Raw genomic sequence first — 115343 nt, 5'->3', positions numbered from 1 at the left:
AACGAAATCCTACGCCTTGGACCACACCGTAAACATACGCACAAGTGCATACTTTTGGCATATTGAGACCTCAATCAACGTGATAATTTGCATTTTCCGGTACATACTCCGACAATACCGCTCTTTTTTACCTAGCTGGCAGCCACCTTATTATGACAGTACGCCTGATTCTTGCCAAAGGACGTGAAAAATCCTTACTTCGTCGCCATCCGTGGATTTTCTCTGGTGCAGTTGAACGTCTTGAAGGCGATGCACTTTCCGGTGAAACCATTGATATCCTTGATAGCCAAGGGAAATGGCTGGCTCGTGCCGCCTATTCGCCTGAATCACAAATTCAAGCGCGCGTCTGGACGTTCCAACAAGATGAAATGATTGATCGCGACTTTTTTATTCGCCGTCTACAACAGGCACAACGTTGGCGCGACTGGCTGGCAAAACGGGATGGTCTGAATGGCTATCGCCTGATCGCCGGTGAATCCGACAGCCTGCCAGGTATCACCATTGACCGCTTCCAGAACTTCCTGGTATTGCAGCTACTGTCTGCTGGCGCTGAGTATCAGCGAGAAACACTGGTCAGCGCGTTACAATATTGCTACCCAGAATGTTCGATTTACGATCGTTCAGATGTCTCTGTTCGCAAAAAAGAAGGCTTGCCGCTCACTCAAGGGACGGTTTGCGGTGAAATGCCGCCTGAGCTGCTACCTATCAGCGAAAATGGTATGCAAATACTGGTTGATATTCAGCAGGGTCATAAAACAGGCTTTTATTTAGACCAACGCGACAGCCGACTAGCCGCACGTAATTATGCTGAAGGCCGCCGCGTACTAAACTGCTTCTCTTATACCGGAGCCTTTGCCGTTGCCGCTCTGATGGGGAATTGTCAACAGGTTATCAGTGTTGACACATCACAATCCGCACTGGATATTGCGAAGAAAAACATTGAGTTAAATCAGTTAGACCTGAGTAAAGCGGAGTTTGTTCGTGATGATGTGTTCCAATTGCTGCGCAGCTACCGCGCACAAGGGGAAATGTTTGACATGATAATTATGGACCCGCCGAAATTTGTTGAGAACAAAAGCCAATTGGCCAGTGCCTGCCGTGGCTATAAAGATATCAACATGTTAGCTATTCAACTTCTGCGTCCGGGCGGTATTCTGCTCAGTTTCTCTTGTTCTGGTTTGATGCCAACAGATTTATTCCAGAAAATTTTAGCCGATGCCGCATTAGATGCAGGCCATGATATACAATTCATAGAACAGTTCCGTCAGGCAGCGGATCACCCCGTTATCGCGACATATCCAGAAGGATTGTATCTTAAAGGGTTTGCATGTCGGATAATGTGACTTGAAATGCCCTACTCTGCCCTCATATAGAAGTCAGAGTAATGTTCCTCGGGAGGTTATCATGATCGCTAGCAAATTTGGTATAGGGCAGCAGGTCCGACACCGCCTGCACGGTTATCTGGGTGTGGTGATTGATATCGATCCTGAATATTCTCTTGAGCCACCGGAGCCAGATGAAGTCGCGAATAACGAAACGCTGCGTTTATCACCTTGGTATCATGTGGTTATTGAGGATGATGAAGGGCAGCCGATACACACTTATCTGGCGGAAGCGCAGTTAACCTATGAAGATATAGATGCTCATCCGGAACAACCTTCATTAGACGAACTGGCAGCATCCATTCGCCATCAGTTGCAAGCGCCACGTTTGCGTAATTGAGCGTTGATATCCATACGTAATAACCCGGCTCTGAATCATAGCCGGGTTTTTTATCATCAGTATGATATGGGTTCGCGGGATATCACCCCTTTTCTAATCCCAAACGCGGTAGCTCAATCTTCGGACAACGATCCATCACCACTTTCAACCCCGCCTCTGCCGCTAGCGTTGCCGCCAACTCATTAATCACCCCAATTTGTAACCAGAGAACGTTAGCACCGATGGCAATCGCATCTTGCGCAACGCCATACGCTGCGTCTGCATTGCGAAATACATCAACCATATCGATCGGATGGGGAATATCGGTTAATTCAGCATAACCTTGCTGGCCCAGCAATGATTTTCCAGCTAATTTAGGGCTGACAGGAGTGACCTGATACCCCTGCTGGAGCAGGTAAGCCATCACACCGTAGCTCGGGCGCGATGGATTATCACTGGCCCCCACTAATGCAATGGTTTTTACTTGTTGGAGAATGTCAGCGATGTCTTTATCGTGCATTTTTGAGTTCCTCTGATGCGCTAAATGAAGAGTCCGACCTGTTTTTCGACGTCTCTACCAATCTGAGTCAATCGATAAAGTGTACATCATGTAAAATAATGAAGATAAATACTGCCTAATTGACTTGGTTTAATAGTTATAGACATTATTACTGTTAGATTACTTTTTTGTCTTTAAAATTCATCAGGTAAAGCTGATAGATTTAGACCTAACATTTCAAAATGTAAATAAATGTGGGCGAAAGTAAGTGCTTTGGCACATAATCTGCTGTGTCTGATATCGATTGTGAGTATCACCTTCAGGAGTAACGCATGAAATTTGGTCTGGTGGTTGCGGGGATTCTGGCCGTTTGCTGTAGTACTTCAGCCATAGCGACAACCTTGAAACTTGCGCCTGAAATTGACTTGTTAGTCGTCGATGGCAAAAACATGTCCGGTTCCCTATTAAAAGGTGCCGACAGTCTGGAGCTAAACAGTGGTCAACACCAGATTTTGTTCAAAGTTGCAAAACCACTGCCAACCGAACCGACAGTGCTTTATACCTCCCCGCCCTTAGTCGTGGTATTCAATACCCGCAATGTACGCTCCGTTGCCATAAAATTACCGGTTATTGATACCGAGCGAGAGGGGCATAAATTCTCAAAAAATCCGGTATATCAGCTTATTGGCGATAATGGCCGCGCACTTGCTGTACGTCATGATATTTTACAGCAGGAAGATCTTAACAAAGCCCCGACACTCGAAATGGCGATGGCAACCTATAACGTAGGGCAATACACTGCCTCAGTGCCTGCTTTTGCCACTATTCCACCGTCACCGGTGAGTGCTGTCCCTGGCACTACGATTGCCGTTGCGGGCACCAACACTTCACCAAAATCAATGACACTACAAGGTGAAAACATCGCAGAGCAGATGCTGCAATATTGGTTCCTGCAAGCCGATCCAGAAACACAGCAACGTTTCCTGCTGTGGACTAAAAAAAACCCATCACGTAATCAGGAACCGCAGCACACTCCATAAACCCTACGGTACAGGAGGTGACAAACCGTTGAACTATGATGTAGGTATCTTTCCTTATCATCAGGTTATGCAAACTCTCTCGCATTTTTTTGCGTTACCGCTATGCACAAAATCCGCATTTCAGTAATCTGTCCGCAGACCTTACGCGCTCACTGAAGGATATGTTGATGGAATTCACCACCCGCACTATTGCGGCACGCAAGCATATTGCCCTTGTTTCCCACGATCACTGCAAAAAATCACTCCTTGAATGGGTGATGGAAAATAAAGATCTATTATCACGGCATGAACTTTATGCCACCGGCACGACCGGCAATCTGGTACAAAAAGCGACGGGTATTGACGTACATTGTTTGCTCAGCGGCCCGATGGGAGGGGATCAAGAGGTGGGCGCACTGATATCCGAGAAAAAGATCGATATGCTGATTTTTTTTCTGGGATCCACTCAATGCAGTCCCGCATGACCCAGATGTTAAAGCCTTGCTGCGACTGGCAACGGTATGGAATATTCCGGTTGCCACCAACCGCTCTACCGCAGACTTCTTGATTGGCTCCGCCCTATTTAGCGGGGAAGTGACCATTGCTATTCCTGACTATGAGCGCTACTTGCAAGAGAGATTGAAATAGGCCACTTGCCGGTGGTCGCCACCACCGGTTTTATCATCAGAAACAACCCGTTAAGTGATTGCTGCTAGGGTTTACGCTGAACTGGAACGCCCAACTCACTGAGTTGCTCAACAAAACACGATGGCCGCCGGGTGTCTTGCAGTAACCACACCTGATGCCGAGCACGGGTAATGGCAACATAAAGTAAACGCCGCTCTTCGGCATCAGGGAAATCCTCTGGGGCAGGTAGCAGCACCTCCTCCAATACGGATTCGCGCGCTACAGCCGGGAATCCATCACTCCCTTCATGTAACCCGGCAATAATCACATAATCTGCCTGCTGCCCTTTACTGGCATGAATAGTCATAAAATCAATAGCTAATTTCGGCCAACGTGTCGCTGCTTTTTGCAGGATTTCTGGCCGTAAGTGATGATAACGCGCCAAAATCAGGATACGTTCGTCATCTTTAACAAAACCACTCAGCTTATCCAGCAACGCTTCAAGCTGTTCATGCGGCAAGACAACCACTGACTTTTTACTGCCTTTGCTCAGGCTGTTAAGCGGTTTTTTCAGTTGATAGGGGTTTTGCTGAATAAACCGGTTGGCAATATCACCAATTCTGTCATTAAAGCGATAAGTGGTATCTAAGGCACATTCGGCACTCTCACCAAAATTCTCACTAAAAGAGGTGGTTAGCGAAAGCTCTGCGCCGCTGAAACGGTAAATCGCTTGCCAATCATCGCCCACGACAAACAGGCTCGTTTGTTTGTTTTGCTTGCGCAATGCCGCAAGTAACATTGCGCGCTGTGGCGAGATATCCTGAAACTCATCCACTAAAATATGCTTCCACGGGCTGACAAAACGCCCTTTTTCCAACAGGTTAACCGCTTGATGTATCAGCCCGGAGAAATCAACCGCACCCTCTTCTTTAAGCGCGGCTTTCCATGCTTTTAATAGCGGTGCCATCAGCCGGATACGTTTCTGGAACAGGTCACGCACTTCATCATCAGCCTGTTCAATCATTTCTGCCTGGCTCCCCCCGTGCATCCGCATCAGCCCAAGCCAGCGCTCCAATCGCCCTGCCAATCTGGCCGCCAGGCGCTTATCCTGCCAGAAATTGCCCTCGTCTATCTCCCACTCCAACTCATCGGTGAGCCATTCACGCCAGCCCTTGGCTTGTGCTTTCTTCTCGCTACATTGCTGCTGCCAATGTGTAATCAGCAGCGACCTTCTGGCCTGACTATCAGACTCCAGTTTGCTTATCACCGGTGTTTTGCGGCTACCTTGCTGAATTATCTGCAATGCTAATGCATGGAAAGTTTTGGCTTGAATATCATCAACGGCCAAACGTTGCTTAATGCGGCTATTCATTTCATCCGCCGCCTGGCGGCCGAAGGCCAATAATAAGATTTGTTCAGGGAGAGCCTCATTACGGCGTAGCAACCAACCAGCTCGGGCCACTAGCACAGATGTCTTACCGCTCCCGGCACCTGCCAGCACCAATACCGAATCTTCACCGTTCACCACCGCCCGACGCTGCGATTCATTAAGTGGTGATGTTTCTACCTGCTGGAAGAAGTCCTGATACTCCACCAGCACACGATCAGCCCACAACTGATTACGCCGCTCAACGCTTCGGTTGCCTTGCTGCAACCAGCGCAAGCACTGTTCGTAATCCGCCCGACAAGATTCAAATTCCGTTAGCCGCTGCACCGGCAACGGTAATGCCCCGAACGCCTCTCGGATAGCCGCTTGCAATTGGCCCAGCTCACTGCGTTTAAACCATTTATCTTGTTGCTCAATCCGCTTAATTGATTCCACTTGTTTATGCAAAACTGCTGCACAAACCTGGCTCATCTCCTCACTCCATAGCTGCCAAATCCCCACCAAATGCTGATAGAAACGCAGAGTCTCCTGCCATTCAGTGCCATGCAAGCGCACGACCTGCTGCTCAGGCAGCTCAAACTCTAACTCGCCCCAGACGATACCGCGCTTACATTGAATATTGACCAGTTGGTTAAAGGGGATCAGATATTGATGTTTATCACCACAGACCTCGATCCCCGCATTGAGCAAGCGAACCCGGTTATAGGGGTGCTGAGCCAGATGTTTGCCAAAGGATGTCGCTTTAAGTTCCATATCTGCGTCATAACTCGTATTAAGTGAATTGAAATAACATAAGAGAGTGTAAATAAAATAATTGAGTTTAAACAACAGGTATCCGATAGTTGACCACGGAAACTAACCCACGTTATTCGTGTAAAATGGTTAACCTTGGTTATCACTCATCCGCACTGCGGTTTTTTTATTCAGCGAGGCAGATTAATCACTATGCGTACTGTACTGAATATTCTTAATTTTGTTTTAGGTGGTTTCTTCACAACACTGGGCTGGTTAGTCGCCACAGTGGTCAGCGTCATTCTGATTTTCACCTTACCATTAACCCGCTCTTGCTGGGAAATTACCAAACTGTCATTTCTCCCTTATGGTAATGAGGCGATCCATGTCAATGAATTATACCCCGAAAAAAGTAATGCTCTGCTGACAACCGGCGGCTCTTTGCTCAATATCGTCTGGTTTATTCTGTTTGGTTGGTGGCTGTGTTTATCTCATATCGCCACAGGGATTGTGCAATGTCTAACTATCATCGGAATTCCGGTTGGTATTGCCAATTTTAAAATCGCAGCCATCGCCTTATGGCCGGTGGGTCGCCGTGTTGTTTCTGTAGAAATGGCACAACAAGCGAGAATGGCTAACGCCAAACGCCAGTATCAGCAACGCTGAATTTTCAGTTTTAGAGGTTTTTGTGCTCACTTTCGTCACTGGTTTACGCCGTTATGTCTACAATAGCAGCCTGCTTTATCATGTCCGTATTTTTATTGCATTGGTGGGAGTAACGGCGGTTCCGTGGTGGATTGAACAACCAAAGCTGACGATCCCCTTAACGCTGGGGGTCGTCGCTGCGGCGCTGACTGATCTCGATGACCGGCTGGCTGGGCGGTTGCGTAACTTATTTATTACGTTAATTTGCTTTTTTATCGCTTCCGCGTCCATCGAGTTGTTATTTCCTTATCCGTGGTTTTTTGCTGTTGGCCTGACCTGCTCCACCTGCGTTTTCATTCTGCTGGGGGCATTGGGGCAACGCTATGCAACCATCGCTTTCGGTGCATTGCTCATCGCCATCTACACCATGTTGGGAACCTCAATGTACCACATCTGGTACCAACAACCGTTATTACTGATACTGGGCGCGGTCTGGTATAACGTGCTGACGCTGTGCGGACATCTTATTTTTCCTATCCGCCCGTTGCAGGATAATCTGGCGCGCTGTTATCAGCAGTTGGCGCATTATCTGGAAGCCAAAGCCAACCTATTCGACCCTGATATTGAATCGGGTGTCGATCAACCTCTGATTAATGTCGCAATGGCTAATAGCACCTTAGTGACGACATTAAACCAGGCCAAAGCGTCCCTTGTGACCCGGTTAAAAGGCGATCGCGGCCAACGCGAAACCCGGCGAACGCTGCACTACTATTTTGTCGCACAAGACATTCATGAACGAGCCAGTTCATCGCATGTGCAATATCAGGTGTTACGCGAGAAATTCCGCTACAGTGACGTGCTATTCCGCTTCCAGCGTTTATTGAGTATGCAGGCCAGAGCCTGTATGCAACTTTCGCAGTCAATCCTGATGCGGCAGAAATATCAGCATGACCCGCACTTCGAACGAGTATTTACATTCTTAGATGCGGCACTGGCAAGAACATTGGTGCAAAATGAAAATAGCCCGCAGGTCAAAGCACTCTCTCACTTACTAAAAAACTTACGTGCCATTGATGCCCAGCTAGCGGGGATCGAATCAGAGCAAGTATTGGCTAAGGGGCCACAACCCGAAAATCGCCTGTCCGATGACCACATCACCGGCTGGAGTGATATCAAGCTGCGCATCAGCCGCCATCTGACACCACAATCGGCTCTATTTCGTCATGCGGTACGGATGTCGGTAGTCCTGTGTGTAGGATATGCATTTATTCAATTTACCGGGATGCGGCATGGTTACTGGATTCTGCTAACCAGCCTTTTTGTCTGCCAACCGAACTATAACGCAACACGCCGCCGCCTTGCGCTGCGCATCATCGGCACCTTGGCAGGAATATTGGCTGGCCTGCCGATTCTTTATTTTGTCCCTTCGATTGAAGGACAATTACTCCTGATAGTCATTACCGGTGTTTTGTTCTTTGCTTTCCGCAATGTCCAGTATGCCCACGCCACCATGTTTATTACCCTGCTGGTCTTATTATGTTTTAACCTGCTGGGAGAAGGGTTTGAGGTCGCCGCACCACGCGTATTCGATACCTTATTGGGCTGTGCCATAGCCTGGGTCGCTGTCAGCTTTATTTGGCCGGATTGGAAGTTTCGCCAACTGCCGGCCGTGGTACATAAAACATTTAACGCCAACTGCCGTTATCTCGATGCCATCCTGGTGCAATACTATCAAGGCAAGGATAATAGCCTGCCCTATCGTATCGCACGCCGGGATGCACATAATTGCGATGCAGAGCTGGCTTCAGTTATTTCAAATATGTCAGCAGAACCCAAAAATGATAAAGAAACTCAGGAGGCGGCATTCCGCTTACTGTGTCTAAATCACACTATGTTGAGCTATATCTCTGCTCTGGGAGCTCATCGCGAAAAACTGACCAATTCCATCACACTAAATTTACTCAATGATGCCATTTGTTATGTCGAAGGAACTCTTGAACAACAGCAGCCTGACCGTGAAAATATGTCTCACGTATTATCACGCTTATCCACCCGGCTGCAGCAGTGCAATCCAGATCCGGAAAGCAAAGACCAACTGGTTTTACAACAAATAGGCTTATTGCTTGAACTATTACCGGAACTCAGCGAGTTGAATAAACAGATTAGTCAGGCAGACTAAATATTCTCTGTCCCGTTAGGATATTTCGTATTTTGAGTCTTTAGCTGGCCGAAAATGCTGTTCAAACCATTCGGTCAGCTCACTGCGAATCATTACCGGTAGTGCTGCGTAGTGGTAACCGCTAATCGCCCCAGCCAACGCTAATAAGACATTAATGCCAAGAGAATGCCTCAGCGCACGCAACTTCAGATAACAACGTTTAGCACCTTCAAGCCTTAATTCGGCCGCATTCTTAATCCCCACTTTCCACAGTAGTCGCTCAAGGCTGGCACTGAGGTTCGGTAAATCTTTCAACCGAACGACTGGGCCTTTCTTAATTAAAAGTTCAGCCTTGGCCCCTTGATAAGCCTGCCTGACAAAGCTGTTTAAAGTCAGCTCTTCACCCCACAATGCTGGATCAACCCAGTAGTAACGCAGCAGCACCGGCACCCCGCGTTTAGCATAGACAAAGTTAACCATCCCTTTGGCGCGAAACAGGCTTTCCACCTCATTATTAGCGCGTAAATACATTTCACCCTCAGAAATTACCGCAAACATAACGCCGTTAACCAACAGACCATAGCCGCCAAATTGTGAGCGTGCGGTTATCTGACCTAAAAAATCAAAACGAATCTTCGCCTGAGTGATCCTTTTTTCTGAATTATTCTTCATGACTATTCCTTTAGTAAAAATCTGATCCAACATCCCTATCGACTAACCATAAGTGTAAGAGGAACAACTAATTAAAAAATACGCAATATAGAATTCTGAGCCAAACACAAAATGGATTTACACCTATTTTCATCACAATTATGCGAAGCGTCTTGTAAAAATTTAGTTGATCTTCACTTAAACAGTGACTACTGTATATACATACAGCACACCGCAAGCGAGGTTCACAATGCGTACTCAATCACTAAAACCTTATCATGCTAATCATCAGTCTCTTATTACCAGCCACTCACCGGAAAGAGTCGATGCACCGGCGGACAGCGGTCTTATCAGTGAACTTGTATACAGCGAGAACCAACCAGCGGTGGCCCAATTACTGCTTCCTTTACTGCAACAACTGGGTAAACAATCCCGCTGGCTTTTATGGCTGACGCCCCATAAGAAATTATGTCGTCGGTGGCTACAGCAATCAGGTTTGCCTATAAATAAAGTCGTACAGCTAAGCCAAATCAATCCATTGTCGACCGTTGAGGCGATGGAAAAAGCATTACTGACAGGAAATTATAGTGTGGTGTTAGGGTGGCTGCCTGAGCTATCAGAAGATGACCGCATTAGGTTACGTTTAGCTGCAAAATTAGGCAACGCTTACGGCTTTATTATGCATCCGTTAGATGACACAAAACTGCACCAAGGACAGTGCGCAACGTTAAAAATTCATTCTTCTTTGTATCATTAAGTAAATTTAGGATTTATCCCATGAAAAATTACAATATTTAGGGCTTAGTCCTGCTAAACCCCCATAAAGCGAGTCGGAATGCGGCTTCCGATGAAAAACAAGGTATAGAAAACCACCATTTTTACCGCTAAATCGTTAAACATTATGTATAATTCTGCTTTTTTTTTCAGGCGGTTTATCACATCACACTTGTAACTTTCGCGCCACGTTGTAGACTTTACATCGCCAAGGTTGCTCTAAAACGCCAAATTATACTGGCAGCGTGATTAACGGGAGCGTTAAAACCTTGACGAAGAATTTTAACCAAGGGCTTAGCTATTAAAAGCTCATTGCCTATTTGGATGATAACGAGGCGTAAAATGAAAAAGACAGCTATCGCATTAGCAGTGGCACTGGCAGGTTTCGCTACAGTAGCGCAAGCCGCACCGAAAGATAACACCTGGTACACCGGTGGTAAACTGGGTTGGTCCCAGTACCAAAATTCTGGTTCTATCATTAACAATGATGGCCCAACTCATAAAGACCAATTGGGTGCTGGTGCGTTCTTGGGTTACCAAGCAAACCAATATCTGGGCTTTGAGATGGGATACGACTGGCTTGGCCGTATGCCTTACAAAGGCGACACCAACAATGGCGCTTTCAAAGCTCAAGGCGTTCAACTGGCAGCTAAACTGAGCTACCCAGTTGCACAAGACTTGGACGTATACACTCGTCTGGGTGGTATGGTTTGGCGTGCTGATGCTGACGGTTCTATCGGTGGCGTACGTAATAGCAACCACGACACCGGTGTTTCTCCACTGGTAGCGTTGGGTGCTGAATACGCATGGACTAAAAACTGGGCAACCCGTATGGAATACCAGTGGATTAACAACATCGGTGACCGTGCTACCGTTGGTGCTCGTCCAGACAACGGTATGTTGAGTGTAGGTGTTTCTTACCGTTTCGGTCAGGAAGATGCAGTAGCACCAATTGCTCCAGCTCCAGCGCCAGCTCCAGTAGTTGACACTAAGCGTTTCACACTGAAATCTGACGTGTTGTTCGCTTTCAACAAGTCAAACCTGAAACCAGAAGGCCAGCAAGCTCTGGACCAACTGTACTCTCAGTTGAGCTCTATCGATCCTAAAGACGGTTCTGTAGTTGTTCTGGGCTTTGCTGACCGCATCGGTCAACCAGCACCTAACTTAGCTCTGTCTCAGCGTCGTGCTGACAGCGTGCGTGATTACCTGGTTTCTAAAGGTATCCCTGCTGACAAAATCACCGCTCGCGGTGAAGGCCAAGCAAACCCAGTTACTGGTAACACCTGTGACAACGTGAAACCACGTGCTGCTCTGATCGACTGCCTGGCACCAGATCGTCGCGTAGAGATCGAAGTTAAAGGCTACAAAGAAGTTGTAACTCAGCCACAGGCTTAAGTTTACTCCTTTCATAAAAAACCCCGCATTGCGGGGTTTTTTTTATCCTGCATTCCTGAACTAATTAAGGTGGTTGCAGGGTTCTTTTATCACACAAGGTTTGCTGGATTTATGCAGTTTGGGTAGCCCACACCGGCTAGCTTTTTTAACCAAGAATATCCTTCAAATCCTGCTTTAGCGATGACATCTGGCTGGCATACTTCTCTTTGCGTTCAGCATCTTCAATTAGCTGAACAACAGTATCTGATAACGTATTGCCACGGCGGCGGGCTAATGCAGCCAGACGCTGCCATACCAAAAATTCCAGATCGATGGACTTTTTACGGGTATGTTGATGTTCCGCATTAAAATGCCGCTTACGCCGGGCACGGATAGTCTGCTTCATCCGCGTGGCCAGATTGACATTCATATGTACATCAATCCACTCCAGCACCTTAACGGGTTCATTTTCCAGTTTAATCAGTTGCTCTACTGCATCTGTGGCTGCGCTATTTTCAATATGGCGGGTAATAGCCTCACCTTCTCGGTGCTTTTTTACCAAATATGCCCATTTCCAACCACTTTCCAGGTTTTCCAGTTGTTGATATTTCATCGCGAGCTCTTCAGTGACCGTGTAACTTAAGTCAAGCATAACAGCTTTACCCGAAATTCCCCCCTGCTAAAAGACCATGATTAGTTTATTTTTCGTACAGAATACTGTTGATATCTTACTCCTTACGCCCAACTGCCACTCTACGTATATGCAGCCTGCGTTATTCTTGTATAATCGCTCTTTCCCTTTTTGACGATTGCATCTATCACTTTGACCAATAACCGACTTGAATGGCAGTCCCTGCTGCCGAACACAACGCCTTATGAAGCGTTATTTGCTACTGCCTCCCAGTTGGAGCCTATCTCCTTTGCTGCAATTCAGCCCCGGTTAGAGAATGGCATGACACTGTTTTGTCATCCACAATCCAAACCGCGCTTTATGCTGATCAAAGCACAAGAAAGCACTGACTATCTGGCATTAATCGCACAAGCCGTTAAAGAGCTGCAACCAGAAGCCGCTGGCTTGTTTGGTGGCGACTATCAAGTGCAAGACCACCTTGTCACCTGGCAACCCGCACAACACGGTGACGAGCGCTTTGCTGCGCGTTCACGTTGCCTCTACCAAGAGTGGGTTGAACCGGAGCAACTGTTTGGTTGCATGAGATGGTATAAAGATCAAATAACACTGCAACCTGGCCTGGTTCATCAAGCTAATGGTGGCGTGTTGATCTTATCAATTCGCGCCTTACAGGCTCAGCCACTGATGTGGTTGCGTTTGAAACAAATGATCGTGCAACAGCGCTTTGACTGGTTACCCCCTGATGAAACCCGCCCATTGCCCGTTCATATTCCATCGATGCCACTAGACCTGCGTCTGATATTGGTGGGTGACCGTCTGGGACTGGGTGATTTCCATGACATGGAACCAGAGCTTGGCGAACTGGCCATATATGGTGAGTTTGAAGTTGAACTGCCTCTGGTTGATATTGATGGCATGACGCTATGGTGTAGCTACATCAACACCCTGCTACACCAAAAGCAGTTGCCTCCGCTATCCGCAGACGCATGGCCGGTTCTGTTACGTCAGGCGGTGCGCTACAGCGGCGATCAAGGTAGCCTGCCATTATGCCCACAGTGGTTGACTCATCAACTGGCAGAAGCCGCACTGTATGTCGAAGAAGATACCCTTACTGCAAATGCGTTGGAATCGGCACTAAACGCCCGTGATTGGCGACAAAGCTATCTTGCTGAACGAATGCAAGATGAGATTGAACTGGGGCAGATCCTGGTTGAAACCGAAGGGCAGGTTGTTGGGCAGATTAATGGCCTGTCCGTTCTGGAATACCCTGGCCACCCTCATGCTTTTGGTGAGCCTGCACGTATTAGCTGCGTGGTTCATCTGGGTGACGGTGAATTTGTTGACGTTGAGCGCAAAGCCGAACTGGGTGGCAATATTCATGCTAAAGGCATGATGATTATGCAGGCATTCTTGATTTCAGAATTAGAACTTGATCAACCACTGCCCTTCTCCGCTTCCATTGTTTTCGAGCAGTCCTATGGTGAAGTCGATGGCGATAGCGCATCATTGGCTGAACTTTGCGCATTGGTCAGTGCGCTTTCTCACCAACCCATCAACCAGCAAATTGCCGTGACGGGATCTGTCGACCAATTTGGCAATGTGCAGCCGATTGGCGGTGTGAATGAAAAGATTGAAGGTTTCTTCGAGGCTTGCCAACGCCGTGGATTAACCGGAAGCCAGGGGGTGATACTGCCTACCACGAATGTCCGCCATCTGTGTTTGAATCAGGCAGTGGTTGAGGCGGTACAACAGGGGCAATTCCATCTGTGGGCCGTTGATAGCGTGACTGAAGCGTTACCCTTACTAACCGGCATGGTGTACGCAGATGAGCAGCAACCGAGCTTATTGGGTATAATTCAGGAGCGTATCGCACAGATAAATCCGCAGGACAGACGCCGCTGGCCGTGGCCATTACGCTGGCTTAACTGGTTCAACCAGGGCTGATCGGACTTGCTCAGCGTACAGCTGTACGCTATTCTGCGCACTTCACTAAAATAAGGCTTACTGAGAACATGGTAGATAAACGCGAATCCTATACAAAAGAAGACCTTGAAGCATCTGGCCGTGGCGAATTATTTGGCGCTGGTGGGCCACCATTGCCAGCAGGCAATATGTTAATGATGGACCGTGTCATCAAAATGACGCAAGACGGTGGCAACTATGGCAAAGGTTATGTGGAAGCGGAACTGGATATTAATCCAGACCTATGGTTCTTCGGTTGCCACTTCATTGGTGACCCAGTAATGCCTGGCTGTCTGGGCCTTGATGCTATGTGGCAGTTGGTTGGTTTCTATCTTGGCTGGCTGGGTGGTGAAGGCAAAGGCCGCGCGCTCGGTGTTGGCGAAGTTAAATTTACCGGTCAAGTTCTTCCAGATGCCCAAAAAGTGACATACCGTATTCATTTTAAACGCGTTATTATGCGTAAATTGATCATGGGTGTGGCTGATGGTGAAGTCTTGGTCGACGGCAAAGTGATTTATACCGCCACCGACTTAAAAGTGGGCCTGTTTAAAGACACTGCGGCTTTCTAATATCTTACCTCTTGTTGGGGTACGTTTTATGGCCCCCAGCGTGATTATTCGAGTGCTTTGTGGTGCTTTTTTAAATAACAGTAACTGCAATATGCACCGTGCGGTAATTAAGGGATATGGATACAGTTTCCCCTTTCGGCTGTGGTATCAAGGCAGCCAACAGCGCTGCAGTGACAAGTACCAAGTACCAAGAGTAAAAATGAAAACCTCCGCAATATGCGCATAAAGCGGAGGTGATCCCTTAGTCTGACAGAGAGCCGCTTAAGCGGTCACAGCCCTGTCCTCCATGGCTTGTCGCCAACCTCCTAACCAATGTGATCTAGCGTCTAATGCTTGATAGGGACAAATTTCCCTTGAACGCCCTGAAATACCTGCTTGATATCCGCGTGACAACGCCCTTTCAAGGCGATCTCGTTTCTGTCTCTTCATGCCTCGTTTCCCTCATCTTTCGGTCTGGTGGAAAGAAAACAGTGACCACTTTATGCACAGTCACAGTTAAGTGATAGACCTTAAGAAACAGAAAAGCAATGCGCAAAATTCACGCCAATGTCACATTTGTGAGCTATGCCCGCAGAATTTGCTAAGTGATTGATTTGAGACAACCAGATGTAAGCCGCTGATATTAAATGAAAATCCTCGTTCACGGTGTTTTTTTATCACCATGAAAGAGGATTAGGAAGGAATACCGATACTGACAGGCCTCAACGACTCGCGCTCAATCGGTGAGGACAGCCCCTGATGGCGTGGGTCGAGCCATCAGGGGCAATAACCTCAAAGATTACTTAACGTTTTGTAGCTGGGCTGCAATCATTTTGGCTTCCTGTTGCCAGCCTTCTGCCAATGTGCGAATCAGCGCGTCATAGCCATCTTCACTTTGTTTAAGCTCAAGATCGAATGGCTGTTTAATCAGTTGCCCTTGATGTTTCAGTATCCAGACGCCACGAATAATCGCCCGCCCGTCATAGCGGCCGTGGAACCCGGTTATCGTGACATTCAGAACATCCTGATCGCTATCGAGTGGCTGTGAAGAGACCAACCAGCCCGGCAGCGCATCGCTCAGATTGGTCACTAATGTTTGCTGCAACTGTTGATCTAACGGGCTGGCCCAAAGGTTATTACTGGCAATCACATACTGCACATCATTAGTTTGATATACCACGCCAGCCGCCGCCAGATAGTCGGCTACGCTGACATGCTCTACCCACAGTTGCTTCGATGCCACACTGCTACTGGCAGTCGCGGGTGCGCTCAAGGCCGGTAGCTGATAGTACGTTTTGCTGACATCACTGCTGCAAGCACTGAGTAACAGCACTGCGATAACTGCCATCCATTTCATCATTTTTTGGCCTTCTTAGGCTGAGGGTCCTGACTTCCTGCCGCTTCAAATACCAGCGCGTTGCTCTTTTCATTTAACGTACGCAATACCGGTTGTAATTCACGCAACACCTGATCTAAGCGCTGCATATCACCCACCATTTTATTGTAAGCCGGTGAACCGGGTTGGAAACCTTTCATGCTGCGATTCAGCTCATTCAAGGTCTTTTGCAGGTCTTTTGGCATATCCTGCATCGCCGGGCTGGAAGTGATAGCGGTCAGCGCTTCCAGGGTTTTCTGCGTTTCGCGCATGGTTCTCTGGCTTTCAGCCAGCGTTTTGGTGACTTCAGTAACCATTGGGTCCAGCGGCAGATTATTAATTTTATCCAGCGTCTGCATCACTTTTTGCTGAATCTGTGCCAAACCACCGCTGGCGGTTGGCAACAATGGATAGCCCGCGACTTCCAGTGGCCCTTTCCACGGTTTTGCATCTGGGTAAAAATCCAGATCGACAAACAGTGCGCCGGTCAGTAGGTTACCTGATTTTAGTGATGCACGCAGACCACGCTCTTTGGCAGTTTTCAGCATTTGGGCGAAGTTGGCATCCGGCCCCAAATCATTCTGGAACCGACCCGGCTCAATACGAATAAGCACTGGGATACGGAAATCATTATCAACCCGCTGTTTCATGCCCTCAGCAAAGAATGGCACATCCGCTACAGTACCAACACGAATACCACGGAATTCGACTGGCGCACCCGATTGCAGGCCACGCACTGAATCAGAGAAGAACAGTAAGAAATCTTCATGTTCGGTATACAGTGAATTTTGGATGCTACTGCGGTTATCAAACAGTTTGAACTCGGCCTTAGGCTCGGTAATTTGCTTGCCGGGGTCCAAACCATCGGGAACATCAAAGCTGACGCCGCCACTGAATAAGGTCGCCAAAGATGCCATCTCCACACGCATCCCTTGTGAAGAGAGATCAACCGCCACACCACTGTCTTTCCAGAAGCGAACATTGGTAGTGACCAGGCTGTCATAAGGCGCGCCAATGAATAGCTGATAACGCATCATGCGTGATTTGGCATCAAACGTGCTGCTTTCCACCGAACCGACACGATAACCACGAAATAGCACCGGATCAGCGGCATTTAGCTGGCCGGCCTGATTGCTGTCGAGAATAATACGGATACCTTTAGCATCGGGAGATGCCAGTGGCGGTGAGTCCAGCAACTTAAATTCGCCTAATGTCTTTCCTTTACTGCCGGGTTGCAGTTCAATATAAGCACCCGATAGCAGTGTCCCAAGGCCTGATACACCTTCACGGCCAATCTGCGGCTTAACCACCCAGAACACGGTATCGCCGTGCAATAGTGTATTCATACCCGATTTTAGACGCGCCTGAATGATGACGTGATTGAGGTCTTTACTTAATGTGACCTGCTCAACCACACCGACATCCACACTGCGGCTCTTAATTTTGGTCTTACCTGCTTCAATACCTTCAGCGTTCAGTGTGGTTAAAACCACCTGTGGCCCCTGATGGCTGAAATGATAAAACAGTACCCACGCGCCAATCAGTGCAGTGACAATCGGGATAATCCACACTGGGGACCAACGTTTGATTTTTTCAATTTCCGCCACATTCTGGCTGGGATTATTGTCCGTCACCTTGCGGCTCCTTTTGGGTTGTTTCACTTAGTTGATCCCAGGTTAAACGGGGATCAAAGGTTAATGCGGCAAACATAGTCAGGATTACCACCATCGCAAACAACAGTGCACCAATCGCCGGATAGATACTCATCAATTGCCCGATACGGACTAATGACGAAAGCACTGCGATAACAAAGACATCGATCATTGACCAGCGGCCAACAAATTCCACCACTTCATAGATAAAATGCATACGTTCAGTATCGGTGTTGCCTTTGCCTTTGCCTTTGCCTTTGCCTTTGCCTTTGCCTTTGCCTTTGCCTTTGCCTTTGCCTTTGCCTTTGCCTTTGCCTTTGGCATCCCAACATAGCCAGCCGATCGCCAACATTTTTAACGAAGGTACCATGATACTGGCGATAAAAATCACCATTGCCACCGGATAGGAGCCTTCACTCCATAAGAAAATAACCCCAGCCATAATGGTTGAACCCATTTGGTTGCCCAAACTTTCGGTAATCATAATCGGCAACAGATTAGCCGGAATATAGAGCAGAATAGAGGTAATCAACAGCGCCATTGTCCACTGTATGCTATTGCGACGACGAACATAGCCTTGAGTATGGCAGCGCGGACACTCAAGCTGTGATTGCGGCAGAATGGCGGTACAACACGCACAGGAACGCAACCCTTGGCGCAAACCTGTGCGGCCAGCAATCAACGGCTGCATCAGCTTGGGTGCAGGGGCAATGTCCTGCCACATCCAATGGCGATCCACACATTGGAAAGCACGCACCTGCAACAAGCAGAAGATACAATAGGGAATAAAACTGCTGCCTATGCCGATTTCGCCATAGGCCATTAATTTGACAAAACTGACCAGCACACCGGCGAGGAAAATCTCAACCATGCACCAGGTTTTGAATTGAAATAGCACTTTCGCCATCATAGTTTTCAAGCGCAATGGCAGACGTACCCGCAGGCAGAGCAAAATAATCGCGATCATGCAAAATGCTGGAATCAACTGAACCAGCACCATAAACAGTGTCGCCATGCTGGCATAGTTATCTGCCAACATCACACGCGGTATTTGGATTAGCGTAATTTCGCTGGTGATCCCCGCCACACGCATGTTGACGAAGGGAAACATATTAGCCAGCACCAACATGAATAAGGCACTGAGTGCATAGCCCACAGGCCGTTTACGTGGTTCGTCCCACCGAGCAGTTAGTGTGGTTTTACAACGCGGACAGACCGCTTTAGTGCGATAAGGCAGGGAGGGTAAGACCACTGACATGTCACACTGCCGGCACAGGATGACGTTCCCTGATGGCCCTGAATGCTCGCCGTGTTCAGGCTCAATAACAGAATACAATATCTATGTCCTTACGGCTGGCCTGTATCCCCTTATCTTTCAAATTGCAAGAGTGTTGGCTACGCTCAATAACCCGAATCACTTACATCTGTAAGCGCATCGGGATGATGAGCCTCATCAGAGGCTCATCCTTCGGGCCAGCGCAAGCACTGTTCAAAATGGTTTACAACCCATTTATCTGTTACTTGCCACCTTCCTGCACATTGAAATCTATTGGGTATAGTTAAGTACCATATTGTAATGATACTAATATAACAATATGAATATTATCGTATAGCTCTTCATTTAACAGAACGGTGGAAATGCATTTTTAGCTGTTTTTCTGAGCTTCCAGCTCTTCCCAACGGCCAAATGCCACTTCTAATGCCTGTTCAGCATCCGCTAATGCTTTCAACACCTGTTGGGTCTCTTCATGCGGGCGGGAGAAGAAATCTGCGTGACCGACTTGTGCCTGTAACCCACTGATTTCATTTTCCAATTTTTCTAGCTGTTGTGGCAACTGATCCAACTCACGTTGTAAATTATAGCTCAACTTGCCAGTGCGTTTAGCCACCGGCATATTACTCTTAACCGGTGCTACCGCTTTGGTTTCTTCAACTTTCGCCGCAACCTGGCGGATAGGCTTTGCCTCAGCACGTTGCTGATGTGCGTCATAATAGCCGCCCACAAAGCTGTTAATCTGGCCATTCCCTTCAAAGATCCAGCATTCGGTCACTGAGTTATCAACGAATTGACGGTCATGGCTTACCAGCAGCACGGTACCCTGATAGCTGTCCACCATCTCTTCGAGCAACTCCAGCGTTTCTACATCCAGATCGTTGGTCGGTTCATCGAGGATCAACAAGTTGCTTGGCTTAAGGAACAGTTTGGCCAACAGCAAGCGGTTACGCTCACCACCAGACAACGCTTTCACCGGGGTCATCGCGCGTTTCGGGTGGAACAAGAAGTCTTGCAAATAACCCAATACGTGGCGTGAACGGCCATTGACCATCACTTCCTGCTTGCCTTCTGCCAGGTTATCCATAACGGTACGTTCTGGGTCTAATTCGGCACGATGTTGGTCGAAATAGGCCACTTCCAGCTTGGTACCGCAATGCACTTTACCGCTGTCCGCATTAAGCTGACCGAGCATCAATTTCAGCAAGGTGGTTTTACCGCAGCCGTTTGGCCCCACCAGCGCTATTTTGTCACCGCGCTGTACCTGAGCGGTGAAATCGTTTACCAGCACTTTGCCATCAATCTGATAGTTAACATTCTCCAGCTCAAAGACGATTTTGCCTGATCGCACCGTCTCTTCGACTTGCATCTTGGCCGTACCCATCACGTCGCGGCGCTCAGAACGCTCCATCCGCAATGCTTTCAAGGCACGAACACGGCCTTCGTTACGGGTACGTCGTGCTTTGATACCCTGACGTATCCACACTTCTTCTTGCGCCAGTTTGCGATCAAATTCAGCGTTTTGCAGCTCTTCGACCCGCAGCGCTTCTTCTTTGCTGGCAAGATACAGTTCGTAATTACCCGGCCATGATACCAATTTGCCACGATCCAGATCGACAATGCGCGTTGCCATTGCACGGATAAAGGAGCGGTCATGGGAGATAAACACAATGCTGCCCTGGAATTCTTTTAAGAAGCCCTCCAGCCAGTTGATGGTTTCAATGTCTAAATGGTTGGTCGGTTCATCCAGCAGCAATACTTTTGGTGAGCTAACCAGTGCGCGACCTAATGCCGCTTTACGCAACCAGCCGCCCGACAACGAAGAAAGCTCAGCATCCGCGCTCAGCCCCAACTGTTTCAGCACTTCCTGAATCCGGCTGTCTAATTGCCACAAACCTTGATGATCCAGGATCTCCTGCAATGCTGCCAGACGGTTGAGGTTCTTCTCGCTCGGGTCCAACTCAACCTGATGCAAGGTTGCGTGGTAGGCTTTCAGATGTTCGGCCTGTTCCTGTACCCCTTCGGCGACAAAATCAAATACTGTACCCGCCACATTGCGCGGTGGATCTTGTTGCAGACGCGCCACAATCAAATCCTGCTCATAAATGATGCGACCATCATCCAGCAGCACTTCTTTGCTCAGAATTTTCAGTAAGGTGGATTTGCCCGCGCCATTGCGCCCCACCAGACAAACGCGCTCGTTTGCCTCAATATGCAATTCAGTATTATCTAATAAAGGTGCATCGCTGAACGACAACCAGGCACCGGACATGCTAATTAACGACATAGTTTCTACTTTTCCTCGTGGCGGTGAGTCACCAGCCAGCAGTTGTGGATTTGACGATTACGGGCAAAGTCTTCTGATTGTGTCTGAGCTGTTATCTCTTGCGCTTCCAGCCCCAACGCCTTTATTCCGTCCAAATCCATCTGGAAACCGCGCTTATTGTTTGAGAACATGATTGTTCCCTTACGGCGCAGTAACCGTTTAAGTTCTTTCATCAGCACTAAATGATCGCGCTGAACATCAAAGGTGGTCTCCATGCGCTTGGAGTTAGAGAATGTCGGTGGATCAATGAAGATCACATCAAATTGCTCATCGGTATTACTGAGCCAGGAGAGGCAATCGGCTTGAATCAAGCGGTGCTGCTGGCCGGTTAAGCCATTCGCCCGCAAATTCTTCTCGGCCCACTCCAGATAGGTACGCGACATATCAACCGTCGTGGTACTGCGCGCGCCCCCCAGCCCCGCATGAACGCTTGCTGTACCGGTATAAGCGAACAAGTTAAGGAAGTCTTTACCCTGACTCATCTTGCCCAGCATCTGGCGGGCGATACGATGGTCAAGGAACAGACCGGTATCGAGATAATCGGTCAGGTTAACCCATAGCTTGGCGTTATATTCACTCACCAGCAGGAACTCGCCTTTCTGCGCCAGTTTCTCGTATTGATTCTTGCCCTTCTGGCGTTCGCGGGTTTTCAATACCAACTGATTGGACGGTAAATTCAACACCGCCAAGGTAGCATTAATCACATCAAACAAGCGCTGGCGTGCTTTTTGCGCATCGATCGTTTTAGGCGGCGCATATTCCTGCACCACCACTTTGCTGCCGTAACGATCGACAGCAACGTTATAATCGGGTAAATCAGCATCATACAAACGGTAGCATTCGATACCCTGTTGCTTGGCCCATTTATCCAGTTTTTTCACATTCTTGCGTAGACGGTTAGCGTAATCCTCCGCCACCTGAACACCCGCAGCGCCTTGTGGATTTGCCGCTAATTGGTAGTTTTTCTGCACACAGTCGAGTGGGCCATTTTTCGCTTTGAATTCACGATCAGCACGTAATTGCAGGCAGCTCAACAGTTCAGGAGAAGCACTGAACAGCGATAAACGCCAGCCGCCAAATGCAGACTTCATAATACGGCCCAACATATTATGTAATGCAATCAGTGCCGGTTCACTTTCCAACCGCTCACCGTAAGGCGGGTTACTGATAACCGTCCCCACCGGCCCTTCAGGTAATGGATTCACCAACTTGCTGACATCGTTCGCGTTAAAGGTAATCAGTTCTGATACCCCTGCGCGGCGGGCGTTGGCGCGCGCCATTTCAATCACTCGCCGGTCAATATCTGAACCGAAGAAGCGGGAGGTGGTTTCCTGCAAACCATTGCGGGCACGGACTTGCGCTTCGGTGGTCAGTTCACGCCATAGCGCTTCGTTAAAAGCGCTCCAGGCGGTAAAACCCCAATGCGACCGATGCAGACCCGGTGCGCGATCAGACGCTATCATGGCAGCTTCAATTAGCAAGGTACCCGAGCCACACATCGGATCGACCATCGGCGTGCCTGACTGCCAACCAGAACGCTGAATAATAGCGGCCGCCAGATTCTCTTTCAACGGGGCCTGACCGGTCAGGTCACGGTAACCGCGCTGATGCAAACCTTCACCGCTGAGATCCAGCGCGACACTGGCCATATCCCGTTGCAGGAACACATTCACCCGGATATCTGGTTGCTGCTTGGCAACTGTCGGGCGCTGATCGAGCTTACGGGTAAAGCTATCGACAATGGCATCTTTTACTTTCAATGCGCCGTACTGACTATTGCGGATCTCGTCATTTACGCCGCTAAAGTGTACGGCAAAGGTTTTATCCAAGCCAAAAATCGACGGCCAATCGATCGCCTGCACCCCAAGGTACAAGTCCAAATCACTGTAAACTTTAAATTCATTAAGCGGTAACAGGATGCGCGAAGCCAGGCGGCTCCACAGCAGGCTTTGGTACATGAGTCGATCGTCGCCCTGAAAATGTACCCCACCCTGTACTATTTTACAGTCGTGAGCGCCCAGCGCTTCAAGCTCGCTTTTTAACAGTTCTTCCAGTCCACGCGCCGTGCTGGCAAACAGAGAGTTCATATCGCACTATCACCAAAAAGAAATTTGTTGCGCATTATAGCTAATCCCAGCGGCTTGTCATAAAGTTGCTCCTTCTTATTTAATACTCGCACGGAGGCAATGGTGATTACTCTCTCCCGACTTTACGTTCATCCAGTGAAATCCATGCGCGGTTTGCAGCTTTCTCATGCTCAAGTCAGCAGCAGTGGGTTAGCCTTTGACCGCGTATTTATGATTACCGAACTGGATGGCACTTTTATTACTGCGCGGCAAAATCCCAAGATGGTGATGTTCACCCCAGCCTTGATGGCCGACGGTTTATATCTCACCGCCCCCGATGGCGAAAGTGCCAGTATCCGCTTTAATGATTTTTTAGCCAATGCAGAACCGACCGAAGTCTGGGGGAATCATTTTACCGCGCTCATTGCCCCCGCTGCTATTAACAACTGGCTCAGTGGCTATTTTCAGCGTGAAGTGCAATTGCGCTGGCTGGGGCCTGAATTAACCCGCCGGGTAAAACCCATGCCGGAAATTCCTCTGTCATTTGCGGATGGTTTCCCTTATCTGTTGATTAACGAAGCCTCATTTAAAGAATTGCAACAACGCTGCCCCGGCAGTATTAAACTGGAACAGTTTCGTCCTAATTTGGTGGTCACCGGTGCCAGTGCGTTTGCAGAAGATGGTTGGCAGGTTATCCGAGTGGGTGATATTACCTTTGATTTGGTCAAACCATGCAGCCGCTGTGTATTAACCACCGTCAGCGTTGAGCGTGGTCGCAAGCATCCAACCGGCGAACCTTTGCAAACGTTACAGACATTCCGAACTGCGGAAAACGGGGATATCGATTTTGGTCAAAATATGGTGGCCAGAAACAGCGGTATTATTCGAGTCGGTGATGAAGTAGAAATATTGTCAACTAAACCACCACGGCCATACAGTGCCGGTGTGGTCACTGAAACCCTCGTCGCGCCACAAGATCAATCCAAAACCGTATCTATTGAATATAATGGCATCCGCTTTAATGGCAATAATCAGCAGGTTTTGCTGGAACAATTGGAACAGCAAAATATTCGCATACCATATTCATGCCGCGCCGGGATATGTGGTAGTTGCAGAATTACATTGCTCAATGGTGAGGTGGCACCGTTAAAGAAAAATGCAGTTGGCGCTGATGGAACCATTCTTTGTTGTAGCTGTATTCCTAAAGGGGATATTACGCTCAGTGGTAAATGAACGAATAGATTGCCACCGATATATTACCCAATAGAGTTCAAGATACAGGAGGGTGGTAACTAAGAGAGATAAGTCGGTTGGGAATTGATATGAACGCGACTGTCAGCAGCCTCACAGACACGCTGTGGATGGCCGGGGAATGAGAGCAGCTAACACACCTTTAGTTTGAACGATGAGGGTATTATACCGCCCGGTCATAGGCCGGCGTGGTGTAAACTTCTTCGATAATATGCGGCAATAAACGGTCATTCATTATCTTTATCGCATCACCTAATACCATCTGACGCCCAGCTAATACCACTTGCGATTGTGCTAATAAACACAAACTTGCACAGTCACCTGACTCAACCACTAACAAACGCACATCTTCACCACTATCCAATACGTTTACTAACGCCAGTTCGCCATTTTTTGGCATCAGCGTTCTAGGCTGTTGTGCAAAATACCAACTTTTGGGCATCAAAGGTTTCAGAAAACGAAATGCAACCAGTGCATTTAATACTAATTCTGAACGCTGTTCATGGCTGAGCTTAATTTGGCGACATTGATCTTCAAAATCAAAATAAAGAGCAGCATCATCAACACAAAACGCAGATTCATCGAAAGCATCGGGTGTCAGCATTTTAGACGGGAAGCGCGAGCGAAATATCATACCATTAGCTAAATCCAGCATAAGCCGGTCATGATCGGTATCAAAATACCAACGCCATTTATCGTCTGGTTTAATTCGCATATGTTTTCCTTCTCGCCAAACTGCTAACATCATTGGCTCAATAACTGAGCTTTCCCCCCATCGAGTGGGATTAAATTCATATAAGGCTTTCGCTGTATATTTATTCTATCGGAGTAAAATATAGACGAGCCGGAGGAATAAATAAACCCCCCGGCAGGTAATGAGGATAAATAATTAGATATGAGTAACGATATTCTTAATCAAACCAGGCCCACGGAAGATAAATCCGGAATAAATCTGAATCAAGCTAGCACCCGCAACCATTTTTTCTCTGGCAGCAATAACAGAGTCAATTCCGCCGACACCGATAATAGGCAAACGCCCTTGTAGCTCTTGCGATAAACGACGAATAACTTCAGTGCTGCGTAATTGAACTGGGCGGCCACTTAAACCACCGGCTTGTTCACAGTAATTTAAACCCTGGATCAGAGAACGATCTAAAGTTGTATTTGTAGCAATAACACCGTCAATATTATGACGAACTAAACTATCAGCTATTTCGATCAATTCCTCTTCAGTAAGATCTGGCGCGATCTTTACCGCCACTGGAACATACTTATGGTGCCGTTGATGTAGTTCAGTTTGTTTATTTTTAATTGCGGCTAATAAATCATCCAATGCCTCACCGTACTGTAAAGAGCGTAATCCTGGTGTATTGGGTGAAGATATATTAATCGCGATATATCCGGCATAAGGATATATTTTATCCATACAAATCAAGTAATCGTCTTTGCCTTGTTCTACCGGTGTATCTTTATTCTTACCGATATTAATACCTAAAATACCGCCAAAATGGGATTTTTTGACATTTTCGATTAAGTTATCAACACCGTGATTATTGAACCCCATACGGTTGATCAAACCTTCTGCTTCAACGATCCTGAACAATCTCGGCTTATCATTTCCTGACTGAGGCCGCGGTGTCACGGTCCCCACTTCGATAAAACCAAATCCCATTGCCCCCAACGCATCAATACACTCGCCATCTTTATCCAGACCTGCAGCTAATCCCACTGGATTTTTAAATGACAACCCCATGCAATTAACCGTTTTAGTTGGCACAGACTGGCGAACCAAAAACTCAAGAGGAGTGCCGGTAACACGTTTTAACTGACGAAAAGTAAACTCATGGGCGCGTTCCGGATCAAGCTGAAATAGTGTTTTTTTGACGAGAGGATAGAACATGTGATCTCCTGACCGGCGTTCAAGTATGGATAGACGCGGGAATGGTAAATTCATCTATCAGGAAAGTAAACGATTGCTAAGTAAAGCCACGCAAAGAATCATCCAATTAACCATATTGATAACAAAGTGTTGATAAATTGCAGGCGAGAATAGATGAAAGTCATACAGAGGGCATCTCTGCCCTCTCAGTTGTGATGATAAGGTTAGCCGTCGACGCTATTGGCTGATTGCACCACTATGCTGCCAATGCTTTGGTTATCTTCTCGTACAAATCACCGGATAAGTTATCCAGCGTTTTCAATTGCTCAAGTGCGTTACGCATCAGCGCCTGACGTGCTTTATCATAGCGTTTTAAGCGGACTAACGGCTCAATCAACCGAGCCGCCACTTGCGGATTACGGGTATTTAGATCACTGAGAATTTCTACCAGGAATTGATAACCGCTGCCATCGCTGGCATGGAATGCCGCCGGATTACCGGATGCAAAACTGCCAATCAACGAACGGGTACGATTCGGGTTGCTCAGGCTGAACGCCGGGTGTTTTAGCAAAGCACGTACTTGTGTCAACACATCGGCCGCCGGGCTGGTTGCTTGCAGAGCAAACCATTTATCCATCACCAACCCATCATGGTTCCAGCGCACATCAAAGGCTACCAGTAACTCATCCCGACAAGGTAGCTGTGCGCCAACCGCGGCTGCCAATGCCGCCAACGAGTCCGTCATATTATCAGCCTGATGATATTGCGAGGAAACCAGTTTATTGGCAAACTCCTCATCGCCAAAAGCCAGATAATTCAAGCACGTATTACGTAATGCACGCTTGGCAATATCAGCATGTTCGATGCGGTAAACCGGTGTCATATTTGCAACATACACTGCTAATAGCTCGTCAGATAATTCATGCGCCAGGCAGCGAGTGATCGCTTCATGTACAGCGCTGATAGCTTGTGGATCAATAGTAGTAAACAACTCAGCTATTTCATTTTCAGACGGCAGAGTCAGGATTTGTGCTGCTAATGCTGGGTCAATGCTCTCATCGAGCAATATTGCGCGGAAAGCATCTGCCACATGGGCAGGTAGACTCAATGGCTGTTTCTGCTGATATTTAGCAACATTCAATTTGATGTAGATTGCCAGCAAGCTTTGCGCCGCATCCCAGCGAGAGAATTCATTGCGCGCATGTTGCATCAGGAACGTAAGTTGCTGATCACTGTAGCTATAATCCAGTTTTACCGGAGCGGAGAACTCACGCAATAAAGAAGGGATCGGTGTATGTTCAACATTATCGAAAGTAAACGTTTGTTCAGCTTCCGTGACATTCAATACATGATGAACCGGCAAGCCATTTTTTTGCAGCGGGATGACATTACCTTGGCTGTCATACAGTTCAATATCTAACGGAATGTGCAATGGCAGTTTTTCGGGCTGATCTGCTGTTGGCAACGTTTTCTGACTAACATGTAAATGATATTGCTGTTTCTCTGCATCATAATCATCACGCACGGTCAATATTGGTGTACCTGACTGGCTGTACCAACGGCGGAATAAAGAGAGATCGACGTTAGATGCATCTTCCATCGCCTGAACAAAATCATCGCAGGTGGCCGCACTGCCATCATGACGCTCAAAATAGAGCTGCATACCGGCCTGGAACTGCTGCTCACCTAATAAAGTATGCATCATGCGAATAACTTCTGACCCCTTCTCATACACCGTTAAGGTATAAAAGTTATTCATCTCGATGACTTTATCTGGGCGAATCGCGTGAGCCATCGGGCTGGCATCCTCTGCAAACTGTGCCGCACGCATCACCCGCACATTCTCAATTCGATTAACCGGACGTGAGCCTAAGTCAGAACTGAACTCTTGATCACGAAATACCGTCAGCCCCTCTTTAAGGCTAAGTTGGAACCAATCACGGCAGGTAACCCGGTTGCCGGTCCAGTTATGAAAATATTCATGACCAATAACGGCTTCGATATTCAGATAATCTTTATCGGTAGCCGTTTCTGCCTTGGCTAAAACATATTTTGAGTTGAAAACATTCAACCCTTTATTTTCCATCGCGCCCATATTGAAGAAATCAACCGCGACAATCATATAAATGTCGAGGTCATATTCCAGGTCAAAGCGGGTTTCATCCCATTTCATGGAATTTTTCAGCGAGGTCATTGCCCAATCGGCGCGATCAAGATTACCGCGGTCAACAAACAGTTCCAGCGCGACTTCACGCCCTGAGCGGGTAATGAATTTATCGCGCAAAACATCAAAATCGCCAGCAACCAAGGCAAACAGGTAACAAGGTTTCGGGAATGGATCTTCCCATTTCACCCAGTGCCGGCCATCGTCCAGTTCCCCCTGCCCGACACGGTTACCGTTGGAAAGCAGATAAGGATAGCGCGTCTTATTGGCAACGATACGAGTAGTAAAGCGAGCAAGCACGTCAGGACGATCTAGATAATAAGTAATGTGACGGAAACCTTCAGCTTCACACTGAGTACACAGTGCCTCACCTGACAGATATAGCCCTTCCAGCGCACTGTTGGTCGCAGGGTGAATGTCATTGACAATTGTCAGTGTGAAATTTGCCGGTAATTGTTCAATAACCAGCGCGTTGTCTTGTTGGTGATAATGTGGCCATGCCTGCCCATCAACGCTAACACTGATTAATGTCAGATCTTCACCATTAAGAACCAATGGTGTGACGTCCGTTGCCTGACGTTTTATTTTACTGACCGCCGTGACCGTCGTTTTTTGCGCATCCAGTGCGAAGTCCAGACTGATATCGGTAATGGTGTAATCCGGCGATTTATAATCGTGACGGTATTTGACTTGCGGCTGTTGTGTCATAAGAACCCTTTTGACGTCATCAGTGAATATGATTATCAGGTCTGTATTAATAGTCATTAAAGGCCGGTATTACGGCGACCAGAGCATTGCTGCAAACCTATTGGCCCCAGACTCAGATAGGTTTTCAATGTATCACAATTGTAAAAAAAACCCAGATGAGAACCGGTGCTAATACGGCAAATAAAGCATTGGCTACTTTTTTTTCGAGCCGCTTCGCACCTCGGTTGTTTTATTGCATTTCATCCAAGGGAGAAACCTTTGGTTGATGTATAAAGGAGACTAAATTCAGTAGATGCTCAACGCTGTTTGAAATATGAGCACGGCAGTTGCTGAGACCCTATCCAGAGAAATAACCCTATAATTACAATGCTATTTCTCCGTGATTATCCAAATAGCTAAAAAACTGACCTTAATTGGATTGATCGTTTAACAAAATACCTTTTTCACCACTAATGGCACGTTTAATCCTAGACCTGTGATTAGAGTTTATGGTGTGATGAGGCTTCAATAACAGGACAATACCGGTATACTTCCGCCACTTTAGATTATACCCAAAGTCCTTGGCGTTGCAGGTAGGCCGCCGTGAACCAATTTGAACCGCATTGATGTTGGCCCGCAGGTGAGCCTCAGAAGACTCACCCGTTCCGATGAGCCTATTCAAGTAAAGACAACAGGTAAGTGATTCGGGCAAGTGAATGCAGCTAACCCCTTGCGACTTCAAGTACAAAGAGTATATGCCGACTGTGAAAAGTGATCCTACGAGGATGCTGTATAGCGCCATGACCCAAAACGCCTCACCGATTTTGACTTCATTGCTAGATACCGATGCATATAAACTTCATATGCAACAAGCAGTGTTTCATCGTTATCGCCATATTACCGTTGCCGCTGAGTTCCGCTGCCGCGGTGATGAGCTATTGGGCAAGTATGCCGATGAAATCCGCCACCAGATAACATTGATGAGCCAATTGGCATTGACCGATGATGAGTTTCTTTACCTCTCAGGCTTACCGTTCTTCCAGCAAGACTATCTCAATTGGTTACGAGCCTTTCGTTTTAATCCCGAGCAAGTCACTGTATCTGATAATGGCGGTGAATTAGATATTCGTATTACTGGGCTATGGTGCGAAACAATCCTGTGGGAAGTGCCACTATTAGCGGTAATCAGTGAAATCGTCCATCGTCGCCGTTCTGCACATATCACTGCTGATCAGGCTGTTTCACAGCTGCGTAGCAAGCTTCAGCAATTTAAAGCGCTCAGTGCTGATATTGACATAACTCACTTCAAGTTAATGGATTTTGGTACGCGTCGTCGTTTCTCGCGCGAAATACAACATGCCATTGTCAGTCACTTAAAAGATGAATTTCCCTACCTGGTGGGCACCAGTAATTATGATTTAGCACGGAAATTGTCTTTAGATCCCGTGGGGACTCAAGCTCATGAATGGTTCCAGGCACACCAGCAAATTAGCCCAGTATTGGCCAACAGCCAACGAGTCGCCTTACAAGTCTGGTTAGATGAATATCCAAACCAACTTGGCGTCGCGTTGACGGACTGTATTACTATGGATGCATTCCTGCGCGATTTTGATAAAACATTCGCGGACCGCTATCAGGGATTACGCCATGACTCGGGTGATCCAGTTGAATGGGGTGAAAAGGCTATCGCCCATTATGAAAAACTGGGCATTGACCCAATGAGTAAGACATTAGTGTTCTCAGATAATCTGGATCTGGAAAAGGCGTTATCGCTCTATCGCCACTTCTATCAACGCATCAAGCTGGTATTTGGTATTGGTACACGCCTGACCTGTGATATCCCTGGGGTTAAGCCATTAAACATCGTCATCAAACTGGTTGAATGTAATGGTAAACCGGTAGCTAAACTGTCAGATAGCCCAGGTAAAACAATTTGTCATGATCCGGCTTTTGTTGATGAATTACGCGAAGCATTCGCTCTGCCGTTAGTTAAGAAAGCCAGCTAGCACGTTATTGCCGGGCGGCAGGTGCTTGCCCGGCCCCTCTCGAATTTGAACTTTTTTCCGCGCTTTACTCTTCTATATTCCACTATTCAATCATTTCTCTGTTTGTGTCGTATATTTTTATGGAAATGTTGCACTGAACCGGTGATTTCTACTTGTGTCCTGCACCGCCACAAGTAACATAGTAATATCCCCATTTTGTTGGGCTGTTAACTATTACTATTAAAGAGAGAAATCTATGAGCGTAGTGCCTGTAGTCGACGTACTGCAAGGCCGTGCTGCGGTTGACAGTGAAGTCACCGTGCGCGGTTGGGTGCGTACCCGGAGAGATTCTAAAGCGGGTATCTCCTTCGTTGCCGTTTATGACGGTTCCTGCTTTGACCCGTTACAGGCCGTCGTGAATAATAGTTTGCCGAATTATCAGGATGAAGTGCTGCACCTGACTACCGGCTGTTCCGTTGAAGTGACTGGCACCGTGGTTGCTTCACCGGGGGAAGGCCAGAGTTTTGAGATTCAGGCAACCGCCATCAAGGTTGTTGGCTGGGTTGATGATCCAGATACTTACCCGATGGCCGCGAAGCGCCACAGTATTGAGTATTTGCGCGAAGTTGCTCACTTGCGCCCGCGCACCAACCTGATTGGTGCCGTAGCCCGTGTGCGCCATACTCTGGCACAGGCCATTCACCGTTTCTTTGATGAGAATGGCTATTTCTGGGTTTCCACCCCGCTTATCACCGCTTCGGATACTGAAGGCGCGGGTGAAATGTTCCGTGTCTCAACATTGGATCTGGAAAACCTGCCGCGTACTGATACCGGTGCGGTCGATTTCAGTGAAGATTTCTTCGGTAAAGAAGCGTTCCTCACTGTGTCCGGCCAGTTGAATGGTGAAACCTACGCCAGTGCGTTATCTAAAGTTTACACTTTCGGCCCAACTTTTCGTGCCGAAAACTCCAATACCAGCCGTCATTTGGCAGAGTTCTGGATGGTAGAACCTGAAGTTGCGTTTGCTTCATTGGATGATGTTGCTGCCCTGGCTGAGAAAATGCTGAAATACGTTTTCCAGGCGGTATTGAACGAACGTGCTGATGACATGAAGTTCTTTGCTGAACGCGTCGATAAAGATGCCGTTGATCGTCTACAACGTTTTGTGACCTCTGACTTTGCGCAGGTTGATTACACTGACGCCATTGAGATCTTGCAGGCATCAGGCCAGAAATTTGAGAATGACGTTTCCTGGGGCATTGATTTGTCTTCTGAACATGAGCGTTATCTGGCTGAGAAACACTTCAAAGCGCCGGTAGTGGTTAAAAACTATCCAAAAGATATCAAAGCATTCTATATGCGCATGAATGAAGATGGCAAAACCGTTGCTGCAATGGATGTCTTGGCTCCAGGGATTGGCGAAATCATTGGTGGTTCACAACGTGAAGAACGTTTAGACGTATTGGATGCACGTCTGGCCGAAATGGGCCTCAATAAAGAAGATTATTGGTGGTATCGTGATCTGCGTCGTTACGGCACCGTGCCACATTCAGGTTTTGGCCTCGGATTTGAGCGTTTAATCTCCTATGTAACAGGGGTTCAAAACGTTCGCGATGTGATCCCATTCCCGCGTACACCGAGAAATGCCAGTTTCTAAGTTAGTCATTTAGATAAAAATTGTATATTTGTATAAATAAAAGCCAGCTAAGCTGGCTTTTGTCATTTTTTAAAGTTAGATCTGAGTCACAAAGTTCCGTAATATTTACACTTGGTAACACATAGTATCTCACTGAAACACATTCAGGTAATTGGTAGCATTTTCGGTGTGGATTATCAGGTCTGCGAATGGAACACTGCGTTCAGACACAGACGACACCAAACTCTCAACAATAGTTCCAAAAAAATTATTGGCGGCAGTGGCAGGTGTCCGAATAACACCAATGAGGGTAATAATAATGATGAAGCGCAATATTCTTGCAGTAGTAATCCCAGCATTGTTAGTTGCTGGCGCAGCTAATGCAGCAGAAATCTATAACAAAGACGGCAACAAACTTGACCTGTACGGTAAAGTTGACGCGCGTCACCAGTTCTCTGACAACGCGGGTCAAGACGGCGACGAAACTTATGTTCGTTTCGGCTTCAAAGGTGAAACCCAAATTACTAGCCAACTGACCGGTTACGGCCAGTGGGAATACAACGTTCAGGCTAACAACGCTGAATCTCAAGGCGACAAAGGCAACAAAACTCGTCTGGGCTTCGCGGGTCTGAAATTTGATCAGTTCGGTTCATTGGACTACGGCCGTAACTACGGCGTAATCTATGACGTTAACGCATGGACCGACATGCTGCCAGTGTTCGGTGGCGACTCTCTGTCTAACTCCGATAACTTCATGACTGGCCGTTCTACTGGCTTGGCTACTTATCGTAACACCAACTTCTTCGGTCTGGTTGATGGCCTGAACTTTGCCCTGCAATACCAAGGCAAAAACGACGATGGTCGTAATGGTGTTACCACTAATCCAACAACTGGTGTTGTAACTTCTTACAGCAACCTGAAAGAGCAGAATGGCGACGGTTTCGGTATCTCTTCTACTTATGATATCGGTTACGGCGTGAACTTCGGTGCTGGTTTCTCTTCTTCAAACCGTACTGACCAGCAAAAACGCTTCAGCTCCGCTTCTGGCGACAAAGCTCAGGCATGGAACGTTGGTGCTAAATACGACGCTAACAACGTATACCTGGCTGTAATGTATGCTGAAGCACTGAACACCACGCCATACGGCGACGCTTCTACTTCCATTGCTAACAAAACCCAAGATATTGAAATCACTGCGCAATACCAGTTCGATTTCGGTCTGCGTCCATCCCTGGGCTACGTCCAGTCTAAAGGTAAGGACCTGAACGGCACTGGTACTACTACCGCTAACGGCGAAGATCATGATCTGTTGAAATATGTGTCTGTAGGTTCTTACTACGCATTCAACAAAAACATGACCGCTTATGTTGATTACAAAATCAACTTGCTGGACGAAGATACCTTCACTCGTGCTAACAGTCTGAACACAGACGACGTTGTTGGCTTGGGCTTGGTATACCAGTTCTAAGTCAAACTTAATCAAGCGGTTTATCTGCTGACATAAGTTTAAAAAAGGCAGGGCTTCGGCACTGTCTTTTTGTTTTTATCCCTGGCTAAAAAGTGGATATTACCCTGCTTATTGGCCTATTTTGCCGATTTTTCACCCTGAATCTCCTCGCCTCACAACATTCATTTCTTTTTGTCGCAAACGGTTGGCAAAGACCGCAACTGGCGCTACCCTGATGGTTCTGTTTGCTTAACGCTAAGCCATGGAAGCCTCTGACATGTTTGAAAAAATCACTGCTGCACCTGCGGACCCTATTCTGGGCCTGACCGATATTTTCCGCGCGGATGACCGCCTTAATAAAATCAATCTGGGGATCGGTGTCTACAAAGACGAAACCGGTAAAACGCCAGTGCTGACCAGCGTGAAGAAAGCTGAACAGTATTTACTGGAAAATGAAGCCACCAAAAACTATCTGGGTATTGATGGCCTGCCGGATTTCGCCCGTTGTACACAAGATCTGTTGTTTGGTGCCAACAGCGCGATTATCGCCAATAAGCGTGCGCGTACCGCTCAAACACCGGGTGGCACAGGTGGATTACGTATCGCAGCTGACTTTATCGCTCATCAAACCAGCGCCAAACGTGTCTGGGTCAGTAACCCAAGTTGGCCAAACCATAAAAACATCTTCGCCGCTGCCGGTCTGGAAGTGGTCGAATATGATTATTATGATGCTACGAGCCATGCACTGGACTTCGATGGCCTACTCGATAGTCTGTCCGCGGCCCAACCCGGCGATGTAGTGCTGTTCCACGGCTGCTGCCACAACCCAACAGGTATCGACCCAACAAAAGCGCAGTGGAGCCAACTGGCTGAACTGTCAGTGGCTAAAGGTTGGTTGCCATTATTTGATTTTGCGTATCAGGGCTTTGCTAAAGGTCTGGAAGAAGATGCTCAGGGCTTGCGCATTTTCGCGGCCAAACATCAGGAGCTGATCGTTTGTAGCTCTTACTCGAAAAATTTTGGTCTATATAATGAGCGCGTTGGCGCTTGCACCATTGTTGCCGCGAACAGTGACGTTGCCGATATCGCCTTCAGTCAGGTAAAAGCCGTTATCCGTGCTAACTACTCCAACCCGCCGGCCCACGGTGCTTCAGTGGTGGCGACCATTTTGGGCGATACCACACTGCGCGCCATCTGGGAACAAGAACTGACCGATATGCGCCAGCGCATTCAACGTATGCGTCAACTGTTTGTTAATACATTGCAGGAAAAAGGCGCGAAACAAGATTTCAGCTTTATCATTAACCAGAATGGTATGTTCTCGTTCAGTGGCTTGACCAAAGAACAAGTGCTACGCCTGCGTAATGAGTTTGCGGTGTATGCGGTAAACTCTGGTCGGGTTAACGTTGCAGGTATGACACCAGATAACATGGCACCTTTGTGTGAAGCTATCGTTGCTGTACTTGGTGATTAAGTCGCCGTGAACCATTGTAAAAGGGTGCCTCATTGGAGCACCCTTTTATTTTAGTGGTGATTTGAAATGACGACTGAAACAGATTTAGTGAAACATATGTTTGGCAAATTCACTCATTGGCATAGGCCGCCCATACATATAACCTTGCAGATAGTCCACGTTATGGGCTTGCAAATAACGCATTTGGGTTTCGTTCTCAACGCCTTCGGCGATGGTTTGCAAACCTAATCGGGTTGCCAAATCAACCACATTTCCCACAATATGACTCGATAACGCGTCTGAACCAATCATTCCCACAAAACTCTGGTCAATCTTTATAAAATCAACCTTAAATTTCTGCAAATATGTCAGGCTTGAATGACCAGTACCAAAATCATCAATAGCAATAAAGACACCTAACGCCTGAAGCTCAGCAAATAATCGATCCGTAGTTTCATCGGCAACGATCAATTTCCGCTCGGTCAATTCCAATGTAATAGTAATCTTATTACCACCAAAAGCCTGGATGAAATCACGGCAATCATCCACCAGACTTAAATCACGGCAATGATTGGCACTGATATTAAAACCAAAGTGAAAGCCTTCGGGCAACTGATTAACGTAAGGTGCAAAAGTCGCGCTCACTTGCTGCATGATAGACTTGGTCATCGGTACAATGAGTTCACTATCCTCCGCCATCGGGATAAATTTATTCGGTTGAATTAAACCATGCCCAGGATGCTGCCAGCGCATTAGCACTTCACAACCAATCCAGCACTGTTCTTTACCTGTCACGATCGGTTGCATATAAGGAATGAATTCGTGGTTCTCTAGTGCCAGTTTTAATACCTGAGTGGGTGAAGCTGCGCGACCGACTAACCAAAATACCAATCCGGCTGAACCAATACTCATTAATATGAAGAAGATAAGGCTGCCGCGGGTGTATTGCCATGCGTAAGCCAGATATTGCTGATTAGAAAGTGCGGTGCTTAATGAATATGCAAACTTTCCTGATGTCAGTAATAAAGGTTCACTCCCTTTTGGCGGTTGACCATAGTGGACATCACCAGCCGCATCCATCCATTTATTACCTACTATCAAGCGTAACTGGATATCACCGCTTAACAGATTAAGGATACTACGCAGATAATAACCATCAACAGCCACCAGTACGCTATAGCCCCCACGCTGATGCCGATACACCATTAACGCGCGGTCCGGCGTGACGTCATTACCTGACATTAATGCTAGTTGCCCATCAACAAATGTATTTAGATTTAATGGTGTAGCGAGTGGCCCATAAATTGAAGAACAATAAATGATGGTATTCTTAGCTAAAGAGACAGACCGAACATCGGGAATGAGGACAACTTGATCGCGCAAATTCTGAACAACTTGTAAGCAGGGTTTTCCTAACCCCGTTTCAACCTGAATAGCCGCGTGCTGTAAGTTGTTAAATATCTGATCGAAGCGCTCCCGCCCCTGCAATAATTTGGCTTCAGCATCTTTGTGCATATTGGCTTTTGTTTGCGCATAAATAACAACCGCACCCAACAACAGAAATAATGATAATACCATGCAAGAAAAACCTAGCCGGGACAGGAAGTTATTAAGTCTGAAACGACGAAATGGCATAGTGGATTCCATTGAAAGGCGCTCGCGGTAAATCACGAACTCAAAACGGCAATGAACATATTATGCCGGGTAAATAAAAAGCGTTGCTATGTGTCAGGTCACGTCTTATATGTCTATTAGGTTTATCCCCGTTTAAATCTCATCCCTGATCAAATATAACGCAAAAAGGCACCTGTGGGTGCCTTTTTACTCTTGATATTATCGGGTTACCATTACCAAATAGCAGGCTCTTCTCGTATAAACGGATTGGTCTGACGTTCGTGGCCTATCGTAGACATCGGGCCATGACCAGGAATGAACGTCATATCATCGCCAAGCGGCAATAATTTAGTCCGAATGGAGGTAATCAGCTGTTGATGGTCGCCTCGCGGGAAATCACTGCGCCCGACCCCCCCATTAAAGATAACATCTCCAACCAGTGCCAAACGGCCTTTTTGGTCAATAAAAACAATGTGTCCAGGTGTATGTCCAGGGCAATGCAAAACAGATAATTCAATATCACCGACGATGATTTTATCACCCTCTTCCAGCCAACGCGTCGGGGTGAATGCATCACACTCAGTTAACCCAAACATTTGGCTTTGAGCCGGAAGTCCTTCTAACCAAAAAGTATCTTCTTTTTCAGGGCCATAAATGGGTATCTGAAAATGAGCCGCTAACTCAGCGGCAGCACCAACATGATCTAAATGGCCATGTGTCAGTAAAATCTGGTTAACGGTAACCCCCTGACGTGCAACTTCAGCGATGATCTTGGCAGCTTCACCACCGGGATCGACCAATGCTGCCTGCCCTGTTGCCTCACACCAGATCAGTGTGCAGTTCTGGCTGAAGGCCGTCACTGGAATAATTTGATATTTCATAAAGCTCCAACCCCAACGCAACTCATTCAAAGCATTGGCATAGAATATGCGAGCTACCAGGTGCGTGTTGGCCCGGTATCAATGTGTACAAAATTACTGCGAGGATAATACCCTACACCGCCTGCGCGCATTTTTAATGCCGCCTTGCGGATGTTACTCAATTGGATGCCTTCAATATGGAAATCCATCGCCCGCCCTTGGGTATGGAAACTGTGTTTGGCAACGCCGCGGCCACGTTCACGCAATTCATTATTGGTATCTAATGAACGGTAACCTGAAATAAGCTGCACCGGTTTAGTTGTTCCAAGAAGCCCTTGTAAACGGTATAACTGGTCAAACAGGCGGGGATCGATACTTTTTACTTTATTGGCCCGATAATCGCGGAAAAGGTGGTTTAAGCGGGAAAGCTCTTCTTTGTTATAGCCATGACCATCAAAAAACTCAGCTTTTATAGACTCACCTGTATTGAGGTTATTCAGGGTCAAGATACGTGGGCGAGGTGTTGAAAGGGTAGCGAAAGCTTGCCCTGGCAGCAGCGACATCCCCAGCGCCACCCCACCTAACGTTAGCCATTTACGGCGATAATTATCAATTTTATCCATGATCTCTGTTAATACCCGGCAAGTAATGTCAAAAATATGCACTCAACCCTTCTTACTTGAAGCCACAGTGGTGTTAGCCGTCTGACCCGAATCACTTAGCGTCGTGCGCTTATCGGGATTAATGCGCCTTGCGTCCGGCGGGCTAACATAAATGCGGTTCAAACTCGGCTCTGACCGATTTATCAACCGATTGTTGCCTGACTGCAACTCCAATGACTGGGGGTTTATATGTGCCGCCCCGAACCATAACCGCCTGCGGAAAATCAGTCAACCCGCATTCACCGTGAGTTTAGTTGAGGTTATGGCGCCCCCATAAATGAGCACGCTGAAGACAACCAGATACTGAGACCATTAGTTATTGAGTTTTACTGCATTTATTGCATTAAAAGCTCGGCCTGATGTGAGATTTGTGCACCCGATCTCACCGTCTTATCATAATTGTAAATATCTGTTCTAAACTGCGGTTTGCCGTCTTCAGCCACCCATGCGGTCAGGTAATACAATTGCACCGGAATACGCTGACGGATGTTAACGTAGGTGGTATCACCCTGTTTTAGCGTTGACGAAACCCGCGCATCATTCCAGCCAGCGTCCTGTAATAGCATATTGGCCAAATCTGACGCCTTGTTGACCCGCACACAGCCTGAACTGAGGGCGCGAATATCCTTCTGGAACAAGCCATGATTCGGCGTGTCATGCAAATAGATGGCATCAGAGCTTGGCATATTGAACTTGAACCGCCCTAATGAATTGCTGGAACCTGGTGCCTGACGCAGGCGATAAGGGAAGTTGTTCGGTGAAATCATGCTCCAGTCAATCATTGAAGGATCAACCACTTGGGCATCATTGCTCCAGCCGGATAACACAGTATAGCCATGTCGCTGAAAATAACCTGAGTCATAGCGTGCTTTCGGCACAATATCCTGACGCACCAGGGAGGTCGGCACGTTCCACGGCGGGTTAACCACCACATTATTCAACGCACTGCTCATCAGCGGTGTTTTGCGGCTTGGGCGGCCAACAATCACTCGAGATGAAAGCACCTGTGTGCCATTTTTATAATAATTGAGCGAATAGTTTGGAATATTAACCATAATGCCGTTATCAACATGCCCCGGCAGAATGCGCAACCGCTGAATATTCAGCGCTAATAATGTTGCCCGCGTTTGTGGCGAGACATTCAGCCACTCACGGGTGCGTACACCAATAACGCCATCATCGGTTAGCCCTTGCCATTGCTGGAAGCGTTTAACAGCCGCCACCAACTCTGGGGTATAGACATTATCGGTAATAGGCGTGGTAGTGATCAGAGGCGCGGTGGACGGTGAGACAATACCTTTGGCCACAGGCACATCCGTAACCGGCGCCGCAGACGGGCTAACCACCAGGCTGTGTGCCTGAGCACGACTTTTTTCTTCATCAACCGACAAGTCATCGTTAACCGCAGCGACCGCAGGATTATCAACCGGGATAACCTCCGGCGCTTTTACCGGTGTTGCTACCACGGGTTGTAACATACCGTTTCGGGCCAGAATTTCACGCAGCGCGGGAATATCATCACTTAACTGGCCAGGACGTAGGCTTGGCCCATTAGACATCAGTGGCCACGGCCGACGATCGGCCAGTAGCGGTTTCAATGCCAGATGCATTTTTTCGTATTGCGGATGCTGAGGAGCCAACGACGCCAGATAAGCGGCAGTAGAACCTTCACGTACAGCTTGCTGCCAGCGATTTAAAATCGTCACTGGTGGCATGGCCATTTTGTAAGGCACATTACTGTATAACCAGATGCTGCCGTTGGCACCGACACCCGAGACAAACTGCAAATAACCCAGCATGGCATCAGATAAAATGATATCGCGTGCCATACCGGTGATTTCAGGGTCACTCAGCCATTTAACCCATTGCATAAATTGCGGTTGGATACCGGAAAGCGCAACTTCGGCTAACTGTTGCTGAAAACGCTGTACTGCCACATGATCTTGCCACATTGGTTGCATAGCGTTCGCGCCATACAGTAATGCCAGCTCAGAAGAGTAGAATGGCACGATATTTTTCGGCAAAACAGCCAGCAATTGTGAACGACTCTGCGCCACAGACAAAGTGGCCCCCTGCATTGGCAGCGCTGATGATGAATCTACAGGCATGACTGGCGCTGTCGCGGAGGCGGTAAATACCGGTATCATGCTACAAATTAATGTGCAGTACAGCGCTAGATTCGTTTTTCTGATCGACATGCTATGCCCCCGGTATGCTTATCTAAAAAATACGTCATAGTATGTCGTTATCCTTCTTCCATGAAGTTGCAGCGCTATTGGCTGCACCTAATTGATTGCCCAAATCACTGATCTATCCGAATCACTGATTTGAGCAACGCGGGCGATTCTCAATGATTTTATAATTATACGAATAGAAATGGCCTTTGATGATTAAACCTAAAAATTTAACCTTACGCGCTACGCTAACAGATTTCTGGTGGTTATAAAATATAACCCTCAGGGGTGACATAAATAAAAATGGCCGCGGGTAAGCGACCATTTAGTGGGATTAATTATTATTACGTTGTAGCTGGCTAATAATTAACCGCCGGGTTGTAACTCAGCAGGTATCGGTGGCAACGTCGGTATTTCATTTGCAAAGCCACGCAAGCCGACCACATGCACATGCTCATGATTTTGGAAGACTTTTCGCACCAGCTTATAGGTTGTTCCTTTTTCCGGGCTGATATTTTCTGGTGCGGCGATAATTAATTGCATTTCTAGCCGTTCACACAGTTCGAATAATGTCGCGATGGATTTCGCATCCAGCCGCGCTGCCTCATCAAGGAACAACAAACGGCACGGCGAAATATCTTTGCCACGCAAGCGCCGCGACTCTTCCTCCCAACTTTGTACCACCATGACCAGAATTGACATACCAGTACCAATGGCCTCACCGGTGGACAACGCCCCGCTCTCTGCCCGCAACCAACCGTCTGAACCGCGATAAACTTCCACTTCCAGTTCCAGATAGTTACGATAATCGAGCAATTCTTCACCGATAGTCTGCGGCAGGCGTTGCCCCATATCCATTTGTGGATTGAGGCGTTGGTACAGTTTTGCCAGTGCTTCAGAGAAGGTCAGGCGGTTGCTGTTGAACAAGTCCTGATGCTGCTCTTGCTGTTCAGATAGCACGTCAAGCAAGGTGGCATGAGCTTCGCGCACATTAACGTTCAATCGCACACTTTTCACCTGGCCGAATGATACCGCTTGTAAGCCCTGATTCAGCATTCGGATACGGTTCTGCTCACGCTGAATGGTTTTACGAATGATATTCGACACACTTTTAGAACTGATTGCCAGTTTCTGCTCACGAGCGGTTAATTCTTCGGTCAAACGGCCCAGTTCAATCTCCATCTGTTCAATGGCTTCAACCGGGTCATCCGTGCGGATAATATCTTGACGGATACGCTCACGCAGGTGCTGGTAAACCGCAATATAGAACTGAATCTTACGTTCAGGGCGCTTTGGATCTTCAGACAAACGCAATATATCGCGCAGATGCTCGTTATCAGCCACCGCCAAACGCAGTGCCCCCAGCGCCTTATCCGACATAGAGCGCAGTTCGTCGCCATCCATATAAGCCAGCTCACGGCGGTGTAAACGGCGCTCAACGCCATTGTCTTTCACCATGCGCATCACCGCGCACCAACCCGCTTTGGCATTGACTACTTGCTCGCGAATCTGGTGATAATCACGTTCCAGTTTGCGCAATTTCTTCTGAAGGTTGTCCATTTCCGCTTCACAGAACGTCAGCTGTTTTTCCAACTGATTGCGGCGAGAACGGTTAGTGCTCAATGCGGAATGCAGCTCATCACGTTTGGCTCTGGCACGGGCTTCTGCATCTGCATCGGCCTGAACACCGATATCCACCAACTCCTGACTCAGCTCTTTTAGCATGTCGCGCTTGGCGTCATAAGAGCTTTTCAGCGAAGCCAATACCTGACTGTACTGAGTAAACTGGGTTTGGTATTGGCGCAACTGTTCACGGGCGCGGGTACGTTCGGCTTCCGCCTGCTCCAGCCGCTGACGCAGTTTGTCGTTCAGATCTGCGTTTTCATTTAACATGCCAGCGGAATCGGTATAGCTGAAATGCGCGCGGCGCTGCACCACTTCTGTCAGTGCAAAGGCTTGCTGCTTGGCCTGACGCTGGCTGTTTTGTGCCTGTACATAATTTTCCTGCAACTGTTCGTGTTGTTGCGGGTCACTTTGCAAGACAGCCAACAAGGGTTCAAGTTTAGCCAGGGACGCACCGTGTTTCTGAATATGACGCGCGGCTTCTTGCGCTTCTGTCAGTTCTTCTGTGATCTCTTCAACACGATCGGTCAACGTATCGTCAAGTAACAATGAAATAAGTGGAATCAATCGGTTAAGAGCCGAAATACCCTCTTTGGCTTGTTCGAACTGCTGACGCTGCTGCTGGTTTTTTTCTTCATGCGTATTCAGGCCGCGCTCAATCTCACCACGGCGAGTATTCAGCAACCGAATCTCAGCTTCAGGGTCGGCGTCAAATGCCACCGCCAGATGAGAACCAATAAAGCGGCTGAATGCTTGATGTGTGCGCTGCGTTTTTTGCACATCAAATGATAAAGTCGCATAACGTTCAGCCAGACTATCGCGCTCTTGATACAACGACTCCAGCCGCTTGTCACGCGCGGCACGGCCAAACAGTGGCACTTCTGGATAGCGGGAATAGCGCCATTGACGATCGGCGATTTTTACCACAACCGCTTTTTCATGTTCTTCGACGGCAAACACGCTGTCATCAAATGACTGCGGATCCCCCTCGATGAGATAGAGGTCTTCCGGACAATCATCCAACCCTTGCAGTTGGTCACGCACCAATGATAAGTCCGGCACCACAATCCCGTGACGCGACGGGCCATACAGTGCGGAGAAGTAGGGCGCGTCGTCAATGGTAACATCGTCATAAATCTCGGAGAGCAGCACGCCACCAAAACGTTCGGCCAACGCAATCATGCGCGCATCTTCAGCACCGCTTGGCTGGCTCAACCGTTCTATTTGTGCATCAATGATACGCTTGGTTGCCGCCACTTCATCACGCTCGACCGTGGTTTCGCGCTCACGCTCCAGCAACTGCTGCATGTGCTCCGTCACCTGGCGGCTGTCTTCCAGCGCTTCACCGCTCTGCTCACTCAGTTGGCTCAGGGCATCTTGTGCCGCCAACCACACTGGGGCGCGGGCGGTTAGTTCCTGAATTTTGAGCTTAATTTGCTCCAGTTCCTGACGCATTTCCATGCGCCGCTCGCCGGCATCATTGACGCTGAGCGAGAGTTCTTCAACCGTTGATTCCAACTCACGCTGTAGCGCTTCTAACTCTTCAGGTTGATACGCTTGCCCCTGACGCTTGCAGAACTCCTGCAACAGACGTTCCGCGTCTTGTTGAGCACGCAAACGCTGTTCCAGCTCGGACAAACGCATACGTAAGGGTTGCACCCGCTCTGCCAGATGTTGCTGCGATGGCCAGTCACGCAATAGTTCACGCGCCGTTTGCCAAGCCTCACTGCGGCTAACCTGACCGGCAATATCCACCACCAGCTGATATGCTTGCTCAAATTGGCTGTGAGCGGCATCAGCAACACTCAACTTTTGCTCTAGCTGCAACAATGATTCCGTGGCTTCCTGCTCTTTGGCCTGGAAGGTTTCCAACCATTCATCCGCGTTATCTGCGGTTAACTCTGGCAGTTGGCACAAGGCGCGCGCACGTTCCAGCGCCTGTAACGCTTGTTGGTATTGAATTGCGCGGGTTTGCTGCACGTCAAGCGCTTGCTGGTAATCGGCTAACTGACTTTTTAGCTCATCCACTTCCAACTCAGCGGCTTCAGCACGGGCTTGGTTATCGGCCTGCTGATCACTTGCCTCTGCAACGACTTCGTTCTGCTCTTCCAACCGGTACGTCAGCTCTTCCAGATCACCCTGATAGCGCTCGATTTTTTCCTGCTGGCGCATCGCGGTTTGCACCAGATTCAGGTGGTCACTGGCCGCCTGGTAATCGGTTTCCAGATCCGATTCCGCACCACTTTGCTCTGCCAGTTCGCGGGACATTTCCACATGGCGGTATTGCTCGGTCACTAGCTGTTTACGGCTGGTCAGCAAGTCGCGGCGCAATACCAGCGCGCCATCAAGATGAATGCGCCGCTCATTGGCATGGCGCATATAGTCAGCAGCAACATAGGAAGTTGCCTCTGAGATCAAATGTTTAAACAAGTCACGGTCAGACTGCGTAACACGGATAGCCTCAAGCGTCATGCGGTTCTCGCGCAATGCCGCTTCCATATCCTGGAAGGCTTTACGTACACCACTGTTTTCTGGCAGAAGATAATCGCGCAGAGATCGGGTAATAGCGCTGGAAATACCGCCATACAGTGACGCTTCAATCAGGCGATAGAACTTACTGCGGTCAGCGGAAGAACGTAGGCGCTTTGGAATGACACCCAAGTCAAACATCAGGGAGTGGTAGTCGGTGATCGAGTTGAATTGCTTAAACTGCACCCCTTCCATCGCTTCTACGCGCTCTTTCAGCTCTTGTAAGGAGAGCACCCGCGCCTGACGCTCACCCACCACTTCGGTGAGGATCTGCGTCGGCTGGATAGCGGTTGGCAAGCCCTGAATGGTGAACGGCTTAATATCAACTTTGCGATCACGCCCTGCCACTTGTTGCAGACGCACACCCACCACTACCCGCTGGTGGCGGGAGTTGACCACATCGAGGGTGGAATAACACACTCCAGCGCGCAATTTACCGTGTAGCCCTTTATCGCGGGAACCACTGGTGGCCCCGGCTTCAGTGGTGTTACGAAAGTGCAGCAAGGTCAAATCAGGGATCAATGCTGTGACGAAAGCCGCCATGGTGGTGGATTTACCGGCACCGTTACCGCCAGATAAGGTGGTTACCAACTCATCAAGATCAAATGTGCGGGCAAAGAAACCATTCCAGTTAACCAAGGTCAGCGAGCGAAATTTACCGCGTTCAATCATTCCTGTTCATCCTCTGCACTGTCCGCTGCGTTCCCCATAGTGACATCGGTTTCATCACTTTCATCATGGAGTGACAGACTGTTTTCCACCGCCATAGCTTCGCCATCACGGATCATGCGTAATTGAGCTTCCCGTGGGTCGTCACCGCTGCGCACATCTGCACCAAAGCGGAATACCGCCTCGGTTATACGAAACTTGCTGCTGTCATTGCCCATAAAGTAAACCATGCCTAAACGACGCAGCCGGTTGAGTGACGTTCGCACTTTTTCCTGCAACTTCTGCTTATCCAGATCCGAACCGGTTGAGCGCTGGTTAACAAACTTCAGCAATTTGCTCTCATCGGCCAGACTCAGCAGCTCTTCATACAGTTCGTGCTGCGCAAAAATACCTTCGTGCGCCAGACGTTCCGGGCTGAGATAGAGATAACAAAGAATTTTGCCCACCATCATATCCAACTCAGATAACACTGAGCGCGGAATAAGCGTGGTAGAACGTGGACGCAGATAGAAGAACCCTTCCGGAGCACGGATCAACTCCACGTTATAGCGGGTATAGAACTCTTCCAACTGCTCCTGAAAATCCATCAAGAAGGCGTGATTATCCAGCTCATCAATGCCGATATGGCGACCGGCGCGCAGTTGGCTGTCCAGTGCCGGAAACAATGAGTTGGCCAATGCCTGAGCCAGTTTAACCGGCATTACTACTTCAATATTTGTTGATGACATGTGCCTGCACCTTGGCTCCGTAATCATTGATTGCGAGCCATTCGGCTGGCAACCCTGAGAAATCGGCTTCGGCCACACCAAGGCGAACTGCCTGGTCGACCAGGATACGAGCCACGTCAAAATGACGAGCACGCGGATATTGCGCGAGGTAATCGCGCATCACTTCCCCCAGATTAAGCGGCAGTTTTTGCTGTTGATATACCAACAATGCCTGTTCAATCATGGCGGCTAACTGCTCACGAATCTCGTTAAACTCTTCAAATTCAAGATCCGGTGGCAGTTCGCCCGTAACTTCCTCACTGCGCAGTGCCAACTCTTCATCGCGCATATCCAGCAAGCGATCCGCATTGGCGTGAGTGAGGGTCCACGGGTTATCAAAATAATTTTGCACCGATTGGCGCAAGCGTTGGGCGAAGACGCGGTTTTTATCCATATCAATTGCAGTACGGATAAATTTATGTACATGGCGGTCATAGCCAATCCACAGGTCAATCGCTTGCTGGCCCCAACTGATAATGCGGTCAAGTTTGCTTTGTAAATCAAACACCAGCTTATCCACCAGATCCAGCCCGGCATTACCGATGGTCGCTTCTTGAATTCGCAGTAAATTCGCCTGAAGTTTATCACCTGCGGCTTCCAGCGTATCTTGCAATTCGCGCAGTGTACCGGAGGTTTCTGACAGCAGCATTTCACAACTGGCAATAGCGGCACGCCAGTCCTGATTTAGCAATGCAGCGATATCTTCTTTGACACTGTGTTGCTGTTCATCCATCAGGCGCTGGGTCATATCGATGCTGTCGAATATTTCAGCAACTGAGTACTTTAGCGGGGCAAAGACATTGCGGTGCCAGTGGAACTCATCGCCGCCCTCTTCTGCCGCTTCTGCCGCGCGTTGCAACTCTTGTGCCACAATCGATAACTGCATGGATAGACGCAGGGTTGAGAATTCGCGCTGGCGGATATAGTAATCAGTGATACCAATCCCCAATGGGGTTAAACGGTAAATAGCATTACCATCGGCCATTTCACTGGTAAAGCGGTTCAGTAAACGCTGGCGCACCATATCATTGATGGCATTATTGGCACGCACGGCCACGGTTTCGTGGGTTTGCTCAAAACCTTTGCAGACGTGACGAAATGCATCAACCAACTCTCCTTCGCTCATTTCGCCGTCCAGCCGCTCACCGTTTAAAGTAGCAATGGCCAAAAGGAAGGCCAGACGATCCGTTGGCAGAGTAATCGAAAAATCATTCTTTCGCGCCCAGGCGACCAGTTCGGGTACTGTCTGGGAAAATTCACTCATAATGGGTCCTTCAGATTCGGCTTAAACGCCATCACATGCACGTAGCGCCCCAAGCTGATAAAGGGCTCCTGCCGGCAATAGCGCTGTTCCAACGCCAATAATTCAGCAAACTCATCAATTTGTTGCTGTTTATTTTTCATGTAATCGTGAAACACCCGTACTCCCGTCTTACCGCTAATGGATAAACCCATTTGCTCAAGCCAACCGTATACTGTCGGTGGGTCTAAAGGGTACTGCGGTGACAGTGAGCGTTGCCGACGCCTTTTCATGCCCGGAAGCGCTAACTGAAAATTACCTAACACTGCGTTGCGCATCACTAGCCCATTGGCATTGAAAAACATCAATGACAGCGCGCCACCAGGATTTAACGCATCAAAAAGTATTTGCAGAACCTGTTGAGGCTCTGCAATCCATTCTAAAACCGCATGGAACAATATCAGATCAACCGGCTGTTCTAAATGTTGAGTGATGTCTTGAGCCGCACTTTGTATAAATTGCATGTTGTGGCTCACACCTTTTTCCAACGCAGCGGCTTGGGCACGCTGGATCATCTCAGCCGACAGATCACATAATAGAACCTGATGGCCTAATGCCGCCAATTGACACGCCATATGCCCCTCGCCGCCACCGGCATCTAAAATGCGCAACGGACGCGGCGGCAACCGCGCTAATAACTCGGTGATATCTTGCCAAACGACCGCCTGACGAATCATCCCCTTGGTCGTACCGTAGATATTGCGGGAAAACTTCTCAGCAATGTCATCAAAATTGCGATCCTGCATGAACAACTGCTCCGCGATTGTATCTATAACTATGGATTTATCGGCCCTGATAGAAACTTGCAAATCAATAGTCACAGTAAAAAGAACCTCTACCAACCTGCTATTTTGGCACAGCCTGACTTAGAATAAATCTTCTTGACCGATAATCGTCGTTAAATGCCGTTTTTTCAGCCAAAAGGTACCTGTTTTTATGCTTTTTACCTTAAAAAGTTTGTTGGTGGTTTATTAATGCCGCTGCCTTTGCTGCTTATCATCATGGGGCTGGCACTCGTCTTATTGTGGTTTACCCGCTGGCAGAAGAGTGGCAAAACACTTTTTGCATTGAGTTGGCTGACATTATTGCTTATAAGCCTGCAACCTGTCGCTGATCGCTTACTATTGCCACTGGAAAAACACTATGCCACTTATCAGGGAAATGACCCGGTAGATTACATTGTTGTGCTTGGCGGCGGCTACACGTTTAATCCGAATTGGGCACCCAGTGCTAATTTATTCGCAAATAGCCTGCCCAGAGTCACCGAAGGCATCAGGTTATATCGCGCCCATCCCAATGCGAAAATGGTCTTTACGGGCAGTGCGGGGCCAAACAGCCAAAGTAGCGCGAAAACAGCCGCCCTGGTTGCAGAAAGTCTGGGAGTTCCGGCTGCGGATATTATTGCATTGGAACAACCTAAAGATACTGTGGAAGAAGCAGCGGCAGTGGCAACCTTGGTGGGTGATAAACCTTTTTTGCTGGTAACATCAGCCAGTCATCTGCATCGTGCAATAAAGTTTTTTACCGCCAAGGGGTTACATCCTATTCCCGCCCCAGCCAATCAGTTAGCTATTACCACCCCATTACATAACTGGGAGCGCACTATTCCGGCCGCAACCTGGTTAGTCCATACCGAGCGCGCCTGGTATGAGACATTGGGGCTACTGTGGCAAAAGTTAACTGGCAACAAAAATGATGAATAATTTTGTCATAACCCAATATCCAATAGATTTCGAGATGCAAGAAGGCGGCAAGGAATATCATCCCGATGAACTTACACTGGTAAGTGATTCGGGTGACAAATCTGTCAGGAACTGATTTGAACGCTGCTTGCAGTGGCCTCTAAGAGGTGAGGCCCAAGGATGGGCCGAGTAACGAGCGTAGCCAATACACCTGTAACTTGAAAGATGAAGGATATTAGTCTAACCAGGGGAGAAGCTGCCGCGCAGCATTATCGAATGAAGCGCGATCCAAACTACCGGTGTGAATAAAACGAGCGACCAGTTCCCACAAGCTATAGAGCCATCGACGAGCAACAAAGGATTCAGATACCGGCGCTTTATTGAGATAACGATAGAATAACTGGCTGGACATGCCCTCTTCGCTAAGGCGGAACAAATCATACTCCCGTGGTGCCCACAACATCGGGCCGGGATTCAGCATCGCCAATAATTGATCACTGCGGGCATCTTTTAACATGCTACGGAGTGTCAAATTACCATGAACCAGCACCGAACTGTCGTCAAAACCGGCGAAAAGTGGGCCTAATGCCGCCTTCGCACGATAAAGCACCGCACGGTCTTCCAGTGTCATGGCTGGCGAGTTCATATTTGACAAAGTGGCCCACAACACTTCAACCCGTTGCTGATACCAACTAAACCAATCATTCTCTTGTGTACTGTCAACATTACCGACACAACCATGACTATCAATGCGGTGCCATGCCAACACGCCTTCAACTATCTGATCCATCAATGCATCCCAGCGATCCCCCGTCCGAGTGGGTGCTTCCACCGAAACACCACGCAGGCGTTCCATTAGCAGAATTTCTTTATATGGTGCTTGATGTGTCATCACCAAACCATATACCGTCGGCAAGCGAATATCGCCCTCGCGCGCCAACATCGACAGCTTATACGCCTCTTGTTGCGCAATCCCCTGGCAGACATAACTTTTCGCCAACAACGGAATAGCCTGCCCCTGCGGGTTATACATCGCATACAGGTGGGCATAGGGTTGCTCGCTGATACGTTCGAGACGAGCCACCGATTCCCCTAACACGACACTTAACTCAGCTTTTAGCTGCTCCATAAGGCTCTGTCCCGTTGCTTAACAAAAGTGATTCATCATAATGGGATGGCAGGCTGGAGATTTCCACAATGTAGATCAAATAATATTCATAATAATAATCAAACAATCATCAATAACTGAATGATAAAGCCGATCACGAAAACAGGGGCTGGGCTGTAAAAATGACAACGCCAGATCCCGGCAGGATCTGGCGTATCACGCTTAGCCATCAGATGTTGCTACTTTTTGAGCATAATGGCCCGAACTCGGTCTAAATCTTCTTGAGTATCAACGCCAACTGCGGGTACGGCTTTCGCCACAGCAACGTGAATCTTTTCACCGTACCACAACACACGCAGTTGCTCTAACAGCTCGATTTGCTCAAGTTTACTTGGTGCCCAATTAACATAACGGCGAATAAACCCTGCACGGTAGGCATAAATACCAATATGTCGTAGGAAGCAATCGCCAATAACCTCTTTTGACTGAGCGAAGCGCTCTCTTTCCCACGGAATTGCCGCGCGAGAGAAATAGAGGGCAAAACCCTGCGCGTCAATCACCACCTTAACGGCATTAGGGTTAAACGCCTCTTCGCTGCTTGCAATCGGCACCGCCAACGTAGCCATACCGGCACTGACAGCGGCCAGATTATCAGCCACTTGGCGAATGATAACCGGTGGCACCAACGGCTCATCACCTTGCACATTGACAATAATGTCATCATCGGAAAAACCGTAGCGTTCGATGACTTCTGCCAACCGCTCAGTGCCGGACTGATGATCGGCGCGCGTCAGGCACACTTCACCACCAGCCTCTTCAACCGCTTTCACCACATCTGGATGGTCGGTTGCCACAATAACCCGAGAAGCGCCTGACTCCTGCGCTCGTTTCATCACATGCACTACCATCGGCTTACCGGCAATATCAGCCAGCGGTTTACCTGGCAGGCGGGTTGAAGCATAACGGGCGGGAATTATAGCAATGAAACTCATGCGTGCTTCTCATCAATTGACAGTGGGCGGGCTTCATTCTCCAACAATACCGGAATACCATCACGTACCGGGTAAGCCAGATTGTCAGCTTTACACACCAACTCAAGATTTTCTTTGTTGAAATACAATTTGCCGTTGCAGACCGGGCAGGCAACGATTTCGAGTAAACGGTGGTCCATACATCCTCCAGAATGGAGTTTAGCCAGCAGGAAAGTGGTCGAGGATACCATATCCGCTGATGCAGGTTAACTGTGGCGACATCGCCATTCATATCAACTACCAATAACAAACAGTAATGTTGATGGGCATCTATATAAGTAAATAAACTTATTTATTAGAAGTAAAATCGTCGGTTTTGTTATTGAAATGTTGAATAGCGAGGAGTAGAATTTTGTGACTGACATCACACTAATCAAACTATTGAGTAAAAATGAAAGTATTTCATAAAATTATTGCGCTGTTCGCTAACTTCAGCAACTAAGCCGCAAAAATACAAATAGCAGCACCTGCGCAATCGCCCGGCGGCAACGAATTTGTCGAACAGAGGCAAAAAACTAACGGCTACCCTTGGGTAGCCGTTAGTTTATAAGCGATTATCTTACCACTTACTTAAAAAGCGATCACATCTGCTGCTGACGGCCCATGAATGCTACGATATGTAGAAAATTCAACGTCCTGCCCTTCACTCAGTGATTTATTTTTGGTGTTAGCAATGGCTGTCTTGCTGACATACACATCCAAACTACCATCATGTGGCGAAATGAAACCGTAACCTTCTGACTGGTTGAACCATTTCACGCGACCCATTTTTAACGTCATAATAAATTTCCTTTTACTGGGCATCCTAACAACTCATTTTTATTTATTGTTTAGATGCAGTTGCCCATCCTAAAGTTTTCTGATTAAACCTCTATGAGCTTGATTGTATGAAAAAACCCGCATAAGTGCGGGCTTTATAATTTTTGATATCCGAATAGATGATTAACCCTAAGGCACCATTACTTTTCTGGATAATCTAAACATTATTTCTCTTAAATTACAGAGCAACAACGTTTGCGGCAGCCGGCCCGCGCGGGCTGTCCTGGATGGTGTATTCAACACGCTGGCCTTCAGCTAACGTTTTGAAACCATCGGTTGCGATTGCGGAGAAGTGAACAAACACATCTTTACCGCCATCAGCCTGCTCAATAAAACCAAAACCTTTGCTTTCGTTGAACCATTTAACTTGACCCATCTTCTTAGACATAAACTTTACCTACAACTTACAAATAATATTAAATCTGCCATAAGGCACTCAAGCTATTAGAAATAGCGGGGCTGCATCAGAACATTACTTATGGGAGTTACTATCGGAGATTCTAGGAGGTTCGTCTTTGAAGCGGCATCAAAAAGATAACGTCTTGGGAGGAACTGCTTTGCATTACTCTCGTACACTCTTACACATAAATAGGTCTGTATTACAGGCCGGCGGCTATTAACTCATAAAAAAACGCACCACGCAACTATTTTATTCGGCGGAATACCTCAATGTGCAGCATCAATGAGATGTCACGCATAAAAAACCAATATTCTCCACTGCTTACCTTCTTAATTGCCAATATCAATCTAGACTAAAAACTGAATAAGCATGAAGGAGCTATCCGATGATCACCCACCAACCATTTGTCCATCCTGATGAAATACGAACTCACTTCTCTAAAGCCATGTCGGATATGTATCGGGCCGAAGTCCCCCTCTATGGCACCTTGTTACAGTTGGTTGACGCTATAAACACGCAAGCGATACAACAATCACCGCAGCTCAATCATCATTTGCAGCAAACGGGGGAAATTGACCGCCTGAGCATGGAGCGACACGGGGCCATTCGGGTTGGAACTGCAGCGGAGCTTGCAACTCTGCGCCGTTTGTTTGCGGTGATGGGCATGTTTCCGGTTGGTTACTATGACCTGGCTCCCGCCGGAGTACCGGTTCATTCCACCGCATTCAGAGCAGTGCATGAAGCCTCACTTCAAACCAGCCCATTTAGAATTTTTACCTCTCTACTACGGCTGGAGCTGATTGAGCAATTGCAATTGCGCCAACTGGCCGCCGATATCTTGGCCAAAAGAACGATTTTCACCCCACGGGCCATTGAGTTAATTATGCAACATGAAACCGCAGGTGGTCTGACCCATCATGAAGCGGATGATTTCATCACCCAGTCACTGGAAACATTTCGTTGGCACAATCAGGCAACAGTCAGTGCATCGGTTTACCAACAGCTACACGACCAACACCGTTTAATTGCTGATGTAGTGGCTTTCAAAGGCCCCCACATCAATCACTTAACGCCAAGAACTTTAGATATTGATGCCGCGCAAGTAGCCATGCCGAAACATGACATTTCCCCTAAAGCAGTGATCGAAGGGCCACCACCACGCCACTGCCCGATATTATTACGGCAAACTAGTTTTAAGGCATTGGAAGAAAAAGTGGCATTTATTTCAGATCATGGGCAAATAATTCAGGGGCATCACACTGCACGTTTCGGCGAAATAGAGCAGCGGGGAGCGGCATTGACCGCGAAAGGTCGCGATTTGTATGACCGCTTGCTACAGGCATCTCAAGATCAATTGCAGGTTCCTGCGAATGAGAAAAATGCGGCGCACTATATGGAAATCCTCAGCCAGACGTTTAGCCAGTTCCCCGATGATTACTCTGTAATGCGTTCAGAGCAACTCGCCTTTTTCCGCTACTTTCCCACCAAGAAAGGTTTGAGCGCAGAGACTGAATTAATGCAAGAAATGACGTTAGACGAACTGATTTGTAGTGGATTTATCCAATTTGAACCGTTGGTTTATGAGGATTTCTTGCCGGTCAGTGCTGCCGGGATTTTTCAGTCAAATTTAGGCGATAAAGGACAGAGCCATTTTAGCGGGCAATCGAGTAAACAGGCGTTTCAACGGGATCTTGGTGTGATGGTCATTGATGAATTACAGCTTTATGCTGAAACGCAACAGCGCTCACTGATAACCACTGCCGCAGCCCTTAAGTTAGCGCCATTGAGTCTATAGAGCCGTGTTATCTGGCGGGTGTTGGAGCTAATGCTTTAATTTTTAATAACAATTGCTCAGCCTGATCGCACGGTAACTGCGCATCTACCGGCAAATACCACCAGTTAGGTTGAGCAAAAGTCCGACACTTAACAGCATCTTTTTCTGTCATCAACAAAACTTGCGCGTCGGATGCCAGCGGGCGGAGTTGCGCCAATGAGTAATCTTGATGATCCGCAAAAGTGTACTCACTTTCAGGTTCAATCCCCAACATATCCAGCGTGGCAAAAAAGCGCGGAGGATGACCGATTCCAGCCATTGCAACCACTTGTTGCAATTGTTGTACAGGCAATCGTTCACCACTTAGCAGATTCACTGCATCACGGGCCACCAATTGCATGGGGATTTCGCCTGTAGCCGCAATGCCACCATTGGTTATCACCGCATCGACTGAGCGCAATCGCCCCGCTCGTTCACGCATCGGCCCGGCAGGTAGCCACCAGCCATTGCCAAAACGCCGAACCCCATCGATGACGACCAACTCAAAATCGCGCGCTAATGCATAATGCTGTAAGCCGTCATCGGTGATGATGAAATCCACTTCATTAGATTTCAATAATGCCTTGATAGCGTCAGAACGTTTAGGTGATACCGCAACTGGGGCTTTAGTACGTTGAAAGATCAGAACGGGTTCGTCACCGGCCTGTGTTGTTGATGTCTCACAGGTAAGCAGCAATGGATAAGCATCCGACTTCCCGCCATAGCCGCGCGACACCACACCAACTCGATAGCCTCGCTGTTGCAGTTGCTCTACCAACCAAACCGCGACTGGCGTTTTGCCATTACCGCCAGCGGTAAGGTTGCCCACAACAATAACCGGGACGGGAGAACGCCATGTGGTACGTAGCCCCAAGCGATAACTGGCCCGGATAAACCAAGTAACTGCGCCGTACAGCCACGAAAAAGGTAGCAATAGCAAATACAGCCGCGATTGACCGGACCAAATACGCTCAATCATTGGCCAAACTGCATACGATTAAGTTGAGCATAAGCGCCATGCTGTGCCAGTAACTCAGCATGAACTCCTCGTTCTACGATACGCCCATCTTCAATAACTAAGATTTCATCTGCTTTTTCGATGGTCGATAAACGATGAGCAATAACCACGGATGTACGGTTCTTCTGCAACTCATCTAGTGCCGCCTGAATTGCCCGTTCAGATTCAGTATCCAGCGCTGAAGTGGCTTCATCCAGAATCAGGATTGGGCAATCTCGCAATAATGCGCGCGCGATGGCAATACGCTGACGTTGCCCACCGGATAGCATCACTCCGTTTTCACCGATAACCGTATCCAGACCATTCTCCATTTTATTGATAAAGTCCATGGCATACGCCATTCGTGCCGCTTCTTCAATTTCGGCACGGCTATACTGCTCATCACGAGCGTAAGCGATATTATTTGCAACTGTATCATTGAACAGATGAACATTTTGCGACACCAAGGCCACTTGATTACGCAGAGCGCCTAAGCGGTAATCACGCAGATCATGACCATCCATTAAGATACTGCCTTCACTGACATCATAAAAACGGGTCAGCAGATTAGCGATAGTCGATTTGCCTGAACCTGAGCGCCCCACTAAAGCCACAGTTTTACCCGCTTCTATATGCATATTGATGTCATTCAGCGCTGGGGTATCCTTGCCAGGATAATAGAAGGTGACATGGCGGAATTCTATTTCACCTTTAGCGCGCTCGACTTCCAATTTGCCCTCGTCTTTTTCCTGCTCCATATCCAGTATGGCAAACAGCGTTTGACAGGCGGCCATACCGCGCTGGAACTGCGCATTCACATTGGTTAAGGACTTCAACGGGCGCATTAATGCAATCATGGCTGAGAACACAACGGTGATTGTGCCAGCGGTCAGCGTTTCCATCACACTTGGAAAGCTTGCAGCATAAAGTACAAATGCCAGAGCAAAAGAGGCGATCAACTGGATGATGGGGTCTGAAATAGAAGAAGCAGAAACCAGCTTCATCCCCTGCTGACGCATACGATTACTTACGGTATCAAAGCGCTCGGTTTCAACTTTCTGGCCGCCGAAGATCAAGACTTCTTTATGGCCTTTCAGCATTTGCTCTGCACTGGTAGTAACTTCGCCCATAGTACTTTGCATATTTTTGCTGATATTGCGAAAACGTTTCGAAACCAAACGGATTGAAACAGAAACGATCGGCGCAATGACGATTAAAATCAGCGACAATTGCCAGCTGTAATAAAACATCATGATGAACAGGCCAATGATGGAGGCCCCTTCCCGCACTACGGTCACCAATGCGCTAGAAGATGATGCAGCTACCTGCTCAGAGTCATAGGTAATACGTGATAACAGAGTACCGGTCGATTGCTGATCAAAAAAGGATACGGGCATTCCCATCATATGGCTGAATAAGCGACGACGGATGTACATGACCACTTTGCCTGAGACCCATGAAATGCAGTAACTCGAGATAAACCCGGTTATTCCCCGAACTATCATCAACCCGATAACAGCCAGGGGCATCCATTTTAAAATTGAGCTATTAGCTTTACCAAAACCATCGTCTAACAAAGGCTTAAGTAACGACAGCATAAAGGTGTCACTGGCAGCATTAAGGATTAATGCTATCGCTGCAACAACAAGACCTGTCTTGTAAGGAGAGATCATTGGCCATAGGCGACGAAACGTCTGCCAAGTGGATAGATCTTTATCATTCATCATGCAAATACCAGCACCAGAAGAAATAGCGGCCCATTCTACTCATTATGGCCTCCAACGCCAAATTGCTGGTGGTACCAACGAGGCATTAATTGTTCTCTATACCCATTAACTTGCCAACTATCGTTGTAAAAATAAACAGTGAGTTGACCTGACACTGATGTATCACGCCAAATGATGCTATTTTTCTCATAACGTGCAATCACTTTTTTAGCCGGTAAATGCCATTGGTTATAGCGTGCAGCAGAAGATAGTGCCAATTCTGGCTTTACTCTGCGCAAAAAGAGTGGCGTTGAAGAGGTGTTACTGCCGTGATGGGGAACTTGCAAGACGGTAGAAGCTAGCTTTGCGCGCGAATATTTCACTAATTGTCGCTCCCCATGAGCCTCAAGATCACCAGTCAATAACAGACTGTACTTTCCATCATTGATACTAATGACACATGAGTCATCATTTTTAGCGTTAGCCACCTGATTTTTAGGCCATAGAACCTCGAAATTCAGACCTTGCCACTGCCACTCATCTCCTTTTTGACACGATAAGCCATTAACTTCTAATGCAAAAGGAGCTCGGACAGTTGCCCAAGGGAAAGCTAGCTGAAGATCTGTCAACCCCCCGGTGTGATCCCGATGGTCATGGCTGAGAATTATCTGCTCCACTGTAATACCACGCCAATGCAGATAAGGCAGGATAACACTGGCCGCCATACTGCCAGAGTCCCAGCTATTACCTGTATCATAGATAATCGCCTTCCCCCCGCGCTCAATCACCACTGCCAGGCCATGCCCGATATCGAGCATATCAACACGCCAATGATAATCATCACGCCGCTGACTCAATAGCACCATATTGATACAAAGCACCATTACACCAAGCGGATAATTGCGCCACCACTGAAAACGCCAAATCAGTATTGCCAGCCAGCCACTATAGCTGAGAGCAACTGATGCCGCCCCTGTTGGCACCCAGCCGATGTTAAAATAATTGAGCGGAAATAGTGTGGCGGTTAATGATAAATCTGCCATATGCCAGAATATGCCAGCAACAGCAGGCAGCAAGGTAAAGGCCAGAGCCAATAATACACAAGGCACAGTAAGCAGTGAGACGATTGGCACCGCCCACAGATTGGCCGGAATAGACAATAGACTGACACCATGAAACAAACCTATCTGGAGTGGCAGCAACAGTAACATCATGCCTGATTGCAAATGAAACCAACGCACAACAACACCATTCCAGCCCTGCGTAAAGCGTGGTGCAACCGGTACCCAATGAAACCAGCATATCAGGCTAAATACCGCCAGACTGGAGAGCCAAAAACTGTCTGAGAGCACGGCCAGAGGATCGCTAATTAAAATTAACGCCAAGGCCCATAACCACACTTGCCTGGCGCTACACGAAATCCCAAACAGACGCAGCAGCAACCACAGAGTTAAAACAATAGCAGCCCTGATTGCAGGTGGGTTGGCCCCTGCCAGCCAGACATAGGTCATGGCAAGCAGCCATCCGACTAAGATTGGAAACCGTGGCCCGATCAAGCTGACTGGCAAGAATAGTTGAATGAACCGAGCCAACATTCCACCAAATAAGGCGGCCAGTGCTATATGTAACCCTGATATCGCCATTAAATGGGCAGTGCCGGTATAACGTAAGTTTTCCCAGACAGGCTTGGGCAGTTGCCTTCTTTCGCCAAACGCCAGAGCTAACATAATGTTCCGTTGAGCGTATCCTTGTAGTTGCTGTTCGACAATGCTAATCACACGTTGCCGGGCATTACAATTTGCATCCAGTAATTCTCCCTTAATGATTCGCCCTTGCAGCGGATTGTGATTTGCAATCGCCCAGCGTTGACTGTCAAAACCCCCTTCATTCAGTAAACTGTGAACCGCACGCATTTTCACGCTAATAGCCCATTGTTGCCCGGCGCACCCCTCGTCAAGAAACGGGGGCCGCCCAACGGTAACCGTTAGCGGAGGGAACACTCTCTTACCATTGGCATACTGAATATCTAGCAGCACTTTAGGACTCTTATTCCACGCCAGAGATGCGTTTTTTATTGTCGCGACTATCTGCTGTTCTCCTTGAGTTAATACCTCTACATGCGTCAGTACGCGATGACCATGCCAGCAGCCCCAGAGAAAGCTAATGATGACGAGTGTTAACCATTGGCAGTACATATTTCCGCTTAGCCATAAAAAAGCCCCTATCAGCAGCAGAGAACCAATAATGGCTATCCCTGGTAGTCGGTGGAGAAAAATTAGCGGTAATAGACCTATGACAATAGCCGAAGCGACACGATCAATTGATAAAGCGATAGGCATCCATCCATTTCATTGCGACCAGATTGCGTCATTGCTATCCGTTTACCTCATCGGAATGAACTGATTTTCGATAATAATGGCGTAGGTTGCCAGAGTGATAAGCCAGAGTTCAGAGAGGGATCGATAACTGTTTGAGGTTATTGCAGCGACAACAGCATAAGTGCGAGATGTATCGAAGATAGGAAATAGCTTATTAATGAGAAAAGATATAGGAAGAAAAGATAAGCAATGAATAACTAAGGAAATATGGTAAAGACTGAGCGCATTCGCTGTAGGGTTTTGGTCTGTAGGTAACTCATTTCACCGTGTGGTTTTATACAAAATAAAAACGGTGCCATGAAAGGCACCGTTTCGTATCAGCGTTTATACTCTTGATGTTCAACACTACCGCAGTATTAACTACAGCACTAATGACATTAGGTATAAGTAATAACGCGGTAAGTTGTGAACAACTTAACCGTAGATATTAGCGCGGTCACGCAATTCTTTACCTGGCTTAAAGTGTGGAACGTACTTACCTTCCAACTCAACTTTATCGCCAGTTTTTGGATTACGGCCAACACGCGGAGCACGGTAGTGAAGAGAAAAACTGCCAAATCCGCGGATCTCAATGCGCTCACCTTCAGCCAGTGTTCCAGCCATATGTTCAAGCATTTCTTTCACTGCATCCTCAACGACCTTCGCCGGTACGTGAGATTGCTGGCCAGCAAGTCTTTCAATAAGTTCAGACTTGGTCATATTACCTCCAAGCTTTGCAGCTAAACTACCGTATAGGGGCGGAAAAACCGCCCCCCGTTATTACTCGCCTTTTGCAGCTTTGAACGCTTCTGCCATTGCGCTAGAGAAGTTGCCTTCTTCTGGCTTGGTGTTAACTGTAGCAATAGCATCTTTCTCATCAGCTTCGTCTTTAGCACGAACAGACAGGCTGATTACGCGGTTTTTGCGGTCAACGCCAGTATATTTGGCTTCAACTTCATCACCGACGTTCAGAACCAGCGTCGCATCTTCAACGCGGTCGCGAGTTGCTTCGGAAGCACGCAGATAACCTTCTACGCCGCCTGCCAATTCAACTGTAGCACCTTTAGCGTCAACTGCAGTTACTTTACCAGTAACAATAGCACCTTTCTTGTTAACAGACAGGTAGTTATTGAACGGGTCTTCTGCTAATTGTTTCACGCCTAAGGAGATGCGCTCACGTTCTGCGTCAACTTGCAGGACCACAGCTGCGATTTCGTCGCCTTTCTTGTAATCACGAACTGCTTCTTCGCCTGCAACGTTCCAGGAGATGTCAGACAGGTGAACCAGGCCGTCGATACCGCCGTCCAGGCCGATGAAGATACCGAAGTCAGTGATAGACTTGATTTTACCTTCAACGCGGTCGTTTTTGTTGTGGGTTTCTGCAAACAGCTGCCAAGGGTTAGACTTACACTGTTTCAGGCCCAGAGAAATACGACGACGTTCTTCATCGATGTCCAGAACCATAACTTCCACTACGTCGCCAACGTTAACAACTTTAGACGGGTGAATGTTTTTGTTGGTCCAATCCATTTCTGAAACGTGTACCAAACCTTCAACGCCTTCTTCGATTTCTACGAAGCAGCCGTAATCAGTCAGGTTAGTTACACGACCAGTCAGCCTGGTGCTTTCTGGGTAACGTTTAGCGATAGCAACCCATGGATCTTCGCCCAGCTGTTTCAAGCCAAGGGATACACGAGTACGTTCGCGGTCGAATTTCAGCACTTTAACAGTGATTTCGTCGCCCACATTGACGATTTCGCTTGGGTGTTTAACACGTTTCCAAGCCATGTCAGTAATGTGCAGCAAGCCATCAACGCCACCCAGATCAACGAATGCACCGTAGTCAGTCAGGTTCTTAACGATACCCTTAACTTCCATGCCTTCTTGCAGGTTTTCCAGCAATTGATCACGTTCTGCGCTGTTCTCGGATTCGATAACTGCACGACGAGAAACAACCACGTTGTTGCGTTTCTGATCCAGCTTGATGACTTTGAACTCAAGCTCTTTGCCTTCCAGATGCAGAGTATCGCGAACTGGACGCACATCAACCAGTGAACCAGGCAGGAACGCACGGATGCCGTTCAGTTCGACTGTAAAGCCGCCCTTCACTTTGCCGTTGATCACACCAGTAACGGTTGCAGCTTCTTCGTAAGCCTTTTCCAGCATCAGCCATGCTTCGTGACGCTTCGCTTTCTCACGGGACAGCAGAGTTTCACCGAAGCCGTCTTCAACAGCGTCCAGTGCAACGTCAACTTCGTCGCCGACTTGAATTTCCAGTTCACCTTGCGCGTTCTTGAACTGTTCTGCTGGAATTGCTGACTCAGATTTCAGACCGGCGTCAACCAGTACGATATCTTTATCGATAGAAACAACAACACCACGGACGATAGAGCCCGGACGTGTTTCAATTGTTTTCAGGGATTCTTCAAAGAGTTGAGCAAAAGATTCTGTCATGTTTATAATCTTCAGGATTCTTAAGTTTAACGTCCATCTAGCATCCCGCCGGATGGGGTTGTTTCACATGCCTCGCCACACATCCTTGCAGCAAGGTTAAAGTGCTCATCAAAAATAATTTTATTTAAAAAATAAATCGTTGAGAGCTCAGAACTGACCGCATTGTCGTTATTTTTTCAACGGCAACGCTAAAATTCGTTGGGCATAAGCCAGCGCCTGTTCGATCACCTGCTCGATGGACATACTGGTTGAATCCAGTACCAACGCATCCGCCGCAGGGACTAAAGGTGCAATAGACCGATTACGATCGCGTGAGTCACGCTCCTGTATCTCGGCCAAAAGACGTTCAAAGTTAACATTAAACCCCTTTTCCTGCAACTGTAGCATACGTCGATGTGCGCGTTCTTGCGAACTTGCATCAAGAAATATTTTTACCGGCGCATCAGGAAAGACCACCGTGCCCATATCCCGGCCGTCGGCAATCAGGCCCGGCGCTTCACGAAACGCGCGCTGACGGCGTAGTAATGCTTCACGAACCCGCGGAAAGGCCGCCGCCTGAGACGCCGTATTTCCGACAGTTTCGGTGCGGATCTCATTACTGACGTCCTCACCTTCCAAAATCACTTTTAACTGCCCATTCTGTGAAACAAAACGAACATCGAGATGTGCGGCAAGTGGAGCCAATGCCTCTTCGGAGCTGATATCAACCTGATGATGCAGTGCCGCCAGAGCCAAAACCCGGTAAATCGCACCCGAATCCAGCAAGCGCCAGTCCAGCGATTCAGCCAGTGCTTTGCAAAGCGTCCCTTTACCTGCACCACTTGGTCCATCAACGGTTATCACCGGGGCTATCGCCGTCATTTCTCTCTCCTTTCGGTAGGCAAAACCTCTTGTCTACCCAGCAGGGCAAACACAGGTGCAGTATTATACGCTGCATCGATACGAACTGTTACCCTGCGCTGGTTCAGTTGCTGAAAATAAAACCATAAGCCGTGGCTGGAGTGTAGAAGAGATGGGAAAGATAGACAGGAAATATATTTATTCTGTATAAATTCGTGAAAGGCGATAATTAAAACTGTCGCTAAAAGTATAAGCCGGGTACCTACTGGCACCCGGTTGAAGCCGATATCAGGCGTTGTGACTCAAGCGCGCCAACTGTTCGAAATAATCAGGAAAAGTCTTAGCCGTACATTTAGGGTCAAGAATCGTCACCGGGGTATCTGAAAGTGCCACCAGCGAGAAGCACATCGCCATCCGGTGGTCATTATAAGTACCAATTTCGGCGGCAATTAATTGAGCAGGCGGCACCACGCGGATGTAATCATTACCTTCTTCCACTTCCGCACCGACTTTTCTTAGCTCCGTTGCCATCGCGGATAAACGGTCGGTTTCCTTCACTCGCCAGTTATAGATATTACGAATAACAGTCGGGCCATTGGCAAACAGTGCGGTGGTGGCAATGGTCATCGCGGCATCAGGGATGTGGTTCATATCCATATCGATACCCTGTAATTCACCACGGCTGCACTCGATATAATCATCACCCCAACTGATTTTAGCGCCCATTTTCTCCAGCACATCAGCAAATTTGGTATCGCCCTGCACGCTTTTTTTACCGATACCGGTCACGCGCACGGTGCCACCTTTGATAGCAGCGGCGGCGAGGAAATAAGAGGCAGAAGAGGCATCACCTTCAACCAGATAGGTGCCCGGTGAGCGATAAATCTGCCCGCCTTTAATATGGAAAACCTGATAGTTTTCATGTACAACATCCACGCCGAAAGCTTTCATCAGATGCAACGTAATGTCGATATAAGGCTTAGACACCAACTCCCCTTGGATCTGAATTTCAGTATCTTGTTCAGCTAAGGGAGCGGTCATCAATAATGCCGTGAGGAATTGACTGGACACACTGCCGTCTACGGTGAGTTTACCGCCACGGAAACCACCCCGTAAGCGTAGCGGCGGGTAGTTCTCTTGCTCCAGATAATCAATCTGTGCTCCGCCCTGGCGCAATGCATCAACCAAATGACCAATTGGCCGCTCTTTCATGCGTGGCTCGCCGGTTAACACAATGTCATTGTTTCCCAGACACAGCGCCGCAGCCAACGGGCGCATGGCCGTTCCCGCATTACCCAAGAACAGCTCTAATGGCTGCTCTGCAATCAACTTGCCGCCTAACCCATCGACGTCACAGCGGGTACGATCAGCAGACAGGCGATATTTCACCCCCAATGCCTGTAGAGCATTGAGCATATGGCGGATGTCATCACTGTCTAACAAGTTATTCAGCTGGGTCGTCCCTTCAGCCAGTGCTGCCAGAAGAAGTGCACGGTTAGAAACACTTTTAGAGCCGGGTAAATTAACGGTGCCATTAATCAGTGCGATGGGGTGTAAAGTCAGGGATTCCAGCATGGGAAAAGTACTCTCCAGTCTTTTATGAGCAACAGCCCCGCACAGGACGGGGCTGTTGTTATACCCGTCATACTTCAAGTTGCATGTGTGTTGGCTGTCTTCGTTCACCCCAGTCACTTACTTGTGTAAGCTCCTGAGGACTCGCTCAGTTGCCGCCTTCCTGCAACTCGAATTATTTACGGTATATGACAAATAAATATATTTTAAATAAGGGTGATAACTCAGTCTGAGTAGGCAAACATCCGCCCAGAGCAATCAACCATGTCGGCGTTCGAAGTCAGCCATAAATTCGGTTAATGCTCTTACACCTTCAATTGGCATGGCGTTATAGATAGAGGCACGCATACCCCCGGCAACACGGTGGCCTTTTAAGGCTTGTAGCCCCTGGGCTTCGGCTTCACTCAAGAACAGTTTATCCAATGAAGGATCACGCATTTGGAACGGCACATTCATCCAAGAGCGGTTAGCGCCAGCCACCTGATTGCGATAGAAACCGGTCTTGTCGATAGCGCCATACAGTAATTCAGCTTTCGCCTGATTACGCTTCTCCATTTCGCCTAAACCACCCTGTTCTTTCAGCCACTTAAATACCAAACCGGACAGATACCAGGCGAAAGTCGGCGGCGTGTTGAACATCGAGTCGTTTTCTGCCAGAACCTTATAATCAAGGATGGATGGCAGCTCAGTGCGCGCTTTACCCAGCAAATCTTCGCGCACGATAACCACTGTCAGACCGGCCGGGCCGATATTCTTCTGGGCACCTGCATAAATGACACCATAGCGGTTAACATTAATCGGGCGAGAGAGAATAGATGAGGAGTAGTCAGCCACCACAATTTTGTCACCCAAGCTCGGCTCTTCGTTGATAGCCAGCCCGTCAATGGTTTCATTTGGGCAGTAATGCACATAAGCGGCATTATCACTCAGTTTCCATTGCTTCATCGGCGCAATGCCTTTGAGACCGTTATCATTGGTCGTCACATCAATCACATGCGGCGTGCAGTATTTCTGAGCTTCTTTGACCGCACTGTGCGCCCAATAGCCGCCATCAATATAATCCGCACAGTTGCGGTCACCGAGTAGATTCAGTGGCACTGCGGCAAACTGCGCGCGCGCGCCACCGTGGCAAAATAACACTTTATAATTGGCTGGGATCTTCATTAGTTCGCGTAGATCTTTTTCAGCTTCTTCAGCAACCTGCATAAACTCTTTACTGCGATGGCTGATTTCCATCACCGATGTACCCAGACCACGCCAGTTACGTAATTCCTGTTCCGCACGACGTAATACTTCAACCGGTAACATTGCCGGACCTGCGCTAAAATTATAAACCTGTGTCATTTCCCCTCACCACGCTCAACTGAGATTGCCATCGTTATCCTTACTCGGTTTTATCATTCGAACCCGCCTGCTGCAATGGTTATTCGCCCATAACGGGGAAACTCGCCACCAGCGCGGTAGCAGCCTGTGCGTCATCCTGGCATTAATTTGAAATTAATCACTAAAAGTATCGAAATCATCACCCTGCGACACGATAGATAACTCATTTTATCCGTTAGGGTTGCAATGCCTCAACCCCGTGGTGGTGACCACCGCGCGGGCAGGTTTTCGTGGCACAGCAGTCTAACTGCCACAATCAGGTTACACTGGCAATCCGAGTTTAACTTGTTATTTACCAAAGAAAAATACACTGTTATAGCCCCGTTTACTTCCCGATAAGACGGGTTTATTTCAGATTACCGGTAATAACTAGATACGGAGACCGAAGCCTCCGTCAAAGATTGGCTCTATCAATACGCGTGGAACAATTTTTGAATTTCTTGTGGTTTTTGCGTTTGGGTTAATGCCAATTGCAGCAGTACCCGGGCTTTTTGTGGATTCAGTGAGCCTGACGCAACAAAGCCATATTTGGTATCATCAACTTCAGCATCTTCGGTGGTAGAACCGGTCGGTACGCGGGATGAACGCACGACTGCAACGCCATTGTGTGCCGCCGTTGCCAGTGTATCGAATACTGTTTTATACAGGTTACCGTTACCCACGCCAGCGCTGACAATCCCTTTATAGCCATCCTCAATCAATGCCTTAGCCGGTAAGTCAGAGGCGTTGGCATAGTTATAAATGATACCGACTTTGGGTAACTCATTCAGCTTGCTGATATCAAAGGCGGGCTGTCTTGGTGCCGGTTGGTGTAAATAATTCACTTTGCCATCATAGATATAACCCAGCGGCCCAGTGTTAGGTGACTGGAATGTTTGCACTGAGGTGGTGTTAGTCTTCATCACGTCACGGCCGGTTAACACAGTGTCATTCATCGCCACCAGTACACCACGTTTGGCAGAATCAGCGTCACTGGCAACCACCACTGCATTATAGAGATTCAGCGGACCATCGGCACCTAACGCCGTTGCCGGGCGCATCGCCCCAACTATTACTACAGGTTTATCGCAGTTAACAGTTAAATCGAGGAAATAAGCGGTTTCTTCCAACGTATCAGTCCCATGCGTGATCACGAATCCGTCTGTTTTGGCACAATCAGCATTAATTTTTTTCGCTAATTTCAGCCAGACCTCATCATTCATATCCTGAGAACCAATGTTTACTACTTGTTCGCCCCGAATGTTGGCGATACTTTTCATTTCTGGTACCGCATTTACCAAGGCTTCCACTCCCAGCTTACCCGCCGTGTAATTGGACTTGGTAGCTGAATCGCCGCCACCCGCAATCGTTCCCCCGGTCGCCAATAAAGTGATATTGGGTAACGCAAAGGCCGAACCGCTGATCCCTGCTAAGATTCCGGCTAAAACAGTTAGCTTTATAGATTTCATATTATTACTCCATTATTTATAAGCTAGTGAATTATCCGGAATATCCATACTAAAACTGTGACATTTGCTATGCTTTCGGAATACATGGAGCTATTAACCAAAACCCCGTATGATTGCGCGTTTTTAGTACCGCCAAAAAGTGAAGAAAATGACGCAAACCTTTATTCCCGGCAAAGACGCCGCGCTGGAAGATTCCATCTCCCGCTTTCAGCAAAAACTGAGTGACCTCGGTTTTAATATTGAAGAAGCCTCCTGGCTGAACCCGGTTCCTCACGTTTGGTCGGTACATATCCGCGATCGTGATTGCCCGCTGTGCTTTACCAACGGTAAAGGTGCCAGTAGGAAAGCGGCACTGGCCTCAGCACTGGGTGAATATTTCGAGCGCTTATCAACTAACTATTTCTTTGCGGATTTCTACTTGGGCAAAGCGATTGCCGAGGGCGATTTCGTACACTATCCGAACGAGAAATGGTTCCCGCTTCCAGAAGATAATCTGCTACCGGAAGGCATTCTGGATGAGCGTTTGCTGGCATTTTACGATCCGGAGAACGAGCTGGTTGCCAGTGATCTGGTGGATTTACAATCAGGGAATGCTGAGCGCGGTATTTGCTCGCTGCCATTCACCCGACAGTCAGATTTAGAAACCGTCTATATTCCAATGAATATTATCGGCAATCTGTATGTTTCAAACGGCATGTCTGCGGGGAATACCGCCAATGAAGCCCGCGTGCAAGCGTTGTCTGAAGTGTTTGAACGTAATGTAAAAAACCGCATTATCGCGGAATCTATCAGCTTGCCGGAGATCCCGTCCGCGGTGTTAAACCGCTATCCGGGTGTGGTCGAAGCCATTGCCAAACTGGAAGAGGAAGGTTTCCCGATCCTCTCTTACGATGCCTCTTTAGGTGGCCAATATCCGGTGATTTGTGTGGTGCTGTTTAACCCGTCAAATGGAACGTGTTTCGCTTCATTCGGTGCGCACCCTGACTTCGGTGTTGCCCTTGAGCGTACCGTGACTGAGCTACTGCAAGGGCGCAGCCTCAAAGATTTGGATGTGTTTACCGCACCGACCTTTGATGACGAAGAAGTGGCAGAACACACCAATCTGGAAACTCACTTTATCGATTCAAGCGGCCTGATCAGTTGGGATATGTTTAAAGATGATGCCGACTATCCCTTCGTGGATTGGAGCTTTAAAGGCACCACGGAAGAAGAGTTCGCCACCTTAATGGCTATCTTCACGCAAGAAGATGCCGAAGTGTATATCGCCGATTATGAGCATTTAAGTGTCTATGCCTGCCGAATTCTGGTGCCGGGGATGTCAGATATCTACCCTGCCGAAGACTTATTAATGGCAAACAACACCATGGGCGCGCATCTGCGTGATACCTTGCTGGCCCTGCCAGACAGTGGCTTTAAACCAGAGCACTATCTGGAACTCATTCAGACCTTGGATGATGAAGGGTTAGATGATTTCGCGCGTGTTCGTGAGCTGCTGGGAATTGCTTCCGGTAAAGATAATGGCTGGTACACATTGCGGGTTGGCGAGCTGAAATCGATGCTGGCACTGGCGGGCGGCGATCTCGAGCAAGCCTTGATTTGGGTTGAATGGACGCAAGATTTCAACTCATCGGTCTTCACTGCAAAACAGGCGAACTACTACCGTTGCCTGCAAACCTTGTTGCTATTGACGCAAGAGCCAGATCGTGACCCGACGCAATATTACACAGCCTTTGTGAAGATGTATGGTCAGGAGGCAGTAGATACTGCATCGGCAGCCATTGCTGGCGAAGCGCGCTTCAATGGCCTGTTCAGTGTGGATGAAGATCTCAAAGCCCTGCCAGCACACCAAGCGCTGCTGGGTGCTTACGCTAAATTGCAGGCGGCGAAACGCCGTTATTGGGCAAAAAGCGAGTAACTCCTCGGCCCTATAGATTTCAGTTAATTATCTGTCGGAGCTGACAAAGTCAATTGAAGGGGAATCGTGCCGTTGGGGTCGTAGCGACGTAAGTCGCCGGAGCGCCCCTAGGTGCGGTAAACCCTTCACTCACTGGACTATCAGCACTTTGTCATTAACCTCAAGCGGCATTTAGCCGCTTTTTTATCGCAATATTTTTCGTCTATTAATTTTTGCAGTTATTCCTGATAAAAATAAATACCATCGACTCAAGCCAACCATTGTTTTTATCATAAAAAAACGTTATTTCCTGACGCCGCTTGAGGCAAAAAACAGCACCTTTAAACAAACATTATTTGCCCCGCAGATTAAACAGACATAGAGGTAAATAAATAGTTAATTTTTAATGACGGCCGCAAATAAAAATAGCTACAAATGCTGCTTTTAATTAACGTACTCAACGGCTTTCGAACAGACCAATCAAAAAAATTTGTAAATCTTAAAATATTTTTTCATGATGAAAATCAAAAAGATAACCTTATTAAGCACACATTCTGTAGTGTTTTAACTCGAACTAAACTCTCGCAATATGATCCACATCAATTTTCACGCTATACTGCTTTGCTAGTATCTCGCTGTGCTTTATTAACCCTTAAGAGAGAGTTAGTGTGAAAGCTGACAACCCCTTCGATGCATTATTACCTGCGGCAATGGCTAAAGTAGCCGAAGATGCCGGTGTCTATAAAGCCACCAAGCATCCGCTAAAAACCTTTTATTTAGCGATTACTGCTGGTGTGTTTATTTCAATTGCGTTTGTTTTTTATATTACAGCGACTACCGGTACTGCTGGCGTACCTTTCGGTTTTGCCAAGTTGGTCGGTGGTATTTGTTTCTCCCTGGGGCTAATGTTAGTGGTGGTATGTGGTGGTGACTTGTTCACTTCAACGGTGCTCACTACTGTCGCGAAAGCCAGTGGCCGTATTACCTGGCGTCAACTGGGATGCAACTGGGCTAATGTCTATATTGGCAACTTGTGTGGAGCGCTGTTCTTCGTCGCACTTATCTGGTTTGCCGGCCAATATACGGTCGCAAATGGTCAATGGGGTTTGAATGTTCTGCAAACCGCAGACCATAAATTGCACCATACTTTTGTTGAAGCGGTCTGTTTAGGTATTTTGGCGAACCTGATGGTCTGCCTGGCGGTATGGATGAGTTACTCCGGCCGTACCATAATGGACAAAATGTTCGCGATGATTTTACCGGTAGGGATGTTTGTCGCCAGCGGCTTTGAACACAGCATTGCAAATATGTTTATGATTCCGATGGGTATTGTTATTAAAAACTTCGCGACACCCGAGTTTTGGCAATCCATAGGAGCAGCACCTGAGCAGTTTGCTCACTTAACCGTAAGTAACTTTATTATTGATAATCTGATCCCGGTCACTATCGGCAACATCATCGGTGGTGGGTTATTGGTAGGGTTGACTTATTGGGTAATTTATCTGCGCGGTGACCAGCAACATTAATACGTGGCCGCTACGTCTGGTTTTCGAAGATATTCACATTAAAAGGTAGATGCATTATGACCGAACTTAATGAAAAATTGGCTACAGCATGGGAAGGCTTTACCAAAGGTGACTGGCAGAACGAAGTCAATGTTCGTGACTTTATTCAGAAAAACTACACCCCTTATGAAGGCGATGAGTCCTTCCTTGCCGGCCCTACCGAAGCGACCAACAAGCTGTGGGCAAAGGTTATGGAAGGCATCAAACTGGAAAACCGCACCCATGCGCCAGTTGATTTCGATACCGACGTAGTAGCAACTATCACCTCTCATGATGCTGGCTATATTAATCAATCTCTGGAAACCATCGTCGGTTTGCAGACTGAAGCCCCATTGAAACGTGCGCTGATCCCCTTCGGCGGCATCAAAATGGTAGAAGGTTCTTGCAAAGTTTACGGTCGTGAACTTGACCCGCAACTGAAAAAAGTCTTCACCGATTACCGTAAAACACATAACCAAGGTGTGTTTGACGTCTATACCAAAGACATCCTGAACTGCCGTAAATCTGGTGTACTGACCGGTTTGCCAGATGCCTATGGCCGTGGCCGTATCATCGGTGACTATCGTCGTGTAGCCGTTTACGGTATCGACTACCTGATGAAAGATAAATTGGCTCAGTTCAACTCTTTGCAAAATGATCTGGAAAACGGTAAAGACCTGGAAATGACTATCCAGTTGCGCGAAGAAATTGCTGAACAGCATCGTGCTCTGGGTCAGATTAAAGAAATGGCCGCTAAATACGGTTGCGATATCTCAGGCCCGGCAACTAACGCACAAGAAGCAGTACAGTGGACTTACTTCGGCTACCTGGCTGCGGTGAAATCCCAAAACGGTGCAGCAATGTCCTTTGGTCGTGTTTCTAGCTTCCTTGACGTGTACATCGAACGCGACATGAAAGCCGGTAAACTGACAGAAGAACAGGCGCAAGAGTTGATCGACCATTTAGTCATGAAACTGCGTATGGTTCGCTTCCTGCGTACCCCTGAGTATGATGAGTTGTTCTCTGGCGACCCAATCTGGGCGACTGAGTCACTGGCCGGTATGGGCGTTGATGGCCGTACTCTGGTGACCAAAACCAGCTTCCGCTTCCTGAACACCCTGTACACTATGGGGCCGTCTCCAGAGCCGAACATGACCATCCTGTGGTCTGAAAAGCTGCCACTGAACTTTAAAAAATATGCCGCTAAAGTCTCTATCGATACTTCATCTGTACAGTATGAAAATGATGACCTGATGCGTCCTGACTTCAACAACGATGACTACGCCATCGCATGTTGTGTTAGCCCGATGATTGTCGGTAAACAAATGCAGTTCTTCGGTGCCCGTGCCAACCTGGCAAAAACCATGTTGTATGCAATCAACGGCGGCGTTGACGAAAAAATGAAGATCCAGGTTGGCCCGAAAGAAGCGCCAATGATGGATGACGTGCTGGACTATGACAAAGTCATGGAACGCATGGATCACTTTATGGATTGGCTGGCTAAACAATACGTTACAGCACTGAACATCATCCACTACATGCACGACAAATACAGCTATGAAGCTGCACTGATGGCCCTGCATGACCGTGATGTTTACCGGACTATGGCGTGTGGTATTGCAGGTCTGTCTGTTGCTGCTGACTCCCTGTCTGCTATCAAATATGCCAAAGTGAGCACTATTCGCGACGAAGATGGCCTGGCGGTTGACTTCAATATCGAAGGTGAATATCCGCAATTTGGTAACAACGATTCACGCGTTGATGACATCGCCTGTGACCTGGTTGAGCGCTTTATGAAGAAAATTCAGAAGCTGCGTACTTACCGTGGTGCGGTTGCAACTCAATCCGTACTGACCATCACCTCTAACGTGGTTTATGGTAAGAAAACCGGTAACACCCCAGATGGTCGCCGTGCTGGTGCGCCATTCGGTCCAGGTGCTAACCCAATGCACGGTCGTGACCAGAAAGGTGCGGTTGCCTCTCTGACGTCTGTTGCTAAACTGCCGTTTGCTTATGCGAAAGATGGTATCTCTTACACCTTCTCTATCGTGCCAAACGCACTGGGTAAAGATGACGAAGTGCGTAAAGCTAACCTGGCAGGTCTGATGGATGGTTACTTCCATCACGAGGCGTCCATCGAAGGTGGTCAACATCTGAACGTGAACGTAATGAACCGCGAAATGCTGTTAGATGCGATGGAAAATCCGGAAAAATATCCGCAATTGACTATTCGTGTCTCTGGTTATGCCGTGCGTTTCAACGCGCTGACCAAAGAACAGCAGCAGGATGTCATTACTCGCACATTCACTCAGTCAATATAAGTTCTATGCCTTACAGGTATAACTAAAATAGATTAAACTAAAAGGCCTCACCTTCGTGGGGCCTTTATTTATCCAGTATTGGAGTAACCTGCAATGTCCGTACTTGGCCGCATTCACTCATTCGAATCCTGTGGCACCGTTGACGGCCCTGGTATTCGGTTTATCGTATTCTTCCAGGGGTGCTTAATGCGCTGCCTGTATTGCCACAACCGTGATACTTGGGACACCCACGGCGGTAAGGAAGTTACCGTTGAAGAATTGGTCAAAGAAGCCGTCACTTATCGCCATTTTATGAATGCTTCTGGTGGCGGTGTTACTGCCTCCGGTGGCGAAGCCATCTTACAGGCTGAGTTTGTCCGTGATTGGTTCCGCGCCTGCCACGAAGAAGGCATCCACACTTGCCTCGATACCAATGGTTTTGTGCGCCGTTATGATCCGGTCATTGATGAATTACTGGATGCCACCGATTTAGTGATGCTGGATTTAAAACAGATGGATGACAGCGTGCATCAGAATCTGGTGGGCGTCTCCAACCATCGTACTTTGGAGTTTGCCCGCTATCTGGCAAAACGCAACCAGAAAACCTGGATCCGTTATGTGGTGGTGCCAGGCTGGTCAGATGATAATAAATCCGCCCATATGCTGGGGGAATTTACTCAGAACATGACCAATATCGAGAAAATCGAATTGTTGCCTTACCATGAGTTGGGTAAGCACAAATGGGTAGCGATGGGTGAAGAATACAAACTGGATGGCGTTAAGCCACCCACTGCGGAAATTATGGACCGAGTGAAAGGTATTCTTGAAAGTTATGGTCACAAAGTCATGTATTGATAATCGTCAGTGAATCCGATAAATACCGCCATACTGGGTTACCCACTGGCGGTATTTTTTTGGCTCTTATACCGCCGCAAAGGGCGTTTGCTGTTTGTCGCCTTTGCGCAACAGCATCATCAAATAGACTAACGCCACACCCGCTATCATGATAAACAAAAGATTATCAGAATAACGCTGCATCAGCAGCGATGTCATGGTCGGGCCAGTCAAGCTGCCGATGGTATAACTCATCAACAAAGCCTGATTCATTGCCACCAGCTCATCGGCACTGGCTTTTTCACATGCCCATGCCATCGCGACCGGATAAAGAGTAAAACCGGCGCACCCCAAAATAAATAATGCCGGTGCCAACGCATAGTTACCCAGAATGGCGATACTACCGAGAATTACCACGAACACCTGAATCCGCAACACCAACAAACGACCATAGCGATCAGCCATTTTGCCGATCGGCCATTGACCAATAATCCCTGAACTGACCAGTAACGCCATCCACCACCCGACACTGGCATCACTCATTCCTTGATGGGATAAATACAACGGCAGCAGACCATAGAGCGAACCTAATAATACACCGGAGATAATACAGCCATTAACACCCAAACGCGCACTACGGCGCTTGAGCATCGACCAAACGGCAATATGGGGTACGTCACTGCTCCCTTCATGGGAGAAATGCGCAAACAACAGTGGCAGCATGGCAGTAATCACCAACATGCTAACCCACGGGATAACATTCAGCAGTTGCGTTGATACCATGCCTAATAGCAACTGCCCGGTGACAGTGCCCAAATAGTAAACCATCATATAAGCTGCCAAAAGTTGACCACGATTAGTTACCGTGCCACTGCGCAGTAGCGCGCTTTCGACAATCACCCAAATTAACGCGCAAGCCACACCGGCAAAAAAGCGCCAGCCCAACCAGCTCCAGAAATCAACCGACAGCATCAACCCGCACGTCGCCAACGCGAATAAAATACAGGAATAATGATAACTGCGATTAAAACCAAGCTGCTGGATAAATCGCCCGGCAATCAGCGTCCCGGCCAGATTCCCGCTAAAATACGATGAACTCACCATCCCCACTTGCCAGGTCGGCAATTGTTGATGAGATAACCATAAGGGAACTAAGGTATTTAAAACCGCGATAGAAATCGTAAACAGCAAAAGCCCACAGAGCAAAAGCAGCACCGGGCGAGAATATGCGGACATAATAAGATTGAAGCCGTCGGGACAAGAAAAGTGAGCGCATCATGCCACTGGTGATAAAAAAGTCAATTACATCACGAGAGTCGATAGCACAATATGTTGTTTGGTAAATCTCTGCGCGCTAAATTTTGTGTTTTCGCGGTAAACCAAAAAAGAAAAAGCGCCCGTAGGCGCTTCAGACTGCTGACAAAACCCAACGACTCGATCTTGCAAGGTGAGGACAGGTAGAGGAGTAAAGCGTCCGCGCCAGGGATGGCGCGGTTCGAGCCTACAAGGATGTATTTACGGCGTCTTTACGATCTGCCTGTTTTCATCGCCACGGGCACTTTGTCATTAACCTCAAACGCCCGTAGGCACTTTATAACCACTTGATAATCAAGCGAGACATATTGACTCGCTGTAACTAACCAATAAATTCCAAACCACCCATATAAGGGCGCAAAACTTCTGGTACCTGGATACGGCCATCAGCCTGCTGGTAGTTTTCCAGCACGGCTACCAAAGTACGCCCAACAGCCAGACCAGAACCATTCAGGGTATGAACCAAACGGGTTTTCTGTCCGTTTTGTTGCGGCAGCGAGCTTGCATACGACGCGCCTGGAAATCCCACATGTTGGAACACGAAGAGATTTCACGGTAAGTATTCTGCGCTGGCAGCCACACTTCCAAGTCGTAAGTTTTGCTGGAACCAAAGCCCATATCACCAGTACACAACAGCATTTTACGGTATGGCAAATCCAGCAGTTGCAGCACTTTCTCTGCATGACCAGTTAACTCTTCCAGTGCCGCCATCGAATCTTCAGGGCGGGTTATCTGCACCATCTCAACTTTGTCGAATTGATGCATACGGATCAAGCCACGGGTATCACGGCCATAGGAACCCGCTTCAGAACGAAAGCATGGGGTATGGGCCGTCATTTTCAATGGCAGGGAATCTTCTTCCAGGATCTCGTCGCGCACCAGATTGGTCACCGGCACTTCTGCCGTTGGTATCAACGCATAGTTGCTGCTGTCAGATTCTTCTTCTAGTGGTTTGGTATGGAAAAGATCGTCACCAAACTTAGGTAATTGACCTGTACCATAAAGGGTTGCATGGTTAACTAAATAAGGAACATAGGTTTCCAGATAACCGTGTTTTTCAGTGTGTAGGTCCAGCATGAACTGGGCCAAGGCGCGGTGCATACGCGCAATTTGCCCTTTCATCACCACAAAACGCGCGCCAGTGAGTTTTACTCCGGCTGCAAAATCAAGCCCTCCGGCCATTTCACCCAAGGAGACGTGATCTCTCACCTCAAAGTCATACTTACGCGGCTCACCCCAGCGACTAACTTCAAGATTATCGTTTTCATCTCTACCCACGGGAACAGAATCATCTGGCAAGTTAGGGATCGACAATGCCAGATCGCGGATTTCGTTTTGTAACTTGTCCAGCTCGGCCTTGGCTGCATCCAGCTTTTCACCCAACACGTTCACTTCCAGGCGTAATGGTTCGATATCTTCGCCACGCGCCTTGGCCGCACCAATCATTTTCGATCGGGCGTTACGTTCTGCTTGCAGACTTTCTGTTTCAACCTGTAAAACTTTGCGGCGCTCTTCTTGTTGGCGCAACATCTCAACATCAAGTTTAAAACCTCTGCGAGCCAGTCTTTCGGCGACTGCGTCTAGCTCATTGCGCAGCATATTGGGATCGAGCATGCTAGTCCTGTGCTTGTAGTTATGGTCATACCCTGTTATTTGAAATTGCAGCGTTGCTGGCAGCTCCAATGACTTGGGGTATAAAGGGTTATTAAAAAGAATTCAGCGATGCAAGCGGTATAATCAGCCACTTAGCAATCAGTATATAGCGCTAACCTTACCGCAACAGCAAGACTAGCGGTAGCGTTTTATCGGGCTATTTTGATCCTGCTCAGCCAACCATGCCAGCTTTTCACCAATTTTACCTTCCAGACCTCTGGGCGACGGTAAATAGTAGCGGGTTGAGGCCATTTCAGGCGGGAAGTAATTCTCACCAGCGGCATAGGCATGTTGTTCATCATGGGCATAGCGGTACTCAGCTCCCAGCCCCATCTCTTTCATCAACTTGGTTGGCGCATTGCGCAGATGTTCGGGGACATCAAAGTCTGGTTTATCACGCGCATCTTGCATTGCTGCTTTAAACGCCGAGTAAACCGCATTACTTTTCGGCGCACAAGCCAGATAAACAATCGCCTGAGCAATCGCTCGTTCACCTTCTGCCGGGCCAACACGGGTAAAACAGTCCCACGCTGATATCGCCACTTGCATCGCACGAGGATCGGCATTACCAACGTCCTCCGACGCAATGGCTAATAAACGCCGGGCAACATAGAGTGGATCACCGCCTGCGGTGATAATGCGCGCGTACCAATACAGAGCGGCATCGGGTGCCGAGCCACGAATTGATTTATGCACCGCCGAGATGAGGTCGTAGTAGCGATCACCTTTATTATCAAAGCGCGCGCTACGCTCACCTGACACTTCTTTTAGCAAGTCAGGGGTTAAAATACGCACCCCTTTGGCATCTATTTCTGCCATATCAGCCATCATCTCAAGGCTATTCAATGCCCTGCGCGCATCGCCCCCCACCAGCTCTGACATCATGCGGCGGGTTTCATCAGGCAATTTAATATTCTGACCGCCATACCCACGGCTGCTATCAGACATTGCCTGATCAATCACCTTCTCAATATCTTCAGCCGTTAGCGCTTTGAGCAAATAGACGCGGGCTCGGGAGAGCAGAGCTGAGTTCAATTCGAAAGAGGGGTTCTCGGTAGTAGCACCAATAAAGGTTATCGTACCATCCTCAATATGCGGTAAGAATGCATCTTGCTGACTCTTATTGAAGCGATGGACTTCGTCAACAAACAAAATAGTGCGCCGACCGGCATCGCGATTTTGCCGTGCGCGCTCAATAGCCTCGCGAATTTCTTTAATACCGGAGGTCACCGCAGAAATACGCTCAACATCAGCTTGACCATAACGACCAATAATTTCTGCCAACGTAGTTTTGCCAGTTCCCGGAGGCCCCCAGAGGATCATGGAGTGTAATTGCCCGGCGATGATTGCCCGCGGTAGCGGTTTACCCGGTGCCAACAAGTGCTGCTGGCCAATGTATTGATCCAACGTCAAAGGCCGCATACGCGCGGCCAGAGGCTGAAACTCATTTTGGGAAAAGTCGAGGGACATATTACTCACGCAAACCTCACTGCCGCTGGTCGTCCAGCGTCACGCCTTTTGGTGGGGTAAATTTAAACTTGCTGGCATCTGCTGAACTATTCTGCTGCCCCTTCAGGGTGTAAGCACTGCGCTGACCATCTTGTTCAACCGCAGTGAAGCTTTTGATAGTGCCACTTGGCGTCACAGTGATCGCGAATTGTTTCAGATTACCGGTAGCAGTTTTAGGTGTCAGCTCAAAGTCATCGCCTTTCTGCTTAACATTATACTGTTTCCAGTCATCTGGATTATTACGGGTGATAAGCATAAAAGGCGTATTACCGGTGGCATTTTTCAACCAGGTAGCCGTTGCCTGTTCCACAAACGGGTTATAGAACCACAAGGTTTCGCCATCAGAAATTAACACACTCTCATCCGGTGAAGTCATGTGCCAGTTAAACAAGTTTGGCCGTTTCACCCAAAGTTCACCCTCGCCTTCCTGCACTGCTGCACCGTCAGCACTGGTAACATTTTGTGAGAAGCTGGCATGGAAGCTATTCACTTTGCTCAGACGACTTTGCAGGTCTTTACTGGCATCAGCCAGTGCTGATGCAGAAATCAAGCCGGATAACAGACAGCAAGCAACAAGCAGTTTTTTCATTATTCTAAATACCTTTTAAGTTTCTGCATAAGGGCCGCAAAGCGGCCCTGTTTATGTTAAGAACTTCAGAGCAAAGTTTTACTCATGAGGCGGTGGTGCTAAAACTTCACGGTTACCATTATGGCCCGGCGTACTGACAATCTGCTGGGCTTCCATCTGCTCAATGATGCGTGCAGCACGGTTATAACCGATACGGAACTGGCGCTGAACACCAGAGATAGACGCACGGCGCTTCTCAAGGACAAAACTTACTGCCTGATCAAATAGCGGGTCCAGTTCTTCATCGCTATCAAGCCCCAAACTGCCACCTTCACCCTCTTCGTTACCACTGAGGATACTCTCGATATATTGTGGACGGCCACGGGCTTTCCAGTCATTGACCACGGCGTGAACTTCCTGATCGCGGACAAAGGCACCGTGGACGCGCACCGGTATTGAGGAGTTAGGTGCCATATACAGCATATCCCCCATACCCAGCAACGACTCTGCACCGCCCTGATCAAGGATGGTGCGTGAATCAATCTTGCTAGATACCGTAAAAGCGATACGGGTTGGAATGTTAGCTTTAATCAAGCCGGTAATCACATCCACCGACGGTCGCTGTGTTGCCAATACCAGATGAATACCCGCAGCACGAGCCTTCTGCGCCAAACGAGCAATCAGTTCCTCAACTTTTTTGCCCACTGTCATCATCAGATCAGCAAACTCATCCACCATCACTACGATGTATGGCAATTTCACCAACATTGGTGGAGATATATCCATGCTATCAGAGGGCTTCCAGAACGGATCTGGAATTGGCCGCCCCATCGCTTCAGCTTGTGCCACTCGCTCGTTGTAACCGGCAAGATTGCGCACACCTAATGCCGACATCAGTTTATAGCGGCGCTCCATCTCACCGACACACCAGCGCAATGCATTCGCGGCATCCTTCATATCAGTAACCACACCGGTTAACAGGTGAGGAATGCCGTCATACACAGACAGCTCCAGCATTTTCGGGTCAATCATGATAAAGCGTACATCTTCCGGGGTGGCTTTATACAAGATACTCAGGATCATCGCATTGACCCCAACCGACTTACCTGAACCCGTAGTACCCGCCACCAGCAAGTGAGGCATTTTGGCTAAATCTGCCACCACTGGCTGCCCGGAAATATCTTTACCCAGTACGATAGCTAATGGTGATGGATTATCACGGAATTTTGCGCAATCAAGTACTTCGCGCAGATAAACTGTCTGGCGATGTTTGTTTGGTAATTCAAGGCCGACATAAGGTTTGCCCGGAATCACTTCCACCACACGAACAGCAATAGCTGACAGCGAGCGCGCCAAATCACGGGAAAGATTAGAAATACGTGAAGCTTTAACACCAGGAGCCAGATCCAATTCAAAACGAGTAATGACCGGCCCCGGAGAAATGCCAACAACTTCCGCTTTTACCCGATAATCACCTAACCGCGCTTCAACCAGACGCGCAGTTTGCTCCAAAGCAAACATATCTACCGGCTCTTCTTCCACTGGCGGAGAAGAAAGCAGATCAAGCGTTGGCAATGGTGTTGTCGGTTTGACTAGCGGTTGATCATTACGCATCAAGAATGGATGAATCAAACTGTCCATTGCTGGCGTAGGCTGCTGTTGCGCCACCTGATTAGAAGCTGTTGTCGGCGTTACTGGCAGTTGTACAGGTGTAGCCTGAACGGGCAAAGATTGCCCAGTGTGCGCTTGATACGGTGAAGGGTGATGGGTTGGACTCGGCTCAACATAACCCGACCTAAATTCTTCGTCTTCGGCCGCTGAAGGCGTAGTTTCTTCCGGATGCGGTGACAACGTAAACAGCGGCTCACGCGCAGGCTCATCCACAAGGTCGGCAACCGGTGAAAAAGTGAATGCATTGCCGGTATCAACTGAACGCCTTTCACTCGCTACATTTTGATTATCCACAGTACCATAGCGATGTTGCTGCTGTGCAGCAAAGGCTTGCCTCAACGCAGCTTCTTCCAAAGCCTGCTCATCTTCAGCATCGGGAATGCTCGTCGAAGAGAATGTTGTTTCAGCATTAGATTGCTGGTCATAACGTTCTGATTGCTGATCAGCAAAAGCCTGACGCAAAATAGCCTGCTGCAATGCATCATCATCTTCAGATGTAACCCCTACATCCAGCTCAGATGCCTGGTATTGAGGCTGAACATCCTCCTCACCACGTTCGCGCTGTTCCTGTTCAGCCATACGCTGAGAGGGCAATTTGATACCGTAAGAGGCTAACTCGCGCCGCGTTGGAATACGCACAGGATTAGGGCGAGGTAACTCAGGGCCAATCCCCTGCTTAATCTGAGAACTGTTATCACTGGTCGCGGTAAAGGCTGGCATAAAGGTTGCAGCTACGGTGGTTGCGGCTGCAATACCAGCCCCCGACGACAGGGCGTTGTCAGGAATGGTTAATGGGTTACTTATAGAGCCAGATGCTGCCAAACCATCAAGGTTGCGGCCAAAACCTGGGGCACTATACGAGGTATTATCAACCTGATCACTATGGCGCTGTGCGGCAGAAAAATCGAACGGTGAATGGTTGGCTGTGGATGGTGGTGTATCCCAACTCCCCATTTGCGGTTCAGGCCGTTCCAGTGTAGCGGCACGCGTCTGACCTGGTGACGGCGTATCTTGCGGAATTTCAAACGAATATAACGGTGGCGTTACCGATGTGTTAGCCGTCATCGGTGCTGCGCTGTGACTGATTACCGGTGGTGCTGGCATAGCCGCAGATGCAGAAGATAACGCGGCCTGATTATCATCATCTGTAGCACGCAAACTGCTCAATAATGGGTCGTAATTATCTTCTGTGTCAGCAGTCAATGATGGACTCTGTTCAATACCATCGGTAGCCATTTCTGTTGCCGATGGCGCTGAGAACAACACGTCGTCATCGGCATGAGCCGTTGATGCAGCAAGTGTGACCGCAGCGACAGCTTTATTTGCAGTGATACCCAGCGCTGACTCTTCACTCTCAATTTCACCGACACGATAGTCATCATCCTCATCGTCATAACGTTCTTTACGACGTGAGCGATTAGTCATAAATGTCACGGAGCCGAGAACCACGCCTCCTATCTTCTCCGCAATGACCAACCATGACCAACCGGTAAATAGCGTCAGACCAACCGCCCAGATACAGAGCAAAGTCAGGGTTGCTCCCACACCATTAAACCACGGCAACATGGCGTTGCTGAACAAGCTGCCAATCACGCCACCAGAGGCGAAATAATAGAGATCGTCGAGGTTGAGCGCGGCAAGACCACATGAGGTCAAAATCAGGGCTAATGTGCCAATTAGACGCAATGAAAGCGCAAAATAGTCCACATGTTCATTGGCGTCACGCTGACGGAATGCAGCCCAGCACAATATCACCATAATAGGAGGGATCGCGTATGCAAAGACGCCAAAGGTGAAAAACAGCGTATCGGCCATCCACGCCCCAATACCCCCACCAAGATTATGGATAGGTTCGTGCCATGCAGTCTGAGACCAGCTTGGGTCTGACGGATTAAAACTGAGCAGCGCAGCCATAAGGTATGCTGCCAAAATCGTCACCACAATCAAAACGGCTTCAAGCAAACGTCGCCCGCTGCTAAGTTTTTTCAGGGTAACTTCTTTATCTTCTGTATATTCCTGGCTCAAGAAAGGCTCTCCAGGTTCCTGTTGACTAGTATGAGCGACAACGCCGAGAACCCTCCCGGCGTTGAAACTGTATGAATAAACAGGAGTGTAACCAAATTACTCAGGTTTTGCACCTGCCTGTTTACCGCGTTTTAATTACCAAGCGGTTACTCTGCTTCACTTCTTCCATGACTACATAGGTACGGGTATCGTTGACACCCGGCAGGCGAAGCAAGGTTTCACCGAGTAAAGTACGGTACGCAGACATATCCGGTACACGGGTTTTCAACAAGTAGTCGAAATCGCCAGAAACCAGGTGACACTCTTGAATTTCCTCAAGATTTTTAACAGCGGCATTAAATTGCTCAAACACGTCCGGAGCGCCACGATTCAGAGTAATCTCAACAATAACCAGCAGTGACGCATCCAAATATTGTGGATTTAGCAACGCGGTATAGCCATGAATGAAGCCCTGTCGCTCTAAACGGCGCACACGTTCCAGGCATGGTGTTGGTGACAACCCGACTCGTTTTGAAAGCTCAACGTTAGAGATGCGCCCATCCTTTTGTAATTCATTCAGGATGTTACGATCTATACGGTCAAGCTCTTTCCCCGGGCGTTTTTTATTATCTATCATCTTATTAGTCTCTCTTATTTTCCTTAAGTCCGCGACATGCTCTTAGTGATAAATACTTTCAGAACCTGTTGCAGACAACGACCCGCAGCCTTTTTATGCAAATATATCAACACGTTGTTATCTCACACCTTGTCTGTCCAACTGTATGCGAGGCACTCGAAGATTATTAGCGTTAGAAGAAGAGACAAACATCACAACAAACAACCACAGATACATCCCCCCTGTGGTTATTCGAGCATTTACTCCACATGCCATCCAGCATTAAGCGAAAACATTCCAGGGTTTTCGTTTGGTATCATTGATACCAAATCTGAAATTATGGCGCGCAGATAATTTCTTCTTCCATAGATGTTTTCGCAAATGCACAGCCGATTGTCAAAGTAAAAGAAGTTAAATCAGTAGAACGTGCCAGAATTAAAATCCCCAGGGTCATTCCTGACCTATTTTATCCCCCCTAAATTGCCATAAAATGGCGCAAAAAGGCTTACGGATAATCAGGCTATATTTTCAGCTATCGGCTCACAAGCCACATACTTTATGGGGTTTAAGTCAATTCGGACAATTTTAGCCATTACTTTAAGATATAATTCCAATAAATTTATTAATTGTTTTAATCCCTTGATTCGCTAACCGCCGATTCTTAATACATTTTGTCTATTAAATAGGCTTCACCTATCAAACTAATCGCTAACAACATTTTTGCCTGCTTTTTTTAATGCCATATTTTCCCTACAATCGTTAACATTGTCCGCCATTGTGGGAAAGAGGTATTCATGAGTACGGCTAAACATAACAAATTAATTATTCTGGGTTCTGGTCCTGCGGGTTATACCGCAGCGGTTTATGCTGCCCGCGCCAATCTAAAACCTGTATTGATTACCGGGATGGAACAAGGCGGTCAGTTGACCACCACAACCGATGTTGAGAACTGGCCTGGTGACGCTGAAGGCTTGACCGGCCCTGCACTGATGGAACGGATGCGTGAACATGCAGAGAAATTCCAAACAGAGATTGTGTTCGACCATATTAACAGCGTCGACTTACAAAACCGTCCGTTCCGTCTGTTTGGTGACAGCCATGAGTACACCTGTGATGCCTTGATCATCGCAACTGGCGCATCGGCACGCTATCTGGGGATGGATTCAGAAGAAGCCTTTAAAGGGAAAGGGGTTTCAGCCTGTGCAACCTGTGATGGTTTCTTCTATCGCAATCAAAAAGTCGCGGTGGTCGGTGGCGGAAATACCGCAGTTGAAGAAGCATTGTATCTGGCCAATATCGCCGCTGAAGTTCATTTGATTCACCGCCGTGATAGCTTCCGCTCAGAAAAAATCTTGATCGACCGCCTGATGGAAAAAGTGAAAAACGGCAATATCGTATTGCACACTGACCGCACGCTGGGCGAAGTTTTGGGTGATAACATGGGTGTCACCGGTGTGCGCCTGAAATCCACCAAAAACAGTGAAACAGAAGAAATTGCTGTTGCGGGTGTTTTCATTGCGATTGGTCATAGCCCAAATACCGCCATCTTTGGTGACCAACTGGCGCTGGAAAACGGCTACATCAAAGTTCAGTCTGGTCTGCAAGGTAATGCCACACAGACCTCAATTCCGGGCGTGTTTGCTGCGGGCGATGTCATGGACCATATTTATCGTCAGGCAATCACTTCTGCCGGTACCGGTTGCATGGCTGCCCTTGATGCAGAACGTTATCTGGACGGGTTAGTGAACGATAAATAACATTTCGGCATACTGATTCAAATTTAATATAGCGGGTGGTTTGCGATAAGTGAGCTGCCCGTTTTCATTTCTGTTTTGTGCTTAATTTCGTGCAGTGGCATGTCAATGAAAAACAGCAAATTATAGATCTCTGGTAATGCGGCGGCTATCACAAGCATTATGGTTTCACCTCATGGCATGACGAGGTAATATTGCCCCTCGCTGGTTTACCATCATCAATGATGGCAAACATTCATAGATTTCATACCAAATAGTAAGCAGACAAATTGCCTGATGAATAAAACAAGACAGTATGAGTTGATTCGTTGGCTGAAAAAACAGAGCGCCCCCGCGCAACGTTGGCTCCGCCTGTCCATGTTACTTGGCTTGCTCAGCGGGTTGTTGATTATCGCTCAAGCGTGGTTGTTGGCAACCTTGCTGCAAGCCCTGATTATTGACAAGCTCCCCCGCACAGCTCTGACTGCTGATTTCTGGCTGCTGGCCGGAACCTTTGCCGCGCGAGCCGTGGTCAGTTGGCTACGTGAACGGGTAGGCTTCATTTGCGGTATGCGCGTACGTCAACAAATCCGCAAAGTAGTATTAGACCGCTTAGAGCAACTGGGGCCATCGTGGGTGAAGGGCAAACCTGCCGGGAGTTGGGCAACCATCATTCTCGAACAAATTGAAGATATGCAGGACTACTACTCCCGCTATCTGCCACAAATGTATCTGGCGGTCTTTATTCCCATCCTGATTCTGATAGCCATCTTCCCTATCAACTGGGCGGCAGGCTTGATCTTGTTTGTGACTGCACCACTGATACCGGTGTTTATGGCACTGGTCGGTATGGGCGCTGCCGATGCCAATCGCCGTAATTTTGTGGCACTGGCACGCTTAAGCGGTAATTTTCTTGATCGCTTGCGCGGGCTAGACACGCTAAGGTTATTTAATCGCGCCAAAGCTGAAACCGACCAAATTCGCGACTCTTCAGAAGATTTTCGCCGTCGCACTATGGAAGTACTGCGTATGGCGTTTCTCTCTTCGGCAGTATTAGAATTTTTCGCTGCCATATCCATTGCTATCGTTGCGGTCTATTTTGGTTTCTCTTATCTGGGTGAGCTTAATTTTGGCAGCTATGGTTTCGGCGTAACCCTATTTGCTGGCTTTTTGGTGCTGATTCTCGCTCCTGAGTTCTTCCAACCGTTACGTGATTTAGGTACGTTCTATCACGCAAAAGCCCAAGCAGTCGGCGCAGCAGAGTCATTAGTCACATTTTTGAGTAGTGAAAGCGAGTCTATCGGCCTGGGTGAAAAAGTGCTGGATGGTCAAGAGGCGGTGGCCCTTGAAGCTCACGAATTAGAAATTCTGGCACCGAGTGGTATTTGTCTCGCCGGGCCACTGACATTTTCACTACTCGCAGGCAAACGCGTAGCGGTGGTTGGGTTGAGTGGCGCGGGCAAGAGTTCGTTACTCAATTTGCTACTGGGCTTTTTACCTTATCGTGGCTCGCTAAAAGTTAACGGTGTCGAACTACGTGAGTTGGAGCCGCAACGCTGGCGCAGCCAATTAAGCTGGGTGGGCCAAAATCCACATTTGCCAGAACAAACACTGACCACCAATATTTTACTGGGGCAGCCTGATGCCTCTGAAAGTCAATTACAGCAAGCGGTGGAACGTGCTTATATCAATGAATTCCTCGCTGACTTGCCACAAGGGTTAAATACAGAGGTTGGTGATCATTCAGCGCGCCTATCTGTTGGCCAGGCGCAGCGCGTTGCTGTCGCCAGAGCGCTATTAAACCCATGTCGCTTATTGCTACTGGATGAACCAACCGCAAGCCTTGATGCCCATAGCGAGCAGTTGGTGATGAACGCGTTGGGGGACGCTTCACGTAGGCAGACGACGCTGCTGGTTACACATCAGTTAGAAGATACGCTGGGTTACGATCAAATCTGGGTTATGGATAAAGGTCTTCTAATTCAGCAAGGCGATTACTCCACCCTCAGCAAGTCTGACGGTTCATTTGCCAATCTGCTGTCCCACCGCAGTGAGGAGCTTTAATCATGCGCGTCCTACTTCCCTTCCTGGCATTGTATCGCCGCCATTGGTTCCTGATTTGTCTGGGTATTGTGCTGGCAATTATCACCTTGCTTTCCAGCATCGGATTGCTGACATTATCCGGGTGGTTTCTTGCAGGAACTGCCATCGTCGGCCCAGCAGGGCTATACACGTTTAATTATCTACTACCGGCCGCTGGCGTTAGAGGCGCGGCGATAACTCGTACTGCGGGGCGCTATGCCGAGCGAGTTGTCAGTCACGATGCAACGTTCCGCGTACTGGCTCATCTGCGGGTATTTGCTTTTCAAAAAATCCTGCCGCTTTCACCTGCCGGTATTGCCCGATTTCGCCAAAGTGAATTGCTGAACCGTTTGGTTGCTGACGTCGATACCCTTGACCATCTCTATCTGCGAGTGATATCGCCGTTAGTGGCAGCTATTGTGATTATTGCTGCTGTGACTTTTGGGCTGAGCTATCTGGATGTCAACCTGGCGCTGACGCTGGGCACTATCCTACTTAGTCTCCTGTTATTGATACCACTGATTTTCTACCGCGCCGGTAAGCCCATCGGCAGTGACCTTACTGACTTACGTGGCCGTTACCGCTCGCAACTGACCTCTTGGCTACAGGGGCAGGCCGAATTATTGGTCTTCGGTGCCCTACAGCGTTTTCGTCATTCGTTGGAAGAAATTGAATCACGTTGGATGAGCCGTCAGAAGCAGCAAGCATCGCTAGCTGGGTTAGCACAGGCGCTGATGATTCTAGCGTCCGGTCTGACCGTCACCCTCATTTTGTGGTTAGCAGCTCAAGGTGTCGGCGGTAATAGCCAGCCAGGTGCATTGCTGGCACTGTTTGTCTTCACTTCGTTGGCGGCATTTGAAGCGCTGCTCCCCGTAGCCGGTGCCTTTCAGCATTTGGGGCAGGTTATCGCCTCGGCGACACGAGTCAGGCAATTGATGGATCAAAGACCTGAAGTGACATTCCCAGTCAGTGGCCCGGCAGTGGCCTCGCAGGTGGCGCTGGAAGTGACAGGGTTGAGTTTTACTTACCCACAGCAACCCTTACCTGTTTTGCAAAACATATCGCTCTCACTGGCAGCAGGAGAGCATATTGCGCTACTGGGCCGCACTGGCTGCGGCAAGTCTACTTTCCTGCAATTATTAACCCGTGCCTGGGATGCGACTGAAGGCACTATCACGCTGAATGGGCAACCCGTAGCCAATTATGATGAAACAGCGTTACGCCAGATGATGACCGTGGTCAGCCAGCGGGTGCATATATTCAGCAGTACCTTGCGTGAAAATCTATTGCTCGCCTGCCCTACCGCCTCAGATGCGCAACTGAAAGCTGTTTTGGAACAAGTAGGATTAGCTAATTTGCTCGATAACAGTGAGGGTCTGAATGCCTGGATGGGGGATGGTGGCCGCCCACTATCCGGTGGAGAACAGCGTCGGATAGGGATTGCACGCGCCTTACTGCATTCTGCACCGTTACTGCTACTTGATGAACCTACAGAAGGGCTGGACGCCGAAACTGAACAACAGATTCTGGCACTACTGCGACAGCATTGTCAGCACAAGAGCGTGATCATTGTCACTCACCGCTTGTACGGACTGGAATATATGGACCGAATCTGCGTGATGGATGGTGGAAAGATTGTCGAACAAGGCTCTCACCAAAGCTTATTGCTGAGCAAAGGGCGCTATTATCAATTCCATCAGCGGCATTGATGCAGTGATTATATGTGAGCAAAGTAACTGAACACGGGCTGATAATCAGTAGATTTATAGCTAATGTTAAGTAAACCTGCTGAAAATAAAGCAGTCTTATTTGTTATTGATGATACCCAGAATAATTAGAGTTGCAGCTGGGCAAAATAAACGATCGATCGTTCCTGTATCGACTTGAACACAGATATAGCCACCCATAGGGTAAACCTAATGGATGAGGGCCATTAATCCCCAGCCGCTTACATCAGTAGGTGGATGGGGTGACTGAAGCCAGTCAACGCACATGCAACTTTAAGTATGACCAATATATGGGCCTGTAAGCATCACCAAGGGGATTTATGCGCATCACACCACTCTCTTCTCAATCATTTGCGTTCCCCTCCCCTGAACTGGCCCTGCGCGAACCTAATGGTTTGCTGGCACTGGGGGGGGATTTATCGGTTCCACGTCTGCTAGCGGCTTACCAACGGGGGATATTCCCTTGGTTTAGCCCCGGAGAGATGATTCTATGGTGGTCACCGAACCCGCGTGCCGTGTTATTTCCTGAAGATTTGCACATCAGCCGTAGTATGCGACGTTTTCTGCGGCGCTGCCCTTACCGTTTCACCCTCAATCATGCGTTTGCTGATGTGGTCAATGCTTGCGCTTCACTACGTGATGAAGGAACCTGGATTGGCGATGATGTACAGCAAGCTTATTGCCAGTTACATGCGTTGGGCCACGCCCACTCCGTGGAAGTTTGGTTGGAAAATGAGCTAGTTGGTGGTTTGTATGGTATCACCGTCGGTAAGTTGTTTTGCGGAGAATCGATGTTTAGCCGTGCGGACAATGCCTCAAAAAGTGCATTAATGGTTTTTTGTCATCATTTTACCCGTCAGGGTGGAGAACTGATTGACTGTCAGGTCCTCAACGCTCACACTGCGTCGCTGGGTGCGATTGAGATCCCACGCGATTTTTTTATGCAGCAGTTGAGTCAACTCCAGTTTAGTCCACTACCGGCTGAATGCTGGTTACCGCAATCGTTGAATTTTTCATCCGCGATGCAGTAAAGATCAACCGTTGAGAATGTACCCCACATTAGGCTTTATCCCCTCTTACCGGCAGACTCTTTTTGCTGAAATGGTGTGATGACCGCCAACACTTCTTTACATAATGTGGGTTTTTCGGCATTATCTTGCCGGTTAAAAACTAAGGTAGTTACACCTAGAGGATTCGATGGCCAGAGAAGACGATATTGAAATGCAGGGCACCGTTCTTGATACGCTGCCGAACACCATGTTCCGTGTTGAATTGGAAAACGGGCACGTGGTAACCGCTCATATCTCAGGTAAAATGCGTAAAAACTATATCCGCATCCTGACGGGTGACAAAGTCACTGTAGCGCTGACCCCGTATGACCTGAGCAAAGGCCGCATTATCTTCCGTGCCCGTTAATAGGCTAATCTGTCGCCAGTCCATGACTTGCGAACGTTGAGGATATAGCCCCCTCCGACGCCCTTCCAACTTATGGCAAGGGTGTTTTGCGTTTTCTTTTGTTTACCGATTTAGCGCTACTTACTAAGTGTAAAAAACAAAAGTGACATGCAAAAATCATAATTGTGGGAAATAAAAAGGGCGGTAAGCTTATTAATATTAGCTTACCGCCCTTTACTTTAATTATTATCTAATTAATAACACACTAACTTAATGCACTGCGCCTTCAGTTTTGCGTTTTTGCGCACTCTGAAACTCATAAGCCAGTTGTTGTTTCTCTTTATCAAGCCCAACAGTCACTGAACCACCGTCGACCAGCGAACCGAACAACAGCTCGTTTGCTAGCGGTTTTTTCAGATTTTCCTGGATAACACGAACCATTGGTCGTGCTCCCATCGCTTTGTCATAGCCTTTTTCAGATAACCAATCGCGTGCCTCGTCGCTGACTTCCAGTGACACACCTTTGGCATCCAACTGTGCTTGCAACTCAACAATAAACTTATCGACGACCTGCTGGATAACCGCAGGAGATAAGTGGTTGAACCAAATAATGTTATCCAACCGGTTACGGAATTCCGGTGTGAATATTTTTTTGATCTCCTCCAGCGCATCGGTACTGTTGTCTTGCTGTTTGAAACCAATCGACGTCCGTTGTGTTTCTCGTACACCGGCATTGGTGGTCATGACCAAAATGACATTGCGGAAATCCGCTTTACGGCCATTGTTATCGGTCAGAGTACCATTATCCATCACTTGCAATAACAGGTTGAATACATCCGGATGGGCTTTCTCAATTTCATCCAGCAGCAGTACGGCATGAGGATGTTTGATAACCGCATCCGTCAACAACCCCCCCTGATCGTAACCAACATAGCCCGGAGGCGCACCAATCAAGCGGCTGACTGTGTGACGTTCCATATATTCAGACATATCAAAGCGCAGTAGCTCTATATCCAGAGCCTTGGCCAATTGCACTGTAACTTCGGTTTTCCCGACACCGGTAGGCCCGGCAAACAGGAATGAACCAACAGGTTTATGGTCATGCCCTAACCCTGCACGACTCATTTTGATTGCCTCTGATAGAGCATCGATAGCTTTATCTTGACCAAATACCAACATATTCAGGCGGCTACTTAAGTTTCTCAACACATCACGGTCGCTGGCAGAAACTGTTTTTTCCGGAATACGAGCGATACGAGCAACCACCGACTCAATATCAGACACATTAACGGTTTTCTTGCGTTTGTTGATTGGCATAAGACGGCTACGCGCACCGGCTTCATCAATCACATCAATGGCTTTATCCGGTAAATGGCGGTCATTAATGTATTTGACCGATAACTCCACTGCTGCACGGATCGCTTTCGCGGTGTAACGCACGTCATGATGCGCTTCATATTTTGGTTTTAGGCCATTAATAATCTGAACCGTTTCTTCCGGCGTCGGTTCAGTGATATCTATCTTCTGGAAGCGACGTGCCAGGGCGCGATCTTTTTCAAAGATATTGCTGAACTCCTGATACGTGGTTGAACCAATGACTCGAATTTTACCACTGGAAAGTAGCGGCTTAATCAAGTTAGCGGCATCGACTTGCCCACCAGAGGCAGCTCCGGCACCGATAATGGTATGAATTTCATCGATAAACAGAATGCTATCTTTGTCGTTTTCTAACTGTTTCAGCAACGCCTTGAAGCGTTTTTCAAAGTCACCACGGTATTTGGTGCCAGCCAACAGCGAGCCGATATCCAGTGAATATAATGTGCATTCGGACATCACTTCCGGAACGTCACCCTGCACGATACGCCAGGCCAACCCTTCGGCAATAGCTGTTTTACCGACACCGGATTCCCCGACCAACAGTGGGTTATTTTTACGCCGGCGGCACAGAACCTGAATAGCACGTTCCAGCTCTTTATCGCGGCCAATGAGAGGGTCAATGCCACCCACGCGGGCCAGTTGGTTCAGGTTGGTGGTGAAGTTCTCCATACGGTCTTCCCCTCCAGCCTGCTCTTCATTCACTGGGTTTTCTGCATTCGGAGCCTGGCCCGGTTCGTCCTTACGAGCACCGTGGGAAATAAAGTTCACCACATCCAAACGGCTGACATCATGCTTACGCAACAGGTAGGCCGCCTGAGACTCTTGTTCACTGAAAATGGCGACCAATACGTTTGCACCCGAGACTTCGTTGCGCCCCGAGGATTGAACGTGGAATACCGCACGTTGCAACACGCGTTGGAAACTGAGCGTAGGCTGGGTGTCACGCTCTTCTTCACTGACAGGTAATGTCGGTGTGGTTTGTTCGATAAAAGCTTCCAATTCCTGGCGTAGGGCTACCAGGTCAACTGTACATGCCTCCAGCGCTTCCCGCGCGGCTGGATTGCTCAGCAATGCCAGCAACAGGTGCTCCACTGTCATAAACTCGTGTCTGTGCTCACGCGCTCTGGCGAAAGCCATGTTGAGACTGAGTTCAAGTTCTTGATTGAGCATAGGCACCTCCCAATAATTGCCTTAATCAGGCTTTTTCCAGCGTACAAAGCAACGGATGCTCGTTCTCCCTGGCGTATTGATTTACATGTGCGACTTTTGTCTCTGCCACTTCGGCAGTAAAGACACCACAAATCGCCTTTCCTTGATAATGCACATTGAGCATCAATTGTGTTGCACGTTCAATATCATAAGAAAAGAACTTTTGCAGAACGTCAATCACAAATTCCATCGGTGTGTAATCGTCGTTGTTTAATATAACTTTATACATAGATGGCGGTTTTAGCGCCTCTTTATACTTATCTTTGACTAAATGTTCAAAATTCAGCCAATCATTATTGTTACCCATTGCTTGCCCATCGCTATACTGAACCACACAAGAGCAATACCTCACTCCGGTTATAAGACCATTTGATGCAGATATCTATTATTATTTTAACATCACTCATGCCATAACGCCGCCAGAGAAAAAGTAGGGGTAATAATCTCAATAACGGCGAAATTGTATTCAAGTAAACGTAATAGCGTTAGCTGCATCAAACTTTGAAGAACTCGCTCTACCAGATAAAAGCTGCCCCTTGACGTTAAGGCCATTTCCACTAGAGTGTACTTTCGTGAGCTGTTGGAGTTTTAACCAAGTTCCGCTCACTTTAACCAGTAATTACCTCATCTCAAACTAGAATAGCCTTGCGAGGGACGTAGAAGTATGGAGACGGGTACTGTTAAATGGTTCAATAATGCTAAAGGCTTTGGCTTTATTTGCCCTGAGGGCGGCGGCGAAGATATCTTCGCTCACTATTCAACTATCCAGATGGATGGATACCGAACATTAAAAGCCGGTCAGATGGTTAATTTTGATGTTCATCAGGGGCCAAAAGGAAACCACGCCAGCCTGATTGTTCCACTTGTATTGGATGTAATATCACCTGAAGCCGCGCTACAGGAACTCTCTGCTTTAGCCTGACGCCGTGCGTTGTTCCGCCCAGTCATTACTGGCAGGCCACTATCGCAGATATTCTGACGTCAAAGCATTTTCCAGGCAGCTAATTACGATGCAACATCAATTATGTTTCAAAATGCCAGCCATCATTAATGGGCTGGCATTTTTATTTTTCATACCTCTAATATGCGGCCATATAATTCAGGATCAACCTTCTGGCACCTGCCCCCCTTTTATTCACGAGCCAAGGCATCAATAGGGTTAAGCCGCGCTGCGCTGCGAGCGGGTAGGTAGCCAAACACCACACCAATCACAGTTGAACACAAGAACGCACTGAATAAGGCCAGCGGTGGGAAAGCGATCTGCCAGTTAGGTAAGAACATTTCCACAATCAAGCCGATGGCGAAAGATAAACTAATACCAAGCGCCCCGCCCACCAGACAGACCAGAATCGCCTCGATTAAAAACTGCTGCATAACATCACTGGAACGCGCACCAACGGCCATGCGTATCCCTATTTCGCGGGTCCGTTCGGTCACCGATACCAACATGATATTCATAACACCAATCCCCCCCACCACCAGCGAGATAACCGCCACCAAAGTGAGAAACAATTGCATGGTACGAGTGGTCTTTTCGGCGGTTTGCAGCAAACTATCCATATTGTATGTGAATATATCTTTCTTGCCGTGGCGCATGGTTAATAACCGGATCAACTGCTGTTCAGCCTCTTTACTGCTATAACCTTCTTTGATCCGAACAGTGATCGAATCAAAATAAGAGCGCCCCATTAGACGGCTGGCCATTGTGCTATAAGGCACCCATACCCGCAGCGCTTTACTACTACCAAACATAGATTGTTTCTCTTCCACCACCCCTACCACGGTGGCGGGCATATTACCAATCAATATCACCTGCCCGACCACATCTTGCATGTTAGGGAATAGACGACGCTGGGTATTACGGTCAACCACTACCGTCTGCGACTGCCGTTCTACTTGCTCGCGGGTAATGGCGGTTCCTTGTTCAAGCTTCATCCCGTAGACTTTAAAATACTGTTCACTAACACCTGATACACTGCCGGCCACGTCAATATTGCCGCGACGCAGCCGTATAGTACTGGTAATCGAGGGGGAGACGGCGCTAACGTAAGGCTGAGCCTGCAAAGCCGCCATATCGTCATAGACCAGAGCCTGGCGGGTGCTGGGATCGTCGTCGCCAAAATCCTTACCCGGATAAATATCGATAGTATTAGTACCAATCGCACGGATATCCGCCAGAACAAGCTGTTTGGCCGCATCCCCCACCACCAGGATGGAAACCACCGAGGCGATACCAATAATGATCCCCAGCATGGTCAGAGCGGTACGCATTTTGTTAGCTGACATAGCGCGCCAGGCCATTAACAGCGCCTCACGAAAACGGCCAACCAACTGCTGCCATGACGGGGCTGGTGGTGTCAGACTCATCGGTTCAGATATCACGATATTTGGCACTGTTTTCGAACCGGAATCCGCCATAATACGGCCATCTTTTATTTCGATGATCCGTTCAGCCTGCGCCGCAACGTTAGGGTCATGGGTAACAATAATTACCGTATGTCCCTGCTGCTGAAGTTGTTTGAGGATAGCCATAACCTCAACGCTGGAGTGACTATCTAATGCGCCTGTCGGCTCATCAGCAAGAATCACCTGGCCGCCATTCATCAAGGCTCTGGCGATACTGACTCGTTGCTGCTGACCACCGGATAACTGATTGGGCTGATAACTCACCCGCTCACCCAGCCCCAAGCGGGTTAACAGCATGTTTGCCCGCTCCCGGCGCTCATTTTTGCCTAAACCGGCGTAAACCGCAGGCACTTCCACATTGTGAGCCGCACTGAGATGCGGCAGCAGATGATAGCGCTGGAAAATAAAAACCAAAATGCTCACGACGCAGGGCGGCCAGTGCATCGCTGTCCAGCTCTGCGACATCTTGCCCTGCGACACGGTAGACACCCGCACTGGGTTTATCCAGACACCCCAAAATGTTCATCAGCGTCGATTTACCCGAGCCGGAGGCTCCGATAATCGCGACCAACTCACCGGCGTTAATTGTCAGCGAGACGTCCTGCAACACATCAACGGTTTCTTCGCCGGACTGATAGCTACGACGAATGCCTTTTAACTCAAGCAATACCGTCATTATGCGTCCTCCGTGCCACCGCGACTAACGATGATGTCCTCACCGACATTGAGACCGGAAATCACCTGTGCATCAACATTATTACGGATACCAATAGTGACCTCACGTTTCTCTTCTTTTCCGTCCTTCAAAACAGTTACCTGATAGCGATTGGTATCGAGCGCCTCACCTAATGCAGACAATGGGATCACTATCGCCTGCTGAACATTAGCCAATTGAATTGATACTTGCGCAGTCATTTGCAGGCGCAATAACCTGTCAGGATTTGGCACTTCAAAACGGGCCGAGTAGAAAATAGCATCGTTCACTTTTTCTGGTGTCGGCTGAATATCTTTCAACACGCCATCAAAGCGTTTACCGGGGTCACCCAATACCGTGAATGACGCTTTCATCCCCGGTTTCAGGTGGATAACATCCGCTTCCGATACTTTTGCATTCACCAGCATGGTGCTCATATCAGCCAATGTCAGAATATTCGGAGCCTGTTGTGCGGCAATCACCGTCTGGCCTTGCAAAGTGGTAATTTGCACCACATCGCCATCCATCGGCGCAGAAATTTGGGTGTAATCCAGATTGATTTTGGCCGTATCCAGACTGGCTTTGGTCTTGTTGATTTGCGCTTTGATCGTCTCAACCTGCGCATTTTTTACCGCCAGTGTGGTACTGGCCTGGTCCAAGTCCTGACGTGACACCGCCTGCAATTTCGCCAGTTCCTGCTGGCGACGCAGCGTGACAGCAGCCAGTTGCGCTTCGGCTTTTGCCTGCGCTAACTGGGCGTTCAAATCCTGCAATGTCGCCTCCACTTCTTTGATCTGGTTTTGTGCTGCTTGCGGATCGATCATCGCCAGCAATTGCCCCTGTTTAACCTGATCACCGATTTCTACATACAGTTTTTCCAGTTGGCCGCTTACCTGCGCTCCGACATCCACTTTTCGTACCGCATCCAGTTTACCGGTTGCCAGTACATTTTGTTGCAGGTCACGGTTGGCAACTTTAACCGTTTGGTATTGCACCGGTTCGGGTGCCATCAAGTGCCTGATAATGAAAAAACCGCTAATAATCAATACGGCAATTGCACTAAACCATCGGCGTTGGCTTCTACTGAACTGCATCAACTAAGTTACCTTCCTTATTATTTACAAACTTATTAAACAACTAAAAATAGCAGTGACGGCCACTACCAGAAAACATATCAGCTAAAAATAGCATCAGAAACTCTCATTTAATTAAACCAACTATCAATATTCGCCGTACCACTGCAGGGATCTAAGATGCATTTACGTACCGTTTAGTTCCCGTTTGGTTCAATAGCGTTGTAAATAAATAGAACGATGAAAACGGACTTAATCATGCATAACATCGATAACACCGCGCCAGTCCCTGATAATATTAATCGTTGGGGTTAATAACCTTATTATTCCAAGGTCATCAAGCTTTGGGTGGCTCATGGCAAGAATTACGGTTTCGACTTAAATTTCTGCTCAGAACGCTCATCAGCCCCCAACTGACACTTGACTTTCTTGGCACTTTAGCTCAACAGCCCTTTATAAACAGCATGTTACAAGCGCAACCCGACCTGCCTTGTAAATTGCATCGCCCCTATCTGGCAAATACTTTCAATAACCGACAAAAGCTAGGTGTATTGCAGGATCATTTTGAGCTAATAAATCAATGTATCCCGGAGTCATTACGTCAGGGTTACATGCACCGGTCACCTTATAAACTGACTGAACTTATCGGCAAGAATGGCGAAAAATATTCGCTTTATTTGGGCGTTATTCCAAAACTCAATAAAGAAGGCGAAATTACGCTGATGCTGACTAATGAGCAACAACAAGATCTGGCACTGCTCACTTTCAGTCTATTTTATTACCAGCAACAAAAAACGTTATTTATTGGTGGGTTACAAGGTGCGGACACTGACACTCCCCATAGCGAGATTCATCTCAGCACCAAAGCTTGTCACGGCTTGTTCCCAAAACGCCTGGTATTGGAGGCAGCCTGCAATCTGGCTGAGTTGATGGGAATTACTCAAATTATTGCCGTAGGGAATGCCACGCACATTTATCAGAACTGGCGCTACCGGGCTAAAAAGAAAGATAAATTACATGCCGATTACGATAGCTTCTGGCTTTCACTTGGCGCAAAACAGTGTGCTGAGGGTCATTTCAACTTGCCGTGCCGGATTGCACGTAAACCTATCGAAGATATTGCGAGTAAAAAACGGGCCGAATATCGTCGCCGCTATCAGCTACTTGAGCAGTTAGACTGTGGGCTAGCCGCGCATTTCCACACGGCTGGAGTCAATCAAGTACACTAATCCGCTCGCCCTCTTGCCAGCCAGACAACACGAGAGAACATTTTTTTCAGCAATGGAGGGATTGACTCCGTTCCCCAGTCTCTGGCCTGATTGGTCACTTCAATGGCTAAATCTGGTTTGGAGGTGCGGTGTATGGCTTTTTCAATCACCCTACGAGGCTGCATTTTGGCATTCGGTGGGATCATTGAAATACGGTGATAGACCTTATCAAAACCCGCGCGGTACAAAAAGTGCTCCATATCCGGCGCGGGTAAGATAGTGAGGCGGTTCCGCTCGTAGTCGCGCTCGCTCTCCGCCATATTGCGCACTGTGGCGGCGTATTTTTTACCCGCATCATCACCGTCAGTCAGGACATGCCACTGTATCCCCATCCGGTTGGCAAATTTCAATAACGGGCGTAAACCACTTTGTGCAAACTCAATGACCTTTACCCCTTCGGCCTCAAAATGATAACCACACTGGCGCGCTAATTCATTCAGCAGCCATATTTCTGTCTCACCTTCAACCAGCAGCCAACAGCGGGCAAAGAAGGCGGAGGGGCGGTTGAGGCGGATATGGAAAGCGATTCGACGGCTGTCTTCAGAACTCATGCCGCGCGGGCCAATACGGTAGGTGGCGACTTTGGCCGATTCACGCACCAGCCGGCAAATGCTTTCAATCGGAACTAACGACACTAGTTCGCCAGAATTAGTGGTGGTGATGCGCTGAAGTGGCAACTGACTGAGTAGCCCCCAAGCGACAGACAACATGATTGGGTGTAGGCGGGTTTCCGGGTCTTCTACCAACAACAGCGGGCGGGCGTGAGGATCAAGGCTTAATGACCCTTTTGCTTGCAGCAACGTAGAAAACATCCCAAGTAGAATCAAACGCATACTCCGACTATTAGGCTCAGCCACCATGCGGTTGATGTTATCTAAAGCCTGCCAGGCTTCACGATCGGGTTGCTGCCGGTAACGGTGGTTATGCAGACCCGGTGATTGCGTTCCAAGCTCGGCAAAGTAGTGCTCCAGCAGTTGGCGCATCGCCTCCAGCCCTTGGCGCAACTCGGTGTTGGTCAGTTTTTGCGGGTTACGAACCAACTGGCGGCTGAGCTGATCTAACTGCTGGTTCAAGGCGGCTTTATCTGGTTTCTGGCTATTTTCAGCGGTCGAACTGCGTAGGCGACGCATGAAACGGGCATCTCGCAAGCGTAGAACCGGGTGGATGCGGATAACTGCACGCGCCAATTTTTCGATATCATGCAATGCCAGCGGTAGCCCTGCTATATCAAGGAAGGTTCGCCAGGTACACACGGTATCATCATCTGCCAATTCACCTTCAACACGATAATAAATACGATGCAGGCCATCATCACTTTGGCTCCATAACGGGGCCAACTGCCGATAACGCGGAGCACGCCAATGACCGATATCTTTCTCGCAAAAAGTAAAAAATAACCTGTAGATGACGCTCCTTAGCACGCTCATCCCCTGCCGGATAATAAAAATCCTGTGCCGTAAAATGATAAAGCTGAGGTTCGGGGGACAAAAGCAGAGTGAGGGCATCTAATAAACTGGATTTACCCCAAGCGTTCTCACCGATTAATACGGTATTGTCGTCAAGGCTCAATGAAATACGATTAATACCGCGAAAACCGACAATATCTACGCGTTCAAGATACATGTTATGCCTCCAATGCTATACCCAAAGTCATTGACGTTGCAGGTAGGCTGCCAGCAATGGGTTTAGTGATTCGGTAAGTGCGCGCAGCCAGCAACCCTACAGCTTCAAGGACGAAGGGTATAATTCATTCATACTGCTACTACAGATAACACTGTTGAGTCAGCAATCATAGTCGATTGTCTTGAAGACAAAGGGAAAAAACCTTATGGCTCAAGTAGCGTGACACCCGCGAGCTACTTTACTCTTACCTTGATTTTAGATAGCTTATTGCGCCACAACCCATTATTCATCTGCTTATGATCCCCAACGTTATTGACGTTACAGCAAGGCAACAAACGTATGACAAATTGGTTATAAACCATTTTTGAATGTTGTTTGCACCGAGTAACAAGTGCCGCTAACACAGCAGCCACGTCAATGACGAAGGGTATAGGACGGTACAACTCGTGTATTCAGGATTGCTGATCATTCTTTTGCCGTTAATTATTGGTTACCTAATTCCACTTAGCCGCAAATCACTCATTCAATTGATCAATCGCTTACTTAGCTGGATGGTCTACGTTATTTTATTTTTTATGGGCATCAGCCTGGCATTTCTGGAAAACCTCAGCGCTAACCTGCTACTTATTTTTCAGTATACCGGCGTCTTTTTTCTGTGTATTTTTTGCGCCAATTTGTTGGCCTTATTTTTACTCGAACGCAAAATCCCGTGGAAGAACACCCATCGTCAGGAAGCATTGCCGTCTCGGGTGCATATGGCGCTGGAATCACTGAAACTGTGCGGCGTAGTCATTGTGGGCTTTCTGTTGGGCTTAACCCAGTGGGAGTGGTTACAATTTGCGGCGAAAGGCAGTGAAATGGCACTGATTTTCCTGCTGTTTTTAGTCGGCATTCAATTACGTAACAGCGGCATGACACTGCGCCAGATAGTATTAAATCGCCGTGGCACCATCGTGGCCTTTGTGGTAGCACTCAGTGCGCTGGCTGGCGGTGTGCTCGCCGCTATATTGATCGGGTTACCGGTTAAAACCGGGCTGGCGATGGCTTCAGGCTTTGGCTGGTATTCGCTGTCAGGTATTTTATTAACCGATGCATTCGGGCCAATTATTGGTAGCGCGGCATTCTTCAATGATTTAGCCCGTGAATTAGTCGCAATCATGCTCATTCCCACACTGGTTCGCAGCAGCCGCTCAACCGCACTGGGCTTATGTGGCGCGACCTCAATGGACTTCACCCTGCCGGTATTGCAACGCAGTGGTGGGTTAGAGATGGTTCCTGCGGCTATTGTGCATGGCTTCTTATTGAGTTTGTTGGCTCCGGTATTGATCGCATTCTTCTCCTAAATATCTCATATCGCAGTGAGCTGACCGGCTCACTGCCCTCCCCTTTGCCAAAACTGAATAAATTCTCATTCGCAGCGAAACTTGCGCCAAATCAAAACAAGTTAAAATTGCATTAGAAAAGCCTTTTTAAACCCATCACGCGCCTCTATGCTCTTAAACAAGCATTATAAATGCAACTTTAAAAAGGAAATAATTATGTTCTGTGTGCAATGTGAACAAACCATCCGAACGCCTGCTGGCAACGGCTGCTCTTATGCGCAGGGAATGTGCGGAAAAACCGCCGAAACCTCCGATTTGCAAGACTTACTGGTCGCCGTGTTACAGGGCCTTTCGGCCTGGGCATTGACCGCCCGCGAGTTGGGTATTGTCGATCACCAAATTGATAGCTTTGCACCCAGAGCTTTTTTCTCGACGCTGACCAATGTGAACTTCGATTCTGATCGTATCGTCGGTTATGCCAAAGAAGCCATTTTGCTGCGTCAGTCGCTGGCTATTCGCTGTCGCTTGCTCGATAGCACCATCACGGTCGCTCACCCGTTGGCTGAACTGCAATTGCAGTCCGATGACATCTCTATCCTGCAACAACAGTCACAGCAGTTTGCACTCAATAGCGATAAAGCTGACGTTGGCGATGATATTCATGGCCTGCGCATGTTGTGTTTGTATGGCCTGAAAGGGGCTGCGGCCTATATGGAACATGCCCATGTGCTGGGCCAGTTTGATGAGCAGATTTATGCCGATTATCACGCATATATGGCCTGGCTGGGTACGCAACCGCGTGACGTTGATACGTTGCTCAACAACGCGATGGGTATCGGCAAAATGAACTTCAATGTGATGGCCATTCTGGACCACGGCGAAACCCAAGCCTATGGTGACCCACAACCGACAGCGGTTAATGTGCGCCCGGTCGCAGGTAAAGCCATTCTGATTTCCGGCCATGACCTGAAAGATTTACACATGCTGCTGGAGCAGACTCAGGACAGTGGCATCAATATTTATACTCACGGCGAAATGTTACCTGCTCACGGCTATCCTGAATTGAAGCGCTACCCGCATCTGGTGGGTAACTATGGCAGTGGCTGGCAAAACCAGCAAACTGAATTCGCCAAATTCCCCGGCCCGATCCTGATGACCTCTAACTGCATTATTGATCCCAACGTAGGCAATTACGGCGACCGCATCTGGACTCGCAGTATTGTTGGCTGGCCGGGCGTTGATCACTTGGACGGTGAAGATTTCGCGCCCGTGATTGAGCAAGCATTGGGGATGGCGGGCTTCCCGTACAACGAACTGGAACATCTGATTACCGTCGGTTTTGGGCGTCAGACGCTGCTGAATGCGGCAGACACGGTGATTGATTTGGTCGCCAGCAAAAAACTGCGCCATGTCTTTCTGGTGGGGGGTTGTGATGGCAGCCGCACAGAACGTAGCTATTTCACCGATTTTGCCCGCAGTGTGCCGCAAGATTGCATCATCATGACACTGGCTTGTGGCAAATACCGCTTCAATAAACTGGATTTCGGTACTTTGGAAGGTTTGCCACGGCTGCTGGATGTCGGCCAATGTAATGATGCCTACGCGGCCATTATGCTGGCGGTAAAATTATCTGAGAAACTGGGTTGTACCGTTAATGACTTGCCGCTGAGCTTGGTGTTGTCGTGGTTTGAGCAAAAAGCCATCGTCATTCTGCTCACACTGCTGTCATTAGGGGTGAAAAATATTTATACCGGCCCGACAGCGCCGGGCTTCCTGACCGACAACCTGATGAACATTCTGTATGAGAAATTTGGGATGCGGCCAATCACCACGGTAGAGCAGGATATCAACGCAATTTTGGGTAATTAATTCATCTGATACTGCTATTTTTCACTTATTGCCGCCCGGCGAAAACGGCGTTTTGCTGCCAGCCGGGCTTTTATCGCGATGTTTATTACCCATTACAAATTCAGAGAATGACCTGATTCATTGTGAGGCTTTGATGACTGATTTTATCCCAACCGACTGCCCTACCGCGCTGTGCCCTAACCGAATGCAAGTTCACTCCATTGTGCAAGAAACGCCGGATGTCTGGAGTCTGCGGCTGATTAATCATGATTTTTACCCTTATCTGCCAGGGCAATACGCGCTGGTTAGTATTCATAACAGTGATGAAACACTGCGAGCTTATACGCTTTCCTCCACTCCGGGCTTAAGCCCTTTTATCCAACTGACGGTACGCTGTTTAGCCGATGGCGAAGGATCACGCTGGCTCACTCAGCAAGTCAAGGTGGGCGACTATCTGTGGCTTTCTGCGGCTCAAGGCGAGTTTACCTGCGCGACTGCCGATGACGACCGCTACCTGATGCTGGCCGCCGGTTGTGGTGTAACGCCAATCATGTCGATGTGCCGCGCCTTATTAGCACAGCGCCCACAGGCTGATATTCGGGTGATATTTAATGTGCGCACGCCCTCGGATGTGATTTTTGCAGCGGTTTGGCAAAACTTGTTGCAGCGCTATCCACAACAATTGCAGCTCACATTGATGGCAGAATCAGAGGCAACCGACGGATTTACCGCAGGTAGAATTAATGACCAGATAATGCAGCACGTCGCACCAGACATTGCCCAGCGCCGGGTGATGACCTGTGGCCCGGCCCCTTATATGAATTGGGTGGAGGAATATTGCCGTGAGCAATCCGTTCCAGCAACTCATTTCCAAAAAGAACAGTTCCGCACCGCAGATGAAGGCATTGATACCAGTAATGAATTAACAATGACCATCAGTCGCCCGTTGCGCAGCGTCAAAGTCCCGGTGGGTACGTCACTGCTATTTGCCTTAGAACAACACAAAGTGCCTGTGATGGCCGCCTGCCGCGCAGGGGTTTGCGGTTCTTGTAAAACCCGTATTCTGCATGGCAAATATACCACCACCAGCACCATGACGCTGACAGCAGAAGAGATTGCTCAAGGTTATGTGTTAGCTTGTAGCTGCCAGTTACAAGGTGATGTCCAACTGGCCTGAATGCCGATTAGCCCCCATTAATGGCGCAATTATTGCCAAACCCGCCATACTTTGACCTCATAGAATAATGACTCGCCATTAATCCTTGAGGGAACAATCATGAAGCAAACTGTGGCAACATTGGTCGCAAAAACGTTGGAGCAAGCAGGTGTTAAGCGAATATGGGGTGTAACCGGCGACTCACTCAACGGCCTGAGTGATAGCTTGCATCGAATGGCTACCATCGCATGGATGGGTACCCGCCATGAAGAAGTTGCGGCGTTTGCCGCAGGTGCTGAAGCACAGCTCACCGGGCAGTTGGCGGTATGCGCCGGTTCTTGCGGCCCCGGTAACCTGCATTTAATCAACGGGTTATTTGATTGCCACCGTAACCATGTTCCGGTGCTGGCCATTGCCGCACATATTCCCTCCAGTGAGATTGGCAGTGGTTATTTTCAGGAAACCCATCCGCAGGAGCTATTTCGCGAATGTAGCCACTATTGCGAGTTAGTCTCCAATCCTGAACAGTTACCGCGCGTGCTGGAAATCGCCATGCGCAAAGCGATTCTTAACCGTGGCGTTTCGGTGATAGTCCTGCCGGGTGATGTGGCGTTACAAGCCGCGCCTGAAGATGCCGGTATCCTGTGGCAGACGCCGAAATTGCCGTTAGTTCAGCCCATAATGAGTGAGCTGAATGTATTAGCTGAAACGCTGAATAAAGCCAAAAACATCACGCTGATGTGTGGTAGCGGCTGTGCTAATGCCCATGATGAAGTGGTGAAACTGGCAGAAATCCTGCAAGCCCCAGTGGTACATGCCCTGCGCGGCAAAGAACATATTGAGTGGGATAATCCTTACAGCGTTGGCATGACCGGGCTGATTGGTTTTGCCTCCGGTTATCATGCGATGATGAATGCCGACACGCTGATTCTGTTAGGAACCCAATTCCCTTACCGTGCCTTTTATCCGACTCACGCCAATATCATTCAAATTGATATCAATCCCGGCAGTCTCGGTGCTCACTGCGCAGTGAATATGGCACTGGTAGGCGATATCAAAACCACCCTCAGCGCATTACTGCCGCAACTGGCGGCCAAAACTGACAATACCTTTTTGCAAAAAGCGCTCGATCATTATCGAATGACGCGCAAAGATCTGGATGGATTAGCCACGGCAAATGATAACCAGCCCATCCATCCACAATATCTGGCACAACAAATCAGCCGCCACGCCACAGATGATGCCATTTTCACCTGCGATGTCGGTACGCCAACGGTGTGGGCCGCCCGCTATCTGGAAATGAACGGCAAGCGCCGTCTATTGGGATCGTTCAATCATGGTTCGATGGCTAATGCCATGCCACAAGCCATTGGTGCGCAGGCAACCGCACCGGAGCGGCAAGTTGTCGCCTTATGTGGTGATGGCGGTTTCACCATGCTGATGGGGGATTTTCTCACCCTGGCGCAGCTAAAATTGCCGGTGAAAATTGTGGTGTTTAATAACAGCGTGCTGGGATTTGTCGCGATGGAAATGAAAGCAGGCGGTTATCTGACTGATGGCACTGATTTACATAATCCGGATTTTGCCGCTATCGCCAATGCCGCGGGTATCAAAGGGATTCGGGTAGAAAAAGCCTCTGAGTTGGACGCGGCACTGGAAAGCGCATTTGCTCATCCAGGGCCGGTATTGGTGGATGTGATCACCGCCAAACAAGAGCTGTCAATGCCGCCACAAATTAAGTTTGAACAAGCTAAAGGATTCAGCCTGTATATGCTCCGAGCTATTATCAATGGCCGAGGTGATGAAGTAGTTGAACTGGCAAAAACTAACTGGTTGCGCTGATAGCAAATAACTATCAATGGCCAGATATGAGTAATGAAAGTGGTGAGTTGGCCATTTTCATTATTTCTTCCCCTACGCGGCTTGAAATGCAATTAACCACACTAATTATGTGGTATAGGCGGCATTTTATACTGACCAGGCAGCCAAATATAAAATAGGCGCGTAGAGTTATTATTGACTGATTATCATCATCGTGGTGCCTCCATGACAAAACAAGCCAAACCAGGGTTTTCATCAGCCGCAGAATTAACCTGTTTACTCAGAGCAAAATCCTATGGTGAAAAAAGGCCATTATTTAAAACTGACGACTATGTGGCCGTGATTCTGAGTCAGTCGTTCCACTCCGCTTTCTCCCTGCAGCAAAAAGCCTTTCTGCTGGGCGACGAGAGTGCTAATTTCGCCACGGCACCCGGTATTTATGAATATATCGTGGCCCGAACCCGGTTTATTGATGATATTGTCAAGAAGACCGCTGGGCGCTTTAGCAAAATATTTATTCTGGGTGCGGGATATGACTCGCGGGCTATTCGTTTTTACCCTGCTCTGCAACACAGCCTGATTTATGAAATTGACCGGCCCCTGATGCAGCAGCATAAAATAAAAAAAACTTGCCGAATGCGATATCACCCCACCCAGCAATTTACGATTTTTACCCATTGACTTTAACCAGCAAAACCTGTCGGATGCACTCGCGCAGATCCCGTTGCAAACTGGTGATAAATGCCTGTTTTTACTGGAAGGGTTGCTGATGTATCTGGAACCAGCACACGTTAAAAACCTGTTTAACGCGATAAGCGACTATAGCAGTGACGGCAGCCAAATTATCTTTGATTTTGTTAATCAGCATGCGCTCACTGAAGAGATACTATTTGGCGGCGATGAAGCTGGCTATGGCGTAAAAGAGAGTGTTGATTGCGTGCGCAGGATTGGTGAAAAATGGACTTTCGGTATCGCCGCCGCAGAGGTGGAAAAAGTCTTACAACAATATGGCTTCGCCTTACTGGATTACGCCGATGCCAGCAAATTGGCAGCACGCTTCTTTGCTGATGAGCGAGGAAGATGTCAGGTGAAAATTAACGCGGCTCCTGCTTTAGTTTATGCCAGTCGAGAAAAGTCCTAATAAATCAGTCAATAATCGTACTCTTTATTTATTATCGATTAACAAGATAGATATTATTCGCCATATACATAAATAATATCTCTCACGCCTTTCTTGTTTTACCAATCTGGTTATGATGAATAATCTCTTCTTATTCTGATCATGAGAAAACTATGCTGATTGACTTACGCAGTGACACAGTAACCCAACCCTGCGCTGCAATGCGCAACGCTATGGCCAATGCCGATGTCGGCGACGATGTGTACGGTGATGATCCTACGGTTAACCAACTGGAAGCTGAAGCTGCAAGGCTATCAGGGAAAGCGGCGGCATTGTTCCTGCCAAGCGGTACCCAGGCCAATCTGGTGGCACTGTTGACCCACTGCCAACGTGGTGAAGAATATATTGTCGGCCAGAAAGCGCATAATTATCTGTATGAAGCCGGCGGTGCCGCTGTACTTGGTAGCATCCAACCACAACCTATTGATGCCAATGATGATGGCACCCTGCCACTGGATAAAGTGCTGGCCGCCATCAAACCCGATGATATTCATTTCGCACAAACACGCTTGTTAAGCCTGGAAAATACCCACAGTGGCAAAGTGTTACCACTGAGTTATTTACAGCAGGCGTGGGATTTGACCCGCGAGAAGAAACTGGCGCTACATATTGATGGCGCACGTATTTTCAATGCGGCGGTAGCGCTGAATGTCCCGTTGAGAGAGATAAGCCAATATTGCGACACCCTGACAATTTGCCTCTCTAAGGGGTTAGGCGCGCCGGTAGGCTCCCTGTTGTGTGGCAGCGCTGAATACATCCAACGCGCCCGTCGCTGGCGCAAAATGACCGGTGGCGGTATGCGTCAGGCCGGTATTCTGGCGGCAGCCGGGCTATATGCGTTGCAAAACAATGTCGCGCGGCTGAAAGACGATCACGACAACGCCTTATGGCTGGAGGCGCAATTACGCGCACTGGATATCGAGATAGTGGCTCCGGGGGCGCAAACTAACGTATTGTATATTAAGCAATCGGCTGAAAATGCAGCCAAACTTGGCCCGTGGATGCAACAACACGGGATACTTATCAGCGCCGGCCCGATCACCCGCATATTGACTCACATGAATATCAGCCGCCAGAGTCTGGAAAAGGTGGTGGCGCTATGGCGTGAGTTTTTGATAGAGCAACGCTCATGACACCGCAACGGATACTGGTATTAGGTGCCAGTGGTTATATCGGCCAACACCTGGTCCCGCTGTTAAGTCAGCAAGGCCATCATGTCACTGCCGCCGCACGCCGTATCGAGTGGCTGCAAGAACAGCAGTGGCCAGATGTCACCTGCCGCTTTGTCGATCTTTATCAGCCCGCGACCCTCAGTGCCGCTTTGCAGGATATTGATGTCGTTTATTATCTGGTGCACGGCATGGGGGAAGGCCAAGATTTGATTGAGCAGGAGCGCATTGCTGCCAACAATATGAAAGCCGCGCTGGCACAAATTGCCGCCACCCAGCCGTCATCACTAAAGCAGATTATTTATCTTGGCGCATTACAGCCAACCGATAGCAGTTCATCGCATCTGATTGCGCGCAAGCTAACGGGTGAACTGCTGCGTCAAAGCGGTATTCCGGTAACGGAACTGCGCGCCAGTATCATCGTCGGCCCCGGTTCTGCCGCGTTTGAAGTGATGCGTGACATGGTTTATAACCTGCCAATCCTGACACCGCCCCGCTGGGTTCGCTCTAAATCCTCACCGGTGGCACTGGAAAATCTGCTGGTTTATCTGACTGAAATACTCAACCATCCAGCGCCAGAGCATCGGGTTTTTGATGTCGCTGGGCCAGAGTATATTAGCTATCAAACGATGTTTGAACGCTTTATCGCGATCAGTGGCAAGCGGCGCTGGTTGATCCCCATCCCACTGCCAACGCGCTTCATCTCGGTCTATTTCATCAATATGGTCACCTCGGTACCCACGCCGATTGCCAGCGCACTGATTGAAGGTCTAAATCACGATTTGCCTGCCGATGGCCAACCACTACAAGCGCTTATTCCACAAACGCTGATCAGTTTTGACGATGCCGTTAAAGAGACGCTGCGCCGTGAAGATGAAGTGGTGGACTCCGCTGACTGGGGTTATGACCCTGAGGCACGCGCGCGCTGGCGGCCCGGTTACGGCTTCTATCCGAAACAGGCCGGTTGCCAGCTCTCAACTGCGGCCTCCAGCGAAGCGTTGTGGCATGTGGTGCAGCAAATAGGCGGTAAAGAAGGTTACTTCTACGGTAATGCGCTGTGGAAAACCCGCGCTTGGATGGATGATATCGCCGGTGGTGGCGTGGTATATGGCCGTCCAGAGCGCGAAAACCTTGAGTTGGGTGACCTGATTGATGGCTGGAAAGTGATTACCATCAAACCGTTACGCCAACTGGCAATGATGTTTGGCATGAAAGCACCTGGCTTGGGCCGCTTAACCTTTACCATCACCGAGTTGGGCGGCTGTCGCCGCTTAGACGTGCGAGCCTGGTGGCATCCTGCTGGTTTCAGCGGGTTACTATATTGGTTTGTGATGATGCCAGCACATCTGTTTATTTTCCGGGGTATGGCGAAACGCATCGCCACACTGGCGGTACAATATGACCGTGAACGCGCTCATAAGCATGATGAATAACGCGGCAAATTCACGTAAGCAGGGGATTCTGATTGCATAGCGAATCATTTCACGGAAGAATGGCATATTATTTGCTGAGCGAATGATTACAGGCGCTAGCATTCTGATTTTTGGTGGGAACCGAATTCGCTATGAAGGTATTGGTCACCGGCGCAACCAGTGGATTAGGCCGTAATGCCGTTGAATATCTCCGTCGTCGGGAGATCAAAGTGATCGCCGCAGGTCGCAATCAGGCGATGGGCGCATTATTGACGAAAATAGGCGCTGAATTTGTTCATGCGGATCTGACGAATCTGGTTTCCTCACAAGCAAAAGCCATGTTGATGGATGTCGATACCTTATGGCATTGCTCCAGTTTCACCTCACCGTGGGGGACCGAACTGGCGTTTGATCAGGCAAACGTGCGTGCTACCCGCCGCCTGGGAGAATGGGCGGCGGCCTATGGCGTGGAGAATTTCATTCATATCTCCTCACCGGCTATTTATTTTGATTATCACCACCATCGTAATATTCAGGAAGATTTCCGGCCGGCACGATTTGCCAATGAATTTGCCCGCAGCAAAGCGGCGGGTGAAGAAGTCATTCATCAACTGGCATTATCAAACCCACAAACACATTTCACTATTCTGCGCCCGCAGGGCCTGTTCGGTCCCCATGACAAAGTGATGCTACCGCGTCTGCTCCAGATGATTAAATATTATGGCACCCTGCTGCTGCCGCGCGGCGGTAATGCACTGGTGGATATGACTTATCTGGAAAATGCGGTACATGCCATGTGGCTGGCAACGCAGAGCCAGAATACACCATCGGGCCGCGCTTATAACATTACCAACCAGCAGCCCCGCCCGTTACGCACTATCGTGCAGCATCTGCTCGACGAACTGGATATGCCTTGTCGTATTCGCTCAGTCCCTTATCCGATGATGGATATTATGGCCCGCGCGATGGAAAAGCTGAGCAATAAAGCGGAAAAAGAGCCGGTACTGACGCATTATGGCGTGGCTAAACTCAATTTTGATCTGACACTGGATACCCGCCGCGCCGAGCAAGAATTAGGTTATCGCCCAATAGTTTCATTAGATGAAGGTATTATCCGCACCGCGCGTTGGCTGAAAGAGCACGGTAAGCTTTGTGCGAAGTAAAACAGAATTATAAGTAAGAATAGAAGTACCAAGTATAATTGGCAGAAATGGTTTATTTACTGACCGACTGCAACTCTGATGACTTCGGGTATATACTGAAATAACTTTCATGGCAGATTCCTTTAAGGTCATCATATGAAGAAGAAAAATATTGCCTTGGCACTTCCTCTCGTATTTCTTCTTAGCGCCTGTACCAGCACTGTCGATCCCGCTTTTAAGGATATCGGGACACGTAGTGGTCCCTGTATTGAAGGTGGCCCGGATACTGTCGCGCAAAAATTCTATGACTTACGGATTCAACAGATTGGCGGTTTGAATGGCTTGCCCGATGATAATCTGTCAGCCCAATTTCGCCCTTATCTGAGTCAGGCACTGTATCAAGATATTCAGGCGGCCAGAAAACAGGCCAGCGCACCTAATCAGGTGAATAAAACTAAAATGATCAACGGTGATATCTTCACCAGCCTGCGTGAAGGCAGTACCAGTGCCGATGTTGCCAGCGCTTCAACCATTCCTAATACCGATGCGCGCAATATTCCACTACGCGTCAATCTGACTCATCAGAGCGCTGGCGGTCAGGCGGTGATGTGGCAGGATGAAGTGGTCATGGTGCGTGAAGGCACCTGCTGGGTGGTGGATGACATCCGCTTTATGGGGGTTTCCGCCCCGGCTAGCAGCCTGCGCCAGCTATTGGGTGCTCACTAATGCACACCTGCGACTTGAGAGATGACGGGGATAAAAGTGTACCGGTTTCGTTCCAGTAAACCGGTACTCATTGATTTACAAACTCATTCTTATTTTGATTGTTTTTCAGCCAGTGGCTGAGGATACTCTGTCAGACTTATTCAGTACACGACAAATTCCCTCGGATAGCATTCATACCCAGATGTTATGCTGATTTTGTGTCCGAAATCTGGTTATTAATAAATTTTAACGCACAAAGATTGCATAAGTATGCCGTGGAAGTTACCATTCTCCGCATCATTGGCTATTCAGATTTGGCGCATGAGTATTCAACTTAACGGAATTAACTGTTACTACGGCGTACATCAGGCGCTGTTCGACATTACATTAGACTGTCCGGCTGGCGAAACCTTAGTATTATTAGGGCCAAGCGGCGCGGGTAAAAGCTCATTGCTACGCGTGCTTAACCTCCTGGAAATGCCCCGTTCAGGGACATTGCAGATAGCGGGTAATCACTTTGATTTTACTCAAGCTCCGGGCGCAAAGGCGATTCGTGAATTGCGCCAAAACGTGGGGATGGTCTTCCAGCAATATAATCTTTGGCCGCATCTGTCGGTGGTGCAAAATCTGATTGAAGCCCCTTGCCGCGTGCTGGGTCTGTCAAAAGATGAAGCGATGGCGCGTGCGCAGAAACTGCTAACGCGTCTGCGTTTAACTGATTTTGCGGATCGTTTTCCTCTACATCTTTCCGGGGGCCAACAACAACGCGTGGCGATTGCCAGAGCATTGATGATGGAGCCTCAGGTTCTATTATTTGATGAACCGACCGCGGCACTTGATCCGGAAATTACCGCACAAATCGTCAGTATTATCCGCGAGTTGGCCGGTACTGGTATCACGCAGGTCATTGTTACTCATGAGGTTGAAGTCGCCCGTAAGACGGCCAGCCGTGTGGTTTACATGGAAAACGGTCATGTGGTGGAACAAGGCGACGCGAGTCACTTTACCCAACCCACAACCGAGGCTTTTGCCAGCTATCTGTCACATTGATATCTATTTTGGGAATTCGCGATGAAAAAATTAATAATTGCTGCACTCCTCGCTACGGTTAGTTTGTCCACATCTGCCGCTGAAACACTTCGTTTCGCCGCCGAAGCCACTTATCCACCATTTGAATTTATCGATGCCAATAATAAAATGCAGGGCTTTGATATCGATCTGGCCAATGCGTTATGTAAAGAGATGCAAGCGGAATGTACCTTTACCAATCAGGCTTTTGACAGCCTGATCCCAAGCCTGAAATTCAAGCGTTTTGATGCCGTTATCTCCGGAATGGACATCACCCCGGAGCGCTTAAAACAAGTGGCTTTCACCCAGCCTTACTATGAAAACTCCGCACTGTTTGTTGCTGAAAAGGGCAAAGTGGCTGATTTGGCTGCGCTGAAAGGCAAACGTGTCGGGATGCAAAATGGTTCTACCCATCAAAAATATCTGATGGAGCAACACCCTGAAATTACCGCAGTGCCTTATGACAGTTACCAGAATGCCATTCTTGATCTGAAAAATGGCCGTCTGGACGCGGTATTTGGTGATACCGCGGTGGTTAATGAATGGTTGAAGCAAAATGACCAATTGGTGGCTGTTGGCGACAAAGTGACTGACGCTAACTACTTCGGTACCGGTTTAGGTATTGCGGTACGCCAGAACAACACCGAGTTACAGGGTAAGTTAGATGCTGCGCTGACGAAAATTAAGGCAGATGGCACCTATCAGACAATTTATAAAAAATGGTTCCAGCAGTAATCTAAGCACCCATGAATGAATTTCAACCTTTAGCAAGCGCCGCCGGTATGACCGTCGGCCTTGCCGTTTGTGCATTGGCCCTCGGTTTGGTTCTGGCGATGCTATTTGCCGTCGGCGAATCATCACGCTGGAAAGTGGTCAGTTATCTGACTACCGGCTGGGTCACTATCTTGCGCGGGCTACCCGAAATACTGGTGGTCCTGTTTATCTATTTTGGCTCCTCCGAATTGTTCATGAGACTGTCGGACGGCTTCACGTTGAATCTCTATCTGTTTGAGCTACCGATTAAGCTCAATATTGATAATTTCGAGGTTAGCCCGTTCCTGTGCGGTGTTATCGCCCTCGCCCTGCTCTATTCCGCTTATGCGTCACAAACCTTGCGTGGTGCATTGAAAGCAGTACCTGTCGGGCAGTGGGAATCGGGTCAGGCATTGGGTTTGAGTACCACGGCGATTTTCTTGCGTTTGATCATGCCGCAGATGTGGCGTCATGCCTTGCCGGGCCTGGGTAACCAATGGTTAGTCTTGCTGAAAGATACCGCGCTGGTGTCACTGATCAGTGTTAACGATTTAATGCTGCAAACCAAAAGTATTGCAACGCGCACGCAAGAACCCTTCACTTGGTATGTGATTGCCGCAGCAATCTATCTGGTGGTAACCCTGTTGAGCCAGTATGTGCTCAAATGGATTGAACTCCGTACCACCCGCTTTGAACGGAACCCATCCTGATGCTGGAATACTTACCCGAAATCCTGAAAGGGTTGCATACCAGCCTGACGCTGACTGTCGCGTCTTTACTGGTCGCTTTGGTGTTGTCACTGCTGTTTACCATCGTGCTGACGCTGAAAACACCCGTTATCACCCCGCTGGTCAAAATTTACATCACACTGTTTACCGGCACGCCGCTTCTGGTGCAGATCTTTTTGATCTACTACGGGCCGGGGCAGTTTCCGTCAATCCGTGAGTATCCGTGGTTGTGGAGCTTACTGTCACAACCTTGGTTGTGCGCTATGATTGCGCTGGCATTAAACAGCGCGGCTTATACCACTCAGTTGTTTTACGGGGCGGTTAGAGCCATTCCATCAGGTCAGTGGCAATCTTGTGAAGCGCTGGGGATGTCAAAAGCCCAGTCGTTACGCATCCTGCTGCCATTCGCCTTTAAACGCGCATTGTCATCTTATTCCAACGAAGTGGTGCTGGTGTTCAAAAGTACCTCACTGGCTTACACCATCACATTGATGGAGGTTATGGGTTACACCCAACTGATGTATGGCCGTACCTATGACGTCATGGTATTTGGTGCTGCGGGTATTGTTTACTTGGGTGTAAATGGTTTGCTGACACTGTTTATGCGGGTAGTGGAGCGCAGAGCATTGGCGTTTGAGCGGCGGAATTAAAATGAGTTTTATCACTTGCGATTTAGTTAACAGGATTTAGTTAACAGAATTTAGTGATCCGGTTCGGTTGTTAGGGCTTCACAGCTCACCTGACCTCCGATGAACCAATCGGCAAAGGGGCCATAAGCGTGGCCCCTTATGCAATCCCGCGCTTGCGCGAAATATTACTGCTATTCGCAGTCTCC

Annotated in this window: 84 protein-coding genes and 6 pseudogenes (1 of these 90 running past the window's edge); 43 read left to right on the top strand and 47 right to left on the bottom strand. The window is 48.3% G+C overall.

Going from position 1 to position 115343, the window contains the following annotated elements:
- Positions 1 to 61: the 5' portion of an acylphosphatase gene (gene yccX / locus YALDO0001_RS03940; RefSeq protein ID WP_042839378.1), read on the bottom strand. Its footprint begins 218 nt before the window's first position; 61 of the gene's 279 nt are visible here — the first part of the coding sequence; the start codon lies at positions 59 to 61; its stop codon lies beyond the left edge, outside the window.
- A 91-nt stretch (positions 62 to 152) separates the two neighbouring features.
- Between yccX and rlmI the strand changes: the two genes are divergently transcribed.
- On the top strand, positions 153 to 1343 hold the full coding sequence (rlmI, locus tag YALDO0001_RS03935) for a 23S rRNA (cytosine(1962)-C(5))-methyltransferase RlmI (RefSeq protein WP_004700101.1): 1191 nt from the start codon (positions 153 to 155) through the stop codon (positions 1341 to 1343).
- A gap of 61 nt (positions 1344 to 1404) precedes the next feature.
- The gene (hspQ, locus tag YALDO0001_RS03930; RefSeq protein ID WP_004700100.1) at positions 1405 to 1722 is read left to right on the top strand and encodes a heat shock protein HspQ; all 318 of its coding nucleotides are present in this window, start codon (positions 1405 to 1407) and stop codon (positions 1720 to 1722) included.
- 82 nt (positions 1723 to 1804) lie between these two features.
- Here hspQ and YALDO0001_RS03925 read toward each other — a convergent pair whose 3' ends face one another.
- On the bottom strand, positions 1805 to 2221 hold the full coding sequence (locus YALDO0001_RS03925) for a CoA-binding protein (RefSeq protein ID WP_004700098.1): 417 nt from the start codon (positions 2219 to 2221) through the stop codon (positions 1805 to 1807).
- Between the two features lie 311 nt (positions 2222 to 2532).
- Between YALDO0001_RS03925 and YALDO0001_RS03920 the strand changes: the two genes are divergently transcribed.
- Both YALDO0001_RS03920 and YALDO0001_RS03915 read left to right on the top strand, forming a co-directional pair.
- Positions 2533 to 3240: a DUF2057 family protein gene (locus tag YALDO0001_RS03920; RefSeq protein ID WP_004700097.1), complete on the top strand. Its 708-nt coding sequence runs from the start codon at positions 2533 to 2535 to the stop codon at positions 3238 to 3240.
- A 167-nt stretch (positions 3241 to 3407) separates the two neighbouring features.
- A pseudogene (locus tag YALDO0001_RS03915) lies at positions 3408 to 3867 on the top strand (methylglyoxal synthase).
- Positions 3868 to 3931: 64 nt separating this feature from the next.
- Here the strand turns inward: YALDO0001_RS03915 and helD are convergent.
- Positions 3932 to 5986 carry a DNA helicase IV gene (gene helD, locus YALDO0001_RS03910; protein ID WP_004700091.1) on the bottom strand — a complete coding sequence of 685 codons (2055 nt, stop codon included), beginning with the start codon at positions 5984 to 5986 and terminating at the stop codon, positions 3932 to 3934.
- Positions 5987 to 6178: 192 nt separating this feature from the next.
- Between helD and YALDO0001_RS03905 the strand changes: the two genes are divergently transcribed.
- A complete protein-coding gene (locus tag YALDO0001_RS03905) occupies positions 6179 to 6631 on the top strand; it encodes a YccF domain-containing protein (protein ID WP_004700089.1) in 453 nt (150 codons plus the stop codon).
- A 22-nt stretch (positions 6632 to 6653) separates the two neighbouring features.
- Complete coding sequence (yccS, locus tag YALDO0001_RS03900; protein ID WP_004700087.1) at positions 6654 to 8789, top strand: YccS family putative transporter; 2136 nt, start codon at positions 6654 to 6656, stop codon at positions 8787 to 8789.
- 15 nt (positions 8790 to 8804) lie between these two features.
- On the opposite strand, the gene YALDO0001_RS03895 is transcribed toward yccS, so the two are convergent.
- Positions 8805 to 9440: a TfoX/Sxy family DNA transformation protein gene (locus YALDO0001_RS03895; RefSeq protein ID WP_042839377.1), complete on the bottom strand. Its 636-nt coding sequence runs from the start codon at positions 9438 to 9440 to the stop codon at positions 8805 to 8807.
- Between the two features lie 229 nt (positions 9441 to 9669).
- On the opposite strand from YALDO0001_RS03895, the gene sulA reads away from it, so the two are divergent.
- Positions 9670 to 10176 (top strand): SOS-induced cell division inhibitor SulA, encoded by a 507-nt coding sequence (gene sulA, locus YALDO0001_RS03890; protein ID WP_004700083.1) that lies wholly within the window; start codon positions 9670 to 9672, stop codon positions 10174 to 10176.
- A gap of 359 nt (positions 10177 to 10535) precedes the next feature.
- Positions 10536 to 11588, top strand: coding sequence for a porin OmpA (ompA, locus tag YALDO0001_RS03885; protein ID WP_004700079.1), 1053 nt, complete (start codon positions 10536 to 10538; stop codon positions 11586 to 11588).
- A 145-nt stretch (positions 11589 to 11733) separates the two neighbouring features.
- On the opposite strand, the gene matP is transcribed toward ompA, so the two are convergent.
- Positions 11734 to 12180: a macrodomain Ter protein MatP gene (gene matP, locus YALDO0001_RS03880; protein WP_004700078.1), complete on the bottom strand. Its 447-nt coding sequence runs from the start codon at positions 12178 to 12180 to the stop codon at positions 11734 to 11736.
- Between the two features lie 210 nt (positions 12181 to 12390).
- Here matP and YALDO0001_RS03875 point away from each other — a divergent pair, with 210 nt between their 5' ends.
- Positions 12391 to 14142, top strand: coding sequence for an AAA family ATPase (locus YALDO0001_RS03875; protein ID WP_004700076.1), 1752 nt, complete (start codon positions 12391 to 12393; stop codon positions 14140 to 14142).
- 68 nt (positions 14143 to 14210) lie between these two features.
- The gene (gene fabA, locus YALDO0001_RS03870; protein ID WP_004700074.1) at positions 14211 to 14729 is read left to right on the top strand and encodes a bifunctional 3-hydroxydecanoyl-ACP dehydratase/trans-2-decenoyl-ACP isomerase; all 519 of its coding nucleotides are present in this window, start codon (positions 14211 to 14213) and stop codon (positions 14727 to 14729) included.
- 261 nt (positions 14730 to 14990) lie between these two features.
- Here the strand turns inward: fabA and rmf are convergent, their stop codons facing one another.
- From rmf to rlmKL, 6 genes are all read right to left on the bottom strand, one after another.
- Positions 14991 to 15158 (bottom strand): ribosome modulation factor, encoded by a 168-nt coding sequence (rmf, locus tag YALDO0001_RS19925; RefSeq protein WP_005170911.1) that lies wholly within the window; start codon positions 15156 to 15158, stop codon positions 14991 to 14993.
- A gap of 349 nt (positions 15159 to 15507) precedes the next feature.
- A complete protein-coding gene (gene pqiC, locus YALDO0001_RS03865) occupies positions 15508 to 16068 on the bottom strand; it encodes a membrane integrity-associated transporter subunit PqiC (protein WP_042839376.1) in 561 nt (186 codons plus the stop codon).
- Entirely contained in the window at positions 16065 to 17717 is a 1653-nt protein-coding gene (pqiB, locus tag YALDO0001_RS03860) for an intermembrane transport protein PqiB (protein ID WP_042839375.1), read from the bottom strand. Before pqiB ends, pqiC begins: the two co-directional genes overlap by 4 nt.
- Positions 17704 to 19071 carry a membrane integrity-associated transporter subunit PqiA gene (gene pqiA, locus YALDO0001_RS03855; protein WP_071986374.1) on the bottom strand — a complete coding sequence of 456 codons (1368 nt, stop codon included), beginning with the start codon at positions 19069 to 19071 and terminating at the stop codon, positions 17704 to 17706. The genes pqiB and pqiA overlap by 14 nt, the downstream gene beginning before the upstream one ends.
- A gap of 310 nt (positions 19072 to 19381) precedes the next feature.
- On the bottom strand, positions 19382 to 21295 hold the full coding sequence (locus tag YALDO0001_RS03850) for an ABC transporter ATP-binding protein (protein ID WP_042839373.1): 1914 nt from the start codon (positions 21293 to 21295) through the stop codon (positions 19382 to 19384).
- 5 nt (positions 21296 to 21300) lie between these two features.
- Entirely contained in the window at positions 21301 to 23421 is a 2121-nt protein-coding gene (gene rlmKL / locus YALDO0001_RS03845; protein ID WP_004700066.1) for a bifunctional 23S rRNA (guanine(2069)-N(7))-methyltransferase RlmK/23S rRNA (guanine(2445)-N(2))-methyltransferase RlmL, read from the bottom strand.
- Positions 23422 to 23520: 99 nt separating this feature from the next.
- Between rlmKL and YALDO0001_RS03840 the strand changes: the two genes are divergently transcribed.
- Positions 23521 to 24633: a YcbX family protein gene (locus YALDO0001_RS03840; protein WP_004700064.1), complete on the top strand. Its 1113-nt coding sequence runs from the start codon at positions 23521 to 23523 to the stop codon at positions 24631 to 24633.
- A gap of 181 nt (positions 24634 to 24814) precedes the next feature.
- Here YALDO0001_RS03840 and YALDO0001_RS03835 read toward each other — a convergent pair whose 3' ends face one another.
- From YALDO0001_RS03835 to pepN, 3 genes are all read right to left on the bottom strand, one after another.
- Positions 24815 to 25366, bottom strand: coding sequence for a cell division protein ZapC (locus tag YALDO0001_RS03835; RefSeq protein WP_004700061.1), 552 nt, complete (start codon positions 25364 to 25366; stop codon positions 24815 to 24817).
- A 174-nt stretch (positions 25367 to 25540) separates the two neighbouring features.
- Complete coding sequence (pyrD, locus tag YALDO0001_RS03830) at positions 25541 to 26551, bottom strand: quinone-dependent dihydroorotate dehydrogenase (RefSeq protein WP_004700060.1); 1011 nt, start codon at positions 26549 to 26551, stop codon at positions 25541 to 25543.
- A gap of 235 nt (positions 26552 to 26786) precedes the next feature.
- Positions 26787 to 29402: an aminopeptidase N gene (pepN, locus tag YALDO0001_RS03825; RefSeq protein ID WP_004700058.1), complete on the bottom strand. Its 2616-nt coding sequence runs from the start codon at positions 29400 to 29402 to the stop codon at positions 26787 to 26789.
- A gap of 779 nt (positions 29403 to 30181) precedes the next feature.
- On the opposite strand from pepN, the gene pncB reads away from it, so the two are divergent.
- The 4 genes from pncB to YALDO0001_RS03800 all read left to right on the top strand — a co-directional run bounded on the left by pncB (position 30182) and on the right by YALDO0001_RS03800 (position 35923).
- Positions 30182 to 31387, top strand: a complete 1206-nt coding sequence (gene pncB / locus YALDO0001_RS03815) for a nicotinate phosphoribosyltransferase (protein WP_042839371.1) — start codon at positions 30182 to 30184, stop codon at positions 31385 to 31387.
- A 235-nt stretch (positions 31388 to 31622) separates the two neighbouring features.
- Positions 31623 to 33023 (top strand): asparagine--tRNA ligase, encoded by a 1401-nt coding sequence (gene asnS, locus YALDO0001_RS03810; protein ID WP_004700054.1) that lies wholly within the window; start codon positions 31623 to 31625, stop codon positions 33021 to 33023.
- Positions 33024 to 33324: 301 nt separating this feature from the next.
- Positions 33325 to 34470 carry a porin OmpF gene (gene ompF / locus YALDO0001_RS03805; RefSeq protein ID WP_169310397.1) on the top strand — a complete coding sequence of 382 codons (1146 nt, stop codon included), beginning with the start codon at positions 33325 to 33327 and terminating at the stop codon, positions 34468 to 34470.
- A gap of 256 nt (positions 34471 to 34726) precedes the next feature.
- Complete coding sequence (locus YALDO0001_RS03800) at positions 34727 to 35923, top strand: amino acid aminotransferase (protein ID WP_042839370.1); 1197 nt, start codon at positions 34727 to 34729, stop codon at positions 35921 to 35923.
- 84 nt (positions 35924 to 36007) lie between these two features.
- Here the strand turns inward: YALDO0001_RS03800 and YALDO0001_RS03795 are convergent, their stop codons facing one another.
- From YALDO0001_RS03795 to cmoM, 8 genes are all read right to left on the bottom strand, one after another.
- Complete coding sequence (locus tag YALDO0001_RS03795; protein ID WP_042839369.1) at positions 36008 to 37537, bottom strand: EAL domain-containing protein; 1530 nt, start codon at positions 37535 to 37537, stop codon at positions 36008 to 36010.
- 212 nt (positions 37538 to 37749) lie between these two features.
- A complete protein-coding gene (locus YALDO0001_RS03790; RefSeq protein WP_042839368.1) occupies positions 37750 to 38397 on the bottom strand; it encodes an MBL fold metallo-hydrolase in 648 nt (215 codons plus the stop codon).
- 53 nt (positions 38398 to 38450) lie between these two features.
- The gene (gene mepK, locus YALDO0001_RS03785) at positions 38451 to 38999 is read right to left on the bottom strand and encodes a peptidoglycan L,D-endopeptidase MepK (protein ID WP_042839387.1); all 549 of its coding nucleotides are present in this window, start codon (positions 38997 to 38999) and stop codon (positions 38451 to 38453) included.
- A 374-nt stretch (positions 39000 to 39373) separates the two neighbouring features.
- Positions 39374 to 41236 carry a L,D-transpeptidase gene (ldtD, locus tag YALDO0001_RS03780; RefSeq protein WP_042839367.1) on the bottom strand — a complete coding sequence of 621 codons (1863 nt, stop codon included), beginning with the start codon at positions 41234 to 41236 and terminating at the stop codon, positions 39374 to 39376.
- A gap of 342 nt (positions 41237 to 41578) precedes the next feature.
- Positions 41579 to 46036: a chromosome partition protein MukB gene (mukB, locus tag YALDO0001_RS03775; RefSeq protein ID WP_042839366.1), complete on the bottom strand. Its 4458-nt coding sequence runs from the start codon at positions 46034 to 46036 to the stop codon at positions 41579 to 41581.
- On the bottom strand, positions 46033 to 46761 hold the full coding sequence (gene mukE / locus YALDO0001_RS03770; RefSeq protein ID WP_042546277.1) for a chromosome partition protein MukE: 729 nt from the start codon (positions 46759 to 46761) through the stop codon (positions 46033 to 46035). Before mukE ends, mukB begins: the two co-directional genes overlap by 4 nt.
- The gene (gene mukF / locus YALDO0001_RS03765; RefSeq protein ID WP_042546278.1) at positions 46742 to 48064 is read right to left on the bottom strand and encodes a chromosome partition protein MukF; all 1323 of its coding nucleotides are present in this window, start codon (positions 48062 to 48064) and stop codon (positions 46742 to 46744) included. Before mukF ends, mukE begins: the two co-directional genes overlap by 20 nt.
- The gene (cmoM, locus tag YALDO0001_RS03760; RefSeq protein WP_004700039.1) at positions 48061 to 48846 is read right to left on the bottom strand and encodes a tRNA uridine 5-oxyacetic acid(34) methyltransferase CmoM; all 786 of its coding nucleotides are present in this window, start codon (positions 48844 to 48846) and stop codon (positions 48061 to 48063) included. Before cmoM ends, mukF begins: the two co-directional genes overlap by 4 nt.
- Positions 48847 to 49002: 156 nt before the next feature.
- On the opposite strand from cmoM, the gene elyC reads away from it, so the two are divergent.
- On the top strand, positions 49003 to 49803 hold the full coding sequence (gene elyC / locus YALDO0001_RS03755) for an envelope biogenesis factor ElyC (RefSeq protein WP_004700037.1): 801 nt from the start codon (positions 49003 to 49005) through the stop codon (positions 49801 to 49803).
- Positions 49804 to 50017: 214 nt separating this feature from the next.
- Here elyC and YALDO0001_RS03750 read toward each other — a convergent pair whose 3' ends face one another.
- From YALDO0001_RS03750 to cspE, 5 genes are all read right to left on the bottom strand, one after another.
- Positions 50018 to 50911, bottom strand: coding sequence for a YcbJ family phosphotransferase (locus tag YALDO0001_RS03750; RefSeq protein WP_004700035.1), 894 nt, complete (start codon positions 50909 to 50911; stop codon positions 50018 to 50020).
- Positions 50912 to 51129: 218 nt separating this feature from the next.
- On the bottom strand, positions 51130 to 51882 hold the full coding sequence (gene kdsB / locus YALDO0001_RS03745) for a 3-deoxy-manno-octulosonate cytidylyltransferase (RefSeq protein WP_042546282.1): 753 nt from the start codon (positions 51880 to 51882) through the stop codon (positions 51130 to 51132).
- Positions 51879 to 52061: a Trm112 family protein gene (locus YALDO0001_RS03740; RefSeq protein ID WP_004700032.1), complete on the bottom strand. Its 183-nt coding sequence runs from the start codon at positions 52059 to 52061 to the stop codon at positions 51879 to 51881. Before YALDO0001_RS03740 ends, kdsB begins: the two co-directional genes overlap by 4 nt.
- 430 nt (positions 52062 to 52491) lie before the next feature.
- Entirely contained in the window at positions 52492 to 52701 is a 210-nt protein-coding gene (locus tag YALDO0001_RS03735) for a cold-shock protein (RefSeq protein WP_005159937.1), read from the bottom strand.
- Between the two features lie 217 nt (positions 52702 to 52918).
- A complete protein-coding gene (gene cspE / locus YALDO0001_RS03730; RefSeq protein ID WP_042546283.1) occupies positions 52919 to 53128 on the bottom strand; it encodes a transcription antiterminator/RNA stability regulator CspE in 210 nt (69 codons plus the stop codon).
- A gap of 400 nt (positions 53129 to 53528) precedes the next feature.
- Between cspE and hglS the strand changes: the two genes are divergently transcribed.
- Entirely contained in the window at positions 53529 to 54935 is a 1407-nt protein-coding gene (hglS, locus tag YALDO0001_RS03725) for a 2-oxoadipate dioxygenase/decarboxylase HglS (RefSeq protein ID WP_042839385.1), read from the top strand.
- Between the two features lie 7 nt (positions 54936 to 54942).
- Here the strand turns inward: hglS and lpxK are convergent, their stop codons facing one another.
- The 9 genes from lpxK to ansB all read right to left on the bottom strand — a co-directional run bounded on the left by lpxK (position 54943) and on the right by ansB (position 67710).
- Positions 54943 to 55932: a tetraacyldisaccharide 4'-kinase gene (gene lpxK, locus YALDO0001_RS03720; RefSeq protein WP_042839365.1), complete on the bottom strand. Its 990-nt coding sequence runs from the start codon at positions 55930 to 55932 to the stop codon at positions 54943 to 54945.
- Positions 55929 to 57677 carry a lipid A ABC transporter ATP-binding protein/permease MsbA gene (msbA, locus tag YALDO0001_RS03715; protein WP_004700021.1) on the bottom strand — a complete coding sequence of 583 codons (1749 nt, stop codon included), beginning with the start codon at positions 57675 to 57677 and terminating at the stop codon, positions 55929 to 55931. Before msbA ends, lpxK begins: the two co-directional genes overlap by 4 nt.
- Positions 57678 to 57712: 35 nt before the next feature.
- Positions 57713 to 59995 (bottom strand): ComEC family protein, encoded by a 2283-nt coding sequence (locus tag YALDO0001_RS03710; RefSeq protein WP_004700018.1) that lies wholly within the window; start codon positions 59993 to 59995, stop codon positions 57713 to 57715.
- Between the two features lie 453 nt (positions 59996 to 60448).
- On the bottom strand, positions 60449 to 60733 hold the full coding sequence (gene ihfB, locus YALDO0001_RS03705; protein WP_002211322.1) for an integration host factor subunit beta: 285 nt from the start codon (positions 60731 to 60733) through the stop codon (positions 60449 to 60451).
- A 60-nt stretch (positions 60734 to 60793) separates the two neighbouring features.
- Positions 60794 to 62467 (bottom strand): 30S ribosomal protein S1, encoded by a 1674-nt coding sequence (rpsA, locus tag YALDO0001_RS03700; RefSeq protein WP_004700014.1) that lies wholly within the window; start codon positions 62465 to 62467, stop codon positions 60794 to 60796.
- A gap of 168 nt (positions 62468 to 62635) precedes the next feature.
- Positions 62636 to 63328, bottom strand: a complete 693-nt coding sequence (gene cmk, locus YALDO0001_RS03695; RefSeq protein ID WP_004700013.1) for a (d)CMP kinase — start codon at positions 63326 to 63328, stop codon at positions 62636 to 62638.
- Positions 63329 to 63595: 267 nt separating this feature from the next.
- A complete protein-coding gene (gene aroA / locus YALDO0001_RS03690) occupies positions 63596 to 64882 on the bottom strand; it encodes a 3-phosphoshikimate 1-carboxyvinyltransferase (protein WP_004700010.1) in 1287 nt (428 codons plus the stop codon).
- Between the two features lie 255 nt (positions 64883 to 65137).
- Positions 65138 to 66223 (bottom strand): 3-phosphoserine/phosphohydroxythreonine transaminase, encoded by a 1086-nt coding sequence (gene serC / locus YALDO0001_RS03685; protein ID WP_004700008.1) that lies wholly within the window; start codon positions 66221 to 66223, stop codon positions 65138 to 65140.
- Between the two features lie 449 nt (positions 66224 to 66672).
- Positions 66673 to 67710, bottom strand: a complete 1038-nt coding sequence (ansB, locus tag YALDO0001_RS03680) for an L-asparaginase 2 (RefSeq protein ID WP_004700005.1) — start codon at positions 67708 to 67710, stop codon at positions 66673 to 66675.
- 148 nt (positions 67711 to 67858) lie between these two features.
- On the opposite strand from ansB, the gene ycaO reads away from it, so the two are divergent.
- From ycaO to pflA, 4 genes are all read left to right on the top strand, one after another.
- Complete coding sequence (gene ycaO / locus YALDO0001_RS03675; protein WP_042839364.1) at positions 67859 to 69625, top strand: 30S ribosomal protein S12 methylthiotransferase accessory factor YcaO; 1767 nt, start codon at positions 67859 to 67861, stop codon at positions 69623 to 69625.
- A gap of 647 nt (positions 69626 to 70272) precedes the next feature.
- Entirely contained in the window at positions 70273 to 71130 is an 858-nt protein-coding gene (focA, locus tag YALDO0001_RS03670) for a formate transporter FocA (protein WP_004700001.1), read from the top strand.
- Positions 71131 to 71186: 56 nt separating this feature from the next.
- Entirely contained in the window at positions 71187 to 73469 is a 2283-nt protein-coding gene (pflB, locus tag YALDO0001_RS03665; RefSeq protein WP_004699999.1) for a formate C-acetyltransferase, read from the top strand.
- A 93-nt stretch (positions 73470 to 73562) separates the two neighbouring features.
- On the top strand, positions 73563 to 74303 hold the full coding sequence (gene pflA, locus YALDO0001_RS03660) for a pyruvate formate lyase 1-activating protein (protein ID WP_004699997.1): 741 nt from the start codon (positions 73563 to 73565) through the stop codon (positions 74301 to 74303).
- A gap of 66 nt (positions 74304 to 74369) precedes the next feature.
- Here the strand turns inward: pflA and YALDO0001_RS03655 are convergent, their stop codons facing one another.
- The gene (locus YALDO0001_RS03655) at positions 74370 to 75518 is read right to left on the bottom strand and encodes an MFS transporter (protein ID WP_004699996.1); all 1149 of its coding nucleotides are present in this window, start codon (positions 75516 to 75518) and stop codon (positions 74370 to 74372) included.
- 272 nt (positions 75519 to 75790) lie between these two features.
- Here YALDO0001_RS03655 and YALDO0001_RS21740 point away from each other — a divergent pair.
- Positions 75791 to 75856, top strand: a pseudogene (locus YALDO0001_RS21740) (gluconate 5-dehydrogenase); the annotation flags it as partial.
- 62 nt (positions 75857 to 75918) lie between these two features.
- Here YALDO0001_RS21740 and serS read toward each other — a convergent pair.
- From serS to lrp, 5 genes and pseudogenes are all read right to left on the bottom strand, one after another.
- Positions 75919 to 77210: pseudogene (serS, locus tag YALDO0001_RS03650) on the bottom strand (serine--tRNA ligase).
- A 174-nt stretch (positions 77211 to 77384) separates the two neighbouring features.
- Positions 77385 to 78728: a replication-associated recombination protein A gene (locus YALDO0001_RS03645; protein ID WP_042839363.1), complete on the bottom strand. Its 1344-nt coding sequence runs from the start codon at positions 78726 to 78728 to the stop codon at positions 77385 to 77387.
- A gap of 7 nt (positions 78729 to 78735) precedes the next feature.
- Positions 78736 to 79347 (bottom strand): outer membrane lipoprotein periplasmic chaperone LolA, encoded by a 612-nt coding sequence (lolA, locus tag YALDO0001_RS03640; protein WP_004699989.1) that lies wholly within the window; start codon positions 79345 to 79347, stop codon positions 78736 to 78738.
- 78 nt (positions 79348 to 79425) lie between these two features.
- On the bottom strand, positions 79426 to 83022 hold the full coding sequence (locus YALDO0001_RS22630) for a DNA translocase FtsK (RefSeq protein WP_004699988.1): 3597 nt from the start codon (positions 83020 to 83022) through the stop codon (positions 79426 to 79428).
- A 121-nt stretch (positions 83023 to 83143) separates the two neighbouring features.
- On the bottom strand, positions 83144 to 83638 hold the full coding sequence (gene lrp / locus YALDO0001_RS03630; RefSeq protein ID WP_002211340.1) for a leucine-responsive transcriptional regulator Lrp: 495 nt from the start codon (positions 83636 to 83638) through the stop codon (positions 83144 to 83146).
- A 773-nt stretch (positions 83639 to 84411) separates the two neighbouring features.
- Here lrp and trxB point away from each other — a divergent pair.
- The 5 genes from trxB (at position 84412) to infA (ending at position 90575) form a co-directional block, all read left to right on the top strand.
- The gene (gene trxB / locus YALDO0001_RS03625) at positions 84412 to 85374 is read left to right on the top strand and encodes a thioredoxin-disulfide reductase (protein ID WP_004699983.1); all 963 of its coding nucleotides are present in this window, start codon (positions 84412 to 84414) and stop codon (positions 85372 to 85374) included.
- Positions 85375 to 85647: 273 nt separating this feature from the next.
- Positions 85648 to 87414, top strand: coding sequence for a heme ABC transporter permease/ATP-binding protein CydD (cydD, locus tag YALDO0001_RS03620; RefSeq protein ID WP_004699980.1), 1767 nt, complete (start codon positions 85648 to 85650; stop codon positions 87412 to 87414).
- Positions 87415 to 87416: 2 nt separating this feature from the next.
- Positions 87417 to 89141, top strand: coding sequence for a heme ABC transporter ATP-binding protein/permease CydC (gene cydC / locus YALDO0001_RS03615; RefSeq protein ID WP_004699977.1), 1725 nt, complete (start codon positions 87417 to 87419; stop codon positions 89139 to 89141).
- A 338-nt stretch (positions 89142 to 89479) separates the two neighbouring features.
- A complete protein-coding gene (aat, locus tag YALDO0001_RS03610) occupies positions 89480 to 90190 on the top strand; it encodes a leucyl/phenylalanyl-tRNA--protein transferase (protein ID WP_004699976.1) in 711 nt (236 codons plus the stop codon).
- 166 nt (positions 90191 to 90356) lie between these two features.
- Complete coding sequence (gene infA / locus YALDO0001_RS03605) at positions 90357 to 90575, top strand: translation initiation factor IF-1 (protein ID WP_004699974.1); 219 nt, start codon at positions 90357 to 90359, stop codon at positions 90573 to 90575.
- A gap of 249 nt (positions 90576 to 90824) precedes the next feature.
- On the opposite strand, the gene clpA is transcribed toward infA, so the two are convergent.
- On the bottom strand, positions 90825 to 93101 hold the full coding sequence (gene clpA, locus YALDO0001_RS03600) for an ATP-dependent Clp protease ATP-binding subunit ClpA (RefSeq protein ID WP_042546300.1): 2277 nt from the start codon (positions 93099 to 93101) through the stop codon (positions 90825 to 90827).
- A 25-nt stretch (positions 93102 to 93126) separates the two neighbouring features.
- On the bottom strand, positions 93127 to 93447 hold the full coding sequence (gene clpS, locus YALDO0001_RS03595; RefSeq protein ID WP_004699970.1) for an ATP-dependent Clp protease adapter ClpS: 321 nt from the start codon (positions 93445 to 93447) through the stop codon (positions 93127 to 93129).
- A gap of 357 nt (positions 93448 to 93804) precedes the next feature.
- On the opposite strand from clpS, the gene cspD reads away from it, so the two are divergent.
- Complete coding sequence (gene cspD, locus YALDO0001_RS03590; protein ID WP_004699966.1) at positions 93805 to 94062, top strand: cold shock-like protein CspD; 258 nt, start codon at positions 93805 to 93807, stop codon at positions 94060 to 94062.
- 209 nt (positions 94063 to 94271) lie between these two features.
- Here cspD and macB read toward each other — a convergent pair.
- Positions 94272 to 96222: pseudogene (macB, locus tag YALDO0001_RS03585) on the bottom strand (macrolide ABC transporter ATP-binding protein/permease MacB).
- Positions 96222 to 97334: a macrolide transporter subunit MacA gene (gene macA, locus YALDO0001_RS03580; protein WP_042839362.1), complete on the bottom strand. Its 1113-nt coding sequence runs from the start codon at positions 97332 to 97334 to the stop codon at positions 96222 to 96224. The pseudogene macB and the gene macA overlap by 1 nt, the downstream one beginning before the upstream one ends.
- A 237-nt stretch (positions 97335 to 97571) precedes the next feature.
- On the opposite strand from macA, the pseudogene YALDO0001_RS03575 reads away from it, so the two are divergent.
- Positions 97572 to 98542 (top strand): annotated as a pseudogene (locus tag YALDO0001_RS03575) (VirK/YbjX family protein).
- Here YALDO0001_RS03575 and YALDO0001_RS03570 read toward each other — a convergent pair.
- A pseudogene (locus tag YALDO0001_RS03570) lies at positions 98539 to 100204 on the bottom strand (ATP-dependent endonuclease). The pseudogenes YALDO0001_RS03575 and YALDO0001_RS03570 overlap by 4 nt on opposite strands.
- A 446-nt stretch (positions 100205 to 100650) precedes the next feature.
- On the opposite strand from YALDO0001_RS03570, the gene YALDO0001_RS03565 reads away from it, so the two are divergent.
- The 14 genes from YALDO0001_RS03565 (at position 100651) to artM (ending at position 115158) form a co-directional block, all read left to right on the top strand.
- Positions 100651 to 101547: a LysO family transporter gene (locus YALDO0001_RS03565; RefSeq protein ID WP_004699957.1), complete on the top strand. Its 897-nt coding sequence runs from the start codon at positions 100651 to 100653 to the stop codon at positions 101545 to 101547.
- A gap of 195 nt (positions 101548 to 101742) precedes the next feature.
- A complete protein-coding gene (gene hcp / locus YALDO0001_RS03560) occupies positions 101743 to 103395 on the top strand; it encodes a hydroxylamine reductase (protein WP_004699955.1) in 1653 nt (550 codons plus the stop codon).
- 133 nt (positions 103396 to 103528) lie between these two features.
- Entirely contained in the window at positions 103529 to 104551 is a 1023-nt protein-coding gene (gene hcr, locus YALDO0001_RS03555) for an NADH oxidoreductase (RefSeq protein ID WP_004699953.1), read from the top strand.
- Positions 104552 to 104650: 99 nt separating this feature from the next.
- Positions 104651 to 106372, top strand: a complete 1722-nt coding sequence (gene poxB / locus YALDO0001_RS03550; protein WP_004699952.1) for a ubiquinone-dependent pyruvate dehydrogenase — start codon at positions 104651 to 104653, stop codon at positions 106370 to 106372.
- Between the two features lie 204 nt (positions 106373 to 106576).
- Positions 106577 to 107032 (top strand): class I SAM-dependent methyltransferase, encoded by a 456-nt coding sequence (locus YALDO0001_RS21735; protein WP_252830384.1) that lies wholly within the window; start codon positions 106577 to 106579, stop codon positions 107030 to 107032.
- Positions 106995 to 107492, top strand: coding sequence for a class I SAM-dependent methyltransferase (locus YALDO0001_RS21730; protein WP_353933416.1), 498 nt, complete (start codon positions 106995 to 106997; stop codon positions 107490 to 107492). Before YALDO0001_RS21735 ends, YALDO0001_RS21730 begins: the two co-directional genes overlap by 38 nt.
- Before the next feature lie 152 nt (positions 107493 to 107644).
- Positions 107645 to 108664 carry a low-specificity L-threonine aldolase gene (ltaE, locus tag YALDO0001_RS03540; protein WP_042839361.1) on the top strand — a complete coding sequence of 340 codons (1020 nt, stop codon included), beginning with the start codon at positions 107645 to 107647 and terminating at the stop codon, positions 108662 to 108664.
- A complete protein-coding gene (locus tag YALDO0001_RS03535; protein ID WP_042839360.1) occupies positions 108661 to 110133 on the top strand; it encodes a DUF2867 domain-containing protein in 1473 nt (490 codons plus the stop codon). The genes ltaE and YALDO0001_RS03535 overlap by 4 nt, the downstream gene beginning before the upstream one ends.
- Before the next feature lie 131 nt (positions 110134 to 110264).
- Entirely contained in the window at positions 110265 to 111275 is a 1011-nt protein-coding gene (locus YALDO0001_RS03530; RefSeq protein WP_004699942.1) for a 3-beta-hydroxysteroid dehydrogenase, read from the top strand.
- A gap of 135 nt (positions 111276 to 111410) precedes the next feature.
- A complete protein-coding gene (locus YALDO0001_RS03525; protein WP_004699941.1) occupies positions 111411 to 111980 on the top strand; it encodes a lipoprotein in 570 nt (189 codons plus the stop codon).
- 300 nt (positions 111981 to 112280) lie between these two features.
- The gene (gene artP / locus YALDO0001_RS03520) at positions 112281 to 113009 is read left to right on the top strand and encodes an arginine ABC transporter ATP-binding protein ArtP (RefSeq protein ID WP_042839384.1); all 729 of its coding nucleotides are present in this window, start codon (positions 112281 to 112283) and stop codon (positions 113007 to 113009) included.
- 21 nt (positions 113010 to 113030) lie between these two features.
- On the top strand, positions 113031 to 113762 hold the full coding sequence (artJ, locus tag YALDO0001_RS03515; RefSeq protein WP_004699937.1) for an arginine ABC transporter substrate-binding protein: 732 nt from the start codon (positions 113031 to 113033) through the stop codon (positions 113760 to 113762).
- Positions 113763 to 113773: 11 nt separating this feature from the next.
- Positions 113774 to 114490 (top strand): arginine ABC transporter permease ArtQ, encoded by a 717-nt coding sequence (gene artQ / locus YALDO0001_RS03510; protein WP_004699935.1) that lies wholly within the window; start codon positions 113774 to 113776, stop codon positions 114488 to 114490.
- Complete coding sequence (gene artM, locus YALDO0001_RS03505) at positions 114490 to 115158, top strand: arginine ABC transporter permease ArtM (RefSeq protein ID WP_042546316.1); 669 nt, start codon at positions 114490 to 114492, stop codon at positions 115156 to 115158. Before artQ ends, artM begins: the two co-directional genes overlap by 1 nt.
- Positions 115159 to 115343: the final 185 nt, after the last annotated feature.

The sequence above is a fragment of the Yersinia aldovae ATCC 35236 genome, assembly GCF_000173735.1.
In the GTDB taxonomy this organism is placed as follows: Bacteria; Pseudomonadota; Gammaproteobacteria; order Enterobacterales; family Enterobacteriaceae; genus Yersinia; species Yersinia aldovae.
This window is presented reverse-complemented; position numbering and strand designations above follow the sequence as displayed.

Bases quoted from the DNA above. Each gene is read 5' to 3' on its own strand.
- hcr (WP_004699953.1), top strand. From the start codon at position 103,529: ATGACTGATTTTATCCCAACCGACTGCCCTACCGCGCTGTGCCCTAAC.
- mukB (WP_042839366.1), bottom strand. From the start codon at position 46,036: ATGATTGAACGCGGTAAATTTCGCTCGCTGACCTTGGTTAACTGGAAT.
- YALDO0001_RS03740 (WP_004700032.1), bottom strand. From the start codon at position 52,061: ATGGACCACCGTTTACTCGAAATCGTTGCCTGCCCGGTCTGCAACGGC.
- ldtD (WP_042839367.1), bottom strand. From the start codon at position 41,236: ATGTCGATCAGAAAAACGAATCTAGCGCTGTACTGCACATTAATTTGT.
- ltaE (WP_042839361.1), top strand. From the start codon at position 107,645: ATGCTGATTGACTTACGCAGTGACACAGTAACCCAACCCTGCGCTGCA.
- macA (WP_042839362.1), bottom strand. From the start codon at position 97,334: ATGCAGTTCAGTAGAAGCCAACGCCGATGGTTTAGTGCAATTGCCGTA.
- mukF (WP_042546278.1), bottom strand. From the start codon at position 48,064: ATGAGTGAATTTTCCCAGACAGTACCCGAACTGGTCGCCTGGGCGCGA.
- pflA (WP_004699997.1), top strand. From the start codon at position 73,563: ATGTCCGTACTTGGCCGCATTCACTCATTCGAATCCTGTGGCACCGTT.
- fabA (WP_004700074.1), top strand. From the start codon at position 14,211: ATGGTAGATAAACGCGAATCCTATACAAAAGAAGACCTTGAAGCATCT.
- matP (WP_004700078.1), bottom strand. From the start codon at position 12,180: ATGAAATATCAACAACTGGAAAACCTGGAAAGTGGTTGGAAATGGGCA.
- YALDO0001_RS03835 (WP_004700061.1), bottom strand. From the start codon at position 25,366: ATGCGAATTAAACCAGACGATAAATGGCGTTGGTATTTTGATACCGAT.
- pncB (WP_042839371.1), top strand. From the start codon at position 30,182: ATGACCCAAAACGCCTCACCGATTTTGACTTCATTGCTAGATACCGAT.
- ihfB (WP_002211322.1), bottom strand. From the start codon at position 60,733: ATGACCAAGTCTGAACTTATTGAAAGACTTGCTGGCCAGCAATCTCAC.
- clpS (WP_004699970.1), bottom strand. From the start codon at position 93,447: ATGGGTAACAATAATGATTGGCTGAATTTTGAACATTTAGTCAAAGAT.
- YALDO0001_RS03920 (WP_004700097.1), top strand. From the start codon at position 2,533: ATGAAATTTGGTCTGGTGGTTGCGGGGATTCTGGCCGTTTGCTGTAGT.
- YALDO0001_RS03535 (WP_042839360.1), top strand. From the start codon at position 108,661: ATGACACCGCAACGGATACTGGTATTAGGTGCCAGTGGTTATATCGGC.
- cmk (WP_004700013.1), bottom strand. From the start codon at position 63,328: ATGACGGCGATAGCCCCGGTGATAACCGTTGATGGACCAAGTGGTGCA.
- YALDO0001_RS03925 (WP_004700098.1), bottom strand. From the start codon at position 2,221: ATGCACGATAAAGACATCGCTGACATTCTCCAACAAGTAAAAACCATT.
- cmoM (WP_004700039.1), bottom strand. From the start codon at position 48,846: ATGCAGGATCGCAATTTTGATGACATTGCTGAGAAGTTTTCCCGCAAT.
- ycaO (WP_042839364.1), top strand. From the start codon at position 67,859: ATGACGCAAACCTTTATTCCCGGCAAAGACGCCGCGCTGGAAGATTCC.
- hspQ (WP_004700100.1), top strand. From the start codon at position 1,405: ATGATCGCTAGCAAATTTGGTATAGGGCAGCAGGTCCGACACCGCCTG.
- artM (WP_042546316.1), top strand. From the start codon at position 114,490: ATGCTGGAATACTTACCCGAAATCCTGAAAGGGTTGCATACCAGCCTG.
- pqiC (WP_042839376.1), bottom strand. From the start codon at position 16,068: ATGATGAAATGGATGGCAGTTATCGCAGTGCTGTTACTCAGTGCTTGC.
- YALDO0001_RS03840 (WP_004700064.1), top strand. From the start codon at position 23,521: ATGGTGATTACTCTCTCCCGACTTTACGTTCATCCAGTGAAATCCATG.
- clpA (WP_042546300.1), bottom strand. From the start codon at position 93,101: ATGCTCAATCAAGAACTTGAACTCAGTCTCAACATGGCTTTCGCCAGA.
- YALDO0001_RS03895 (WP_042839377.1), bottom strand. From the start codon at position 9,440: ATGAAGAATAATTCAGAAAAAAGGATCACTCAGGCGAAGATTCGTTTT.
- rlmKL (WP_004700066.1), bottom strand. From the start codon at position 23,421: ATGAACTCTCTGTTTGCCAGCACGGCGCGTGGACTGGAAGAACTGTTA.
- ompF (WP_169310397.1), top strand. From the start codon at position 33,325: ATGAAGCGCAATATTCTTGCAGTAGTAATCCCAGCATTGTTAGTTGCT.
- YALDO0001_RS03850 (WP_042839373.1), bottom strand. From the start codon at position 21,295: ATGTCGTTAATTAGCATGTCCGGTGCCTGGTTGTCGTTCAGCGATGCA.
- artP (WP_042839384.1), top strand. From the start codon at position 112,281: ATGAGTATTCAACTTAACGGAATTAACTGTTACTACGGCGTACATCAG.
- rpsA (WP_004700014.1), bottom strand. From the start codon at position 62,467: ATGACAGAATCTTTTGCTCAACTCTTTGAAGAATCCCTGAAAACAATT.
- lpxK (WP_042839365.1), bottom strand. From the start codon at position 55,932: ATGATTGAGCGTATTTGGTCCGGTCAATCGCGGCTGTATTTGCTATTG.
- YALDO0001_RS03750 (WP_004700035.1), bottom strand. From the start codon at position 50,911: ATGGAGCAGCTAAAAGCTGAGTTAAGTGTCGTGTTAGGGGAATCGGTG.
- YALDO0001_RS03800 (WP_042839370.1), top strand. From the start codon at position 34,727: ATGTTTGAAAAAATCACTGCTGCACCTGCGGACCCTATTCTGGGCCTG.
- infA (WP_004699974.1), top strand. From the start codon at position 90,357: ATGGCCAGAGAAGACGATATTGAAATGCAGGGCACCGTTCTTGATACG.
- msbA (WP_004700021.1), bottom strand. From the start codon at position 57,677: ATGATGAATGATAAAGATCTATCCACTTGGCAGACGTTTCGTCGCCTA.
- ompA (WP_004700079.1), top strand. From the start codon at position 10,536: ATGAAAAAGACAGCTATCGCATTAGCAGTGGCACTGGCAGGTTTCGCT.
- trxB (WP_004699983.1), top strand. From the start codon at position 84,412: ATGAGTACGGCTAAACATAACAAATTAATTATTCTGGGTTCTGGTCCT.
- cydC (WP_004699977.1), top strand. From the start codon at position 87,417: ATGCGCGTCCTACTTCCCTTCCTGGCATTGTATCGCCGCCATTGGTTC.
- YALDO0001_RS03530 (WP_004699942.1), top strand. From the start codon at position 110,265: ATGAAGGTATTGGTCACCGGCGCAACCAGTGGATTAGGCCGTAATGCC.
- pflB (WP_004699999.1), top strand. From the start codon at position 71,187: ATGACCGAACTTAATGAAAAATTGGCTACAGCATGGGAAGGCTTTACC.
- mepK (WP_042839387.1), bottom strand. From the start codon at position 38,999: ATGGATAAAATTGATAATTATCGCCGTAAATGGCTAACGTTAGGTGGG.
- ansB (WP_004700005.1), bottom strand. From the start codon at position 67,710: ATGAAATCTATAAAGCTAACTGTTTTAGCCGGAATCTTAGCAGGGATC.
- asnS (WP_004700054.1), top strand. From the start codon at position 31,623: ATGAGCGTAGTGCCTGTAGTCGACGTACTGCAAGGCCGTGCTGCGGTT.
- YALDO0001_RS03525 (WP_004699941.1), top strand. From the start codon at position 111,411: ATGAAGAAGAAAAATATTGCCTTGGCACTTCCTCTCGTATTTCTTCTT.
- mukE (WP_042546277.1), bottom strand. From the start codon at position 46,761: ATGTCATCAACAAATATTGAAGTAGTAATGCCGGTTAAACTGGCTCAG.
- aroA (WP_004700010.1), bottom strand. From the start codon at position 64,882: ATGCTGGAATCCCTGACTTTACACCCCATCGCACTGATTAATGGCACC.
- aat (WP_004699976.1), top strand. From the start codon at position 89,480: ATGCGCATCACACCACTCTCTTCTCAATCATTTGCGTTCCCCTCCCCT.
- poxB (WP_004699952.1), top strand. From the start codon at position 104,651: ATGAAGCAAACTGTGGCAACATTGGTCGCAAAAACGTTGGAGCAAGCA.
- pyrD (WP_004700060.1), bottom strand. From the start codon at position 26,551: ATGTTCTATCCTCTCGTCAAAAAAACACTATTTCAGCTTGATCCGGAA.
- elyC (WP_004700037.1), top strand. From the start codon at position 49,003: ATGCCGTTTTTTCAGCCAAAAGGTACCTGTTTTTATGCTTTTTACCTT.
- YALDO0001_RS03655 (WP_004699996.1), bottom strand. From the start codon at position 75,518: ATGTCCGCATATTCTCGCCCGGTGCTGCTTTTGCTCTGTGGGCTTTTG.
- sulA (WP_004700083.1), top strand. From the start codon at position 9,670: ATGCGTACTCAATCACTAAAACCTTATCATGCTAATCATCAGTCTCTT.
- cydD (WP_004699980.1), top strand. From the start codon at position 85,648: ATGAATAAAACAAGACAGTATGAGTTGATTCGTTGGCTGAAAAAACAG.
- YALDO0001_RS03790 (WP_042839368.1), bottom strand. From the start codon at position 38,397: ATGAAATATCAAATTATTCCAGTGACGGCCTTCAGCCAGAACTGCACA.
- lolA (WP_004699989.1), bottom strand. From the start codon at position 79,347: ATGAAAAAACTGCTTGTTGCTTGCTGTCTGTTATCCGGCTTGATTTCT.
- helD (WP_004700091.1), bottom strand. From the start codon at position 5,986: ATGGAACTTAAAGCGACATCCTTTGGCAAACATCTGGCTCAGCACCCC.
- hcp (WP_004699955.1), top strand. From the start codon at position 101,743: ATGTTCTGTGTGCAATGTGAACAAACCATCCGAACGCCTGCTGGCAAC.
- YALDO0001_RS21735 (WP_252830384.1), top strand. From the start codon at position 106,577: ATGACAAAACAAGCCAAACCAGGGTTTTCATCAGCCGCAGAATTAACC.
- YALDO0001_RS03710 (WP_004700018.1), bottom strand. From the start codon at position 59,995: ATGCCTATCGCTTTATCAATTGATCGTGTCGCTTCGGCTATTGTCATA.
- cspE (WP_042546283.1), bottom strand. From the start codon at position 53,128: ATGTCTAAGAAGATGGGTCAAGTTAAATGGTTCAACGAAAGCAAAGGT.
- YALDO0001_RS03795 (WP_042839369.1), bottom strand. From the start codon at position 37,537: ATGCCATTTCGTCGTTTCAGACTTAATAACTTCCTGTCCCGGCTAGGT.
- pepN (WP_004700058.1), bottom strand. From the start codon at position 29,402: ATGACACAACAGCCGCAAGTCAAATACCGTCACGATTATAAATCGCCG.
- YALDO0001_RS03735 (WP_005159937.1), bottom strand. From the start codon at position 52,701: ATGACGTTAAAAATGGGTCGCGTGAAATGGTTCAACCAGTCAGAAGGT.
- artQ (WP_004699935.1), top strand. From the start codon at position 113,774: ATGAATGAATTTCAACCTTTAGCAAGCGCCGCCGGTATGACCGTCGGC.
- lrp (WP_002211340.1), bottom strand. From the start codon at position 83,638: ATGATAGATAATAAAAAACGCCCGGGGAAAGAGCTTGACCGTATAGAT.
- cspD (WP_004699966.1), top strand. From the start codon at position 93,805: ATGGAGACGGGTACTGTTAAATGGTTCAATAATGCTAAAGGCTTTGGC.
- kdsB (WP_042546282.1), bottom strand. From the start codon at position 51,882: ATGAGTTTCATTGCTATAATTCCCGCCCGTTATGCTTCAACCCGCCTG.
- artJ (WP_004699937.1), top strand. From the start codon at position 113,031: ATGAAAAAATTAATAATTGCTGCACTCCTCGCTACGGTTAGTTTGTCC.
- rmf (WP_005170911.1), bottom strand. From the start codon at position 15,158: ATGAAGAGACAGAAACGAGATCGCCTTGAAAGGGCGTTGTCACGCGGA.
- rlmI (WP_004700101.1), top strand. From the start codon at position 153: ATGACAGTACGCCTGATTCTTGCCAAAGGACGTGAAAAATCCTTACTT.
- YALDO0001_RS03905 (WP_004700089.1), top strand. From the start codon at position 6,179: ATGCGTACTGTACTGAATATTCTTAATTTTGTTTTAGGTGGTTTCTTC.
- serC (WP_004700008.1), bottom strand. From the start codon at position 66,223: ATGACACAGGTTTATAATTTTAGCGCAGGTCCGGCAATGTTACCGGTT.